At 55.7% G+C, this 115,343-nt stretch carries 108 protein-coding genes (1 of these 108 running past the window's edge); 42 read left to right on the forward strand and 66 right to left on the reverse strand.

What is annotated here, in order from left to right; all coding sequences use genetic code 11:
* The coding region (locus ACMTNU_RS02155) for a DUF4347 domain-containing protein (protein ID WP_413933554.1) at nucleotides 1-4,461 on the reverse strand (4,461 nt) is incomplete at its 3' end.
* Between the two features lie 325 nt (nucleotides 4,462-4,786).
* Here ACMTNU_RS02155 and ACMTNU_RS02160 point away from each other — a divergent pair.
* On the forward strand, nucleotides 4,787-5,512 hold the full coding sequence (locus tag ACMTNU_RS02160) for a TIGR04255 family protein (RefSeq protein WP_413933555.1): 726 nt from the start codon (nucleotides 4,787-4,789) through the stop codon (nucleotides 5,510-5,512).
* Between the two features lie 155 nt (nucleotides 5,513-5,667).
* Here the strand turns inward: ACMTNU_RS02160 and ACMTNU_RS02165 are convergent, their stop codons facing one another.
* Genes ACMTNU_RS02165 through ACMTNU_RS02180 form a run of 4 tightly spaced genes read right to left on the reverse strand, consistent with a single transcriptional unit; the run spans nucleotide 5,668 to nucleotide 11,517 of the window.
* Nucleotides 5,668-7,809, reverse strand: coding sequence for an HlyD family efflux transporter periplasmic adaptor subunit (locus tag ACMTNU_RS02165; RefSeq protein WP_413933556.1), 2,142 nt, complete (start codon nucleotides 7,807-7,809; stop codon nucleotides 5,668-5,670).
* A 3-nt stretch (nucleotides 7,810-7,812) separates the two neighbouring features.
* Nucleotides 7,813-9,180, reverse strand: coding sequence for an efflux RND transporter periplasmic adaptor subunit (locus ACMTNU_RS02170; RefSeq protein WP_413933557.1), 1,368 nt, complete (start codon nucleotides 9,178-9,180; stop codon nucleotides 7,813-7,815).
* Between the two features lie 2 nt (nucleotides 9,181-9,182).
* Complete coding sequence (locus ACMTNU_RS02175; RefSeq protein WP_413933558.1) at nucleotides 9,183-9,965, reverse strand: efflux RND transporter periplasmic adaptor subunit; 783 nt, start codon at nucleotides 9,963-9,965, stop codon at nucleotides 9,183-9,185.
* Entirely contained in the window at nucleotides 9,943-11,517 is a 1,575-nt protein-coding gene (locus ACMTNU_RS02180; protein WP_413933559.1) for a TolC family protein, read from the reverse strand. The genes ACMTNU_RS02175 and ACMTNU_RS02180 overlap by 23 nt, the downstream gene beginning before the upstream one ends.
* A gap of 352 nt (nucleotides 11,518-11,869) precedes the next feature.
* Here ACMTNU_RS02180 and ACMTNU_RS02185 point away from each other — a divergent pair, with 352 nt between their 5' ends.
* Both ACMTNU_RS02185 and ACMTNU_RS02190 read left to right on the forward strand, forming a co-directional pair.
* Nucleotides 11,870-12,115: a hypothetical protein gene (locus ACMTNU_RS02185; protein ID WP_413933560.1), complete on the forward strand. Its 246-nt coding sequence runs from the start codon at nucleotides 11,870-11,872 to the stop codon at nucleotides 12,113-12,115.
* A gap of 50 nt (nucleotides 12,116-12,165) precedes the next feature.
* Nucleotides 12,166-12,528 carry a response regulator gene (locus tag ACMTNU_RS02190; RefSeq protein ID WP_413933561.1) on the forward strand — a complete coding sequence of 121 codons (363 nt, stop codon included), beginning with the start codon at nucleotides 12,166-12,168 and terminating at the stop codon, nucleotides 12,526-12,528.
* A gap of 52 nt (nucleotides 12,529-12,580) precedes the next feature.
* Here the strand turns inward: ACMTNU_RS02190 and ACMTNU_RS02195 are convergent, their stop codons facing one another.
* From ACMTNU_RS02195 to dinB, 3 genes are all read right to left on the reverse strand, one after another.
* Entirely contained in the window at nucleotides 12,581-14,023 is a 1,443-nt protein-coding gene (locus ACMTNU_RS02195) for a sodium:solute symporter family protein (protein WP_413933898.1), read from the reverse strand.
* Nucleotides 14,024-14,183: 160 nt separating this feature from the next.
* Nucleotides 14,184-14,681: a hypothetical protein gene (locus ACMTNU_RS02200; RefSeq protein ID WP_413933562.1), complete on the reverse strand. Its 498-nt coding sequence runs from the start codon at nucleotides 14,679-14,681 to the stop codon at nucleotides 14,184-14,186.
* Nucleotides 14,682-15,094: 413 nt separating this feature from the next.
* On the reverse strand, nucleotides 15,095-16,171 hold the full coding sequence (dinB, locus tag ACMTNU_RS02205; protein WP_413933563.1) for a DNA polymerase IV: 1,077 nt from the start codon (nucleotides 16,169-16,171) through the stop codon (nucleotides 15,095-15,097).
* A gap of 468 nt (nucleotides 16,172-16,639) precedes the next feature.
* On the opposite strand from dinB, the gene ACMTNU_RS02210 reads away from it, so the two are divergent.
* The 5 genes from ACMTNU_RS02210 (at nucleotide 16,640) to ACMTNU_RS02230 (ending at nucleotide 19,232) form a co-directional block, all read left to right on the forward strand.
* Nucleotides 16,640-16,828 carry a hypothetical protein gene (locus ACMTNU_RS02210; protein WP_413933564.1) on the forward strand — a complete coding sequence of 63 codons (189 nt, stop codon included), beginning with the start codon at nucleotides 16,640-16,642 and terminating at the stop codon, nucleotides 16,826-16,828.
* A gap of 497 nt (nucleotides 16,829-17,325) precedes the next feature.
* Nucleotides 17,326-17,532 (forward strand): DUF1059 domain-containing protein, encoded by a 207-nt coding sequence (locus ACMTNU_RS02215; protein ID WP_413933565.1) that lies wholly within the window; start codon nucleotides 17,326-17,328, stop codon nucleotides 17,530-17,532.
* 88 nt (nucleotides 17,533-17,620) lie between these two features.
* Nucleotides 17,621-18,055, forward strand: coding sequence for a hypothetical protein (locus tag ACMTNU_RS02220; RefSeq protein WP_413933566.1), 435 nt, complete (start codon nucleotides 17,621-17,623; stop codon nucleotides 18,053-18,055).
* A 7-nt stretch (nucleotides 18,056-18,062) separates the two neighbouring features.
* Nucleotides 18,063-18,917, forward strand: a complete 855-nt coding sequence (locus tag ACMTNU_RS02225) for a methyltransferase domain-containing protein (RefSeq protein WP_413933567.1) — start codon at nucleotides 18,063-18,065, stop codon at nucleotides 18,915-18,917.
* Nucleotides 18,918-18,920: 3 nt separating this feature from the next.
* Entirely contained in the window at nucleotides 18,921-19,232 is a 312-nt protein-coding gene (locus ACMTNU_RS02230) for a TfoX/Sxy family protein (RefSeq protein ID WP_413933568.1), read from the forward strand.
* Between the two features lie 115 nt (nucleotides 19,233-19,347).
* On the opposite strand, the gene ACMTNU_RS02235 is transcribed toward ACMTNU_RS02230, so the two are convergent.
* From ACMTNU_RS02235 to ACMTNU_RS02350, 24 genes are all read right to left on the reverse strand, one after another.
* Nucleotides 19,348-20,976: a hypothetical protein gene (locus tag ACMTNU_RS02235; RefSeq protein WP_413933569.1), complete on the reverse strand. Its 1,629-nt coding sequence runs from the start codon at nucleotides 20,974-20,976 to the stop codon at nucleotides 19,348-19,350.
* 8 nt (nucleotides 20,977-20,984) lie between these two features.
* On the reverse strand, nucleotides 20,985-21,866 hold the full coding sequence (locus ACMTNU_RS02240; RefSeq protein WP_413933570.1) for an MBL fold metallo-hydrolase: 882 nt from the start codon (nucleotides 21,864-21,866) through the stop codon (nucleotides 20,985-20,987).
* The gene (locus ACMTNU_RS02245; protein WP_413933571.1) at nucleotides 21,866-22,510 is read right to left on the reverse strand and encodes a DNA-3-methyladenine glycosylase family protein; all 645 of its coding nucleotides are present in this window, start codon (nucleotides 22,508-22,510) and stop codon (nucleotides 21,866-21,868) included. Before ACMTNU_RS02245 ends, ACMTNU_RS02240 begins: the two co-directional genes overlap by 1 nt.
* Nucleotides 22,494-22,877 (reverse strand): RidA family protein, encoded by a 384-nt coding sequence (locus ACMTNU_RS02250; protein ID WP_413933572.1) that lies wholly within the window; start codon nucleotides 22,875-22,877, stop codon nucleotides 22,494-22,496. Before ACMTNU_RS02250 ends, ACMTNU_RS02245 begins: the two co-directional genes overlap by 17 nt.
* Before the next feature lie 159 nt (nucleotides 22,878-23,036).
* On the reverse strand, nucleotides 23,037-23,768 hold the full coding sequence (locus ACMTNU_RS02255; protein WP_413933573.1) for an SDR family NAD(P)-dependent oxidoreductase: 732 nt from the start codon (nucleotides 23,766-23,768) through the stop codon (nucleotides 23,037-23,039).
* Between the two features lie 19 nt (nucleotides 23,769-23,787).
* Nucleotides 23,788-24,399, reverse strand: a complete 612-nt coding sequence (locus ACMTNU_RS02260) for a nitroreductase family protein (RefSeq protein WP_413933574.1) — start codon at nucleotides 24,397-24,399, stop codon at nucleotides 23,788-23,790.
* Nucleotides 24,380-25,792: an efflux transporter outer membrane subunit gene (locus ACMTNU_RS02265; protein ID WP_413933575.1), complete on the reverse strand. Its 1,413-nt coding sequence runs from the start codon at nucleotides 25,790-25,792 to the stop codon at nucleotides 24,380-24,382. Before ACMTNU_RS02265 ends, ACMTNU_RS02260 begins: the two co-directional genes overlap by 20 nt.
* A 1-nt stretch (nucleotide 25,793) precedes the next feature.
* Nucleotides 25,794-28,964, reverse strand: a complete 3,171-nt coding sequence (locus ACMTNU_RS02270; RefSeq protein WP_413933576.1) for a multidrug efflux RND transporter permease subunit — start codon at nucleotides 28,962-28,964, stop codon at nucleotides 25,794-25,796.
* 9 nt (nucleotides 28,965-28,973) lie between these two features.
* Complete coding sequence (locus ACMTNU_RS02275; RefSeq protein ID WP_413933577.1) at nucleotides 28,974-30,149, reverse strand: efflux RND transporter periplasmic adaptor subunit; 1,176 nt, start codon at nucleotides 30,147-30,149, stop codon at nucleotides 28,974-28,976.
* Nucleotides 30,150-30,306: 157 nt separating this feature from the next.
* Nucleotides 30,307-30,627, reverse strand: coding sequence for a hypothetical protein (locus ACMTNU_RS02280; protein WP_413933578.1), 321 nt, complete (start codon nucleotides 30,625-30,627; stop codon nucleotides 30,307-30,309).
* A gap of 374 nt (nucleotides 30,628-31,001) precedes the next feature.
* The gene (locus tag ACMTNU_RS02285; RefSeq protein ID WP_413933579.1) at nucleotides 31,002-32,144 is read right to left on the reverse strand and encodes an ABC transporter permease; all 1,143 of its coding nucleotides are present in this window, start codon (nucleotides 32,142-32,144) and stop codon (nucleotides 31,002-31,004) included.
* Entirely contained in the window at nucleotides 32,141-33,082 is a 942-nt protein-coding gene (locus ACMTNU_RS02290; protein WP_413933580.1) for an ABC transporter ATP-binding protein, read from the reverse strand. Before ACMTNU_RS02290 ends, ACMTNU_RS02285 begins: the two co-directional genes overlap by 4 nt.
* Nucleotides 33,079-34,062 (reverse strand): HlyD family secretion protein, encoded by a 984-nt coding sequence (locus ACMTNU_RS02295; RefSeq protein ID WP_413933581.1) that lies wholly within the window; start codon nucleotides 34,060-34,062, stop codon nucleotides 33,079-33,081. The genes ACMTNU_RS02290 and ACMTNU_RS02295 overlap by 4 nt, the downstream gene beginning before the upstream one ends.
* 4 nt (nucleotides 34,063-34,066) lie before the next feature.
* Nucleotides 34,067-34,681, reverse strand: a complete 615-nt coding sequence (locus ACMTNU_RS02300) for a TetR/AcrR family transcriptional regulator (RefSeq protein ID WP_413933582.1) — start codon at nucleotides 34,679-34,681, stop codon at nucleotides 34,067-34,069.
* Between the two features lie 420 nt (nucleotides 34,682-35,101).
* Complete coding sequence (locus ACMTNU_RS02305) at nucleotides 35,102-35,401, reverse strand: HigA family addiction module antitoxin (RefSeq protein ID WP_413933583.1); 300 nt, start codon at nucleotides 35,399-35,401, stop codon at nucleotides 35,102-35,104.
* A 12-nt stretch (nucleotides 35,402-35,413) separates the two neighbouring features.
* Complete coding sequence (locus ACMTNU_RS02310; RefSeq protein WP_413933584.1) at nucleotides 35,414-35,704, reverse strand: type II toxin-antitoxin system RelE/ParE family toxin; 291 nt, start codon at nucleotides 35,702-35,704, stop codon at nucleotides 35,414-35,416.
* Nucleotides 35,705-35,872: 168 nt separating this feature from the next.
* Entirely contained in the window at nucleotides 35,873-37,432 is a 1,560-nt protein-coding gene (locus ACMTNU_RS02315) for a sigma 54-interacting transcriptional regulator (RefSeq protein WP_413933585.1), read from the reverse strand.
* Between the two features lie 244 nt (nucleotides 37,433-37,676).
* Nucleotides 37,677-38,213 (reverse strand): hypothetical protein, encoded by a 537-nt coding sequence (locus tag ACMTNU_RS02320; RefSeq protein WP_413933586.1) that lies wholly within the window; start codon nucleotides 38,211-38,213, stop codon nucleotides 37,677-37,679.
* A 51-nt stretch (nucleotides 38,214-38,264) separates the two neighbouring features.
* Nucleotides 38,265-38,648, reverse strand: a complete 384-nt coding sequence (locus ACMTNU_RS02325) for a YybH family protein (protein WP_413933587.1) — start codon at nucleotides 38,646-38,648, stop codon at nucleotides 38,265-38,267.
* 66 nt (nucleotides 38,649-38,714) lie between these two features.
* Complete coding sequence (locus tag ACMTNU_RS02330; RefSeq protein ID WP_413933588.1) at nucleotides 38,715-39,431, reverse strand: class I SAM-dependent methyltransferase; 717 nt, start codon at nucleotides 39,429-39,431, stop codon at nucleotides 38,715-38,717.
* A gap of 65 nt (nucleotides 39,432-39,496) precedes the next feature.
* Nucleotides 39,497-40,486, reverse strand: a complete 990-nt coding sequence (locus ACMTNU_RS02335) for a hypothetical protein (protein ID WP_413933589.1) — start codon at nucleotides 40,484-40,486, stop codon at nucleotides 39,497-39,499.
* Between the two features lie 62 nt (nucleotides 40,487-40,548).
* Nucleotides 40,549-41,283, reverse strand: a complete 735-nt coding sequence (locus ACMTNU_RS02340; protein ID WP_413933590.1) for a DUF3313 domain-containing protein — start codon at nucleotides 41,281-41,283, stop codon at nucleotides 40,549-40,551.
* A 280-nt stretch (nucleotides 41,284-41,563) separates the two neighbouring features.
* Nucleotides 41,564-43,627 (reverse strand): sigma 54-interacting transcriptional regulator, encoded by a 2,064-nt coding sequence (locus ACMTNU_RS02345; RefSeq protein WP_413933591.1) that lies wholly within the window; start codon nucleotides 43,625-43,627, stop codon nucleotides 41,564-41,566.
* An 88-nt stretch (nucleotides 43,628-43,715) separates the two neighbouring features.
* The gene (locus ACMTNU_RS02350; RefSeq protein WP_413933592.1) at nucleotides 43,716-43,952 is read right to left on the reverse strand and encodes a CDGSH iron-sulfur domain-containing protein; all 237 of its coding nucleotides are present in this window, start codon (nucleotides 43,950-43,952) and stop codon (nucleotides 43,716-43,718) included.
* A gap of 199 nt (nucleotides 43,953-44,151) precedes the next feature.
* Here ACMTNU_RS02350 and ACMTNU_RS02355 point away from each other — a divergent pair, with 199 nt between their 5' ends.
* Nucleotides 44,152-45,873, forward strand: a complete 1,722-nt coding sequence (locus ACMTNU_RS02355) for a cation:proton antiporter (protein ID WP_413933593.1) — start codon at nucleotides 44,152-44,154, stop codon at nucleotides 45,871-45,873.
* A gap of 20 nt (nucleotides 45,874-45,893) precedes the next feature.
* On the opposite strand, the gene ACMTNU_RS02360 is transcribed toward ACMTNU_RS02355, so the two are convergent.
* The 7 genes from ACMTNU_RS02360 to ACMTNU_RS02390 all read right to left on the reverse strand — a co-directional run bounded on the left by ACMTNU_RS02360 (nucleotide 45,894) and on the right by ACMTNU_RS02390 (nucleotide 49,654).
* Nucleotides 45,894-46,235: a hypothetical protein gene (locus ACMTNU_RS02360; protein WP_413933594.1), complete on the reverse strand. Its 342-nt coding sequence runs from the start codon at nucleotides 46,233-46,235 to the stop codon at nucleotides 45,894-45,896.
* Between the two features lie 96 nt (nucleotides 46,236-46,331).
* A complete protein-coding gene (locus ACMTNU_RS02365) occupies nucleotides 46,332-46,778 on the reverse strand; it encodes a VOC family protein (protein ID WP_413933595.1) in 447 nt (148 codons plus the stop codon).
* 5 nt (nucleotides 46,779-46,783) lie between these two features.
* Complete coding sequence (locus ACMTNU_RS02370) at nucleotides 46,784-47,209, reverse strand: hypothetical protein (RefSeq protein ID WP_413933596.1); 426 nt, start codon at nucleotides 47,207-47,209, stop codon at nucleotides 46,784-46,786.
* Between the two features lie 17 nt (nucleotides 47,210-47,226).
* On the reverse strand, nucleotides 47,227-47,598 hold the full coding sequence (locus ACMTNU_RS02375; protein WP_413933597.1) for a SnoaL-like domain-containing protein: 372 nt from the start codon (nucleotides 47,596-47,598) through the stop codon (nucleotides 47,227-47,229).
* Nucleotides 47,595-48,029, reverse strand: coding sequence for a VOC family protein (locus ACMTNU_RS02380; protein WP_413933598.1), 435 nt, complete (start codon nucleotides 48,027-48,029; stop codon nucleotides 47,595-47,597). Before ACMTNU_RS02380 ends, ACMTNU_RS02375 begins: the two co-directional genes overlap by 4 nt.
* Entirely contained in the window at nucleotides 48,029-48,703 is a 675-nt protein-coding gene (locus ACMTNU_RS02385; protein ID WP_413933599.1) for a DsbA family oxidoreductase, read from the reverse strand. The genes ACMTNU_RS02380 and ACMTNU_RS02385 overlap by 1 nt, the downstream gene beginning before the upstream one ends.
* A gap of 66 nt (nucleotides 48,704-48,769) precedes the next feature.
* On the reverse strand, nucleotides 48,770-49,654 hold the full coding sequence (locus ACMTNU_RS02390) for a pirin family protein (protein WP_413933600.1): 885 nt from the start codon (nucleotides 49,652-49,654) through the stop codon (nucleotides 48,770-48,772).
* Here ACMTNU_RS02390 and ACMTNU_RS02395 point away from each other — a divergent pair.
* Nucleotides 49,653-49,814, forward strand: coding sequence for a hypothetical protein (locus ACMTNU_RS02395; protein ID WP_413933601.1), 162 nt, complete (start codon nucleotides 49,653-49,655; stop codon nucleotides 49,812-49,814). The genes ACMTNU_RS02390 and ACMTNU_RS02395 overlap by 2 nt on opposite strands.
* 88 nt (nucleotides 49,815-49,902) lie before the next feature.
* Here ACMTNU_RS02395 and ACMTNU_RS02400 read toward each other — a convergent pair whose 3' ends face one another.
* A complete protein-coding gene (locus tag ACMTNU_RS02400) occupies nucleotides 49,903-50,760 on the reverse strand; it encodes an NmrA family NAD(P)-binding protein (RefSeq protein ID WP_413933602.1) in 858 nt (285 codons plus the stop codon).
* Between the two features lie 305 nt (nucleotides 50,761-51,065).
* Between ACMTNU_RS02400 and ACMTNU_RS02405 the strand changes: the two genes are divergently transcribed.
* Nucleotides 51,066-51,554 (forward strand): hypothetical protein, encoded by a 489-nt coding sequence (locus ACMTNU_RS02405; RefSeq protein ID WP_413933603.1) that lies wholly within the window; start codon nucleotides 51,066-51,068, stop codon nucleotides 51,552-51,554.
* A gap of 21 nt (nucleotides 51,555-51,575) precedes the next feature.
* Here the strand turns inward: ACMTNU_RS02405 and ACMTNU_RS02410 are convergent, their stop codons facing one another.
* The gene (locus ACMTNU_RS02410; protein WP_413933604.1) at nucleotides 51,576-52,010 is read right to left on the reverse strand and encodes a hypothetical protein; all 435 of its coding nucleotides are present in this window, start codon (nucleotides 52,008-52,010) and stop codon (nucleotides 51,576-51,578) included.
* Between the two features lie 363 nt (nucleotides 52,011-52,373).
* Here ACMTNU_RS02410 and ACMTNU_RS02415 point away from each other — a divergent pair.
* Nucleotides 52,374-53,134, forward strand: a protein-coding gene (locus ACMTNU_RS02415) for an IS5 family transposase (protein WP_413933253.1) whose coding sequence is annotated in 2 segments (ribosomal slippage) — nucleotides 52,374-52,704 and nucleotides 52,704-53,134 — 762 coding nt in all. Because the reading frame shifts where the segments join, the coding sequence is not laid out codon by codon here.
* Nucleotides 53,135-53,221: 87 nt separating this feature from the next.
* Here ACMTNU_RS02415 and ACMTNU_RS02420 read toward each other — a convergent pair.
* The 4 genes from ACMTNU_RS02420 to ACMTNU_RS02435 form a co-directional block, all read right to left on the reverse strand.
* Nucleotides 53,222-53,656 carry a hypothetical protein gene (locus ACMTNU_RS02420; protein ID WP_413933605.1) on the reverse strand — a complete coding sequence of 145 codons (435 nt, stop codon included), beginning with the start codon at nucleotides 53,654-53,656 and terminating at the stop codon, nucleotides 53,222-53,224.
* Nucleotides 53,653-53,976 carry a DUF167 domain-containing protein gene (locus ACMTNU_RS02425; RefSeq protein ID WP_413933606.1) on the reverse strand — a complete coding sequence of 108 codons (324 nt, stop codon included), beginning with the start codon at nucleotides 53,974-53,976 and terminating at the stop codon, nucleotides 53,653-53,655. The genes ACMTNU_RS02420 and ACMTNU_RS02425 overlap by 4 nt, the downstream gene beginning before the upstream one ends.
* Nucleotides 53,977-53,988: 12 nt before the next feature.
* The gene (locus tag ACMTNU_RS02430) at nucleotides 53,989-54,804 is read right to left on the reverse strand and encodes a CbbQ/NirQ/NorQ/GpvN family protein (RefSeq protein ID WP_413933607.1); all 816 of its coding nucleotides are present in this window, start codon (nucleotides 54,802-54,804) and stop codon (nucleotides 53,989-53,991) included.
* Nucleotides 54,805-55,188: 384 nt separating this feature from the next.
* Nucleotides 55,189-55,962, reverse strand: a complete 774-nt coding sequence (locus ACMTNU_RS02435) for a carboxypeptidase regulatory-like domain-containing protein (RefSeq protein WP_413933608.1) — start codon at nucleotides 55,960-55,962, stop codon at nucleotides 55,189-55,191.
* A gap of 585 nt (nucleotides 55,963-56,547) precedes the next feature.
* Between ACMTNU_RS02435 and aceE the strand changes: the two genes are divergently transcribed.
* The 4 genes from aceE to ACMTNU_RS02455 all read left to right on the forward strand — a co-directional run bounded on the left by aceE (nucleotide 56,548) and on the right by ACMTNU_RS02455 (nucleotide 62,770).
* Nucleotides 56,548-59,229, forward strand: a complete 2,682-nt coding sequence (aceE, locus tag ACMTNU_RS02440) for a pyruvate dehydrogenase (acetyl-transferring), homodimeric type (protein ID WP_413933609.1) — start codon at nucleotides 56,548-56,550, stop codon at nucleotides 59,227-59,229.
* 40 nt (nucleotides 59,230-59,269) lie between these two features.
* Entirely contained in the window at nucleotides 59,270-60,562 is a 1,293-nt protein-coding gene (locus ACMTNU_RS02445; RefSeq protein ID WP_413933610.1) for a dihydrolipoamide acetyltransferase family protein, read from the forward strand.
* A gap of 71 nt (nucleotides 60,563-60,633) precedes the next feature.
* Nucleotides 60,634-62,049, forward strand: a complete 1,416-nt coding sequence (gene lpdA, locus ACMTNU_RS02450) for a dihydrolipoyl dehydrogenase (RefSeq protein WP_413933611.1) — start codon at nucleotides 60,634-60,636, stop codon at nucleotides 62,047-62,049.
* Between the two features lies 1 nt (nucleotide 62,050).
* On the forward strand, nucleotides 62,051-62,770 hold the full coding sequence (locus tag ACMTNU_RS02455) for a biotin/lipoate A/B protein ligase family protein (protein WP_413933612.1): 720 nt from the start codon (nucleotides 62,051-62,053) through the stop codon (nucleotides 62,768-62,770).
* Nucleotides 62,771-63,273: 503 nt separating this feature from the next.
* On the opposite strand, the gene ACMTNU_RS02460 is transcribed toward ACMTNU_RS02455, so the two are convergent.
* Nucleotides 63,274-63,429, reverse strand: coding sequence for a hypothetical protein (locus ACMTNU_RS02460; protein ID WP_413933613.1), 156 nt, complete (start codon nucleotides 63,427-63,429; stop codon nucleotides 63,274-63,276).
* Between the two features lie 97 nt (nucleotides 63,430-63,526).
* Here ACMTNU_RS02460 and ACMTNU_RS02465 point away from each other — a divergent pair, with 97 nt between their 5' ends.
* The 12 genes from ACMTNU_RS02465 to ACMTNU_RS02520 all read left to right on the forward strand — a co-directional run bounded on the left by ACMTNU_RS02465 (nucleotide 63,527) and on the right by ACMTNU_RS02520 (nucleotide 76,598).
* The gene (locus ACMTNU_RS02465; protein WP_413933614.1) at nucleotides 63,527-64,921 is read left to right on the forward strand and encodes a two-component system sensor histidine kinase NtrB; all 1,395 of its coding nucleotides are present in this window, start codon (nucleotides 63,527-63,529) and stop codon (nucleotides 64,919-64,921) included.
* A complete protein-coding gene (locus ACMTNU_RS02470; protein ID WP_413933615.1) occupies nucleotides 64,918-66,276 on the forward strand; it encodes a sigma-54-dependent transcriptional regulator in 1,359 nt (452 codons plus the stop codon). Before ACMTNU_RS02465 ends, ACMTNU_RS02470 begins: the two co-directional genes overlap by 4 nt.
* A gap of 360 nt (nucleotides 66,277-66,636) precedes the next feature.
* Entirely contained in the window at nucleotides 66,637-67,254 is a 618-nt protein-coding gene (locus ACMTNU_RS02475; RefSeq protein ID WP_413933616.1) for a hypothetical protein, read from the forward strand.
* Nucleotides 67,255-67,368: 114 nt separating this feature from the next.
* Complete coding sequence (locus ACMTNU_RS02480) at nucleotides 67,369-67,614, forward strand: hypothetical protein (protein ID WP_413933617.1); 246 nt, start codon at nucleotides 67,369-67,371, stop codon at nucleotides 67,612-67,614.
* Between the two features lie 150 nt (nucleotides 67,615-67,764).
* Entirely contained in the window at nucleotides 67,765-68,046 is a 282-nt protein-coding gene (locus ACMTNU_RS02485; RefSeq protein ID WP_413933618.1) for a hypothetical protein, read from the forward strand.
* Nucleotides 68,047-68,588: 542 nt separating this feature from the next.
* Nucleotides 68,589-68,876, forward strand: coding sequence for a hypothetical protein (locus ACMTNU_RS02490; protein WP_413933619.1), 288 nt, complete (start codon nucleotides 68,589-68,591; stop codon nucleotides 68,874-68,876).
* A 388-nt stretch (nucleotides 68,877-69,264) separates the two neighbouring features.
* A complete protein-coding gene (gene hyfB / locus ACMTNU_RS02495; protein ID WP_413933620.1) occupies nucleotides 69,265-71,292 on the forward strand; it encodes a hydrogenase 4 subunit B in 2,028 nt (675 codons plus the stop codon).
* A gap of 3 nt (nucleotides 71,293-71,295) precedes the next feature.
* Entirely contained in the window at nucleotides 71,296-72,246 is a 951-nt protein-coding gene (locus tag ACMTNU_RS02500; RefSeq protein WP_413933621.1) for a respiratory chain complex I subunit 1 family protein, read from the forward strand.
* Nucleotides 72,247-72,250: 4 nt separating this feature from the next.
* Nucleotides 72,251-72,916 carry a hydrogenase gene (locus tag ACMTNU_RS02505; RefSeq protein ID WP_413933622.1) on the forward strand — a complete coding sequence of 222 codons (666 nt, stop codon included), beginning with the start codon at nucleotides 72,251-72,253 and terminating at the stop codon, nucleotides 72,914-72,916.
* An 11-nt stretch (nucleotides 72,917-72,927) separates the two neighbouring features.
* Nucleotides 72,928-74,466 carry a hydrogenase 4 subunit F gene (locus ACMTNU_RS02510; protein WP_413933623.1) on the forward strand — a complete coding sequence of 513 codons (1,539 nt, stop codon included), beginning with the start codon at nucleotides 72,928-72,930 and terminating at the stop codon, nucleotides 74,464-74,466.
* 12 nt (nucleotides 74,467-74,478) lie between these two features.
* A complete protein-coding gene (locus tag ACMTNU_RS02515; protein ID WP_413933624.1) occupies nucleotides 74,479-76,071 on the forward strand; it encodes an NADH-quinone oxidoreductase subunit C in 1,593 nt (530 codons plus the stop codon).
* Nucleotides 76,072-76,082: 11 nt separating this feature from the next.
* Nucleotides 76,083-76,598, forward strand: a complete 516-nt coding sequence (locus ACMTNU_RS02520) for an NADH-quinone oxidoreductase subunit B family protein (protein ID WP_413933625.1) — start codon at nucleotides 76,083-76,085, stop codon at nucleotides 76,596-76,598.
* 100 nt (nucleotides 76,599-76,698) lie between these two features.
* On the opposite strand, the gene ACMTNU_RS02525 is transcribed toward ACMTNU_RS02520, so the two are convergent.
* Both ACMTNU_RS02525 and ACMTNU_RS02530 read right to left on the reverse strand, forming a co-directional pair.
* On the reverse strand, nucleotides 76,699-79,011 hold the full coding sequence (locus ACMTNU_RS02525; protein WP_413933626.1) for a PAS domain S-box protein: 2,313 nt from the start codon (nucleotides 79,009-79,011) through the stop codon (nucleotides 76,699-76,701).
* A complete protein-coding gene (locus ACMTNU_RS02530; protein WP_413933627.1) occupies nucleotides 79,008-80,468 on the reverse strand; it encodes a phosphatidylglycerol lysyltransferase domain-containing protein in 1,461 nt (486 codons plus the stop codon). The genes ACMTNU_RS02525 and ACMTNU_RS02530 overlap by 4 nt, the downstream gene beginning before the upstream one ends.
* A gap of 238 nt (nucleotides 80,469-80,706) precedes the next feature.
* Here ACMTNU_RS02530 and ACMTNU_RS02535 point away from each other — a divergent pair, with 238 nt between their 5' ends.
* The 9 genes from ACMTNU_RS02535 to ACMTNU_RS02575 all read left to right on the forward strand — a co-directional run bounded on the left by ACMTNU_RS02535 (nucleotide 80,707) and on the right by ACMTNU_RS02575 (nucleotide 88,098).
* The gene (locus ACMTNU_RS02535) at nucleotides 80,707-82,182 is read left to right on the forward strand and encodes a hypothetical protein (RefSeq protein ID WP_413933628.1); all 1,476 of its coding nucleotides are present in this window, start codon (nucleotides 80,707-80,709) and stop codon (nucleotides 82,180-82,182) included.
* Between the two features lie 76 nt (nucleotides 82,183-82,258).
* A complete protein-coding gene (locus ACMTNU_RS02540) occupies nucleotides 82,259-82,591 on the forward strand; it encodes a glutathione S-transferase N-terminal domain-containing protein (RefSeq protein WP_413933629.1) in 333 nt (110 codons plus the stop codon).
* 17 nt (nucleotides 82,592-82,608) lie between these two features.
* The gene (locus ACMTNU_RS02545) at nucleotides 82,609-83,802 is read left to right on the forward strand and encodes a KamA family radical SAM protein (RefSeq protein WP_413933630.1); all 1,194 of its coding nucleotides are present in this window, start codon (nucleotides 82,609-82,611) and stop codon (nucleotides 83,800-83,802) included.
* The gene (locus ACMTNU_RS02550; RefSeq protein WP_413933631.1) at nucleotides 83,802-84,956 is read left to right on the forward strand and encodes a 2'-deoxycytidine 5'-triphosphate deaminase; all 1,155 of its coding nucleotides are present in this window, start codon (nucleotides 83,802-83,804) and stop codon (nucleotides 84,954-84,956) included. Before ACMTNU_RS02545 ends, ACMTNU_RS02550 begins: the two co-directional genes overlap by 1 nt.
* Nucleotides 84,957-84,958: 2 nt before the next feature.
* Nucleotides 84,959-85,372, forward strand: coding sequence for a hypothetical protein (locus ACMTNU_RS02555; protein ID WP_413933632.1), 414 nt, complete (start codon nucleotides 84,959-84,961; stop codon nucleotides 85,370-85,372).
* 19 nt (nucleotides 85,373-85,391) lie between these two features.
* Entirely contained in the window at nucleotides 85,392-86,084 is a 693-nt protein-coding gene (locus tag ACMTNU_RS02560) for a TIGR04283 family arsenosugar biosynthesis glycosyltransferase (RefSeq protein WP_413933633.1), read from the forward strand.
* Nucleotides 86,085-86,118: 34 nt separating this feature from the next.
* Nucleotides 86,119-86,913 carry a TIGR04282 family arsenosugar biosynthesis glycosyltransferase gene (locus tag ACMTNU_RS02565; protein ID WP_413933634.1) on the forward strand — a complete coding sequence of 265 codons (795 nt, stop codon included), beginning with the start codon at nucleotides 86,119-86,121 and terminating at the stop codon, nucleotides 86,911-86,913.
* A 27-nt stretch (nucleotides 86,914-86,940) separates the two neighbouring features.
* Nucleotides 86,941-87,675 (forward strand): SDR family NAD(P)-dependent oxidoreductase, encoded by a 735-nt coding sequence (locus ACMTNU_RS02570; RefSeq protein ID WP_413933635.1) that lies wholly within the window; start codon nucleotides 86,941-86,943, stop codon nucleotides 87,673-87,675.
* Between the two features lie 18 nt (nucleotides 87,676-87,693).
* Nucleotides 87,694-88,098: a hypothetical protein gene (locus tag ACMTNU_RS02575; RefSeq protein WP_413933636.1), complete on the forward strand. Its 405-nt coding sequence runs from the start codon at nucleotides 87,694-87,696 to the stop codon at nucleotides 88,096-88,098.
* A gap of 35 nt (nucleotides 88,099-88,133) precedes the next feature.
* Here the strand turns inward: ACMTNU_RS02575 and ACMTNU_RS02580 are convergent, their stop codons facing one another.
* The gene (locus ACMTNU_RS02580; protein WP_413933637.1) at nucleotides 88,134-88,973 is read right to left on the reverse strand and encodes an alpha/beta hydrolase; all 840 of its coding nucleotides are present in this window, start codon (nucleotides 88,971-88,973) and stop codon (nucleotides 88,134-88,136) included.
* A gap of 94 nt (nucleotides 88,974-89,067) precedes the next feature.
* Here ACMTNU_RS02580 and ACMTNU_RS02585 point away from each other — a divergent pair, with 94 nt between their 5' ends.
* Nucleotides 89,068-89,322, forward strand: coding sequence for a hypothetical protein (locus ACMTNU_RS02585; protein WP_413933638.1), 255 nt, complete (start codon nucleotides 89,068-89,070; stop codon nucleotides 89,320-89,322).
* A 24-nt stretch (nucleotides 89,323-89,346) separates the two neighbouring features.
* On the opposite strand, the gene ACMTNU_RS02590 is transcribed toward ACMTNU_RS02585, so the two are convergent.
* The 3 genes from ACMTNU_RS02590 to ACMTNU_RS02600 form a co-directional block, all read right to left on the reverse strand.
* Nucleotides 89,347-91,254, reverse strand: a complete 1,908-nt coding sequence (locus tag ACMTNU_RS02590; protein ID WP_413933639.1) for a DUF4105 domain-containing protein — start codon at nucleotides 91,252-91,254, stop codon at nucleotides 89,347-89,349.
* A gap of 56 nt (nucleotides 91,255-91,310) precedes the next feature.
* Nucleotides 91,311-91,820: a DUF3015 domain-containing protein gene (locus tag ACMTNU_RS02595; protein ID WP_413933640.1), complete on the reverse strand. Its 510-nt coding sequence runs from the start codon at nucleotides 91,818-91,820 to the stop codon at nucleotides 91,311-91,313.
* A 359-nt stretch (nucleotides 91,821-92,179) separates the two neighbouring features.
* Complete coding sequence (locus ACMTNU_RS02600; protein ID WP_413933641.1) at nucleotides 92,180-92,608, reverse strand: PEGA domain-containing protein; 429 nt, start codon at nucleotides 92,606-92,608, stop codon at nucleotides 92,180-92,182.
* A gap of 243 nt (nucleotides 92,609-92,851) precedes the next feature.
* Here ACMTNU_RS02600 and ACMTNU_RS02605 point away from each other — a divergent pair, with 243 nt between their 5' ends.
* Together ACMTNU_RS02605 and ACMTNU_RS02610 are read left to right on the forward strand one after the other, a co-directional pair.
* A complete protein-coding gene (locus tag ACMTNU_RS02605; protein ID WP_413933642.1) occupies nucleotides 92,852-93,172 on the forward strand; it encodes a TRL-like family protein in 321 nt (106 codons plus the stop codon).
* Nucleotides 93,173-93,427: 255 nt separating this feature from the next.
* Complete coding sequence (locus ACMTNU_RS02610; RefSeq protein WP_413933643.1) at nucleotides 93,428-93,946, forward strand: outer membrane protein; 519 nt, start codon at nucleotides 93,428-93,430, stop codon at nucleotides 93,944-93,946.
* Between the two features lie 293 nt (nucleotides 93,947-94,239).
* Here ACMTNU_RS02610 and ACMTNU_RS02615 read toward each other — a convergent pair whose 3' ends face one another.
* The 6 genes from ACMTNU_RS02615 to ACMTNU_RS02640 form a co-directional block, all read right to left on the reverse strand.
* Nucleotides 94,240-94,830 carry a DUF3332 family protein gene (locus ACMTNU_RS02615; RefSeq protein ID WP_413933644.1) on the reverse strand — a complete coding sequence of 197 codons (591 nt, stop codon included), beginning with the start codon at nucleotides 94,828-94,830 and terminating at the stop codon, nucleotides 94,240-94,242.
* A 108-nt stretch (nucleotides 94,831-94,938) separates the two neighbouring features.
* The gene (locus tag ACMTNU_RS02620; RefSeq protein WP_413933645.1) at nucleotides 94,939-95,439 is read right to left on the reverse strand and encodes a metallophosphoesterase family protein; all 501 of its coding nucleotides are present in this window, start codon (nucleotides 95,437-95,439) and stop codon (nucleotides 94,939-94,941) included.
* Nucleotides 95,436-96,581: a M48 family metallopeptidase gene (locus tag ACMTNU_RS02625; RefSeq protein ID WP_413933646.1), complete on the reverse strand. Its 1,146-nt coding sequence runs from the start codon at nucleotides 96,579-96,581 to the stop codon at nucleotides 95,436-95,438. The genes ACMTNU_RS02620 and ACMTNU_RS02625 overlap by 4 nt, the downstream gene beginning before the upstream one ends.
* A gap of 94 nt (nucleotides 96,582-96,675) precedes the next feature.
* Nucleotides 96,676-97,359, reverse strand: a complete 684-nt coding sequence (locus ACMTNU_RS02630; protein WP_413933647.1) for a TIGR00266 family protein — start codon at nucleotides 97,357-97,359, stop codon at nucleotides 96,676-96,678.
* Nucleotides 97,360-97,516: 157 nt separating this feature from the next.
* On the reverse strand, nucleotides 97,517-98,950 hold the full coding sequence (locus tag ACMTNU_RS02635) for an amidohydrolase family protein (RefSeq protein WP_413933648.1): 1,434 nt from the start codon (nucleotides 98,948-98,950) through the stop codon (nucleotides 97,517-97,519).
* Nucleotides 98,951-99,262: 312 nt separating this feature from the next.
* Nucleotides 99,263-103,354 carry a tetratricopeptide repeat protein gene (locus ACMTNU_RS02640; RefSeq protein ID WP_413933649.1) on the reverse strand — a complete coding sequence of 1,364 codons (4,092 nt, stop codon included), beginning with the start codon at nucleotides 103,352-103,354 and terminating at the stop codon, nucleotides 99,263-99,265.
* A 577-nt stretch (nucleotides 103,355-103,931) separates the two neighbouring features.
* On the opposite strand from ACMTNU_RS02640, the gene ACMTNU_RS02645 reads away from it, so the two are divergent.
* On the forward strand, nucleotides 103,932-105,518 hold the full coding sequence (locus ACMTNU_RS02645; RefSeq protein ID WP_413933650.1) for a secretin N-terminal domain-containing protein: 1,587 nt from the start codon (nucleotides 103,932-103,934) through the stop codon (nucleotides 105,516-105,518).
* 168 nt (nucleotides 105,519-105,686) lie between these two features.
* Nucleotides 105,687-106,040 (forward strand): PilZ domain-containing protein, encoded by a 354-nt coding sequence (locus ACMTNU_RS02650; RefSeq protein WP_413933651.1) that lies wholly within the window; start codon nucleotides 105,687-105,689, stop codon nucleotides 106,038-106,040.
* 183 nt (nucleotides 106,041-106,223) lie between these two features.
* On the opposite strand, the gene ACMTNU_RS02655 is transcribed toward ACMTNU_RS02650, so the two are convergent.
* The 8 genes from ACMTNU_RS02655 to ACMTNU_RS02690 form a co-directional block, all read right to left on the reverse strand.
* A complete protein-coding gene (locus ACMTNU_RS02655) occupies nucleotides 106,224-107,090 on the reverse strand; it encodes a hypothetical protein (protein ID WP_413933652.1) in 867 nt (288 codons plus the stop codon).
* A gap of 96 nt (nucleotides 107,091-107,186) precedes the next feature.
* Entirely contained in the window at nucleotides 107,187-108,062 is an 876-nt protein-coding gene (locus ACMTNU_RS02660; protein WP_413933653.1) for a hypothetical protein, read from the reverse strand.
* 67 nt (nucleotides 108,063-108,129) lie between these two features.
* Nucleotides 108,130-109,017: a hypothetical protein gene (locus tag ACMTNU_RS02665; RefSeq protein ID WP_413933654.1), complete on the reverse strand. Its 888-nt coding sequence runs from the start codon at nucleotides 109,015-109,017 to the stop codon at nucleotides 108,130-108,132.
* Between the two features lie 858 nt (nucleotides 109,018-109,875).
* On the reverse strand, nucleotides 109,876-110,748 hold the full coding sequence (gene sucD / locus ACMTNU_RS02670; RefSeq protein WP_413933655.1) for a succinate--CoA ligase subunit alpha: 873 nt from the start codon (nucleotides 110,746-110,748) through the stop codon (nucleotides 109,876-109,878).
* Nucleotides 110,749-110,906: 158 nt separating this feature from the next.
* Nucleotides 110,907-112,085 (reverse strand): ADP-forming succinate--CoA ligase subunit beta, encoded by a 1,179-nt coding sequence (gene sucC, locus ACMTNU_RS02675; RefSeq protein ID WP_413933656.1) that lies wholly within the window; start codon nucleotides 112,083-112,085, stop codon nucleotides 110,907-110,909.
* Between the two features lie 106 nt (nucleotides 112,086-112,191).
* On the reverse strand, nucleotides 112,192-113,772 hold the full coding sequence (locus tag ACMTNU_RS02680) for an FAD-binding protein (protein WP_413933657.1): 1,581 nt from the start codon (nucleotides 113,770-113,772) through the stop codon (nucleotides 112,192-112,194).
* A 73-nt stretch (nucleotides 113,773-113,845) separates the two neighbouring features.
* Complete coding sequence (locus tag ACMTNU_RS02685) at nucleotides 113,846-114,559, reverse strand: 2Fe-2S iron-sulfur cluster-binding protein (RefSeq protein WP_413933658.1); 714 nt, start codon at nucleotides 114,557-114,559, stop codon at nucleotides 113,846-113,848.
* Between the two features lie 67 nt (nucleotides 114,560-114,626).
* Nucleotides 114,627-115,343 carry the end of an NADP-dependent isocitrate dehydrogenase gene (locus ACMTNU_RS02690; RefSeq protein WP_413933659.1) on the reverse strand. The gene runs 1,515 nt beyond the window's last position, so only the last 717 of its 2,232 coding nucleotides appear in the window; the start codon falls outside the window, past its right edge; its stop codon occupies nucleotides 114,627-114,629.

A 115,343-nucleotide genomic window follows, 5' to 3' on the forward strand; every position in this document is an offset into this window, starting at 1 on the left:
CACCGTGTTACTCGACAGCGCCAGGTCCGTCGGCGTGTCGTTCACCGCCGTCACGCTCACATTCACGGTATCGGTCGCACTCGAGAAGGCCGTCGTGCCACCGTTACTCGCCGTGCTGACCTTTGTCCCCGCCGTCCCGCTCGTCTGATCCCACGCTCGCATCGTCAGCGCTGCCGTACTCGTCCCGTTGTAGTTGGCACTTGGTGAGAAATAGAGTCGCGTACTCCCGTTATCCGCGAGGAGGAGAGCGGACGTGTTGCTGACGGATCCCACGGCCGTCCACGTCGTCCCCCCGTTGGTCGTGTAGTACCAGGTCCCGTTCGTCTCGTTGCTCCCCGTAATCGCGATGCCCTTCGAGGCTCCGCTATCGACATCCGTGATCCCGCCCGTGAACGCACTGACGGTCGAGCCCACCGCCCCAGAGGGCGCCCCCGCATCCTCGGCTACGGTGATCGACAGGGCCGTGTCCGCCAACACCGGCGCATCATTGACCGCCGTCACCGTTACATCCACCGTATCGGTCGCACTGCTGAACGCCGTCGTCCCTCCGTTGCTCGCCGTGGTGACTTTCGTTCCCGCCGTCCCGCTCGTTTGATCCCACGCCCGCACCGTCAGGGCAGCCGTGCTCGTCCCGTTGTAGTTGCCACTTGGTGAGAAGTAGAGCCGTGTATTCGCATTGTCGGCGAGGAGCAGGGCAGAGATATTGCTCACTGTCCCCACCGCCGTCCAGGTCGTTCCCCCATTCGTTGTGTAGTACCACGTCCCGTTCGTCTCGTTGCTCCCCGTGATCGCGATGCCCTTCACCGCACTCGCATCCACATCGGTGATCCCACCCGTGAACGCGCTGAGCGCACTTCCCACCGCCCCGCTCGGCGCCCCCGCATCCTCCGCCACCGTGATCGACAACGCCGTGTCCGCCAGCACCGGCGCGTCATTGACCGCCGTCACCGTTACATCCACCGTATCGGTCGCACTGCTAAACGCCGTCGTCCCGCCGTTGCTTGCCGTGGTGACTTTGCTACCAGCACTGCCGCTGGTCTGGTCCCAGGCTCGCAGGGTCAGGGCTCCCGTGCTCGTGCCGTTGTAATTCGCTCCTGGTGAGAAGTAGAGCCGTGTGTTCGCGTTATCCGCCAGCAGCAGCGCCGAGGAATTACTGACCGATCCAATGGCCGTCCACGTCGTGCCCCCGTTCGTCGTGTAGTACCACGTCCCGTTCGTCTCGTTGCTCCCCGTGATCGCGATGCCCTTCGAGGCGCCGCTGTCCTGATCGGTGATCCCGCCCGTGAACGCACTCACCAAACTGCCCACCGCCCCGCTCGGTGCGCCCGCATCTTCCGCCACCGTGATCGACAACGCCGTGTCCGCCAACACCGGCGCATCGTTCGTATTCGTCACGGTCACGGCGATGGATTGGGTATCCGCCCCACCATTGTTATCCTTCACCGTCACGAGCACGTCGTAGACGTTGTTGCCTCCACTATCCGTCGGCGATTCGTAGTTGGGGGCGCTGATGAAGGACAGGACGCCCGTGCTGCTGTTGATAGTGAACTTGGCCGCATCGGCCCCGCCGCTGATGGAGTAGGTCAGCGTCGCCCCGACATCGGCGTCGGTCGCCGTCACCGTGGTCACCGCTGTTACGTTCTCCGCGACACTGATGGAGGCTGTGACACCCCCACCGTTACTGGTGATAGTCGGTGCTGCATTGCCACCGGTTGCCGTGTAGCGCTGCATGAAGATGCCGGCCGTATCGCCCGTGCCGTTCCCAGACCAGGTGATCACGACTTTTCCGTCCTCGTAGGCCACACCAGGATAGTCTTGCCTGCCTGTTGTTGTAGTGGAAACCCGGCTTTCTGTCATCATTGCTGTTCCGGTCGAATCGTATTGCCTCGCGTAGACCCCCCAGCCAGAACCGTCCTGTCCGTTGCTCATCCACGACACAACAAAGTTGCCGCTGCCATCCATGGCCACATTCGCCATTTCCTGTTCATACGACGCACTGCTCGTCACGCTGACCATACTCCCTTGCGCGACCCCAGAACTGTTAAACCGTTGAGCCTGAATGTCAGCATTGCCACTGCTTAGGCTATCCCATGTCACCACGAAGTTCCCGCTGTCGTTCATGGCGACTGAAGCACGCTGATCATTACTGCTGGCAACCGAATTGACAAGAAACTCCGAACCCTGCGCCACACCGGATGCGTTGTACCGTTGGCCATAGATGCTGTAGGCACTGGTGCCTGCCGTGCGTTCACCTTCCCACACCACGATAAAGTTGCCCGCTGCATCCATAGCAATGTCGGCACTATCTTGGTCGCCACCCGTAGTCGTATTGACCATGAAATTCGAACCGATTCTGGCGCCAGTAGCATCGTAGCGTTGGGCATACACATTGTCGTAGTAGGTCCCGCTCGCTTCAATATTGCTTTCGAACACCACGACAAACGAACCATCAGCAGCCATGCCGACATGCGCATGCTCTTGGTCATAGGTTGTCGTGTCGTTAACAAGAAACTCGCTGGTGATCGCCGTGCCGGATGAGTTATACAGCCGCGCATAGATGTCGTAGTCTCCGGTTCCCTGATCTCTCTCCCAGGTCACGACGAAGGCCCCGCTAGCATTCATATCCACACTGGCCAAGCGTTCGTTCGCCGCATTGCTGGCAATGATAAACTCGCTCCCCTGGGCGGTGCCTGCACTGTTGTAGCGCTGGCCATAGATATTGCCCGCGCTCTCCCAGACCGAGACATAGTTCCCACTGGCGTCCATAGCGACACTATCTGGAGTGTAGTAGTCGAGGAGAGAGTTGTGAGTTTGCGTTCCTGTTGTCGTGGTATTGATGCGCGTTTCCCCGCCGCTGGCGGTTAGGCCAGCTGCCGTAACCGTGATCGTTACGGTATCGGCATGGCTAGTCGTGCCATCCGACACCACCACAATAAACTGCAGGGTAGTCGCAGAGCTTGGAGCGGTAAAGGTGGGGGACGCAGCCGTCGAGCTGCTGAGCGTCACCTTCGTTCCCTCGATCTGCGTCCACTGATAGGTGAGCGTATTGCCGTCCTGGTCTGAACTGCTGGTGGCCGATAAGGTCACGGCCGAGTTGGTATAAACGCTCTGATCAGCGCCGGCTTCTGCAAGCGGACCATGGTTTCCAACTGTCGCAGCCGTGATCACCGTCTCGACGTTCGAATGGTTGATTGTGAAGACGTCCCCACCACCTCGGTCAACCGTAATCACGCCACCGCTGTTCGTAATCGTGGCAGTCGAAAACTCGCTGAGATCGATAATATCCGTTGCGCCACCGCCGTTCACTGTATAGACATCGCCTGATTGTGCCCCAGTGAAGCGAAACACGTCGGTACCGGATCCTCCGACCATCTGATCATTTCCACCACCCCCAATGATCGTGTTCTTCCCAACGGCACTACCCCCATCCAAATAGTCATTCCCCGTCCCACCCAAAATCACGTCATCATCGCTGCCGCCTGAAATGGTGTCGTTGCCGGTTCCGCCGACTAAGATGTCGTTGCCACTTCCACTCGTTAAGGTGTCATCCCCTCCAGCCCCATACATGATGTCGGTGCCGCCGGCGGAAGATACCGGAGTGTTGTTTGCCGAATCACCGACATACCAATCGTTTCCGACTGGTCCGCCGATGACGGTGCCGGTCGCGGCATCCATCCAGGTTTCTGCCAGGAGTCCCTTCCAGTTGATCTGTGCTTCGTCGGACACCACGATCTGGGTTTCGATGGTGCCGATCCTGAATTCAAGGTCCCAGTCGCCCCCGAAGTCCACGTTACCGGTTAGATCGCTACTCGCCTGGACATCGGCCCCAGTCAGGGCAGCAAGTTGGGTAACTGCCGCTTGGCCTCTATCTCCCTCCGCGAAGTCGCACCCGTAGACAAGGAAGTCGGCTTGTTCCGACAGCGCCCCTTTGATCGCTGTCAGCTCGTCGGCATACTCTCCCGCCATACTGTCGATGGTGAGTGTACCGGTGCCAAGCTGTAGTGTCCCTGCATCGCCGTGAGAGATGACATGAATTGCGTCGATGTCAGTACGACCAGCAAGGGCACTGGCCATTTGCTCAATGCCGTCGTAGCTGCCATCCAACATGACGACTTCGATCGTCGGGTCCATTCCACTCAGGAGGTCCTGATAGTTCGGTACCGTCGGATCGACGAAGACGATCTCCTGCCGTGACTCGACCGGCAGATAGGTGGTGAGGCCTTGAAGAAGATCCTGGCTCGCGGTGGACTCCTGTGTCTCGCTACTGCTGTCTCCCGAGACTGCGGTTTCAGCCTGCTCTTGCGCGACCTGTTCTTGATTCACTTCAGCGGCCGTCGTAGCGCCTGCCGCATCGAACATAAGACGGGATTCGAGCGAAAGAATCGAGAGTTTCGGTCGAGCAGTCTCTCCCGCCTTCGAAGTAGATTTCGCCTGACTTGGCTTCTTCTTGTCTTGAGGCATGGTTGGTTTCTTTCGCCAAAACATCGTGCGTCTATGTCATCAAGACTGACAGTGGATCACGTCTTTTTCGGCATATTCGGAGCAGGGCTGGAGACTCAGCATCACCCCTGCAGGTCTGGGGCGCGTTCAATCATGGGAATGAATATCAATCCATACGCATGGCTCCGAATAGGCAGTAATGAGGAATAAAGGGCCGCTGAACCTACAGCAGTGTCTCAACGCCAAAACTGGCTCCCGCCACAAATGAAGCCGATTAAGATGTTTCCGCCAGCAACCGATACGACTGTTACGGTTTCCCGATCACTTCTCGAAGGAGCACGACACTATGAATCCTGCTTGGGAACAATTCACACGCTCACCGCTCCTCTCCGTGACCTGCCAGGTGCAGTTCCCGGTGATTTTGAAGATCAGTCAGGAGTTGCCGGCTTCCTTTCAGGAACAGCTCCGCAAAGACTATCCGCTGTTTCAGCCGACCCAGGATCGCCGAGGCTACCGGCTTGCCAATCAAGAGACCCTGCGCGAGATTCTCTTGCTACCAGACTCGTTGAATGTGATGGCCGGTCGCTATGCCGGCTGGACTGATTTCCGCACGCAAATCTCGTCCGCCATGAATGCACTCCAGGCCTGCTACGAACCGGCCTTCTGCGCCCGCGCCGACCTTCGCTTCCAAAGTGTCTTACGCCCGGCTCTCTATGGCTTCACGAAGATTCAGTGGACCGCATTGATTAACGCCAAGGTCCTCGGTCCTTTTTCACTTCCGGGCCATAAGGGGCAGCTGCAAGGCAGTCGTCATGAAGTAGTGATGACCCTCCCCGACAGCTCCGACCGATTCCGGCTGACGCATGGATTCGTCCAGTACCGAGAAGCGAAGCAGGCCAATCAGCCTGGAGAACCAGCCTACCTGCTCGATCAAGACTACTTCACGACTCAACGTCTGGAGTGGATTGGTGTGCTTTCAACCTTGGATCGCTTTGAGCAAGAGGCAGGACAATTTTTCCGGCTCTGTGTCACGGAACAGTTCCATCAAGCGATGGTCGGCAAGGCGGCGTAGGAAAACGTGATGCGTCTTGGGATCTTTCGATCGTGAGTTTCAGGTTTCAAGTTTTCGGACGACATGAACCATGAGACATGAAACTTCACACCCTTAACCGAGGCGCTTCACGTTTCACGTACGACGCTTCACGAGAGCCGCTTCACGCGCGTGTGTTAAAACCCACTCTCGCGTACCAACGTCGCCGCCACCTGATCCCAGGCCCGTTTGGCCACACTCGACGGTTGTCCCTCGATCTGGACATGGCCTGGCAGGATCTGACCGGGACTCGGCACTGCCTCATCTAAACTCAATCGTACCCGATAGACCGAAATTTCCGGCTTAAGCCGCCCCTTCTCATCTTTTCTCACTGGGATATCCCCGCCATAGACCGAGGCGAGATAGGGCACCGTGAATTCACGCTCGTCCACCTCGGCAATCTGGGTGACACGGGCCCCGATCGATGGCCTGGTGAGATCTAACGGAACGAATCGCGCCGGCTGTCCCACTTCGATATAGGCCAACTCGTCGACCGGAACGAAACTTTCAATCTCAACCTGGCGTTCGTTCACAAGATACGTAATGGGCACTTTCTGATCGATCCACCGTCCAGCGATGAGTGACTCCGCGCGATCCCGCACCATCCCGTCGATGGGCGCCTTCAACGTCAAATTGTCCCGTTTGGCTTCAAGCCCGGTCAGTTCGGCAAGCCCTGCCCGGAGTGATTCCGCAATGACCTGTCGCTGATCACGATCCTGTCCGTACCCGGCCAATCGGCCAAGGCGGTAGTCCCACATGGTCACTTTGGTTTCGGCCAGCCGCACGTCCTTGTCCAACGACGGATTTTCCAACACGACGAGCGCATCTCCCGCCTTGACAACCTGCCCATCATGTACCAACACCTGTTGGAGACGGCCTGGTGTCGGCGCAAAAATCGTCGCGTAGGAAGAGGCTTGCAAGACAGCCGGGATCGAGATACTCGTCTGAATGGGAATCACTGTCATCACAAACAGGGCCACCAGACAGGCGGCGCTGAACCACGCCCGTGGCGAGGCGGCATACAGTGCTCGGCTGTTCCACCAGACGGTCAGTTCCCGATAGACCGGCATGGCAATGAACCAGACGATCTCGACCAAGAAAAGGAAGATGCCCAAGGCCTTGAAAAAGTAGTGATAGACCATCACGGCGATACCGGTAAACAGGATCAGGCGATAGAGCCAGATTGCCCAGGCATACACCACCATGGTGTGCTGCACCCTCTCAGATACAATTTCCGGAGCTGCACCATGTCGACCAAATAGCAGACTCCGCAAGCGCCATTGCCCAAACGCAAAGGCCCGATCTTGAAGATTCGGCAGGCCCAATCCATCGGCCAGCACATAGTAGCCGTCGAATCGCATCAGGGGATTCAGGTTGACGACCAGGCTCATCGCCAGACTGGTCGTGGCGACGATGAACGCAATGCTCCGTAAGGTCCCTTCCGGCAGAAAGCCCCACAGGAAGAGCGCCACCGCTGCAAGACCAAGCTCGGCGATAACTCCGCCGCTGGCGATCAACAATCGCTTCCGTTTTGATGTCAGGCGGTACGAATCGGTCACGTCCGAATACATCACCGGCATCATCACCATAAAGGCCACGCCCATGGTCGGCACGCGACACCCAAACCTGGTCGCCGTATAGGCATGTCCCAACTCGTGCACGATCTTCACGGCACCAAGGGACAGGCTGTAGAGGATGGCGCCGCGCCAATTAAAAAAGTAGAGGAACGTCGAGACGAACGTGTCCCATTGTCGTCCGACCAGGATCAGCCCGAACAGTCCCAAGGTCCCGAAGGTCCACCTGGCGATGCTTGTGTAGAGCGGCTCCACCAACGGCAGCGTGGATTTCAGAAAGTTGTGCGGATGGACCAGCGGGATTTTGATGAACAGATAGTGGTGGACCAGCCACATCAGCCAATTGTGTTCACCGGCTTGAGCCTGGCTCTGATAGTCCGTGTGTTTGCCGCTGGCTGATTGCTCCGTGAGGTTGTTCGTATAGAGGAACTTGACGAGATCCTCCACGTCCGCCATGGACGTCTGACAGGTCGTCTCCTTCGTCATCACCGCATGGAGCTTTTCGATAGTTCCGGCATTCCACCGCTGGATCATCTGGTACACCGGCCATTCGATCTGGAAATAGCGAGTGCGAACCGGATCGACGATGGTCCAGGTCGGCACTCCATCAGGCGTGGGAGTCCCGCGGTTGAATTGGAGGTTCGGCCGTAATGTCGGCAACTTTCGTTCCTGCGGCTTGGTGCCTTGAGGACCGGGAATCACCATCGGTCACCACCCCACCCATTGTCGAAGGGCGGTCAACGGTCGACGCAGCAACAGATAGGCGAGCGGTCCTCGCTCGCCGTAGACTTTGGCCGTCCCTTGCCATCCGATCCGGATGCGAGGATCCGCCGTGGTGAGTTGCGCTGTGACCCGATAGGCCAGCACATCGCCAGGCAGGACTTCGGCATGGTAACTGGCATGGACGACGGTGGCGGGAAACGATTCCAACGCAAGGGCATTGAGAAAGACGAGCGCCTCGGCCCCCTCTTTGAGCACGATGGCATCGGCAACCGGCAGATCGATGCGTAACTCAATCTGTTTAGGATTCGCGATTTCCATGATCCGCTCACCCACCGTGACCGGCCGACCGATCCAATCGGACTTGTCTGAATAGAGCAGCAAGCCCGCTTGTGGGGCAACGACTTCGACCTGATCCAGCATTTCCTTCGCGTATTGCAGTTCGGTCTGGCGCAGATCGACCTCTGCTTCCTTGAGCGGCACATCGGCCTTCCGCTGCGGATCACCAAACCCCGCCTGAATCGACTGAGTCTGCTCCGCCCGCGCGACGGTCAATTGCTTTTCCGCGATGAGGAACTGATTGCGGAGATTCGTGTCTTCGTATCGAAAGAGCGCCGTCCCGGCTTGCACTGTTTGGTTCGGATGCACGAGCACGTCGGCGATCACCCCGTCGATGGGCGCACTCACGACCACCGGATCTTTGGCCATGACTTTGACCGGAGCCACCGCCGAAATCCTGATCGGAACGCACAGCGCGGCGCCAATGGCGAGCGGAATCAGCCACCAGGTCGGCTTCTTGATCTTCTTCGACCAGCTCTGCTCCTTTTTCGAGAGCGCTTTCCAGGCGTAGGCATAGCTCCCGGCCAGGCGATGGACGATCGCCATATCGTTGTCCTGCCAGGCGAAATCCCGCTCGAACCACCAGGCTCCCAGGACCGTTTCGTCCGGATGTTGCAACGGACACCAAAACACGTGCCCCTTCACAAACTCATGCCAGCCACTCCGAAGCTCCTCCGGCAACAGCTCTTTCGTAATCACCACCGGTTGTTGCGTGGCCCCTGGAGCATGGGATAGTGCATACACTGCCTGTTCAAGCCAGACGATCATCGGCGCATGCCGATCGACCACCGCCACGCTGGAGGCATTGAGCACGTGGCAGGTCTCCTTGTCCGAACCGGGAGGACTCAGGAGAAAAGCGTTGTCGTAGGGGATCAATCGCCGGGTTTCATTGACGGATAGGAACTGCAACTCTTGAACGGTCTTTGCCGCACGGATCTGACCCTCCAGATGCGTGAGGGCTGCCAGGTGGATCAATGTCGGGATCTGCTGTGCGGTCGGTTCGGCCGTTGTCGCCATCGTCAGGGCTGCCCCACAAACTGTGCGGACCCGCTCATCCCACTCAACACGTCTTTGGGAAGTGCGTCGAATACTCCGGTCACTTTGACGGTCTGACTTGCGGCGTCGACAGTCGCACCGATTTCCTTGACCCTGGCTGAATACCCCTGGCCCGTCTCATCGACGACAAAGGTGAAGCGTGCCTGTTTTTTGAGCCAGGTCAACGCCATCGACGGCAAGACCAATTCAATCTCCAGGCTCGTATCGTCCAACACGCTCAGCAGTTTGTCGTTGGGAAACACGTTCTCGTGCTCATGTACCATCACATCGACGATGCGTCCTGCAAACGGCGCGGCCAGGTGGCATCCACGCACGTTGATCTCCGCGATCCGCCTTGTGGCACCGGCTTTTTTGGCATCCGCTTCCGAGACTTCCAGGTCGAGCGTACTGACCGCGTTCAGTTTGGCGAGCTCCTTATTGTTCTGAAACGTCTTACTCTTGCCTTCGTGCTCCGCGGCAGCCGCCGCCAATTCCGCTTGGTACTTGTCACATTCCAATTGCACCAGGGTTGCCCCTTTGACGAATCGCTGTCCTTCTCTGTACGGAACTTGATTGACACGCCCTTGGATCTGGGCATAGAGCACGGCCTGTGAGACCGCTTTGACGATTCCTCGAGCGACTCCGGATTCCTGCTTTGTCCCCTGAACTGATCGATCTCCCTTCGCCCACCCCGGCGATGGAACTCCCATCGCCGCTGCAGCCAGGAGCACGGCTATTCCCACCCTAGTGTACGGCCGGTGTCGCATGGGGTTCCGCTCTCCTTTCTCCTTCCGACATGGTGAACCCACTGGGTTCCCAGTATTCCCTGATCGATTCCGTCAGTTGCGCCAGACTCTGTTCCGCCATGCTGGAAGGAACCGCTTCTTCCCCGATGGAGGCCATCAAGGTGGCATAGGCCGTTTCCAATCCTGCTCGCGCCGTGTCCAAGCGGACATCGGCCGCGACGTCGTTGGCTCGTTCTCGAATCAGGGTGAGATCGTTCGTGCGCTGAGTCAGCCACAGGTTCTTGGTCTGCTCCACAATCGCACTCTGTGTCTGTTGGTAGTTCCGCGCATCCTGATATTCCTGTTTGGCCAGCACAAACTGTGTGGCGCCGACATGAACCTCCGTCAGAATGGACATGCTGAGCGCCAGACTTTGGACATCCAGCATGTGGCCGTTCGCTTCGATCGCTTTGAGTTTGGCCGGCGCTCGAAATACCGAGAGCAAGTTCCAGCTTGCCTGGGCGGCATAGCTGAGCCAATTCTGATACAAGAGAAAACTGTTGCTGTTGTAGTAACCGCCGAGCGACACTTTCAGGTTCGGAAACAATTCCAGAAACACGGCCTTGGCTTCCTTAGCGTTGATGCGCTTCTTGTAATCGATGGTGCGCAATTCCGGTCTGAGCAAGAGCGCCTGTTCTTCCAGCTTTTGACTGTCCAAGTTGACCACGGGGATCGAGGTGTCTCTCGGCGGCACGACCAGATCAAACTGCGTTCCTGGCGGCAATCCAATCATAGAGGCGAGTTGCGTCTTTGCGGTACTGAGCTCTCGAAATAATCGCCGCACTTCACGCTGGATATTGAGCAAATCTCGTTGATAGTTGAGCGGCGTCAACGGCGCCTGAAGTTTCTGGCCGACGATCCGTTTGGTACTCTCCAATGCTTTGTCAACCGAGTCGTCCAAGAGCCGAATTCGAGGAAGTACGCGTTCCGCACTCACCGCCCGCCAATACGCCCCTCTGACATCCTGTATCAATCGCACTGCCAGACGCCGCTTTTCCTCTTCCGCCACCAGCACATTGTCGGCTGCCTGTTGTGCGCGCACGAACGACAGGCCAAAGTCGAGCACATCCCAACTTAACGCGAGATTGCCGGACATGACGTTTTTTTCGGATGAGGTGAACGGTTCGACCGCCTGGCGTCCCGTGAGAATCGATTGCCCGACGCCGCCGGCGAAATTATTCCGTCCATCGAACCCGGCATTGGCGGCGACTTGGGGAAGCAGTGAATAGTGCGCCACGTTCAACTGCTGATGCGCCAGTTGGACTTGAATCGCTTTGACCTTCGCATCCAAGTTGTATTTGACCGCCCGTGCCATCGCCTCATATAAATCAATCGGTCTCCCAACCGGCTCGTCGACTGCGGAGATGGCAAGAAAATCTTTGAGTGCCCGAGCCTGGATTTCTCCGGTCTCCATCGGATGTGGCTTGATCAGACACCCGCTCATCGTGAGCGGTATCATCACGGTGACGACAGCCCGCACGGCTGTGCGCACCGCTTGTCGATGACCACCCCACAGCAGACAGATCGCCCGCACGATAGTCCTCCAGGTAGACCAGGGCCCTGTGCAGTACCGATATCGGCTCCGCCTGCAAGGAACTTGATCGAATGGAAGGGAATGGGTTGAAACTACGATGAGATAAGGAAAAACCCACACAATTCAACACGATTGGAGACTAATCGCTCGTTACCGCTACACAACTGGTCAATCCCTTCTTGGCTTGAGAATCAGCACCACCATAAAGTCGGCAAACCGCTTGGCATTGAGCCTGTCCTTCTGAGCCCTTCTTCCGGAGTACTCCCTTGGTATCTACCTATCCCTCTGCTGCTTGGCTACCCTTCTTCTAACAGGTTCCAACGGCTGCAACCCTTTAACCGGGAGAATGACCATGAGCTGCTCACGTTGTCGGGGATTGATGGTGAAGGAGCATTTCTTGGATTTTGACGGTACTATTGGACATATGTGGGCCAGCGGCTATCGTTGTATGAATTGCGGCAATGTGCATGACCCGATCATTGCGCAGCACCGCCGGTCGAGGCCCGAACCGGTACTTACCGTCTCAACCGATGAATTCGACTATACTGAAGAGGAATTCGAGATGGACGCACATCCCGTCATGAAGCATGCGGCATAACAGAGCCTGACGGGATTGCCTGTGCATCCATCTGGTCGTGGGAGAGTACCATGGCTTCGATCTTGATTGTCGATGATGACGATTCGATCAGAACCCTCTTGCGTCACATCCTTGAAGAAGACGGGCATCAGATCCGAGAGGCCACAAACGGTCACGCCGGGCTCACGCTCTATCGAGAACAACCAGCCGATCTTGTGATCACCGACATCTTGATGCCCGAACGCGATGGCATGGAGGTCACGCTGGCATTGACTCGTGAATTCTTGGACGCCAGAGTCATTGCCATGACCGGCGCGACCGGCGACCAGAATTTTTTGAACGTTGCGAAACTCTTCGGTGCCAGGCGGGTGATCCAGAAACCCTTTTCACCGGCCGACCTCCTCCGTGCCGTGCGGTTCACGCTGAGTCACTAGCCCGATAGGGCGTAAAAGAAAAGACCGTATCCCCTCAGGAAACGACCGACTATTACTCCCCCTCCACCTTGCTCAGATTCGGCTTGTGTTGAGCCGTCAGTGACGGCAACAGCGATCCAACGAGCATCCCGACTCCCGCGACCAGAAGCCCAACCAGTTGCGGAGGCCACACATCAGTCGGTTGACTTACCAGTTCCAGCAAGAGCCAACTCGCAAGCCCGGCGACGATGGCACAACAGGCTCCCTGTGCCGTTGCCCGCTTCCAATAGAGTCCCGCAAGCAGCGGGATAAAGGCCGCGACCAGTGTGACTTTGTACGTACTCACCACCAGCTTGTAGATGGTCGCATCGGACCAGAGCGCAATCACCAACACCAGTGAGGCAAATGCCACCAAGACGATACGCATCAGGCGCAGAAATTCTGAGTCGTTCACGTGGTGAAACAGGGGCTTAAGTACATTCTCACTGAGCGCCACCGAGGGCGCCAGTAAGGTGGCGCTTGAACAGCTCATGACGGCAGACAACAGCGCCCCGAAAAAGATCACCTGTGCCACAACCGGTGTATGCTGCAGAATTAATGTCGGCAAGACCAACTGCGAATCCTGCTCCAGCAAGGCCCCAAACTTGGCAGGGTCCACCAACGTGGCCGAGTACGCTAGGAACATCGGAACAAAGCAGAACGCAAAATAGAGTCCGGCCCCCAACAGCGCCCCCCGCACGGCGGTCTGCTCGTTCCTCGCCGAGGTGATCCGTTGGAAGACATCCTGCTGTGGAATCGATCCAAGCATCATGGTCATCCAGGCTCCCAGGAATGGAATCCACTCCACGAGTGTTGCCGTAGGAAACAGGTTCAGCTTGCCGGCCTCCGCTGCATGGGTAATCACCGCCGGCACGCCACCCGCCAGATCCCCGACGATGGACGCGATATAGAGGAGCCCTCCCACGATCACTGAAATTTGGACCAGATCGAGAATGGCGACTGAAAACATCCCTCCGAAGGTCGTATAGGTCAGCACGATCGCTGCCCCGATCATAATCCCAACCGACTGACTGACCCCACCTTCGGTCACCACATTCAAGACCAGCCCCAGCACTTTGAATTGTGCCGCCACCCATCCCACGTACGAGGCGACGATGCAGAGTGTGCAGAGGACCTCAACCGTGCGGTTGTACCGATAACGGTAGTAATCTCCTACCGTCAGTAGATTGAGGCGATACAACCGAGGGGCGAAAAACAGCCCGGCCAGCACCAAGCACATGCTGGATCCGAATGGATCGGCCACGACGCCGCGAAGCCCCTCTTTGACGAACGTCGCCGAGATTCCCAGCACGGCTTCAGCACCGAACCACGTCGCAAACACGGTAGCCGTCACCACCGCCAGAGGTAGACTTCTCCCGGCCACGGCAAAATCCTTGGAGTTCTGCACGCGTGTCGCAGCGAACAGTCCAATACCGACGGAGAGCAGCAGATAGAGGATGACAAACCAGAGGACCACGTGCGCAGAATAATGCGATCTGCGTGAGCAATCAATCAGCATTCAGAATCCTGCCGAGCCAGGAAGTAGCCTCAATGGCAAGACTCAAGCCAATGGAAGGAAGCGTCATATGTGGCAACGCATGCCACACCGGAGAAATATCGGATATCGACCGAATGAATTAGCGGTCAGGGGAGTTGGGTTTAGAAGAAATCGCTTGCGGTACAAGCATGTGCAAATCGACCTGTTTTCTCCTAAGACCCAGCCTAGGAGATCTCCTCACCCCGGGTTTGAACCCCCAGTATTGAGATGCTCCGAGTAGGAGGCGACAACCAACGAGAAAGAGATCGCCATGTGACTCAACAGGCAGAACCTTGGTCCACTGCACTTCATAGAGATTCACCGCATATTCCCATCGAGCCTGAGGGACATGAAGTTCCAGAAGTTGTCGATTTCGTGGCCGGCTACCCATTAAGACGAGAATCCCATGCGCACTGCGATTCAAACTGCACGCCTCGCCCTGTTCGATCAAAACCCGTTCACCCTCGATCGATTCGCAGAGGTTATACGCACAAACCTTGGACCCATCAACTCGTACCTCTTGCCGGCGTTCAGACAGCAAGCCTTCCGATTCTTTACCAATAGCCGTCGGTACAACTGTGAGATTCAGATTTCCCATGTTGGTCATCTCCCCATTCAGGGAAACTTCCCCCTGAACATTGCTCTATCACCCGGACATCATTACTCAACTGTCTGCGCATTAACGTTGAGCAAGTGTCGTACCTAATAAAGCGCTTCCGAGTTCCCCCCAGCGATTCCACTGGAGTATCACGGGGATTCCTTATTCCCCATGTGTTTTCTTCCATAGGGCCAAACCCATAGAGCGAATGAAAATGAGTTCACTCTTCCGGTAGATTACCCTTCTATCTCCTGGATTCTTCGAGATAATTTCAACTGAATGCCAAAGCATGCATGATGAAGTGTGTAGCCATGCTGAAAAAGCGACGCTTACCCCTTGAATTCACTCGCCATCTCGAATGGCCCGGTGTTGTCTCGCTCACTCGCTTGTTCCACAAAGGACAGAGTAATCGGTCAGATCAGCTTTTCCACCCGAATGCCAAGCAGGCGGATCCGTTGGCGAAGAGGATTTTCGCGACGGTCGAGGAACGGCATGAGCAGCCTTAGGATCTCCCGACGCAGCGTGGCCATATTGCCGGCTGGTTCCACCAGCGTATGGGCACGTGATGTGGTTTTAAAGTCAGCGAACCGAACGGTTAGAACGACGGTCCGAAACGACTGAAACCCCTCCTGCCGCAACCGATCCATCACGCCCTTGCCGAGAAGTTCCAGTTCCCTGAGTAGTCGCTGGCTGTCGAGGGTATCGGTCTCAAGGGTATGCTGCTCGCTGATTGACTTGATCTCCGTATGTTCCTCGAGCGGAGTGATATCTCGGCCGCGAACCTTTTCATAGAGGTCGACCCCGCGCTTCCCAAGCAATCCATTGAATTGCACTGCCGTCAATGCTTTCACATCCTGCACACAGGTGAACCCCTGTCTTGCAAGGAGGCCCTCCGTCTTAGGGCCGATACCAGGAATGGCTCGCAGTGGAAGTGGCGCGAGAAACGACTCGGCGTCCTCCTCACAGACGACCGTCAGCCCATCCGGCTTAGACATCCCCGATGCGATTTTGGCGATCAGTTTGTTCGGCCCGATGCCGACTGAAGCTGTCAGCCTGACTGTCGTATAGATCGCAGCCTTCAACTCTTGAGACAGCAATGCTGCGGCTTGATAGGACTCCGTAAAACTCAGATCGCCGTAGGTTTCATCGATGCTTGCCTGCTCTACGACAGGAATAAATCGCCTGACGACGCCCATGATTTCTGCTGAAACATGCGCGTACTTGGGCATATCGACCGAGACAAAGGCAACCGCCGGCTTCCCAGCCCGACGTGCCGCCTCTGACAACCGCCACGCTACGGAAATCGGGGTCGCAGAGTGAATCCCGTAGGCACGCGCCAGATAGTTCGACGTGGACACGACTCCACGTCCCCTCCCACCCAGAGGGTCCGCCCCGACCACCAACGGAATACCTCGAAGGGCGGGAGTATCCCGCTCCTCAATCGCCGCGAAGAACGCGTCCATGTCTAAATGAGCGATAATCCGAACCATCTTCTCCCCTAACTTAACAAGAAGCCCGCTATTTCCCCGTAGATTTTTTTGATGAACCTGACGTACAATTTCTTCCGAGCCTGCTGCTGCACGCACAAAGAGGAGCCGATCTAACGACTGAGTCTGCTAGACCATTAACGAAAGGTAGCTCTCGTGGCCATTCGCTGGTTTAACGTAATCGGATTTGTGATGCTGTTCAGTGCACTCTTCTTCAATGAGGTCGTGTACCTCAACGTGTGGTATGATTTCAATCTTTCTACAATATTCCCGGCGATCGTTTATCTCGCCGTTGGGATATGGCTTTCGTTGCGGGGAGAATCGACTTACCAGGAAGCGTGATATGAGTTGGACCACTCATGGCATTCGAGAACCACAATTCTTGAGCGTAAAGCAACATCGTCAGCAGCAGTTCACCATCAACATGGGCCCACTAGCTGGGCACATACCATCACTGAAAGGAGACAGCCCATGGGTATGAGTTTCATCAATTGGATTGGATTTGTGATGTTGCTCCTGGGTCTTTTGCTGAATGAGCTCTTCCTTGGGATGAACGCCTGGTATGAGCTCAACCTCGGAGCCATCATCATCGGCATCGTCTATCTGGTGGTTGGAGCCTCATTGTCTCTCTGGCCAAATGCCAGCGACACAACCGCCTGAACCGTATCTGACTTCGAATCGTGCTCGTGAGGTCAATAGGGATGGGGAAGGCTTGATCTCCTGCCTGTTCGTGCTGTGCGTGGTGCCTAACTATCGTGAATCCAGCAGGCTAAGTTGATCTGTATGGTCCCGTATTCATTTTCTTGAAGTCCGCTGAGTCTACCCAGCCAACTTCTATTCACTCCCTCACGTACGCCTTCCCTACAAAAAGGCACCACAAGTACCTCTGTTCCTCCACCGGCAGCTAATCTTGCCTCAGGACACTGTCACACCAAGTCAGACATTGGATATGCAGTCCCAGGCTGCACCTGCCATCGCATATCAAGAGTTGATCTCCTTAGACGAATCCACTACCATCTCAGTTAACCTGTGCCAGCCAAGAAATTTGGTGCAATTCGAGTAGGAACCCGACGATCGTACCGGAGAGGGTTCCACAGATTCCCGGGCACTTATGCCAATCACCACAATCCCACTCTTAAACCAGGAGGAGAACTCTCATGGCAGACAAACAGTATAAGCAACTCGGCTGTCTGGATGTGCAACCGTCCGGGGGCTGCGGGTTCCAAGTGCGGGCTGAAACGGAGGCGGAGCTGATGCAGCTCGTCGCCACTCACGCGAAGCAATGCCATAAGTTGGACTCTATTCCCCCGGAAATGGCGGCGAAAGTTCAGGCAGCAGTACAAACAGTGACCGTCAAGGTCTAGTCCGCACTTCGTAGTAAGTGAGAGCCCCCGCCTCATCTGCTGGCGGGGGGCCTCATTCATCACCCGCCTTGTGGAGAAAGGACCACGTATGGGATGGAAAGGACGACTCGCTTGTATAGGCCTGCTCCTGTTAAGCACGAGCGGCTGTAGTTACCTCTTTTACCCTCATGCCAAGGAGTTTACCGCAAAGGCCAAGGGTACAACCGGAGTCGAAACACTGATCAACCTGACAACGATGGCAGAAGCAACAGCCCAGAAGGCAAAGGGCGGCAAGGGAGTCGACCAGCCGTTCGACGACCTACACAACCAGTTTCATGCCATCGACGATAATGTCTGCAGCGTCGACAAGTCTACCAGAGAACATCCGGCCTATGCCTTAGCCGTCACACACAACAAGGAACTCGTGACGATCTTCAAACGGCTCTGGAAATTCAAGGATGATCAACCGCAACGGGACCAGCATCTAGACCTCTTTGTGTCCGAGCTCCAGGAAATGCGCCAGACCTTACAGTCACTGAGGTAATGTCCCCATGTCGCCATCACCCGAACAGGTCATTGAGGGTCAACGGCAGGATTGGAACCGTGTCGCCGGCGGCTGGGAGAAGTGGGATCGCTTCTTTGACGAACAGATGGCCTTCTTGAATCACCGGCTGGTCGCCGACGCGCGGGTACGGTCGGGCATGCGCGTGCTCGATCTCGGATCCGGGACAGGCTATCCTGCCCTGCTTGCCGCACAGACAGTCGGGGCGACCGGCAGCGTCACAGGAATCGACCTGGCTGAGCAGATGCTCGAAGCTGCGAGACGAAAAGCGACTTTACTGAAACTCTCCAACCTGACCTTTCAAACCGGCGATGTCACGCTCTTGCCGTTTGAGCAGACTTCATTCGATGCGGTGACAACCCGCTTCTGCCTGATGTTCTTGCCGGAAATTCCCAAGGCAGTTACCGAGATCGCCCGCGTCCTCAAACCGGATACCTGGATCGCTGCGGCCGTCTGGTCCGCTCCGGACAAGAACCCGTATCTCAAGATACCCATCGACATCATCAAACAATTCATTGAGATTCCGCCGCCGGATCCCACAGCGCCTGGCATTTTCCGTTTGGCGAAGCCCGGCGACCTTGCCGGCATGCTGCAGCAAGCCGGATTCGTCGACATCTCCGAACAAGAATTTCCTGGCGATGTCCGATTTTCAACAGCGGAGGAATACTTCTCCAGCCTCATGGACATCGCCGCACCAATTCAAAATCTGTGGACAAAACTAAGCTCTACGCAACAGACCGAGGCCAGAGAACGAATCATCCAGACAGCCGGGCAATACCGGAAGGGGTCCGTCATCGCCTTGCCGATCGCGGTACGGATGGTCGCGGGACACAAACCCGGATAAGGCATGTCGTCAAAGAACGACAGCTTCAAAGACTTTGTCCTGGATCAGTTGACCGATCTCCGTAGCCTCACCGCGCGTGCCATGTTCGGCGGATACGGTCTCTATCATCGATCCACATTTTTCGGCATCATTCATAACGGTCGTCTTTACTTCAAAGTCACCACAAGCACGCTCTCTCGCTATACAGACCATGGCATGAAGCCGTTTCGACCGAACGCCAAGCAAACGCTGAAATCCTTCTACGAGGTCCCGATTGATATTCTTGAGGATGCAGAAGCCTTGACCCAGTGGGCAACAGACGCTGCCGAGCAGTAATCCTCGATGTCGCAGGTTCTCTGGACCATCAGACATACGCCAGGACGCGTCCCCACACTTGCCACCAGCTGAAAGCGGAGGAAGCACTCAGTCGGCGGTGCTGTGTACGATCCTGCTACACGCTCTTGAACTTCGTCAGTTTCGCAAACAGGATGGCAGAGAAGGGAATGAACAAGCCCAGCAAGAGTTGCACGATAAGAAGTTCCCCAAGCTGACTGTAATCAGCAGGAGTCTGGACGACGCCAGTCGCCTGATCACGGACTGCCCGCGTAACAACAAACATCTCATTGAGATATTTTGTACCCAACTGGCCCAGCGAGAGTGCCAGGTTCGTGAAGGAGGCCATCACCGCAAAAAACGTGGCTTTCAGATTCGCCGGGGCCGAGTTGGCGATCCAGGCCAACATTGGAATCATAGAAATCTGCACGAGCGGTGACTCCAACGCTGTATCGATCAAGGCAATGAATCTTGCATCGACGATTCCCCCGGTGAGACTCGCCGTCCATTCATGCAGTCCGTAATACATCCCCGTGATCGGCAAGGCGAGAACCGTCCCTACGATGGTGAGAAACCCGACCACATAAGCAATCGACCGCTCGGCCATGAAGCGACGAAAGACAAACATGCCTACCAGTGCCACGATGCCGCCGATGAGCGACAGCACCGAGAGAAACTGTTGATCGAATTTGAGATCGTCGATCATCCACCACGTGGCGCCAGGACCAGACCCCGGAATGGCGCGCAACGAAAACACTACTGCGGCAGTACCGACCAACGTCAGCCGTTTATCCGGTTCCAACTCCTGCATGAGCCGCGACATCAAGAACAGCACGATCGTCATGGAGCCGGCAAACACAATCTCTTCCCGGTATGGAAAGCCTCCGAGACCGACCGTCAACGTGAAGGCCACGAAGGCCATGCTCCCGCCGAGGATCCACCAATTGGGTTTCGTCGGTTCCGACTCCGCATCGCGCACATCCACCATCTGTCCCGCCTGCTCTGACGAGAATCCTTGTTGAATCAGCCGGTGTTTGTGTCGACGATTCAGCCACCAGGCCAACCCCACGCCGAGCACCGAGACGAAAGGAATGCCCATCGCCATCAGGTAGATCCGCTTGTAGAGTTGAATAAGGTCAGCCTGTGGCAGCCCCTCGGTTCCGCTGAAGACATACACATTCACCAATGCGACCGCAATCCCGCCGCCGACGATCGCCACACGGCCAAGCGTCTGCATGGTCGTGTGCATCAACTTGCGTGTCTGATCATCAAAAACTCGCCCCTGGCCGTCGACTCGAGGAACGGCTTCAACCGTCATGGCATCAGCCACCGCGTCCTGAACGACATACCCGATGGGGGCTAACAAGACACTGATCACGTACCACACCTCTGCAGGGAGGATGGCCGTCATCACCTCACGGTCGCCGATCAACAGTGCCATGATCCCAAGACTGACCGTGAGCAGTCCGGCCCCCAACCCGACCAGCCAACTCTTCCACCGCCAGAGCAGATCGACCGTATGTCCAATCGGCATCTTGAGCGCCCAAGGAATCCCCGCCCAAAATCCAAGCGCAGCAAGGAACGATGCGGATAATCCGAGATAATCCTTCACGAAAAATGTGCCGACGATCCCGGTGAGCCCGGAGATGCCATAGGCGACGTAGACCATCAGCGGCGGGAGGTACGACAGCCGCATGTCACGGCCAAGAGACAAAATATTGCGATCAATCCAATGCGCGATTGACATACGCCTCGCTAGAAAGAGATGCCACGCCGTTGACGACGCGCGACGAGAGACTGCACCTGTGCGTGCATGTCCTCAGCTGAAAGACAGACCCGGTCACCATGTCCGGCCAGCACCCACTTAAAACGATACGCGAGCATTTTCTCCAGCGATTCAATCAACGCCGCCTTGTTCCAAATCAGGCGAGTGGGGGCCTCCAGGGATTTCGCATGGGGGTTCCACCAGAGATGATCGCCGGTAAAAAGAAACGTCTCGCGATAGAGTAATACCATACTCCCTGCCGTATGACCCGGCACGGGAATAATCTGGAAGTCCGATCCGATTCGGGTCGTCTCCTCTCCCTCAATGATCTGTTCCGCAGTGGACGCCGCTTCCACATCCGCTCGATGAATGATTCGCTTGGCGCCGAAATGCGCCGCATACTTGTCCGAGTCGGCGACATCATCTTGGTGCGTGAGAAAGATATGCGCAATGCCGCCCCGACGTTCGAACACCTCAACGAGATGTTTGAGATAACGGGGAGAGTCGATCAGCCAATTCCCATCCGGATGTTCAATCAGAAAACTGTTAGCCCCGAAGGACTTCTCCGAATTGAACCCGCAATAACTCACCCCATCCTCTATGGGTGATGGAAAGCTTCCCATCGCCGTTTGAACCAAGGCTTTATCGCTTTGCTCGGTCCCAATAGCCCCGACGGGACAGGTGAGCAGGGCCTGATAGGCTTGATGAATTTCTGGTCCACTAACCGGCTGATGGCTGACGGCTGAATACCTCCCGATTTCTTCAAAACTCACCGGCGCCAGCTGTCGACAGGTGTCGCAGTTGATACAGGTCGCATCGACATAAAAGTTGCCGGGTATGTTGGAGTCCAGTCGTTTGTTTCGGTCCGCCATTACATGACCTGCTGTGCCTGCTTGCCCCGATCTGCCGCTCGCCAGAGATACCAGGAGGCTACTGTACGATAGGGCTTCCACCGTTCGCCATACTGAAATACCTGTTTGGGGGTCGGCATCGAGCGGCGTCGATAGGCAATCCGAAATCCGTTTCGCACACCGAAGTCATCTACCGGAAGCACATCCGGTCGGCCCAATTGGAAAATCAGCAGCATCTCGACGGTCCAGCGTCCAATCCCTCGCACCTTGATCAATCGTTCGACAATCTCGTCATCCCCGAGTTTCTGGATCACGCGATTCGTCGGCACCGTACCATCGAGCGTCTTGGTGGCGAGATCCCGCAATGCCAAGATCTTCGACTTGGAGAACCCGGCGACTCTCATCGAGCGCATATTCAGAGCGAGAAGGTCGTCGGGACGAGGGAACTTCCGTCCGGGAAAGAGCGCCACAAATCTCGTGAGGATACTCTCGGCAGCCTTGTCATGGAGCTGTTGGTGGGCGATCGCACGGACGAGGGATTCAAACGGCGACCGACGGATGTTGGGCTTCAGCGTACAGGCGCCGATGTCTTCCATCAGCCGGCGCATGACGGGATCGACTGTCGCCAGATACGCAACAGCTGGATCGCTACCCGATAACGGCATCAGCCTCGATTTCGACAAGCATATCCGGATCGATCAACCGCTTCACTTCAATCATGGTCGTCGCTGGTCTGATGGTACCGAAGACCTCTCCATGGGCTCGTCCGACCTCTTGCCATTGATCGATGTTCGCCAGATAGATCCTGGTTCGCACCACATCAGACAAGGACGCACCGGCCTGCTGAAGGGCCGCTTCGATTGTCTTCAAGCTTTGAATGGTCTGCGCGTAAGGATCTCCTTTACCGACCAGCCCGGACGGGGTCATCGCCGTGGATCCAGACACCGCGACATGGGCACCCACCCGCACTGCTCGTGAGTAGCCGATCTTTCCCTCCCACGGACCACCAGTTGAAATGTTCTGTCTCGCCATGACGCCTCCGATTATCAGGATATTCAAACAAGACGCCAGCACGTGAAGGGGGAAGACGTACTCTGTTCTGTACGTTGACTCCCTGAACGACGCGACCTGCCTCGCGAAGCAGCTTCGGCAAGGCGGGGAACGACGCTGGCGCCCTGTTTCAACATCCTGTTACATGACGATACCGCCGCCGGCTTGTATCGTCTGTCCTGTCAGCCAGCGCCCGTCTTCGCTGACGATGAACGCCACCACATCAGCGATATCATTGGGAGTGCCGAGTCGCTTCAGGGGGGTCAATTGAAGACCGACCTGTCGGTACTCGTCGGTCATCATGCCGGTCTCCGTAAACCCAGGCGACACCGTATTGACGGTTACTCCTTTCGGAGCCAATTCCTGTGCAAGCCCTTTGCTGAATTGCTCCAGGGCCGCCTTACTCCCCAAATAGGCCGTCGCCCCTGGAAAGCTCAGATGCGTTCCACAGGTGGAAATATTCACGATCCGCCCGCCGTCTTTGAGCACTCGCGCCGCTTCCTGCATCGCAAAGTACGGCCCCTTCGCATTCAGAGCGATCACGCTCTCAAAGTCCTCCTCCGTCGTCTGTTCGAGGGGCTTGGGCATAAACTTGCCGGCGTTATTCACCAGAATATCCAGTTTGTTGAATTGCCGCACGGTATCAACCACAAGACGACGCGCATCGGCCACCTGGCCCATGTCGGCCTGGGTCGCAAGCGCTTTTCCTCCCTTGGCTTGAATCACCGTGACCACTTCCTTCGCCTTCTCCTCGCTCCGGTTGTAGTTCACTACGACAATGGCCCCTTCGTCCGCCAACCGTTCCGCAATGGCCCGACCAATCCCGCTGGACGCACCGGTCACAATCGCCACTTTCCCGCTCAACGATTTCATCGAATCAACTCCTCTGACTTCAATAGGGAATTCCCCATTGCCCGGAAAAGGTCCATTCTTCAATCGGACGGCGACTCCGCGGTTGAAGCTCCCGTTCTCGCAGTCGTTCGGGAAGGGCATCCGGATTCCCAGGATAGCCGATCGCAATGATCGCGACCGGCTCATACCCCGAAGGGATCTGCAGATCGGTTCGTGTTTTCTCCAGATCGAAGCCGGCCATCTGGCGAGCCATCAATCCGTGAACTGCCGCCTGCAGCACCAGATTCTGCGTGGCCAAGCCCGTATCATGAAACGCATGCCGATTCGGTCTCCCATTGTCCTGAAAATTCATGCTCGCGACTGAAAGCACCAAAACCGGCGCACGAAAGGCCCATCGGCGGTTGCCTTCCACGAGACAATCAAAGAGCCTGGTCCAATCCGTCTCCTGATCCTTCGTGGCCACGATAAATCGCCAAGGCTGTTCATTATTCGACGAAGGCGCCCATCGAGCCGCCTCGAACAATATTCGTAACAGATCGGTATCGACCAGCCGATCATCGAACGCGCGAGGGCTCCACCGACTGGCCAGTAATTCATGAATGGGGAGTTGGACTTGCCCCTGCTGATCCACGTTAAGACCCTTTGTGCTCATCGGCCGGCGGATTCTCAGGATTCCATCCGCCACCAAGTGCTTTATAGAGCTGCACGGTCGACGCCAATAGTAACCGGCGTGTACTCGTCAAGGCCAGCTCCGATTCGAAGAGATTTCGACGCGCCACCAGCACATCCAGATAGTTCGCCAACCCTCCCTTATAGCGAAGTTCCGCCAGCTTAAGGGCCGACTGTAATGCAGCCACCTGTTGCTGTTGCGCCTCACCCTGCACACGAGCCGTCCGCACGGCAACCAGCGCGTCTTCAACCTCCCGAAAAGCCGTCAAGATGGTCTGTTGATATTGCGCCAATGCCTCCTTGGCTTGCGCCTCGACGGCTTCCTGTTGAAAGCCCAAGACCTGCGCATTGAGCAACGGCGTCGCGATCGCGGCGCTGAACACGCCGAAGGAAGAGGGATCGGTAAACAGCAAGGAGAGAGAGGGATGCGCCACACCAAGTAAGCCGGTCAACGTAACCTTGGGGAATCGATCGGCTTTTGCGGCACCGATACGCGCCGTAGCCGCGGCTAACTGTTGCTCCGCCACCAAGATGTCGGGCCGTCGCTGGAGTAATTCAGAAGGCAGCCCGGCAGGTACAGCAGGAGGTACAATCTGCTCATCCAATGAACGGCCGCGGACGATGCTAAAGGGCTTCCGGCCCAACAAGACGCTCAAGTGATTTTCCGCTTGGATCATTTGCCGTTCAAGCTCTGCAGTCCGAGCCGCAGCGTTCGCGCGCTCCGCCTCAAACTGGTCCGCATCGAGTTTTGAGGTCATCCCCTGACGCAAACGAGCCTGCGCGATGCGCACCGATTCTTCCCACGACTGCAACGTTCGTTTCGCAACATCAAGCTGGAGATCAAACTGGAGCAGGTTGAAGTAGGCTTCCCCGACGGCGCTGACCAATTGAATGGTCACGGCGCGGCGGTTCTCCTCTTTGGACAAGAGCTCTGCTCGTGCGGCTTCATTCGTTCTTCGCACCCGCCCCCACAGATCAACCTCCCACGCCAGGTTTCCGAGCAGGTAATAGTTGAACGGACTGGCAAATCCGGGAAAGAGGAAGTTCGCCTTGCGTCCGGCCGGGAGACTGGAGGAGAACGAGATCCCGGGGAGATAGTCCGATCGGGCAACGAGCGCCCTGGCCCGGAACTCCTCGACGGTCGCCACGGCCCGCTGAAGATCCCGATTTTCCACGAGCGCCGTCCGAATGAGTTGTTGAAGCTGTTCATCGCGAAGGAGCTCCCACCAGGGCAAGTTTGCCAAGGACGGCAGTTCGGATGCACCCTCGGCCATTCGGAAGCGATCCTCCCCGTCAGCCGGAGGCCGCTTGTAATTGGGCCCCATTGAACAGGAGAGGAGCAGCAATGACAGTCCAACAATCGCAATTATGCGCACGTTAGGCCTTCCCCTCTGGTGACGATGACTCTGCAAGCTGGGTCTCCACGATACCGGTATGAGCTCTACCTTGAGTCCACTTCCGAATCAAGACATAGAATAGGGGAACAAAAAAGATGGCCAAGAACGTGGCTCCCAACATCCCACCCAACACACCGGTGCCGATCGACTGACGACTGGCCGCTCCTGCGCCACTGGCAATGACCATCGGAAACATACCAAAAATGAACGCCATTGAGGTCATGATAATCGGTCGGAAACGCAGCCGTGCTGCTTCGACGACTGCCTCAAGGAGAGGGCGCCCCGCCTCATATCGGGTATTCGCGAACTCCACGATCAGAATCGCGTTCTTGGCGGTGAGACCGATCAGTGTCACCAAACCGATCTGGAAATAGAGATCGTTTTCGAAACCACGAAGCCACACGGCCACCAGCGCGCCGAAGATCCCGAATGGAACGGCCAAAATCACCGCAAATGGCACGACCCAACTCTCGAACTGGGCCGCCAGAACCAGAAAGACCATCAACAATCCGATGACAAAGACCTGATTGGATTGTCCCCCGACCCGCCGCTCCTGGAAAGAAATATTGCTCCAATCGATGGCATACCCTTGAGGAACCAGCACCTCTTTCGCCACTCGCTCCAAGGCCTCCAACGCCTGGCCCGAGCTGAACCCGGGTGCAGCCGCCCCCAAGAGTAACGCCGTGTTGTACCCATTGAAGTGATTCACGGGATCCGGCCCGCTCTGGTATTCCGCCGTCACCAGCGTATCGAGCGGAATCATATTGACCCCGCGTGCACTCTGAGCCCTCACATAGATGTTCGACAGGTTCTGCGGTGTCGCACGAAACTCGGCATCGGCTTCCGTCTGCACATGATAGACACGACCGAACTTGATGAAATCGTTGATGTAAAAATTACCGAAGTACGCCTGGAGCGTATCAAAAATATCCGAAATCGGCACGCCCAACGCTTTTGCCCGCTCCCGATTTACATTGGCATAGAGCCTCGGTGAGGAGACGCGGAAATTAGTGCCGACCCGTCCGATCGCCGGCTCTTTCTGTGCCCGTTCGACGAACTGCTGCGCCACCATGGCGAATTTCTTGAAGTCGCCGCTGCTGGGATCTTGGATCTGAGCAGAGAACCCGCCGACAGAACCGACTCCACGAATAGCCGGTGCATTGAAGGCAAGGAGCAGGGCTTCCGGAATTTTTGCAAACTCTCCATACGCCGCACCGACCAACGCCTTCGCATGGTACTGAGGCTCAGGCCGTTCATCCCACAGTTGTAACGGGACAAACATGGTCGCAGAGTTTGGTCCTCTCGTCCCGAAGACGAAATTCTGACCAGTCAGTGCATCGGTGGAATGGACAGCCGGAATGGCTTGGAAAAATCGCTCCACCCGTTCGAGCACCGCAACCGTCCGCTGTTTCGAGGCTCCGTCAGGAAGTTGCGCGATCACGATGAAATAGCCTTGATCTTCCTCGGGCAGGAAGCTTTTCGGCAACTTCTCGAAGAGTCCGATCGAGGCGATCAGCAACAGGACGAAGACCGCCATGACACGAATCGGCCTCACGAGCAACGCACTCGTGGCGCGTGTGTAACCCTCCTGGGTCCGGCTGAACAAGCGATCGAACCAATCCCAAAATCCTCTCCGTCTCCCATGGTGGGGTGTCAGCACCACGCCGCACAGTGCAGGGCTCAGCGTCAGTGCGACAAATCCTGAGACCGTCACGGAAATGGCGATCGTCGCGGCAAACTGTTTGTAGAGAGCCCCGGTAATCCCGCCGATGAAACCGACCGGAGCAAAGACGGACACGAGCACCAACACAATAGCGATGATCGGCTCAGTCACCTCGTTCATCGCCCGCTTGGCCGCCTCTTTCGCCGTCAACCGGCCTTCCCGCATATGCCGTTCAACATTCTCCACGACGACAATCGCGTCATCCACCACGATCCCGATCGCCAACACCATTCCGAAGAGCGTGATCGTATTGATCGAGAACCCAAGGGCATAGAGACCAATAAACGTGCCGATCAGCGAGACAGGGACGGCCACTGTGGGAATAATGGTGGCCCGCCAAGTCTGGAGAAAGAGGTACACGACGAAAACAACCAGTACCATCGCTTCCAGCAACGTCTTAACTACTTCCTTAATCGAAATCTCAATAAACCGCGTGGTGTCATAAGGCGTGTCGTAGGACACACTGGGAGGGAAATTCTTAGCCAGTTCATCCATTTGAGCCCGTGTGCGCCGTACAGTATCAAGCGCATTGGCGCCGGGGGACAACATCGTGAGGATGAACGTGGTCGGTTTGCTGTTCCATCGACCTTCGAGGCCATAGGCCTGGGCTCCCAACTCAATACGGGCCACGTCCTTGAGGCGTACCGTCGAGCCATCGGGAAGGGCGCGCACAATCAGTTCTTCAAAATCCTTGACCTCGGTCAAGCGGCCCTTGGTAATGATGGGGATCGTCAGCTCCGTCCCCTTTGGAGCCGGTTCACGCCCGATCGTCCCCGCCGGATAATCACGATTCTGCTCGCGGATGATGGCCGTGATATCACTCGGGGTGAGATCCAGCTTGGCCATCAAGAGCGGGTTCAGGATGATCCGCATACTGTAATTTTGTTGACCAAACACCAGCGCATCCCCGACGCCCTTGACGCGCTTCAGGTCATCGACGATCCGGAGCGTGGCATAGTTCGAGAGAAAGACCGCATCGTGCCGAGGGTCAGTCGATTTGAGCGCCACCACCAACACCAGATCGGGGGACATCTTTTTGACCGAGATCCCTTGTCGGACGACCTCCGGAGGCAGCTGCGGTTCGGCGAGTTTCTCCCGATTTTGTGTCTGAACTTGTGCGATGTCGGGATTCGTACCGATTTCGAAGGTCAGCTTGATCGTGACGTGTCCGTCGTTACTGCTGGTCGATTCGTAGTACAGCAGATTATCGATACCCGGCAGGGTCACCTCGATCGGACGTGCGACGGCTTCCGCCGCGACTTCGGCGCTGGCACCGGGGTAATCGGCATCGATCTGGACCACCGGAGGAGTAATTTCTGGAAACTGCGCGATCGGCAGGAACTGCATGGCCAGCAATCCCATCACGACCACAACTATTGAGACCACCGAAGCAAAAATCGGCCGATCAATAAACGTATGCGAAATCACGGTTGATCCTTATTGAGGACGGGAAGGAGTTGAGTCCGTATTGGCGGCAACCCAAGGAACCGCAGTCACCGGTGCCCCAGGGCCGATCTGCATGATCCCATTGACGACCACCCGATCGCCGGTATTCAGGCCGTGATCAATGAGCCACTGATTCCCCTTCCAATCCGATGCCACGACGTCTCGAATCTCGATCTTTTCTTCACGGTTGACCACGAACACAAACGGACCCTGCGGCCCCTGCAACACCGATCGCTGTGGGATGAGGACCGCGTTCGTTTTCGTATCGCCCGTGAATCGGACTTTGACAAATTGCCCCGGCAGAATGATCCGATCGGGATTCGGAAAGGTGATCCGCGTTTGGCGCGTGCTCGTTTCCGCCCGCAAACCCGGCTCCAGGAGATCGAGCACGCCTTCCTGGGGATAGACCGTCCCATCCATGAGCGTGAGCCGCCCTCGCAATTGATAGTCTCCCGGATGCGTAATTCGCTTCGCTTCAATGTCCCGTCGACGTTTCAGAATGAACGTCTCCGGCACATTCACGACCACGTACATGGGATCGACCCGATGGATCGTGGTCAAGAGATCGGTCTGCGCTGAGACCAACCGCCCTTCATAGTACCGGCTGCGTTCGATAATGCCGCTGATCGGCGCAGTGATGAGTGTGTTGTCCAAGTCAAATTGGGCCTTGATGAGGTCAGCCTTCGCCCCTTCCAGGGCCGCATGGGCGGATAACTCTTGCGCGATCGCATCATCGACATCCTTTTGGCTCACCGCCTGCTCCGCCAGCAGAGGCTTCACCCGGGCCAGATCCTGCCGAGCCTGGACGACGCGAGCCTCCGCCTGTGCGATCTTGGCCTTGGCACTGGCAACTGCCGCCCGAAAGGGCACCGGGTCGATTTGATACAACCGCTCCCCCTTCTTCACATCACGCCCTTCGGGATAGAGCACCGCCTTCAAAATTCCCGTGACTTGGGATCGGATCTCAACCGGACGGGAGGCTTCTGCTCGACCGATAAACTCCGGTTCATCGGGAACAACTTGGGTTTGAACCGTGACGACTTCTACTTGAGGCATCGGCTGCGCCGGCATTGAACCGGCCTCCTGTTTACAGCCAGTCGACAACGCGATCACCGCAAAGACAAGACAGGAGGAGAGTTGTGGTATGATCCGACGCTCTATCTGCATGTTCCCTACCTTATACTTCATTCCGTAACAGTTTCTCGGAAGGACAAACGAAGCATTCTACCCAGAGCCTTGTAACGGCGGCAAGCCCAAGCCAGACAAGCCTCAGCGCCGATCGCCAGCATGACAAAGAACCCGGCATCACAATCCTGCTGCACAATCACGACAACCTCTTGCTCCCGTGCGGCCCTCCGCACGCAGTCCGACCGACCTTCGTAATGTCCTCGACCAGGCAGCGGATCAAGCAGCCGGAGGCCTGCAGTTCCACTCCCTGCTGCCACAACTGAGCCAAGAGCGTCTTGCCCTCAGCATCAACAAATGTCACACCGGTTAAATCAATCATGGTACAGCGCTGCTGAGTTCCAAGTACTCGTGGGCAATAGGTCCTGAGCTCCTCGACCCAAGGACCAGCAAGACGCCCTTCCAGAACAAGCGACATGTCTTCTCTCGCCGGATCTAGTTGGCTTGTGATCTTGAGCACAGTCTACCGACTCCCATTCACCAGGCCCGCTACTCCTCGAGGTCCGCACCTCAAGACTGGTTTCACTCATGCCGTATCGCAACTTATGTTCCAGCGACGGACAGGGCAGTGGCTTAAGCGAAGTCATTGAATACAATGAGCACCATCTCTCAGATAGGCACATGACCACGTGAGACCATGATGAATGCTGCCGTCCAACCGGCACCGTGCCGACGTATCGGCACCAGTCCCCTTCGCACATCGCTCAACGAAGTTCCTAGCCAACTCGAGATGGGTATTTAGCATAGCCCCCTCCACACCTCATGGTTCGCACCTCTCACTCCACAGGCGAACGACGCTTCACGAGCTACGCTTCACTCATGTACAGCCTCCTGCTAATCCAGCGTCTGTCGATACCGCTTCACTCCAATCACCAACACGACGACGGCGAACAGCGCGATCTGCCAAAGTTGCAACACCGCCTCTTCGACCCCGTTCCCCTTCAACATGATCCCCCTGACGATTCGTAGAAAATGCGTCAGCGGCAGCATCTCGCCGATCGATTGCGCCCATTGAGGCATGCCCCTGAACGGGAACATGAATCCGGATAACAGGAGCGAGGGCAAAAAGAAAAAGAACGAGAGCTGCATGGCCTGCAACTGGTTCTGTGCCAAGGTGGAAAACGTGATCCCCATCGCCAAATTGGCCACGATAAAGATGAGTGCCGCCAGGAACAGCATTGGAATATTGCCGTACACCGGCACACCGAATAGGAAATGAGCCGCCAGGAGAATGAGGATGACCTGGATATACCCGATGAGGATATAGGGCAACACTTTGCCGATCATGACCTCAAACGGTTTCGTGGGCATCGACAAAAGATTCTCCATCGTCCCACGTTCCCGCTCACGAGTGATGGCCAGACCGGTGATCATCACCATCGTCATGGTCAGCACCACTCCCATCAGCCCAGGCACGATGTTGTATTGCGTGATGGCTTCCGGGTTATAGCGGGCATGAACACGCAGCTCGATTGGATCCTGGCCTCCAACCAGATGCTCGAGTGGCCCCCGCAGATCCTGCTGAAGGGCCTTTGCCATCAAAACCCGTAGTGAACCGATGGCATTGCTTGTTGCGGCTGGATCGGTCGCATCAGCTTCGACGAGTATCGCTGGTCGCTCGCCCCGAAGTAGATCACGCGAGAAGTTCGGGGGGATATTGATCACGAACTGTGCTTCCCCTCGCGACAACACATCTTCAGCTTCCTGCTCAGTCGTGACCTCCCGAACAAACTCGAAGTAGGTGCTGTTGCGAATCGCCTGCAAAAGAGTTCGCCCTTGGGCGCCATAGTCAGCCAGCAACACCGCCGTCGGCAGATGTTTCGGATCGGCGTTGATCGCGAAGCCGAAGAGGACAAGCTGGATTAATGGCACCCCAATCATCATCCCGAATGTGATGCGATCGCGGCGCATTTGAATGAATTCCTTCACCACGATGGCCCAGAATCGGGAGAGTGCGAATGGCACATGGATCTTCATGATGCGAAATTGTCCGACGACTGTTCCATCAGGTGGATGAACACATCTTCAAGCCCTGTGTCGACCCGATGCCACACATAGGGACCGGTGCGAAATGCAGCCAGTGCCGTTTCCAGCGCAACCGGATCGGCACCACTCACATGGAGCCGATCTCCGAACGCCACCGCCTGTTGCACCGCCGGCTGTCGACGGAGCTCCACCGCGAGTTGATGGAGATGTGGACCGCTGACCGACCAGGTCGTCAGCCGTGCCTGTTGAATCACATCGGAAACGGTCCCATTGGCGAGCAACTTGCCGTACGAAATATAGGCCAGCCGATGGCAACGCTCGGCTTCATCCATGTAATGGGTGGTAATCAGAAACGTCAGTCCATCTGCAGCCAACTCATGGATCTGTTCCCAGAATTCTCGTCTGGCTTTCGGGTCGACCCCCGCAGTCGGTTCATCGAGCAACAACAGTCGTGGTTGATGGATCAAGCAGGCAGCCAGTGCAAGCCGCTGCTTCCACCCACCCGAGAGTTGACCGGCCAGCTGCTCTCGACGACCGGCCAATCCCAACCGTTCAAGACTTCGTGCCACCGCAGCACGTCGATCAGGAATTCCGAACATGCGTGCCACGAAGTCCAGATTCTCCTCAATGCTCAGATCCTCGTAGAAACTGAACCGCTGAGTCATGTAGCCCACAGCGGCCTTAATGGCATCGCTCTGACGAATGACGTCATGGCCTAGACAGGTCCCGCTGCCTTCGTCCGCTCGGAGAAGCCCGCAGAGCATCCGAATAAATGTCGTCTTACCGCTGCCGTTCGGACCGAGAAATCCGTAAATCTCCCCGCGACGTACTTGCAGCCCAATGTGATCGACCACGGTGCGCCTCCCGAACCGCTTGGTCATCCCGCTCACATCAATGGCCAATTCCTGTCTCTCGACGACAGCGGTCATTGAATCCCCCTGAATTGCACGTCCACCGGCTGACCTGGATGTAACTTCACTGCAACAGTCTGCTCGAATAGCACTTCGACCATAAAAACTAGCTTGTCACGACTACCCTGGCTATAGAGCATCGGCGGCGTATATTCCGCTTTCGGCGAAATGTAACTGACCTTTCCTGGAAGGGAGCCCTGCATTCCATCTACCATCACCTGCACTGCATCATCGAGCCTGATCGCGCCAAGTCTCAGTTGAGACACAAAGACTCGCACCTTGATATGGTCAGGAGGCAGCAGCACGACGACAGGTCGGCCTGCCGGCACCCATTCACCCTCCCGATACAACGTGTCAAAGACTAACCCAGTCTTGGGTGCAAGCTGACGCTTTTGTGCAAGATCCCACTCTGCCTTGGCGAGTACTGCCTCCTTTGCTCGAACCTCCGCTTCGGCCGCAGTGACTTGATCCGTGCGAGAACCCAACAGTGCTGTATTTAAATCCGCTTCAAGCTGGGAGACTCTCTGCTGGTTTTGATCCCGCGCTGATCTGGCCCGGTCCACCTCAACCTCCACCGCCGCACCAGGTACGGCTGCAAGCCCTTCCTGACGAGCCACTTCACGGAGCGACAGCTGCAATGCTGCTTGCGCTTGCTGGAGCTGTGCCCGAAGAGAAGCAATCTCGGAGGGTCGTTTCCCCTTTCTCCGATCTTCCAGATTCGCTCGGGCTTGGCTCAATTTCCGTTCCGCTTCATCTCTTGCTGCTTTCTCTGAGATGTGCTCGAGAGCGAACAGCGCATCACCAGCCGCCACCTCTGTTCCTCGCCGCACTGATAGAGTGGCTAGAGCTCCGCCGTAGGGTGACGCCACATAGACATACTCCCCTTCGACATAGCCCTGAACCAGATCAACGGGGGCCTTGTCGCAGCCGGTCAGGACACTGAACATGAGAAAGACCAGTGTCCTGGAAAGAAGCCGACCAGAAAGCTTTTGACTCATCACGTCACGGCCTTTGCAGTGCCCCTTCCAGGACAAGTCGAATGATCGATGAATAACCCTGTTCCACCGTGAGCCCCAACTCCACTAGTTTGGTTGGATTCATGATGGATTGGACGGCACCCAGCAAGATTTCGATGATAAGGTGAGTCGGGATGTCACTCCTGATCGCGCCACTTTTTTTGCCGTCTTCGAACAGTCCACCGAAGTACCGTCGGATCAGCCCGCGGCGTTTCTGCTCAACCAACTGAAACAGTTCCGGGGATTCGCGCCCAATGTCGCGCACAAATGCCGGTTGAATTTCTGCCGTATGTCGCTGTACGCAGTCGAGGAGCTGATGGAGTGCGCTTCCGACATTGGCAGCTTGAACCTTCGCCACCTGCTCAAGATCCCGTTCAACCTCTTTGAATTTGTCCTTCAACACGGCCTCAATCAGAGCGGTCTTGCTCGGAAACGCCACATAGAGCGTCTTCTTACTCATACCCAATTCAGCTGCGAGGTCATCCATGCTCACAGAGCGAAATCCGTGGACAAGAAATTGGCGACGCGCCACGGCGACCACTCTTCGAACAGCAGCCTGATCGAGTGATGGCTCTTGCGATTTTGGCTTTCGGGTCGGCATAGGAGAACTGAGATACCTGAGAAACTTTTACCGTACTACCAGTTTCCTTGCTAGCTTGTCAAATCATTCGCCATGAAGACTATGACCACTACGGTCTGGTGAGGGAATGCTCTATGGGATGATTGAGGGGTTTACAAAGAAGGTCTATGTGGGGTCATTTCAAAAAATGGATTCTGTGTGCCTTAAGATCGTGATAACCTTCTGGATTGTCAGAATTCTTATGCGTGTGGTTCCTCCATTATTTTCGATGGGCTCATCTCGCTTGATGCAAAAGCATTGTTTTTTTCGGAGACGAACCGTAGATCACCTAAAAACCTAAAATCACCCCTCATTAACGCGAAACAGACTTTTGAAACACGCAAGCCCCAATGTTTAAGCGACTTCCGAGGATGTTGCAAATTTACCTTTTTTTTGAAACACTCACGGGTACATCGCCGCATGAAAACGCCGCACGCCCTTAATGCTTTTCTCACGGCGGCGGGCCTCCGCAATATCATAGTTGGACTGCATCCGCATGAGCGTGTCCATTTTCACACCGAAGGCCTTTTCGATCCGCAAGGCCATATCGCCGGTCAGGTCGGCCTTGCCGTTCAATACATTCGAGAGGGCAGGACGTGACACGTCCAGCACAACGGCGGCGGCGGTGACAGACAAGCCCGCTGGTTGAATAATCTCAGTACGGATAAAATCGCCCGGGTGCGGCGGGTTTTTCATCGTCATGGTCATCCCCTTTCAGTGATAATCCTCTAAATTCACGTCATAGATTTCTTGCTCTACTGCATCCACTCGGAACGTCAAGCGGCGGTTGCGCGTCACGCTCAAGCTGACCGTGCCCTTTCGGTCGCCGGTCAACGTGTGCGGTTTCCATGCAGTGAGGGCGCGGACTTCGTCGGCGCTGCCCATTGCCTCCAGAAACGCGACCATCTTCCGCAGCTTGTCTACGGTCTCGGGCGGCACGCCCTTGGCGTTGCCTTCCAAGTACAGCCGTTGCAGACCTTTATGCAGAAAGTTCCGTATCTTCACCGGAAGACTGTATCTTGTAACGTAACACTTGTCAAAAAGAAGCTGCCCGCCTTATACGCCTCTGGAGTCCGACCTTGAATGGTACATACCGCATGAAGACAGACCCGGTTTTGCCGGCCAACACTCTCTCTGGCTCAACCACACCGAGAAAATCACTGAAGGCCGGCGCTACTCAGGACGGGTGATGCCGAATTTCTGCATCTTGGATTGGAGCGTGGTGCGTTTCACGCCCAAACGAGCGGCGGCTCCGGCGGCGCCCCCAACGACCCACTTCGTTTCTTGCAGAGCACGCAAGATATGGTCACGTTCGGCCTCTTCAAGGGCCGTCATGGAAAAGCTCGTTGAGTCACTCGTCGTCTGCAGCTCACTGATTGGGACTTGTAGGTCGGTTCCTTGCGTGAGGATGACCGACCGTTCCACGAGGTTTTCCAACTCACGGACATTGCCTGGCCAGGCATAGTGAGACAAGATCTCCAGCGTCTTGGCAGGCACGGCCTGAATGTTCTTTTTCATTCGGCCCGCATAGTGCTGCGTGAAATACCGGACCAGGGTTGGAATGTCTTCCCGTCGCTCACGTAACGGCGGCACGGTCACCGGAAACACATTCAGCCGATAGTAGAGGTCGCTGCGAAACTGCTTCGCCTCCACCATAGCTCTGAGATCCCGGTTCGTCGCCGCAATTAGCCGCACGTTCACCCGGATCGTCTTGGTACTCCCCAAGCGCTCAAATTCCTGCTCCTGCAACACGCGAAGCAATTTCGATTGCAGCTCCAGCGGGATTTCCCCCACTTCATCGAGGAAGATCGTGCCTTTATCGGCCAGCTCAAATCGTCCGGCTTTCTGCATGATGGCGCCGGTAAAAGCCCCTCGCTCATGCCCGAACAGCTCGCTCTCCAGAAGCCCAGTAGGAATCGCCGCACAATTCAGCTTCACGAACGTCCGTTCGTTACGTCCACTGAGTCGATGGATGGCCCTGGCAATGAGCTCCTTCCCGGTGCCGGTTTCGCCTTGAATCAAGACCGTCGAATCGGTCGGCGCCACAACCTCTACTTGTTTGAGGACCTGCTTGAGGGCATCACTGTCGCCGATGATGTCCTCAAATCCGTGCTCAAGCCGAAGTTCCTCTTCCAGATACAGTTTTTCCTTCGCTAGTTTGTCCTTAAGTTGAGCGATCTCTTGAAACGCCAGCGCATTCTCCACGGCGACGGCGACCGGATTTGCCACTTGTTGAAGGAACTCCAGGTCTGCTTCGCTATAAGCCTCTTTCTCCAAACTCACAAATCCCATCGCCCCCAACCGACGTGCTCCCGTGGTCAGCGGCACGAAGCAGAATGAGCGGGACTCATCTTCCTGCATACAACGGAGAACCTTGGGCCATCGCGTTTCAGCGGAGACATCCGGGACCAGCACAGACTGTTGGGTCTGCCAGACCAATCCAGCCGGCGTCTCATCAAGAGACTCCTCATGCCCGCCGACCAGATCGGCCGGCACATTGGCCTGAACGGTGTGCAACCGCATCATGTTCTTGATGGGATCATACAAGGAGAGCCCGACGAAATTGACTCGCACCACGCGAGGCAGGCGCTGGGCAATCTCCCGAAAGAGTTCGTCGAGATCTCGATGCGCTGAAATAGCCTGCGCGACTTCCAGCAGGGCTTGATACCGTTCTGCTAACGTTTCACAAGGAGAGATGGGCGATCGGTCCATAGGTAGAGCAGTATGAACCATCGCCCTTGGACTGCTCAAGAGGTGACCACCACCATGGCATCACCTGGCGATGAAGACCACTATTGCTCTGTAATCAGCGCCGGCGATGCCGGTCCTATTGCTCGCTATTCGACCATCTCCGCGTCTTCTGCCCCTCTTTGCCGTCGGCTCAATCAACATATATGTCTCACTAATCACAGAAGACAGCCACAGCAAATCTCTGCTACTTCGTTAGTAATGGCCTCATGCTTAGTGTATGGATCCCTCAGGGCAAGGCCACCGTGAGATTCGGCCAGTATGCATAGCCAACGGCCCGCGCATTGCTTGCCTCAAGCTTCTCGAAGACAATTCGGCTGAAAAATGGAGTTGTTCCCGAGATTCCGCTGAATCCACCTGCCCCGCCTGTAAACGTAAACTGGCCCTCACACTCCATAAGCCCCCCTGCACATTTCCACTCAGCGTAACCCACGTCTTTGCCATCGTGGGCAAGAATCGTGCAGAGCCCGAAATAGGTTCTGCGATCATTCGTTTTGTTGAGGGTGACGCGAATCGGACACTCGAGTTGGGCCGTGTGGACAATCCCACCAACCGCCCCATTCGAATGGCGGACAATCATCACACCTTTGACGATGGCGTTGATGACCTGTCCCCCATCCGGGAGATTATGGACCTCTCCGCTGCCCATCCAGCTCGTACTCGCAAATCCAGCCTCAAGATTCTTCGCCGAGGCCAAAGCATCTTTGCTTCCAGCAAGACCAACCACCATGCCTATCACGACGATAAAGTTACATATGATCTTCATAACAGCTCCTTTCAGTTTGACTGATGTGTTCAACCACACACTTCGGGTTCGCTATACGACAATGTCTGTCCCCCACGGGTTATCCACGAGGAACAACCACTTCCCATTGGACTGTCGACGCAGGATGCTAGATGATCGCCCACCGAGTTGCACGGCAGCTCCCGCTGGATTGATTCCGTTGATGCTCCAGCGGGCACAGTACTGCGCGACATCGCCTGCCTGCACGATCCGCTGCGTTTCGATGGTGAGCGTCGGTTTCAGCGCCATGAATCCTTCCAAAGCTTGACGGATCCCAGCGGTTCCGCTGACGACAACGCCAGGTTTCATCACGAACGAGGCACCAGGCTCAAACAAAGTCATGGCTGTTTCCAGATCCTGTGCATTCATCGCGATGACAAGTTGTGTAATCACATTGAGCGGGCTCGACGTTTCCATGCATCCTCCTTCCTTCATATCTCTTCACGACGTTCCATCATTTCTGTACCCTCTCCCATCCAAACCCTATCGCCGTCGAAAGATGGCATAGAAGGCTGGGACTTTGACCACTTCACCAGTTGGGAGACTGTGCACGGTGCGTATATGACTCGGGCCCTGGCCAAGCAGCCTAAATCGATCGGAGGGAAACAGCGAGTCCAGGTTATTGTCGTGCAGCATTCCTGGCGTAATCTGATGTTGAAATACCCGCGCCAGACCGGGAGGTGGCCCATACTCCGCAATCAGCTTCGCGAAGAAAGGCTCTGCCGCGGATGAGAGTTCGACCAAATACAGAATTCCTTTCTTTCCCAGCAACCGCTCGATCGACTGAACGGCTGTCGCATGGTCCGTCGGAGACAGTTGATGCAACACTGCCCTCATGTAGACGTTGGCATCACCGATTTCGTCGTAGAGGTGTTGTGCATCATCAGGTCGCAGCACATCGAGAACACGGTACGTGACGTTGGCTGCTCCATTCGTCCGTTCAGCCAGTTGGACGGCAGCATGGGCAATCTCTGCGCCAATGACTTTGGCGAAATGATTGGCCAGATATCGTGTTTGCGTACCGTTTCCGCACCCGAGATCAATCAACGGGAGTTGTGAATTTGCATAGGCCTTGAATAACGCTAAGTCTTGTTGGGCGGCATGAGTCGGATCGGCATCCCAAAAGATTTCTCCCGGTGCCCCAGTCGTCGCACTCCAAAAATTCTCCCACGATGTTGCGTAACGATTAGCTGATGTCATCACCATCTCCTTTATGGATGTCACGAGTTATCCAACCACGGGCTATCCCGCATACACGAGTCCGCTTAGACCCCAACCATGATTACCTCCTGCTCCAGAGGCATGAAGGCCTCGGCTGGCAAAATATTGTATCGTCTGCGGAGTTCCACAACCTGTTCACCCATCACCGGCCAGTAGTCCCAGCCGTCGTTCAGGTCCACCGTCATTGCCGCGCCTCGGCGAATGGCGATCATCGCCTTCAACGGATCGAACTTTCCCATCCGTGCCTTGGTGATAGGAGTCATGCGGATGCCCACATGAAATTGCAGCAGGACAAAGAACACGAACATCCACGGCTCGCGGCGTTGGAAGCCTGCGCTGAAGCAGGCGACCTGGACTTCTTCTTCCGGAGCCGTTCCGTAACCGGACAAGACATGAGCACAGTCATGAAAGAGGATCTGTTCTGGTGCGCCACCCTTTTGACCGGGAAGCGCAAAGCTGTTTGCATGCCAATATTCCCAAAGGGAACGACCCAAGGAACCAGGCGGATAATGTTCCAACCCCTGGTAGCGAGCTGCTAATTCCTTGTTTTTATACCGTCCCATCATCCCCCGAACAAACTTGTAGAGCCCTCTGATTCCCTCCTTGTTCCAGGCCTCGATCGCCTTTTGCCGCAACCAGAACCGGCGCACCAGATCAAGGCGAAGCTGGAGAATTTCTCCCTTCAGGACATGCCGCAGGTTCTTCACCTCAGGGGCATCAACCTCCAGTGCTTGTGCAAATTGTTCAACAAGATCTGTTTCTTTTTGGCCGGCCTTTCCATCGATCAAGGTCATGATCACGAGCCCTTGCACGAGCTGCCTCCTGAGCTGCGGATCGGGAAACGATCGGGCCAACTCTCCAGGCGTGATAGGAACAAGGCGCTCCAGGTCATGTGTCGTGCCGAATATTTGCTGGATGGATTCCAACATGTGATGCTCGGAGGCATCGAGCGCCCCATCAGCCATGGCAACAGTCTTCATGGCCCGCAATCCCAAATAAGCTTGTTCCGAATTCGGCAGTTTAAGTTCCATCATAACCCTCCATAAGGTGTGATCTGTTCTCTCCATTCGATCGGTTGAACGGACAACCGTTTCATTTAGCTCCTACGCTGAATTTGATTCACTGAGGGGATCTGTGGCTCTACACAGTCTGATGCACCACGTAAGACACAAAGTCGGTAGACAGACAGGTCCGCCCAAAATTCAAGCCTGTTCTTAACGCGGCCCCACGGATTGAAAACCTTTCCATCGACAAAGAGATCTTGCCGGCCCACGCGCCAGTCGACGCCGGCAACAAGAAGTTCACCTGTCTGGGCATCACAGATCGTGAACTCAGCCGCGACCTCTCCAGTAAATGGAGGATTTCCGGCGAGGGTATAAACCGTGGCAACTGCCTGTAGCTCGCGGGCCACGCGGGCCCATATAGCCGGCACCGTCGAACGCTCCTCCATATGCCTGATCGCCACCTGAATGAGCAGTGTCCCTGTCATCGGCCTTTCGACCATGTTGTAATCCTTTGACAGTTTGAGATGGAGGTCGTCTTCAAACGAGCCGGCAAGCAGGAGAAGATCACGGCGCTCTTGGACACGGAGTTTGGACAACAATCCTTCTCGAATAGTCACAGGCTGTAACAGGACGGTGTTGTACGCTGACCAGTTGACTGTCGGATAACGGTACCCTTGTGATCCTCCACCTTCATGATCGGTCTGGGGTGCGGCCTGAGAGTCGGTCGTGAACCCCAACAGTTGAACGTTTCTCGCTTGCTCAGTTGACACGCAGCCGCTGAATAAGCCTGCCATCGCAATCACCAGTACGACTTGGATGCGTACCATGATGACTATTCCTTCCAGGGTTTGATTGTGACGGGTACTGGTCATCAACTATTGTCCGTTCTCTTACCGGCGTCTCTGAATTCCAACCATTATGCTCCTGCACATCACACGGTATGGGTATCGCACAGAGTGTGCCGATGCTGACGACTCTGCACCACTCGCTGAAGGCTATTGATAAAACAATGGATTGTTAGACTGAACGGAGATCGTGGCTACATGAGGAGGGCTTCACTGACGAACGTATTTGCCTAACCGTCGGCAAGTGCCGAAGCAATCGGCATCAAACGGGGCGGGCGATACCGAGCCGCTGCATCTTGGACTGGAGGGTCGTTCGTTTCATGCCGAGCTGGGCTGCCGCGCCGGTCGGACCGCCGATCACCCACTTGGTTGATTTGAGGATTCTCAAGATGTGTTCCCGCTCCGTTTCCTCCAATGTTGCGGGAGGTGGAATCCCGTCTCCGGTGCGCTGTTTCAGTTCGGCCAGTGGGACATAGAGTGCTGTACCTTGTGTGAGAATAACGGCCCGCTCGATTAAGTTTTCCAGCTCACGAATGTTTCCCGGCCAGCTGTAACGGGACAACGCCGTGAGGGTCTCGGTGGGAATCGTGTCGATGGTCTTATCCATGCGGCGTGCTAACTGTTGAGCGAAATACCGAACGAGAAGAGGAATATCCTGACGTCGGTCTCGCAGCGCTGGCACGGTGAGCGGAAACACATTCAACCGATAATACAGGTCGCTCCGAAAGAGCTTATTCTCCACCATATCTGCAAGGTCCCGATTCGTAGCCGCGAGGAGCCGTACACTGACCTTGATGGTTCTCGTACTACCGAGTCGTTCGAACTCCTGTTCCTGAAGCACGCGAAGCAACTTGGACTGGAGTTCAAGGGGAATATCGCCCACCTCGTCGAGGAAGAGGGTGCCTCCATCTGCCAGCTCGAACCGTCCCACTTTGGTGGCAATCGCTCCAGTAAAGGCCCCCCGCTCATGACCAAACAACTCGCTCTCAAGCAGTCCTGTGGGGATCGCAGCACAGTTCAGTTTCACAAAGGTCCGTTCGCGGCGCTTGCTTCGGTCGTGGATGGCGCGGGCCAGCAGCTCTTTCCCTGTGCCCGTCTCGCCAAGAATCAGTACCGTCGAGTCCGTGGGCGCAACGATGTCGACCTGCTTCAGAACCTTCTTAATCGAGGAGCTCTCCCCGATAATTTCCTCAAAGTTCAACTCGCTCCGGATTTCGCCTTCGAGATAGAGCTTTTCTTTGTTCAATTTGTCTTTCAGAGTTGCGATTTCCTGATAGGCAAGTACATTCTCGACCGCAATGGCGATTTGCTTGCCGCATTGGCTGAGCAGCACGGCATCCGCCTCACCGAACGCATTTTCATGTGCACTCACGACACTCAGCGCCCCGACGGTACGGTTGTGTGTGATCAGGGGGACAGCACAGCCCGATCTCACGCCATTCCGAACCGCGTGCAGGACCCAGGGGGAAGAAAATCGCGTCAAATCAACAACGGGACCAACCAACACCGGTTGCCGTGAGGCAATGGCCTGCCCTTCGGGTGTATCGTGCAGCGAAATGAGTACGCCCTCTTCAAAGGGAACCGTGCCGAACATGTGCAAATCCAGGGCATGAAGGCGAAGTTGATCGCCTCCTGGCTCATGAAGTGTCAACAGTGCCGCATCATGAGGAATGACGGGACGCAGGCTGAAAGAAATAGCCTTGAGGAGGTCACGCAGACCGAGGTGCGACACCACGGCATTATTGATCTCCAGCATCAAACGCTCGCGCTCATACTGACGCCGCATCTCCTTCTCAGCCTGATGCACACGCTCGAAGTTCAGCGTGTTCTCCACCGCGACTGCCACTTGCTTCGCGACCTGTTGGAGAAAGTCGATCTCGGCTTGTCCGTAGTAATGGGCTTCCAGACTTCCGACGCCTATCGCACCCAGCTGCTCACGCGCTGATGTCAGAGGAACTATGCACAATGACCAAATACCCGCCTGGCGAATCATCGGCATCACTTTGGGAAATCGCGTCTCTTGGTCGAGGTTGTGACAGATCAAGGGCTGTTGATGCTGCCACACCCAACCGCCTGGAACGTCTTCGACGGGAAATTCGAGACCGGGTGACACCGGCATGGGCCGCGGGTCTTCCAGCACATGCAGGCGCATGACATTCTTGCTCGGATCATGCAGCGCCAGCACGATGGATGAGAACTTGAGCACGCGGGGAAGGCGTTGGGCGAGAGCACGGAACAATTCAGTCAGATCATGGTGCGCCGCAATGGCTTCGGATACCTCCAGCAGGGCGCGATACTGTTCAGCCAGGGGATCGGCCTCAGACATCACATCTCTCCCCGAAGCGACGGGGCAGAATTATATACTTCTCTCAGCTACCTCTTCCAACCGACCCTTCACACACCGGCCTTAGCGTTTACAGCTTCTGGTGCGTGCCGTCGCAATAGGGCGGCGTCTTCGTGTGCTTACACTGACACAACGCCACTTCCTTGGTCTCATCGATGGTAAATTCCAGAGGCTCGAACCCAGTGCCTTCATGGGCTCCATCGCAAAACGGCTGGTCCCTCGATCGTCCACAGGTACACCAGTAATAGGTCCCTGCCTCCAAGGTCAGTACGTCGGGCTCCTTTGCTGCAATGCGTGGTTGTCCCATGAGTGCACCTCCCTTTAAATGGTTGAGGCTGGCTTGCGCGGCTGAGTATATCGTTTCAGGACTAACTTCGCACGTCCTCTTTCACGGTTTCCTTCGAGCACTCCCTCCTCTGGGACACATTGCGCAGCATTGTTCCCACGATTTGTGGTATTTACCTTGCTCCAAATTGATCCTGACTCATGTCATTTATGAAGCGCCTGTGCGTGTCAGAGGGGTGGCTGTGCAACCCAATCCCGTCTTCTTTGTAGATCTTGCCATCGTATTCCTAGCCGCCGTCGCAGGCGGCACTCTCGCCCGGATGGCCGGGCAACCGCTCATCCTCGGCTACGTCCTGGGCGGGATCGCTATTGGTCCCTTTACGCCAGGACCAACCATCTCAGAACCTCACGCCTTCGAGTTGTTTGCAGATATCGGGGTGATTCTCTTGATGTTCTCAATCGGGCTCGAATTTTCCATCAAGGACCTCGCGCGGGTGAGATGGGTGGCCCTAGCAGGCGGACTGCTTGGCATTCTGCTGTCGATCGGATTGGCCGTCGCGATGGGATCTCTGATCGGGTGGCCAATCACGCAAAGCATCGTGATCGGAGCCGTCACGTCCATCGCGAGCACCATGGTCCTTGTCCGTCTCCTTGTCGACCGTGGAGAACTTCGTTCAGTGCATGGACGGATCATGATCGGCATCGTCCTGGTCGAGGATGTCGCCGTCGTGGCGATGACCGTACTGATGCCGGCTCTCGGCGAATTTGACTCCGGACGGCTGCTGCTAATCGGTCAGGCCTTGGCAAAGGCCGTGCTCATTTTAGTGCCGCTCGGCTACCTGGGCGCCAAGGTGATTCCTCACATCTTGACGCACGTCGCCAGGACCCAGAACCAAGAACTGTTCCTTCTCGTCACACTCGCCATCAGCCTGGGAACTGCTGCGGTCACGCAGACGGTCGGATTGTCCCTCGCGTTGGGAGCCTTTCTGGCCGGCCTTATCATCAGCGCGTCGGAGTATGCGCACGAAACGTTGGCCCGACTGCTTTCGCTCCGTGATGCGTTCGTGGCACTCTTCTTTGTCACGATCGGCATTCTGATCGACCCACGAATCATCGTTGAGAACCTTGCGCTCCTTGCCGCGATGATCGGCTTGATTGTGGCCGGGAAGTTCCTGATCCGTGCCGGCATCGTGCGGCTGTCCGGATATTCCTGGGTGACGGCCATTCTCGTGGGGATCGGGCTCACACAAGTCGGTGAATTCTCGTTTGTCCTTATCCAGACAGCCCGGTCGGCAGGTCATATCGGCAGCGAACTGTACAACGCGACGCTTGCCGCCTCGCTCATCACGATTCTGATCAATGCGGCACTCGTTCGGTATGTGCCTGGGTGGATCGGTCGGAAACGGTTGGTCCGCGCTCAACTCGACACGTCACCCTGGCCCCCGGAAGGCGAATTACTCCATCAGCATGTCGTAGTCTGTGGATTTGGACGAGTCGGGAACTCGCTCGGAAAAGCGTTGGAAGCCTTTAATCTTCCGTATGTGGTTATCGACCGAAACCCGGACACCATTCGTCGACTTCAGGGTCGGGGCACTCCCTGCCTCTATGGTGACGCCTCGCACCGCGAACTGCTGGTGAAAGCCGGAACGGCAGACGCATCTCTGATTATTGTCGCGTTGCCTGAGATTGACTCCGCGGCACTCGCCGTCGGTCGCATGCGTGATCTCAGTCCCAAAGTTCCAATCTTGGCCCGCGCGCACGGACCAGCGGAGGCGGAACGACTCAGTGCCCTTGGTGTAACGGAGGTGATACAACCTGACGTCGAGACCTCAGCAACACTCATCCGACATTCGTTGAGCTGGTTCGGGATACCGAAGGACCGGATCCTGGATTATGTGGAGCAATACCGGCAGTCCATGGGAACGAAACGTCAATCGAGTTAATCAATCAGAACGCTGATGCATTACTCCACTTCGATCGTGACAACCGCTTCGGCACCCAGCGAGTCATGATTGTGACTTGCCGCCACAAGTTTGATCTCGTGCGTCCCTCGGGTAAGTCCTTTGACCACACCGGCAAACGCCCGTTGATATTCACCGTCTACATAACAATGGATGTGCGTCGCATCCGCACTCTTTGACAGCTTGTATTGCACTTGGACGGAATCCCCTTTTATCACCGCTCCCTGGATTGGGCTTACAATGGTGAGCCTGCTGCTTTTGCCATCAGCCGTCCAACCAATCGTGCTAGGCCCTAATGAGAACAGGCCAACCAGCACGGATATGACTACGACAATACGAATCATTTGCACCTCAGCAAATGATGATTAATCCTACTCTCCGAAGAACCGGTCACAAGTCAGAGTTTGCCCACCAGCTGTAGGCATGCACCCCTGCTGAAACTATAACTTCAACGCCTTGATCGGCGACACGACCGCCGCCGGATTGTTCTTCCACAGGGATTCATCCGCATCCACGTACAGCTCGACTTCGTTCCCGTCGGGATCTTTGATATAGAGACTTTGACTCACCGTGTGATCGCTCATCCCGTCGATCACAATCCCTGCTTGCTCCACCTCACGCTTCGCTTGACGCAGCTCATCGAGGCTGTCACCAACCTTAATCCCGATATGATAGAGCCCACGGCGACGGCCAGGAGGAGGCCCCGGAGCATCACCGACCTGAATCAACAAGAGTTCGTGATGAGTCCGTCCGCATGTCAGTGCAGCGGCAGCCCCGTTAAAGATTCGCCCCACTTCTTTGAACCCCAAGAGGTCTCGATAAAAACCGAGCGATCGCTGAAGATCGTTCACATAGAAGACCACATGGCCAAGATAATGCGCTTTCATTTGACTCACCCCTTATAAGGAAGCGACTGTATCAGTAAGGCTCTAACGCCGGCATGCGCGAGCACAACATCGGGGCTTCGCTGCAGAGCATCGTAGTATTGTCGAGCAAACCCCTCGCCCTCTTCGGCCGGCAGCAAAAGCCTCTGGGCAGACGCGAGTAGCTCTGGGATTTCATCGCGAGACGACCCTTCATCTGATTCGCTGAGTTCATCAAGCCTGGCAATCAATTGAGAGAGCGGGCGCAACCAGGCGAACCAGGCATCGTTCAACGCAAGTTGCAGAAACGCACCGTTGGAGGGAATTCGTCCGTGCACGCGCTCATAGGCGACTCGCTCATCATCGAGAAGGGCTTTGTGTAGACGAAGCAGTCCTGTAAACAGATTATCCAGAGGGGCGTCCCGCTTTCTTCGTACCTGCATCATGTCACTCATACCCCTCTTTTAATCGCTTATGACTGTTTCCCTGTATCATAATAGAACCGTTCGTGAACGATCTTGCCGTTCCTCCACGTGGCCACCGAAACTTGTTCAAGATGAACCGGTTGGCCATTCGTAGCAATGAAGTCCATGGCGGATTCATAGAAGGTCACGTTGTCGCCGACACCCGAGGCCGTGACCGTGAATCCTTTCCACTCTTTCACGCCGCTCAAGAACTGTTTTTCCCGCTCAATGTTCGCCGCGAGCCCTTTGGTTGGAGGATTGGCATTGTCCTGCATCACGGTGTCTTTGTCGTAAAACTCGCTCATGGCGTCGATGATTTTTCCTTGCCGGATGTAATCGAAGAGATTATTCAACCGCTGTTGCAGATCAGTCGTACTCATAATCGTTTCTCCTGTTGTGGGTTACGGGTAAAAGCTATTCCAGCCTTTTGCACTTCCTGATACGGCAACAGCCAGACCAGCGACTCATCGGACAGATCTCCGACCTGAATGCGATTGCCCCATGGGTCGCGAAAGTCGCAACGGAAATTCGGATGGAGCTTCAATTTGTATTTTCTCGTCAACTTCCGTCGAACCTCTTTGATCTGCTGAGCATCGCGGACCATCAGCCCAAAGTGTTTGGTGCGATCCGGCTGCAAGGTCTCGATTTCAAAAATCGCCAGAAATTGATGCTCACCCAGCTTGCACCAGACCGCGCCTTCCCCGCCGCGCAGCATCTTCAGGCCGAACACATCTTGATAGAACTTCGCCGCCTTCCTCGCATCTGTCACTTCGATCACGACGTGGTTACAGCCATAGACTTGAACAGCCATTACGCACCTGCCTTTCCGACCACCGAGCCGACTTCGATCTCCCTGAAAGCAGCTAAGAACTCCTCAGGAGGTTGTGCCCCAGAGAGCACAGAGGTTCCGTTGATCACGAAATAGGGAACCGCTCGAATCCCCAAACGACGACCTGCGGCTTCTTCCGCCTGTACCTCGTTGCCCCCCTCATCGCCAGCCAGAAATGCCTCAATTGCTGTTCGATCAAGCCCTACATCGGCTGCAGCTTGAGCGAGTGTCTCGACGTTTCCAATATCGCTACTCTCGACAAAATAGCGTCGAAAGAGCATCTCAACCATCTCATCCTGCTTACCCTGATGCCCTGCCAGCCAGATGAGGCGATGTGCGGCAAAGGTATTGGGCGTACGCGCAATCCGATCAAATGCGAATGGGATGCGTTCTGCAGTTCCTGCTGCCGCAACGTGGTCATAGATCGATTGAGCTGCCTCAGGGCCACCGAACTTCGCATCAAGGTACTGTCGCCGATCCATCCCGCTCTTCGGCATCGCCGGATTCAATTGAAACGGCTTCCAGGAAATCTTCACGGGCACAGAGCCATTCCATCCGTTGAGCGCCCGCTCAAGCCGTCGTTTCCCCACATAGCACCATGGGCAGATCACATCCGAGTAGACGTCGATGTAGAGTGCTCTGGCTTGGTCACTCATTCTTATCCATCCCTCTCTGTATTTCCTCTCCAACGAGATACGCTTCACATTTCACGAGTGACGCGTTCATGACAGATGTCCCATCTTGCCCGCCTTGTAATCCTCGACCGCCTGGACAAGTTCAAGTTTGGTATTCATGACAAACGGACCATAGCGCGCGATCGGCTCCCCGATCGGTTGACCGCTCAAGATCAATAGTCGGCTGTCTTCACGGGCTTCGATGACCACCGACGCCCCGTGCCGCTTGCACACAATCAACTCCGCCTCTCCGGCATCGCTCGAGCCGTTTGCCGACACCAGGCCCTGCAGCACGAAAAGAGCCGTGTTATGCCCATCCGAGAACGAAAGCTCCGCACGTCCGCCGGCTCTCAAGGTCAGATCATAGAGCTCGATAGGCGTCACCGTGCGGGCCAGCCCCTTATGCCCCTGGAATCTGCCGGCGATCACACGGAGATGACCTGCTCCGCCGACTAACTCCACGTTGGGAATCTGGGCATTCAGAATGGTCTGGTAGCCCGGCGCCGACATTTTTCTGGACCGCGGTAAGTTCACCCAGAGTTGGATCGCCTGAAAGGTCCCACCCTTCTTTGTCCAATCGGCCTCATGCAGCTCTTCATGCACGACGCCGGAGGCTGCCGTCATCCATTGGACATCACCCGGCCCGATCACCCCCGCATTGCCGGCAGAATCGCGATGGGCCACGGCTCCCTGGTACATGATCGTCACCGTTTCAAATCCTCGATGCGGGTGCTCACCGACACCGCGGGGATGCTCGGTCGGCTCAAACGCCTGTGGCCCCGCATAGTCCAACAAGAGAAACGGATCGACAGCCTGGTCCAGCTCGTTGCTTGGGAAGAGATTACGTACAGGAAATCCATCTCCGACCATATGAGCTGATCCTGGGCGATAGACTCCGAGCACCTCTTTAGGAACCAGCGTATTAGTTGTCATGATGCCCTCCTTGCTCCGCATCACTCATGCACGTATCTTCCGCACGTACCGAGTCGGCACCACGACCGTATTCGTCACTCGTCGTGTGCCCTTCGATCTTGAGTTCAAGGTCCATGTCCAAAGCTTCACGTTCCAAGTTCTCGGACAAGGTGAAGCCTGAGACGCGAAACCTGAAACCCCTGGCCAAGGCGCTTCACAAGATACACGGCCCAGACAGTTTCCTCACGAGTTCACATGAGGACTTCGGGCTACACCATCCCCCGCAGCGCTTCAGACAACGTGACGGTGCCCCGCATCAGCTTATTTGGAAATTCATACCCAATCTCGCCCTTCGAGAAGGCCGTATACATTTCTTCAAATAATTTCGCCGCCTCATCAGAAAACCCAAACGACTTGAACGTCGGCACCACAGCGGTCAGAGGTGCCTGTTGCGCCGTGACCGGCTTGCCCAACAGCTGACCCAGCACGACGGCCACATCAGTGGGGCTATATTCTGCTGGACCAGCCAGCTCCACGACTTGTTTCCCTCGTCCACCGGCGATGAGCTGCTCCGCTGCAATTCGACCGATATCTTTTGTCGAAATCATCGGAATCTTGGCTTGAGGAGCAATGAACGTCGGTAAGCCCCCCTGGGCCTTTGCCGCTCCGATGACCGGCGCCCAATTCTCCATAAAGTAGGGAGGGCGCAGAATGGTGAGATGCTTCGTGGCGCCTTCGAGTTTTCCTTCACCGTAATGCACCGCTCTGATGGGGCCTGTCCCACTCGCCAACTGCCCACCAACGGAAGAGAGATACACGACATGGCCAACCTCACTTTTCTTGACCGCCTCGGCTGCTCGATCCATGCGGAATTGTTGATCCGACAACCAGGCCGCCGCCCCATAGTTCGGGGGCACCATAAGATAGACGCCCGTCGCACCAGCAAAGGCCTGTGCAAGAGCCGAGACATCGTCCAGAGATGCCACAGCAACATCAGCACCTTTCGTCTTCCACGCGACGCCCTTGTCAGCCGAGCGGACGACAATCCGCACTACCTGCTTCTTATTGAGCAATGTTTCCACCACCGCGGATCCCGTATTGCCTGTTGCCCCTACGACCACAAACATGATGCCCCTCCCTTGTTTCCTGAACCTCACAATGACCAACATTTAGAGCTGCATGATGGTACCGGTGTCAGAGCTGGTAAACCACTTCACGTCACTATCACCCCTCTACCAATTCGCAACTTGCATTCCAGCTGGCTCACTCCAGCACGACACTCTCTATCTTGTTGGAATGTGTAGAGATTCGTGGGCTTGATGTCACCGGGAAGGAGACGAGTCCTCTCTGTCTGGTGTCGGCCGAACGGCACGGTGCCGAATGGTCGGCGCTGATATCTCGATCCTCTGCTACGCTTGACGAGGAGGAAGTCATGGCAGTAATTCGTATGCTGACCTGTCTATCAATCCTTGCGACGATGCCATGGATGTCTTTCCTATACCCTGCAAAGGCATCAGACGATCTCCCCCGATCATCTCGTGTTGGACCATTGGGAACTCCCCGCTTCTCATACGAACAGGTTTCCATCAGCACGCTGCTAGCATACCCGGATCGCTACCAGATGAGAGATGTCAGGCTGACCGGTACCATCACGGCGATGCAGACGGAAATCGTGACGAATCGGATGATCTGTGGAGCGGCTCACGAACGAACAGTGCTGACCGTTGAAGACAACAGTGGGCAGATTGAGGTGATCGATCAAGGAGCCTGTGGGAAAAATTTGAGCGCCCTGAAAGCGCCGATGGTCAAGGTCGGAGAACAGATTGATCTGCTTGTACAGATTATGGTGACGAAGAATCCGGAGTCCCGAGAAGCAGTAGTGGAAACGACGGTGCGGTTCCTGGACCGTGTACGATACTGAATGCCTTGCCGTAGCGGACTGTTACTCCCAGCCTCTGACTTCGTACCCTTTGTCCTTCAGACACTTCGTCACCGCGTCAGCGTAGGGAGAATCCGGTTCCAGTGGTTTGAATGTTCCACCGAGGAGTCCAACGATGAAGCCTAACCCGCTACCAGCGGCGGCTCCAATCGCAATTCCAGGCAATCCTCCGACTACCCCAGCCGATGCGCCGACCGCGCCACCCAACGTGAGACCCAACACCGCTCCGGTTGCCGCATTGGTACTTTGGTTAGTCCCATGCCGCAGTCCGGACTGTTCAGCTCGCTGCTGACAGGAGGCAATCTCCTGCTGAGCCACCTGCCTGCCGTGCATATGGAGTTGTTTGTTAGAACGTAACGTTGGCTGCGGTCCGGTGCAGGCCGAAACTGCGAGGAGCAGCAGCATGCTGATCAGTCGCTGCAAGGATCGATTGGCCACGACAGTCCCTCCGAAGGGTCAGCTCCCCTTTCATCACTTCTCACCCTTCCGAGGAAATGTCGAGATTATTTCAATTGTACACAGTTCTCTCATCATCCCTTCCCTGCAGACCAGATACGTGGACACCCAACTGCGCGCATTGTCCGAGCACTTCTTTTACCACTCATTCTTGGCTGGACGTTGAGGTTGTTTCCATTGCGCGCATCCATTCCTCTCCTTACTCTTTCACCCCATCCCTCTGGCCACTTACGGGAGGAGTTCCTCCTGCGCGCATGCATCGAGCACCGCCCTTAGGCTCAGGACTCATTAAGTTTAGGGTTCCCTCCGCCAATCAGCTGTGCTTCACTCAGGTCGGAGGTGGCCATGAGTGACGTGTTTCTGTTAACCACGCAGCAGTTGAACCGGATCAAGCCCTATCTCCCTGTCCCGCACGGTATCCCGCGCGTGGATGATCGGCGGGTGATCAGCGGGATCATCTCTGTGATCCGGTACGGTCTTCAATGGAAGGATGCTCCAAAGGCGTATGGGCCGTACAAGACGCTCTACAACCGGTTTGTGCGCTGGAGCCGGGCCGGGATCTTCAACAAGATCTTTCGCGAGTTGGCGCGGCAGCCCGGGCCCAGAGACGGCTTGATGATCGATGCGACTCATCTGAAGGCCCATCGCACGGCGGCCAGCCTGCTCAAAAAGGGGCAGGCTCTCGCTGTATTGGCCGCACGAAAGGGGGCCTGAATTCGAAGCTCCATGCGGTGTGCGACGATGTGGGCAAGCCGGTGCACCTGTTGCTGACCGCAGGGCACACCAGTGATGACACCGGCGCGAGATGCCTGCTGCCCAGTCTTTCCAATGCCACATACCTGATCGCCGACCGCGGTTATGATGCCGATTGGTTCATCGCCGCCCTCCGGAAGCAGGGCGTCACACCCTGCATTCCGCCACGGAACAACCGAACGACACGGCGTCGCTACAACAAAACCCTCTACAAACAACGCCACAACATCGAGATCATGTTCGGGCGGATCAAGGATTGGCGTCGGATTGCCATGCGGTATGATCGCTGTGCCCACACCTTTTTCTCAGCCATCTGTCTCGCAGCCACCGTCATCTTCTATCTGAAAGAATGAGTCCTGAGCCTAGTCTCAATTCCGATGACATCTCGTGTGCGCGATGCGCGAGCCCAGGAACTTCTCCTGTAGGTGGCCTCTCCCCCCTCACTGCCATCCTGTCACGTCATACCCCTTCTCTTGCAAGCAGCGATTAACGAAGCCGGTGTAAGCCTGGCTGGGCTGTGAAGGACCGGCAAAAGCATGAAAGAGGCCGGTTAAGAGCCCCCAAACCGCTCCGCTGGCTGCGCCAACCATTGAGCCCAGACCGGCCGACGCACCGGAAATCACTGCGCCCAAGGCTCCACTCGCCGCGCCCGCGCCGGCACCAACAGCCGTATTCGTCGCCACACGCCCTGCTTTGCCACTGCCTTCCTCCGCTCCGGCAGATTCCGCCAACTGTTTGCAGGTCTCGATGTCCTGTTCTGCCACCTCTTTTCCCACTGATTCCAAATGCTCGTTTGGATACAGCACCGGACGTGCACCGGAACAAGCCGAAAGCGTCAGCGCGACGAAGACGGCACTCAGCGTCATCCCCTTCATTGTTTCACCGCTCCTTTCGAGTCTTGTGGCAGCAAGCGAGCCACCAATACCTCTGCGGTGACTCCCCGGACACACAATCGCTTGCGTCGAGTCTCCGCTCCTCCTTGAATCTGAATCTGTGCTCGAGTGAGGGAACACCGGTTGGCGATAAAGCGGATCAGCTCTTCATTGGCGGCACCCTGAATCGGGCGAGCGGCGACACGGATCTTGATTGCATCTCCGTGTACTCCGACACATTCCGTTCGTGCCGCGTTAGGCTGAACATGCACGGTCAGGAGCACGCCGCGCTCACTGTCTCGTGCCAGGCAGGAGGTCCCCATGAGATAACGGATTCAGAAGATGGCTTTGACGAGTTCGAGAATCGCCCGCTGCATATCCGCATCATCGGTAATCGGACGGGCAATGGCCACATCACACGCTCTCGCGGCTGGAACGCCCTGCTTGATCAACGTCCCGGCATAGATCAAGAGTCTGGTGCTGACGCCTTCTTCCAAACCGTGGTTTCTGAGATTGCGGACTTTTTGGCCGAGCTTGACCAAATTTGCCGCAATCATTGGTTCCACTTCCGCTTCACGTTGAATCACTCGCGATTCGATGTCCGGAGCGGGATAATCAAATTCGATCGCCATGAAACGCTGCTTCGTGCTTTGCTTCAGGTCTTTGAGCACACTTTGGTATCCGGGGTTGTAGGAGATCACCAGCATAAACTCGTCGGCAGCCTCCACGATCTGCCCCTTCTTCTCAATCGGGAGCACGCGACGATCATCACTGAGTGGATGGATGATGACGGTCGTATCCTTCCTGGCTTCAACCACCTCATCGAGATACACGATGGCTCCGTATTTCACTCCGACCGTCAACGGCCCGTCCATCCAGACCGTCTCCTGTCCCTTGAGGAGATACCGGCCAACTAAGTCTGAGGCCGTCAGATCTTCATGACAGGCAACCGTGATCAGCGGTCGACCGAGCTTGTAGGCCATGTATTGCACAAACCGGGTCTTCCCGCAGCCGGTCGGCCCCTTGAGCATCACCGGCAGTTTTCGCTCAGCGGCGATGGTGAACAGCCCGACCTCCCCAGAGACCTCGGCATAAAAGGGCTCCTGTGGGACTCGATACTGCGCTATGTCGATTTCACGTGCTTGTTGCATGACTCCACTACCCTTGGTACAGATGACGACCTGAAATCAGCCAATTACAGCCGGTCAATGACGCATCACGATAAACGGAACAAAGTGCCAAGATCAAGTGAGGAGGGATGATATTGCGTTCAAATGCGAAAAAGAATGAAGATGACATAGGCTTTGACTCCCTCTTCCTTGCATTCTGCGAGGGAGGTATCCACATCGCGGCACGTGAAGGGCAGCATACATCATCATCTGGAGAGGACTGCCCCGTAGAACCTACTTGCGAACCTCCCAGACATGCTGGAAACCTTCCAACCTGCACAAAATCAAGAACGCCAGGTGGGCCTCTCAAGTCGCCATCGGGGCCATCATAGATATAGCTCCATGATGGCACATCTTGCCGGCGTATCACTTGCCATCAAACAACAGATCCAGCGATACCGTCTCGTTGGGCTTGACTGTGATCTTCTGCACCTGCGTTCCTACAATCGGATGCCACGCCTTGATCTGGTACGTGCCGGCAGGGAGGTCGGCCAGGGCAAACGAGCCATTACTGTCCGTTACGGCGTAGTAAGGATTGTCGATCGCATACCCCCAATTCTGCATGTACGGATGCATGCCGCACTGCATGGTGAACACTTTTCGCCCTTTCACCAACTGAACGATATCAGTCGTCCCGCTCGAGTTCAGTGCAGGGCGATGGAGGACGATATCGACTCCTGCAAGGTCGTAGGCATACCCCTGAATGTCATGGGCCACCGGATCTCGATTGACCACGGTAACTCGACGCTTGTCGCTGACCACGGTCACGAATGGCAAAAACTGGCACATCGTTGCTTCGACTTCAGCATCGGTGAAGGTAAACGGCTTGCCTTTTTGAATGTCCTCAATAACGATCACCACATCTTTAAGGCCGCCCTCCTGACTAACAGTAACTTCTTTCAGAAGGCGATGTCCGTTTCCATCTGACAGCTCCCCACAAAATGCACGGTCTGGGTAGCGGTGCAGTTTGAATTCTTTTGGCTCCGGTACCGAGCCCTTGAACGTGACCTTCCCCCGCACGATCGCGCCATCAGTCACGGTTCCGGACTCATAGGCCTCGGCGTTTTCCAACCATCCAAGGCTCAGCAGAGCTGATACACAGATCATCATCCACAGTCCTGTCCATGTCGCTGTTTTCATACTCCCCTCCGATTTTATAATTGCTGTCGCACAGTTACCGCCGGATCGGCTCTATCCGAATGACTGATCAGCTTGAGCGGAGACCGCTGGATTTTGGGTACTCACCAAACAAGTGTCGGGGTGGACTGTCATCCCAAGGCCTTAGAGCAATCGCAACGGCTGCACCGATTACCTAAACGACCGATGGTGAGGTGATCCTCCTGCCTCACAAAATTTCAGAAGCAACTCGTATGCCTGATGAAGCTGACACGACATCTACTGATTTTTTCAATGCCTTAGTATAGAACTGTGACAGGAGGAGAACATGCAAGACTCCAAGTAGATGAGAAACATGCAAACTTTGCACGGTGATGGTCGAGGTTTCGTCCCGCGTGATAGTGAAGTCCGGCATCACCACTTGCAACCAGGATGAATGCTGCGGCAGATACTTCCCGGGGGCGCCGTACGACAACGTGTGGTGCGTCACAAAAAAACAACGGAATCGAGAGAACATGAACCTGCTGATGAATCATCACCCACACACACGAAGGAGATGTGTCGGGCAGTCCTGACAAGAGCAAAACCTGACTCACCAAGGACCAAGGCATGAGGGACGAGCATCGAATAGCTCGATCAGAAGGCGATTCTGATCCACAGGAAACGGGCGAATGGTTGGACTCGCTCGAGTACGTACTCGAGCGACACGGCGTCGAGCGGGCCACCTATTTGTTCGAACGACTCCGCGACCGGTTGGGCGAACGTGGCGCCCAGGTCGCCCAATCGGTCAACACTCCGTACATTAACACGATTCCAGCCTCTCAACAGCCGCCCTACCCAGGTAACCTCGAACTAGAACGCCGAATTCGCAGCCTAGTCCGCTGGAATGCCATGGCGATGGTCGTCAAGGCCAACCAGCAGCGTCCTGGCATCGGCGGACATATTTCGACCTTTGCCTCAGCCGCCACCCTCTATGAAGTCGCGTTACACCATTTTTTACGGGGCAAAGCAGGACCCCAGGGCGGCGACCATGTCTACTTCCAGGGCCACGCTGCGCCAGGGATCTATGCGCGTAGCTTCGTCGAGGGACGCCTCCACGAGGAAGCGCTCTACCACTTCCGTGCCGAACTCGACCCCAAGGGGGGCGGCTTGTCCTCCTATCCACACCCTTGGTTACTCCCTGACTACTGGGAGTTTCCGACCGTCTCGATGGGCTTGGGGCCGATCCTGTCGATTTACCAAGCACGCTTCAACCGTTACCTACACGATCGAAGTCTTAAAGACACGAGTCAACAACGAGTCTGGGCGTTCGTCGGCGACGGTGAAACCGACGAACCGGAAAGTCTCGGCGCCCTCTCACTCGCCTCACGGGAACGGCTCGACAATCTCATCTGGGTCGTCAATTGTAATCTACAACGCCTCGATGGTCCTATACGTGGCAACGGCAAAATCATTCAGGAGTTGGAAGCGATCTTCCTCGGCGCTGGCTGGCGCGTCATCAAGGTAATCTGGGGCAGCGATTGGGACCCGCTGCTCGCGAAGGATGAAGAAGGCCTCCTGGTCAAGCGGATGGGCGAAGTGGTGGATGGTTGGTATCAAAAGTATGTGGTGGATGGCGGCGCCTTCGCGCGGGAGCATTTCTTCGGTGCCGATCCGCGACTGCTCAAACTAGTGGAACACTATTCCGACGAACAGATCCACAAAATGCTACGAGGCGGGCATGATCCGCGAAAACTCTACGCTGCCTACGAAGCCGCCGTGCAGCACAACGGACAACCCACCGTGATTCTGGCAAAAACGATCAAGGGCTACGGTCTTGGCGAAGCCGGCGAAGGACGCAACATCACCCATCAACAGAAGAAAATGAACGAACAGGAGTTACGGGAATTTCGCACGAGATTCAGCGTGCCGGTGCCGGACTCGGAACTGACGTCGACCCCGTTCTACAGACCGCCAGCCGACAGCCCCGAGGCCGCATACCTCGCCGAACGCATCAAGGCGATGGGCGGTCCCATTCCGGAGCGGCGCGTCAATGTCGAATCGCTCAAGACGCCGGCGCTCGACCAGTTTAAGGAGTTTCTTGAAGGATCGGGAGAGCGTTTGGTTTCCACCACCATGGGGTTCGCCCGAATGCTAAGCCGCCTGCTCGGCATGAAGGATTTTGGGAAATATCTCGTCCCGATCATTCCCGACGAAGCACGCACATTCGGCCTTGAGGCACTCTTCCGGCAATACGGCATCTACTCGCACGTCGGCCAACTGTATGAGCCGGTCGACAAAAGCTCACTGTTGTACTATTTCGAATCCAAAAACGGGCAAATTCTGGAAGAAGGCATTACGGAAGCAGGTGCCATGTCTTCGTACATCGCGGGTGGGACCGCTTACGCGACACACGGAATCAATATGATTCCGTTCTATATCCTCTACTCGATGTTCGGGTTTCAACGGATCGGCGACTTGCTCTGGGCGGCCTGCGACATGCGCACTCGAGGGTTCGTACTGGGCGCCACTGCCGGACGCACGACATTGGAGGGGGAAGGCTTACAGCACCAGGACGGGCAGAGTCATCTACTCGCCAGTGCCTACCCGACGATTGCGGCCTACGATCCGGCCTTCATGTTTGAGCTGGCGGTCATTCTTCAAGACGGACTCAAGAGGATGTACCAGGATCAACAGAGCCTTTCCTATTACATCACTCTGTACAACGAATCCTACCAGATGCCGGTGATGCCGCCGAATGCGGAAGAAGGCATCCGCGAGGGTCTGTATCGCTTGAGAGTCGCACCGGATCGTGCCAAGCACCGTGCACATCTCCTCGCAAGCGGTCCGCTGGTGAATGAAGCCCTACGTGCACAGAGCCTCCTGCAGGGCTACGGAGTAGCCGCCGATGTGTGGAGCGTGACGAGCTACAAGCAGCTGCGAATGAGCACACTCGAGACCGAGCGGTGGAATCTGCTGCACCCAGAAGACGTACCCCGCATAAGCTACCTGCAACGGACCGTTGAGCGGTTCGATGGCCCTTGCGTGGCTGTCAGCGACTATGTGCGCTTGGTCCCCCAGCAGATCGCGCCCTGGATTCCCGGTGGCCTCCTCACCCTGGGAACGGATGGATTTGGCAGGAGCGATACCCGTCAGGCGTTGCGGCGCTTCTTCGAAGTCGACGCAGAACATTTAGTCGTGGCGACACTCTACGCCCTATTTCGTCGGGGAGCCGTGTCGGCACACCTGATCATGCAGGCTGCACGGGATCTCGAGGTTTCGACCGATGGAGAGGCTCCTTGGCTCCGGTAAGCAAGGCTGACGCACTAAGAACGATTGGTAGGGATATGACATGAAAGTCGAGCTCCCATTTCTTGCGGAAGGTATCGAAGGCGGGGATGTCGTTCAGTTGTTGGTGCACGAGGGGGATCAAGTACGCGAGGGACAATCGCTGATTGAACTTGAAACCGAAAAGGCCACCGTGCCGGTGCCGGCACCCGTCGAAGGAACTGTCGTCCGTCTCCTCATTCAGCAAGGAGATCACGTGAAGGTCGGACAGGCGATCATTGAACTACAGGAATCTGAGGATAAAGCAAGAAAGGCGCAGACATCGGTTCCAGAGGAGTCGGCTGCCGTGGAACCGAATGCCGAGGCACAACGGGATCACCCGCAGGCCAGGCCGACTAGTCCAATACCGACACCTGAGCGACCGGTCGTGGATCAGAAACCTGCCGTGGTCAGTCGACCGCCAGCGGGTCCAGCTATCCCAGCCCCGCCATCAGTTCGCCGGCTCGCGCGGGAACTGGGCGTAGACCTTTCACAGGTCAACGGATCGGAAGCCGGTGGGCGAATCACGGCTGAAGACGTGAAAACCTTCGTGCGGGAACGGACCACGCGCGGCACCAAGCTGGGGATAGGGGGAAATATCTTTTCCACGCCCTATGGGTCTGAACGGCGAGAGCCACTTTCCTCAACCCGTCGGAAAATCGCGGCGAACATGATACAAGCCTGGACAACCATCCCACACGTCCATCAATTCCAGGATGCTGATATCACCGATCTCATGGCCCTGCATAAACGGTATGCCCCGGAATTTAAGAAGAAAGGCGCCACGCTGACGTTGAGCAGTCTCTTTGTGAAAGCTGTCGTCCATGCGCTGAAACTGTACCCGCAGCTGAATGCTACTCTCGATCTCACCAACGGCGAGGTGATCTACAAGGACTACTACAACATCGGCGTGGCGGTGGACACACCAGCTGGCTTAATTGTGCCGGTTGTTCAGCAAGTGGACCAGAAAGATCTTCTCCAAATTTCGCTTGAGCTGGCCGACCTTGCCGAACGAACCCGCAAGCGAGAGGTTAAGCTCGAGGAGCTACGCGGCGCAACGTTCACGCTCAGCAACATGGGAGGAATCAGCGCTGGTCCGTTCCTGCCGATCATTAATCCTCCGCAAGTCGGCATTCTTGGTGTCGGAAAGGCACGGATAACGCCGGTGTATCGGGACGGACAATTTGTGCCACGGCGAGTATTACAATTGTGCGTCGCCTATGATCACCGTCTGATAGACGGAGCGATCGGGGCACGCTTTACCAACGAGATCGTCAAAGTATTGGAAGATTTTCAGGGCATGTTTCTGGGGCTCTGAACGGGACGTGGTAGGGAGGGATCTCGTGAAGCGTCCGCAGTCAACGAGATACGAGACCTGCAGGAGGGGGTATGGCTGAATTGCGTTATGACGTCGCGGTGATCGGCGCCGGTCCCGGCGGCTATGCAGCTGCGTTCCAGGCTGCTGATCTTGGATTACGCACAGCCCTGATCGATGAGGATTCACAACTGGGCGGAACATGCCTGTTACGTGGCTGTATTCCCTCGAAAGCCTTGCTTCATGCGACTCGCTTGCTCACCGACGCAGAAGAGGCGGCAGTCTGGGGCATTCATTTCGGTAAACCTCGCGTGGACCTGGAGGCATTTCGTGACCGCGTGAGTGCGATCATCGGCAAACTCACAAACGGTGTGCGAACGCTGGCCGGCAGCCGGAAGGTCGAGGTGATCCAGGCACGAGCTTGGTTCAAGGATGCGACAACCCTACAACTCTCTGGAGCCAATACGCCGTCCGAACTTTCGTTTGGGCACGCAATCATCGCCACCGGCTCAACACCCGTGATACCAGACTCGCTGAGGCTCCGCGATCCACGAGTGATGGATTCGACGGGCGCGCTCCGATTGCCAGACATCCCCCCCCGGCTTCTGGTCGTCGGCGGTGGATATATCGGTCTCGAGTTAGGCACAGTCTATCAGGCCCTCGGATCCGAAGTGACCGTGGTTGAGGCGTTACCACGCCTGCTGAACAACGTCGATGCAGATCTTCTGCGACCGCTGCATCAGCGTCTACTACGCCAGTTTAAGGCCATCACGCTAAACACCACCGTAGCAAAACTGGACGCGCAAGAGGACGGTCTGGTTGCAACCTTGACAGCGTCCCCAAAGACCAGTACCGAGACCTTCGATCGCGTACTCGTTGCTGTGGGACGCAGACCCAGTACCAATCAGCTTGGACTAGAACACACAGCGATCACGCTCACACCGCGAGGCTTCATCCAAGTCGATCGGCAGATGCGCACGACCGAACCGACCATCTTTGCGATCGGTGACGTGGTCGGCGAACCGATGCTTGCCCACAAGGCGACACATGAAGGGTTGGTCGCCGCTCGAGTTATTGCCGGGAAACAGACAGCCTTCGATGCCGCGGCAATCCCCGCCGTTGTCTTCACTGACCCCGAAATCGCTTGGTGCGGATTGACCGAAGACGCAGCCAGGGTCTCAGGACAAGCCGTGAAAGTCGTGCGGTTTCCCTGGGCTGCCTCGGGACGCGCGACGACGTTAGGCCGGACCGAAGGCGTGACCAAGCTCATACTGGATCCTGAATCCGGTCGCGTACTAGGCATGGGGCTTTGCGGCATCGGTGCGGGTGAGTTGATCGCCGAAGGGGTCCTCGCCGTCGAGATGGGTGCAGTCGCAGAAGACCTCGCGACCTCGATTCATCCTCATCCGACGGTGAGCGAAACGGTTATGGAAGCCGCTGAATCGTTTTATGGTTCGCCAACACATCTTTTCATCCCCAAGCGGTCATGACGTGTCCACGCTTCGTTTACTCGATCTGACCCTTCCATTTCCTGTCGAGAATCTAGCTCTTGATGAAGCGTTACTGGAGGAACTTGAGGAACGGGGTGGAGATCCTGTGCTTCGGTTTTGGGAAAGCGACCGTCACTTCGTCGTATTAGGCCGCGCCTCTCGCGTAGCCGATGATGTCGACCGCGTCACCTGCCAAGAAGACGGGCTATCAATCCTTCGACGCGCAAGCGGCGGAGGAACTGTCCTACAGGGGCCGGGTTGTCTCTCGTATGCCTTTGTGCTGCCAATCGGATGGCATCCAGACCTCGTAAGTATTCGAACCACCAATCGCTTTATTCTGGAACGAATAGCGACCGCGCTTCGCCGATGGGAACCAGCCACGACCCTCCGTGGGATCAGCGACCTCGCTATCGACGATATGAAGATTTCCGGCAACGCGCAACGACGAACCGGGAAAGTGGTACTCTTTCACGGAACGATTCTGCATCGCATGGGAGCTGCTCTCATCGCACGATATCTCAAACACCCTACGCGACAACCGGACTACCGTTCAAACCGACATCACGGCACGTTCGTGCGGACAATCGACGCTCCACCCCAAGCGATCAAACACGTCATCGCCGACGCATGGAATGCGGAACCGACACACGCTGAATGGCCAAGAGCACGCATGCCCCGAATGATTGCAGCCATCCTCGCACGAAGCCGGGACGAATCATGAGAGAGGGAGGACCGACCTGCCGCTATGGTCGAGACCGGAATACTGGGTGGTCTTCGCCTGGGGCTGGGCCTGAAGTTGGATGCACGAGTGAGAGAAAAAAGTCAATGAGAGGAGATCAGCTGAACCGCAATGATTGCATGATCCTCGTTTCCAGTGATCCTACCTAATGATGCCAGCATTTCACAGCCGTGCTCGAAGATTCGAACTCAAGCACGAACAGCTCAGTGCAAACCTTGCACATTGTCCGGCGGAGTAGGCGCTCGCCATCTGAATCCTTGAATCTAGCCGCAAGCATTTTCCGATAAATCCCTGAAAGCTCACTTTATACCAACGAGGCATACGAATTGCTTTGGATTGTTGCAGGCAATGAAATCGTCGGGACCTTGGTTGCAACTAACACCGCATGATCCCCGCGATACATCGATCCATGTTTGAGGTGAATATCGGAGGTACTCCACATGAACGTTTCGTCGAGTCAATTCACCGAATCCCAGTCAAGGGCATTAAAATATTGCGACCGATGCGCCCGCCGTGCTGCCGCACTTTCTTATGACGATCTCACGTTGAAAGAGCTTTGTCAGGAGTGCTGCGCCCAGTTGAATCGGAAGCGCATAATCGCTTCCAGTCCGGCGCAACTGAAGATGTGAGCGAATGCCCATACCCCTTCTCACCGCACCCCGTCTCGCAGGTAGAACGTCGACTGTATCGCGGGTAGTTCGCGTGATAGCATAGGGGCGTAGCCTTTCAACTTCCGCCATGTTTAGGCCTATTCCAAAAGCCACGCTGTTTCGACGCATTCCATACCGTCTCATTACCTCTGTCGTACTCATTCTCGCGTTGGTCGTGACCGTCATCCTCCTCATGAGCTTGGAGCGAGACAAGCTCCTCCTCCAAGGATTCACGCAAAATCAGGCGGTCCCCACGGAGTTGTTTCAGGCGCTCTGGCGATCTCGGCATGACCTGATCGGGATTACTCTTCTTGTGTTCTTAGTCAGCGCCATCGGAATGGCGGCGCTCATCACCTTTCTGCATTACGACAATACGAGACGGACTCTTGAAGAAGTCAAAGGTCTCGCGAGAAATATTCTTGAGAGTATCCCGACGGGCGTACTCACCATTAATCGCGACGGCCAAGTCACAGCCGCCAACCCCTCTGCCGTGGCGACATTGAAACGGTCGGCGGAAGAATTGCTCGGTCACTCCTATGAACAAATGTTTCTCCAAGGAGATACGATTCGTCTTGTACTCGATGGAGCACTGCATAACAACCATCATGTGGATCATCATGATATGCCGTATCGCGCCGGTGACGAGACTCGTACGATACGCCTTGCAACTGCTGACCTGACAGGAGATGAGGGGAGACCGGTCGGCATCATTATGCTACTGAAAGATGTCACGGCGCTGCTAGCCTTGGAACGGCGGGTACTCGTAGCGGAAAAACTCTCCGCCCTCCATACCTTGTCCGCCGGCGTCGCCCATGAATTACGAAATCCGCTGAGCGCAATGGATTTGAATCTGCATCTTCTCGATGAAACATTGAAGGAACGAGGTGAGCTGGAACAGGACGTGGCGCACTATCTTCAGGTCGTGAATGCCGAATGTCGACGCCTCTCCGTGATTTTGGATAACTTCATGAGGTTCGCGCGTCCCACCTCGGTAGGTCTCCATGAAATGGACTTGGGAAGAGTCATCACACATCTCATGGCACTCATGCAGTTTGAGGCACAGGAACGAAAGATCAAACTGGAGGATCGGATTGATGAAGAATTACCCCCGGTGTTTGGGGATGAGACACAGATTAGCCAGGTCCTCGTCAATGTCCTGGTGAATGCGTTTCAGGCCATGCCCGATGGCGGGCGGTGTTCGATCATCACACAGGTACAGCGAAATGCCGATGTTTGTTGGGTGGAGGTCGTCGTGTCCGACACGGGGATCGGAATCAAGCAAGAAGACTTGTTACATCTATTTGAGCCGTTCCATACCACGAAGACTAGCGGAACAGGCCTCGGTCTGGCTATTGCCTACCGCATTATGCAGGACCACGGGGGAACCATTCGTGTCTCCAGTGTACTTGGAAGTGGGACGACCGTGGTTGTACAGCTTCCCGTGGCTGCCGACTCCCTTCAAAAGCTTGGGGTGGGGGCATGACGAATGCCGTACAAATCCTCATTGTTGACGACGAGCTGAACATTCGCAACGCGCTGGTGACTCTCCTTGCAAGGAAAGGCTATCGAGCCCTAAGCCTGGCGACGGCGGAAGAAGCGGTGGATGTGTTTGAAACCACTGCAGTGGATTTATTAATTACCGACTTGCGTATGCCGGGAATCGGGGGGATGGAATTTCTGCGGAGGCTGCGCACACAATGGCCCAGCACGGAAGTGGTCGTCATGACGGCCTATGGATCCATCGAAACTGCAGTGGAAGCGATGCAGGCTGGAGCCTACGATTATCTCACCAAGCCCATCGATCGCGAGCGGTTCCTCATCGTGGTGGAGAAGGCGCTCGAGCGACACCGTCTTGCCAGCGAAAACCAGCAGCTCCGGGATCGACTTGAAACGAGAACACGGTTCGAACGAATGGTCGGTGAGAGCGAACCGATGCAACAGGTGTATCATCTTGTGGAGATGGTAGCGGGAAGCGACGTGACCGTATTGCTCACGGGTGAAAGCGGAACCGGGAAGGAGCTCGTCGCACGTGCCATCCACCATAAAAGCCATCGGGCCGACGGACCGTTTATTACCCTCAACTGCGGCGCATTGCCTGAAACTCTGTTTGAAAGTGAGTTGTTCGGCTATGAAAAAGGCGCCTTCACCGGCGCGTTGTTCACCAAAGCCGGTCGGTTTGAATTGGCGCACGGGGGAACGCTGTTATTGGACGAAATCGGTGAGCTCTCCTTGAAATCCCAAGTCGACTTTCTTCGTGTTTTAGAGACCAAGGAATTCCGTCGTCTGGGTGGAACGAAAGTTGTGACTGTGGATGCTCGCATTATTGCCGCCACCAACCGAAACCTGGCGGAGGCCGTCAAGCAAGGGACTTTCCGCGAGGATCTTTTTTATCGACTGAATGTGGTCCCGATTCACTTGCCGCCGCTGCGCGAACGGGGAGAAGACATTCCCCTTCTCGTTGAGACCTTTCTGCCTGAATTTTGCGCGCAGCATCAACGAGCGCTGAAGCACATCTCTCGAGAAGCGATGCGCCTGTTACGGCTGTATGCCTGGCCGGGAAATATTCGACAGCTCCGTAACCTGCTTGAACGGCTGGTCGTCACTGTGCGGGACCCCACGATTCTCTCGGAGCATTTGCCGGAGGAGATTCAGGTCAGTCGGGAAGACCTCAGGACCATAGTCGTCACTCTCGGGAAATCCTTGAAGGAAGTTGAAAAGGAAGTCATCCGCCGCACCCTCATGGAAGTGACTAACCACCGTGAGAAAGCTGCCAGGCTGCTCGGTATCAGCCTGCGGTCTCTTCAGTATAAGATTAAAGAATATGGGATTCGTGAGTAAGGTCCTCCAAACCACTCACCTAACTGCACAATACTAAGCCCCTCTCGTCGCATCTCCACCTCAACCTGCAATTCCTGCACGTGTGTGATTGATTCCATAAAGACGTAACTGTTTGATCCATCAAGAAACTTCTGAGGTTGAGCTGTCGGTCGAAGGATGCCGGCATGCAGATTTTGCAGATAGCCGACTTCCTTATCTCCTGGTCGTAAGCCCCGTGTCGTACTCGCCCGGAGGTTTCCGTTGTAAGCGCACAATAAATCGACGGCTTTGTCCAATCACCTCTTGCGGCATCCAGTATGCAGAGAGCCCTTTCCAGGAACTGGACCCAAGCAATTGGAAGGGATACAAGCGGAAGAGAACATGACCGTTGCGTCACAGATCACAGGGGCTGGGACTCTCCTCGTCCTCCTTTTGATGAATGCCTGTGCGCAACCGCCAGCCTTTCAACTTGAGGCAGCCCAAAAGGCGGTCGACGAGGCCAAAATTGCGGGGGCAGAGATCTATGCGAAGGACGACTTTATGAAATTAGAGCAGGAGTTCGCCCTGGCCAAGGATGAGTTGGCTAAGCAAGAGACGGTCTTCTGGATTTTCAGGTTGTACGACGACGTGGACGAAATGCTGAGCACGGTCGTTGAGTATGGGGGGCGAGTGGCAGCCAAGGCGTCGAAAAACAAGGAAGTGGCCAAAATGGCAGCGGTTGCGATGGAACAAGACGCTCTGTGGGCCGTGGTATCTGCCAAGAGACTGATGACCAGTACCCTGAGGAGGACGGAACGAGATACGCAAGAAGTGATCAAGCAGCAGCTCACAGCATTAGAAGCGGGTGTCGCTGAGGTACATGGGCTTATCGAGAACGGTGACTATCTTACGGCGGAGATGCACGCCAAGACATTGAAGGAGCACGGGGTCGCGGTTTCCGGAGCGCTTCGGAGTGCTATCGAAAAGGCTAGAGGGCGAAAGTCCAGGGCCCATGTATAACGACTACAGGGACCTATGGAGAAACTAAGTGCAGAAGCGGTGTGTGCCATGGGGAGGGTGGTCGAGTTCATGGAGGCGAATTCTTGACCAGCCTCCGGAATCGTCATCGGAATCTTGTCACTTCGGGAGCAACAGGTCGCATTGTTGAAGGTGATCGAGTACCTGGCAGCCGTTGTGTTTGTGGTCGGAGCTCTAGTCTGGGGCTGGTACCTGACACTTTTATTTTGGCTCATCCTTGTCGTGCTTCCATATAGCCTGTTGCGTGTCATACAAAACGGAGAACATGAGAATGAGCTGCCTGGTCGTCTTTGCCAGCACCTTCCGGAACAGAAAGCACGATCGCAAGAACAGACCTTTTGACGGTAGCGTGGGGCATGAAAGTCATAATCCTGTCGATCCAAGCGACTGCAGTAATTCAATCGTGCACCTGATCGGCACGCCAATGCGAGTGAATCCACTATCGGCAGGGTACTGAGAAGATCGATCTGAATTAGTGAGGAGAACAATATCGTGAGTGTGGGATCAACAGGAGAATCCGTACGACCTTCCCCATTGCCGAAGGAAGACTGGCTTGTCCGACTCGCACGGCTTCAAGCACTGCTGACGGCCTGTCCCAGCGATCTTCTTTCGCGATGCGAGTTGGCCGCACTTCTCGAAACAATGGATATGTACGAGGAAGCCTTGATCCACTGGAAAGTCGTCATCGATCTCGATGCGAACCATCTCAACGCGCGGGAGGGCGTCGTTCGCTGCCATCAGAAGACAGGTCTTTATCCTCGATCTGCAGGATGAAGCAGTGGGCATGATGGTCTGGGATCGTCTCGAACATATTGCTGGAAAGCTTACTGAGCGGGGGTGGGTTCAAATTCGAACGGTCGTACCAAGAGATAGGGCCATCCTCAGGCACATCATTATCGGTAACCAGACACGCATCTTGAGGGGAATCGAACCGGCCTCCCTTGCTAATCTTCGAGAAGGAGAGATAGTAGGAAGCACCTTTCTCGCGGCACGCGCAGGCGTTGTGACGGCCGACACGTGGCCGTTTGCTATGAACAAATTGAAAACTTCATCCTCAGCGTGGCCACAATCGAGCTCTCAGGGCTTCATGCAACAATCCTATGCTGATCTTGAATCAGGCAATTGTTGCTCAGATCAACCGCGCAGGCCGGAGGTCATCGGTAGTGGACAGACGAACACGAGGTATTGCGAGCAGATCACCCTCGCACCAGTCATCTCAGTAAGACACCCATGGCTATAAAGTGCACAGCATTGCTTACGTATGTGAAGAAGAACTCGGTGCGTGGCAAAAGAAAGCAGAATGAACCGTGGAGGGCATGTTGAACATGTCAGGCGATGCGGACATCGTCGTGGTGCACCATCCGAAGGGAGCCGTGGCACTGGTCTGGGTTGACCTCTCCGTTGGAGCTGTCGTGACAACTCATGCTGGATTGCGAAACACATTGCGTCGTGGACTGCGAGACTGGGCTGGCCAGATTGTGCAGACACGAGATGGACACATCTTTCTCTCGGCGGTGTACGATCATTTTTTTCTCAAAGGATATCGTGTCCATTGGTTCAGCGCTCCAGGGGTGATCGGCACACACCCTTCCTATCGGGTGTAGAGCACAAGCGAGCTTGGGACAAAGCGCTACAACAGACTTCCTAATATCGGCAGAAGAGTTGAGCGACAGTTGCGAATGGATGCCAACCATCACCACTACATTCGTGTTTACTAAAATACTCAGGAGGCTGATCGTGGAAAACAATGAAACGCGGGCATGGCAGGCTTGGAAAATGACGTGCGGGACAGTGCTGGTCATCGCGCTGGTGTTGACCGTCATGCATCTCGTGGTGGGGGGATGAGATACGAGATTGTGGCCCTGTGACCTCTGGAATGGGCAAGCAGAAGGAGGGATCATCTTTGTGTCTTATCAAATTGTTGAGGGTGCCGGTATCCTCCAAATAAACCCTGCGGGAATGTGACTCGGACCCGAGGCCTCAAGTGATCGTATGCTGAATCTGTTGTGGCTTCTTCTCGGCGGGTATGGGGTCGGAATACTGCTTCCGCTCTGTCTGCCAGGACGGCCAGGGTTGCAACAGCTCACAAGCAATGTTGCCGCCATCGTGGGGACCAGCACAGGTGTCATCCTTGGGCTTCTGGGCCTCACGTCGTCGGAGCCCGTCACGGGATCGCTCGCCTCCACCATTCCTCTGCTCACCTTCGCCGTTCGGCTTGATCCACTCGCGGCATTCTTCGTCCTCACGATCTCCCTCGTGGGTCTTGCTGCCTCGATTTATGCCATTGGATACCTGCAGCATTTCGAAGAGCGCGCATCGACCGACACGCTCGGAGCGCTCTTTAACGCATTTCTCCTCTGTATGACGTTCGTTGTCCTGGCGGATAACGCGTTCTTCTTCCTGCTCGCTTGGGAACTCATGTCGCTACTATCCTATTTCCTCGTGGTGACTGAGCACGAGAAGGCGGAAGTGCGGTACGCGGGATTGTTCTACTTGATCATGACGCACATCGGAACTGCGTTTATTGTCGTGGCGTTCTTGATCTTCTTCCAGGGTACCTGGTCGTTCTCCTTTGAAGCGTTTCGGCATCCAGCACAACCCCTACCGGAAGGCATGAAAACTCTCGTATTTCTCATGGCCTTACTCGGGTTCGGCACGAAGGCCGGCATCATACCACTCCATGTGTGGTTGCCCTATGCGCATCCCGTGGCCCCGTCGCATGTCTCAGCCGTGATGTCTGGCGTCATGATCAAAACCGCGATCTATGGCTTGATCCGCGTGTATTTCGACTTCTTCGGTGGGCAGTTTCCCTGGTGGTGGGGGTTCACCGTACTACTCCTGGGGACCACATCCGCGTTACTTGGGGTGATGTACGCCTTGATGGAACATGATCTCAAAAGACTCCTTGCGTTTCACAGCGTGGAGAACATTGGAATTATCCTGATGGGCCTTGGGGCTGGCATGATCTTTCAGGCCTACGGATTGAGAGAACTGGCCGCGCTTGGACTGCTGGCTGGACTCTACCATACGATCAATCACGCCCTATTCAAGGCCCTCCTATTCTTAGGGGCCGGCTCACTGCTCTATGCGACACATACGCGCAATATGGAAGAGTACGGCGGCTTGCTGCGACGCATGCCGTGGACGGGGATCTTTTTTTTGATCGGAGCCGTGTCAATTTCTGCATTGCCCCCTACCAATGGATTCGTGAGTGAGTGGCTGGTGTTCCAAACACTTTTTCTCAGTTTTCAGATTCCAACCGTATTTCTCAAACTGATGCTACCGATCGCAGCAGCGATCTTGGCTCTCACCGGCGTGCTGGCCTTGACCTGCTTCGCAAAAGCCTTCGGGATTTCGTTTCTCGCACAGCCACGAAGTACGCATGCCCGTCATGCTGAGGAGGTTCCGGTTTCGATGCGCACGGGCATGGGTATCTTGGCCGCCCTTTGTGTAGCGCTGGGCGTTGCCCCAATGGTGGTCGTGCCGTTATTGGATCAAATTGTCGCTCCCCTAGCAGGAATCTCGATCGCGAGTAAGGTCTTGGCAATCGATGGATGGGCGCTAGCCCCAGTAAATGTCGAATTCTCAAGCCTGTCCACCCCGGTCCTTGCGTTGCTGCTTGTTGCGTCGGCGATATTGGGATTGGGACTCGCCGTCGTGCTCGGTGGTCGTCTCACAACACGCCGTTCAAAATCTTGGGGCTGTGGGATCACTCTCACACCCCGGATGGAATACACCGCAACTGGTTTCGTCCAGCCGATCAAACGAGTGTTCAGTACGATTTATCAGCCGACGGTGAAACTCGAAACGGAGTTTCTCGCCGAATCACGATACTTCTCCAAACGGCGACACTTTGAATTTCACATTGAACCGATCTTTGAGAAGTATCTCTATGATCCCTTGGTGGCATTCTTTGGGACGCTGGCCGACCGCCTGAAAGTCATTCAGGCCGGTAGCCTACACCTCTACCTAACCTATATGTTCGTCACACTGATCGCCTTACTGCTGCTCGCGGTGTAACCGATGCTCCATACGATCGCTCTCATCGTGACCCAAACCGCCGTCTTACTCGCGTTTTCCCCGTTTCTTATCGGTCTGATTCGAAAAGTCAAAGCCCGGTTGCAATTGCGACGAGGTGCGAGCGTCCTTCAGCCATACGCTGACTTGGCCAAGCTGTTCCACAAGCAGCCGGTGATCTCAACCACCACCTCCTGGATCTTTACGGCGACACCATACATCGTATTTGCCTCTATTTTGACTGCGGGTCTACTGGTCCCCACATTCATCTCGCAGATACCCATGCATTTTGCTGGAAACATCATTGCGCTGGTCTACCTCTTGGCCCTGGGCACGTTCTTCTTGATTCTTGCGGGACTCGATGCTGGATCAGCCTTTGGGGGGATGGGAAGCAGTCGAGAGGCGATAGTCGCGTCACTGACCGAGCCAGCCATGATGCTCGCGATCTTTGCAATTGCCCTCACCAATGGGTCAACGAATGTGAGCACCATTGTTCATAAGACTGCATTACTAGAAGGCATTATTACGGACCCGTCACCGCATTTGATGGCACTGGCCGCCCTCTTTATCGTGGCGCTCGCGGAGACAGGGCGGGTACCAGTCGACAATCCGGCCACGCATCTGGAACTGACCATGATTCATGAAGCCATGGTCCTTGAATACTCAGGGCGCTATCTTGCCTTACTCGAATGGGCGGCCGGTCTGAAACTCGCGGTGTTCCTTTCTTTGATCGTCAATGTCTTCGCGCCGTGGGGCATCGCGACAACAGTTACCCCAACTGCGATTGGAATCGGGCTCCTAGTATACGTGGTGAAGACAGCAGCTCTCGCGGTGTTGATCGGAGTCATCGAATGTATGTTCGCCAAATTGCGGTTGTTCCGGGTCACGGATCTGTTGGGCGTGGCGTTCATCCTTGCTCTACTCGGGTTGCTGTTCTTTTATATTCTTCGGAGTTGATCGGATGCAGGGACTTTCGTCCGTTGGATCACAACTGGTCGACTTGTGCTCAGCCTTGCTCTTATTGACCTGTTTCGCGATCGTGGCACAACGGCGGCTCTCGGCCTGCGTTGACCTGTTCGCACTGCAGTCATCCTTTCTCGTCGTCACTGCAGCGCTGGTCGCTTATCTGACCGGGAACCCGCACATTTATATCGCGGCGGGGCTGACTGGTATCATCAAAGTACTCATCATTCCTCGAGTCCTCAAGAAAGTCATTGATCATCTCAACGTCAAACGGGAACTGGTGATGCACGTAAACGTGCCAACCGGACTATTGATTTGCGGCGGTCTAGTCATGTTGGCCTTTTTCATCGCGCAGCCAATCCTTCCTCTAGGATCCCTCCTTACGCGAGATTCTTTAGCAATCGCTCTTGCGATCGTACTTATTGGATTGTTTACCATGATCGCAAGGCAAAAGGCGGTCTCCCAACTGGTGGGCTTTCTCGTCCTGGAAAACGGACTGTTTCTGGGCGCGACCGCCGCGACCTATGGCATGCCGTTGGTCGTCGAACTCGGTGTGTTCTTTGATGTGCTCATCGCCACATTGATTGCAGGAATCTATACGAATCGCTTGCAGGATGCATTCGACAGTGTGGATACAGACCGACTCACCGTTTTGAAAGAATAGCCGAGGTTGTCGTGACAATCGCAGTCGTGGTTTTATTAATTGCCCCGCTGCTCGCAGGAGGGCTGAGTCTGGTCGTCCACCGCTCTGCATGGCTCCACGGGATTAATCTCACGAGTATAGGCGCTCTTGTCACTGCAGAAACCGTGCTCACCCACATGGTGTTGAGCGATGGTCCCGTCCTGGCTTTGGGCGAGTTGGTCTATCTCGACGCGTTGTCGACCTTTATTTTGTTCATTATTGGTGTGGTGGGACTGGCGTGTTCCTTCTATATGCGTTCGTACATGGACGAGCAAGTCGCCCGCGGCGTCATTGCGCCGTCACAACTGAACCAGTTCTTTTTTCTTTTCCACATGTTTCTGCTTGCTATGGTGATCGCGACCATTGCCAACAGTGTTGGGATCCAGTGGGTGGCGATTGAAGCGACGACGCTCGCAACCACCTTCCTCATTGCTTTTTGGAAGCGACGAGAGTCGCTGGAGGCTGGGTGGAAGTACCTTATTCTGTGTTCGGTCGGCATTTCACTTGCCTTGTTTGGCGTCGTGCTGCTGTATTACTCGTCACTCCATGTGCTGAGCGATGCCAGTCAAGGATTGAACGTGACGGCGCTCCTGCCTGTGGCTGATCGACTCAATCCCCAAGTTCTTAAGTTGGCGTTCATCTTCATCCTGGTGGGATATGGCACCAAGGTGGGACTCGTCCCGATGCATAGTTGGCTGCCGGATGCCTACACCGAGGCTCCGGCCCCGGTAGTCGCCATGCTCGCTGGTGTCCTCGAAGTGGTGGCGGCCTATGCCATCCTGAGGGTGAGAGTTATTGTTGATCACGCCGTTCCGTTTGCCTTCGCTGGTGAGTTGTTGACATTGCTTGGCTTTGCCTCATTGGTGACGGCAGCGTTCTTCATCCTTATCCAGCACAACTATAAGCGGCTGTTTGCCTATTCCAGCATCGAGCATATGGGGATCGCCATGATTGGGTTTGGGATTGGGGGACCGCTGGGAACCTTCGGAGGACTGTTTCATCTCATGAATCATGCATTAGCAAAGTCGATGGCCTTTTTTGCAGCGGGTAACATTCACCGTCGCTTTCGCACCGTGGAAATCGAGCACGTCCAGGGACTGGCGATGGCGCAGCCTTGGACAGCCACGGCGCTGATGATCTCCGGATTAGCCTTGTCGGCGCTTCCCCCGTTTGCGGCATTTCCCAGCGAAGTTCAGATCCTCACGGCCTTAGCCTCGCAAGGGGTTCCAGGAATGGAGTTTGCTGGGACCTCTGGCATGGTCACCGTGGCCTTATCGGACCAATTCAGTCGGGTTGCACTCGTTTCAGTGTTTTTGATCGCTGCGGTTCTTTCATTCGGCGGACTGCTGTATCGCATAACCGGAATGGTATGGGGAACACCGTCTGAGGGCATCGTCTGTGGAGAACGCTGGACACTGGGTCATCTGCCGATCATTCTGCTTACCGTAGCGCTTATTGGATTCAGCGTGTTTCTGCCCCAGCCCATAAAGGAACTCTTGGAACAAGCGACCAGCATTCTAGTGGTTCAATAGGAGAGGATGAGCATGTCAGAAGCCATGTTCTGTGACGATCTCCTCACCGCGGCGTTCCCAGGCATTCTGAAGCATGACCCGATTTGTGCAAAATCTTCACATTTCACGGTTCCCAAGGACCGTCTGCCGGCCATCAGCCACTATCTTCATACGCAACCAAGCTTGCGCGGTCGGCTGACGCTCTTATGGGCCTGTGATGATCGCCCTGTTCGTGACAGCTACGGGCTGTACTACTTGTTTACCTTGGACGCATCTCACCACTGGGTAGTGCTGTCCACTGAATTAGCTGGCCACGATCGGCTATTTCCCTCTATTACACCGCACATTCATGCCGCTCAGTGGTATGAGCGCGAGGTCCGCGATATGTTCGGGTTGATTCCTCAAGGCCATCCGGATCTCCGTCGTTTAGTTCGACACGAGCATTGGCCGAAGGGAACCCATCCGCTACAGAAGGACTTTTCGTGGAACCACCTCTTGGAACGGCAACAAGGTGAATACCGTTTCCACCATATTGAAGGCGAGGGGGTCTTTGAAGTTCCGGTCGGTCCGATTCATGCCGGCATCATTGAGTCGGGACATTTTCGATTTTCCGTGGCTGGTGAGCCAATCATGCAACTGGAACTACGGCACTTTTGGAAACATCGCGGCGTTGAAAAACTATTCGAGCAACTCACGCTGACCGACGCAGTGCTGCTGGCAGAACGTGTGTCTGGGGACACGACGGTGGGGCACAGTCTCGCCTATTGTCAAGCGGTGGAAACGCTTCTGGACCTCCAGGTGCCACGACGCGCTCAGTATCTTCGTTCGCTCTTTCTGGAGCTGGAACGACTCTCCAATCATCTCGGCGATATCGGGGCGATGTGCAATGACACGGCCTATGCACTGGCCTATGCGCATTGTGCTCGGATGAAGGAGCGAGTCATGCAACTCAATGACCGGTTGGTTGGCTCGCGTTTCTTGCGAGGTGTCCTGCAAGTCGGCGGAGTCAGTTGGGATATCGATCGCAGCCAGCTGAGCATCCTCGTGGAAGAACTCGATGCTATCCAAAGGGACTTCTCCGAAGTGGGCGCCATCATCTTTGCCAATGCCTCACTCACAGATCGGTTGGAGACCACCGGGGTTCTGACGGAGCGCATTGCCTTGGATCACGGCGTGACAGGAGTGGTTGGGCGGGCATCGGGGATAGATCAGGACGTCCGACGGGATCGCCCCTTTGCGGCGTATGATGAACTGCCCGTGAACGTTGCGCTCTATCGCTACGGTGACGTGCGAGCACGATTACGTGTCCGGGGCGACGAAATCCATGAATCCATTCGGCTCATTCGAGAAGTGCGCGATAAAATTCCTAATGGTCCAATCGTCAGTCAACCCCGTTCCTTGCCAAAGCCTGGCGCATGGACACTGGCAGCGGTTGAAGGGTGGCGCGGCGAGATCTTGTATATGGTGATGGCAGGGGAAGACGGTCGGATTCATCGATGCAAGGTCCGAGACCCATCCTTTGTGAATTGGCCTGCGATTCAATGGGCGGTGCTGGGCAACATTATCCCGGACTTTCCGCTCATCAACAAGAGCTTCAACCTCTCATATGCTGGGAACGATCTATAGGGAGGCCGAACATGTTCCGCATCATCAAAAAAAGCCTGAGGATCGGAGTCGTGACGGGTCGTTATCAGAAAGCGGAAAAACCTGAACTGCCGGTTGCGCCTGAGGCTCAGGACAAAGCTAGCCACTTCAAACGATCGCTCGCGATCCGTGAAGTGGATACCGGATCCTGCAACGCCTGTGAAATGGAAATGAACGCACTCTTGAACCCTGTGTACGATGCTGACCGATTCGGCATACACATCGCTGCATCGCCACGCCATGCGGATACCTTGGTGGTAACGGGGCCGGTCACCGTCAACATGGAGCGAGCGTTGAAAGATGTGTACAGGCAAACACCTGATCCGAAGATCGTCATTGCGCTCGGTGACTGCGCAATCAACTGTGGCATATTCAAAGGCAGTTATGCCGTGACAGGACCAGTAGAACGGCACATCCCTGTTGATGTCCGGATCCTAGGCTGCCCGCCGCGTCCGGCAGAAATTCTTGCGGCTCTGTCTGAATTGCAGGGAAAAAACAATACGGCGTAACGATGCCCATTCCAGCATCGAACAGTGGGCCCTGGTTGACGTACGACATAGACAGAGGGCGAGAGTTAAGAAGCACGGAAAGTTTTTTTTCAACAACCCGCTACGCGGCCTTCTTGCCGTCGAGCACGTCTCGGACTTTCTGAGTGAGGACATTCGGCGTAAACGGTTTATGGAGAAAGGCGGTCTCCCGCTTGACTCCTCCCTGATCGAACACCGGATGGTCGGGGTACCCGGACATGTACAAAACTTTAAGCTCAGGCCGCACCACCGTCAACTTCTCCGCCACCTCAGGCCCGCTCATCTGTGGCATCGCCACGTCGGTCAAGAGCAGATGGATCGGTCCCAAATGTTTGGCACCCGTCAAGAGCGCCTCGATCCCGTGACGCGCGACCAGCACCTCATAGCCACTGAGGCGGAGAGTCTCCTGCACAAGGCCGCGAACCGATGGATCATCCTCGACCACCAGAATCGTCTCTCGTCCGGTCGCTCGACTGATGGCTCCACCAATGACCGGAGCCGTCTGAACGGCCTCGTTCACCTTTGGGAAAAAGATCTTGCAGGTGGTTCCCTGCCCCACCTTGCTCTCGATCGCGATCGTCCCCCCGCTTTGCTTAACGATCCCGTAGACCGTCGACAGCCCAAGCCCCGTTCCCTTCCCCTTTTCTTTCGTGGTAAAAAACGGCTCGAACAGATGGGCTTGCGTTTCTTCACTCATGCCCTGCCCGGTATCCCGCATCTCAAGGAGCACGTAGGGACCTGGCTCAAGCATGACCGCATGACGGCGACTGCCCTTCCCGATGGTCACGTTCTTCGTCTGGATGGTCAACTTCCCTCCCGTCGGCATGGCATCCCGGGCATTCACCGCCAGATTCATAATCACCTGCTCGATTTGTCCGGGATCCGCCTTGATGGCCCAGAGCTTCTGATCCAGATCCTCGGAAAGTTCCACGACGTCTTCTCCCAGAAGTCGTCGCAACATCTGGTCCATATTCATGACCAGCGCATTCAAGTCCAGGACTTTCGCCGCCACAAATTGTCGCCGGCTGAACGCCAGTAGCTGGCTGGTCAAGCCTGCCGCCCGATCTGCAGCCTTCTTCACTTCGTCCATCTCCCGTCGTGCCGGATCCCCTGGTGCCAAGCGACTCAAAATCAACTCGCTATAGCCACGGATGACCGTCAAGAGGTTATTAAAATCATGGGCCACCCCACCGGCGAGCCGCCCGACAGCCTCCATTTTTTGAGCTTGCCGGAGTTGCGCCTCGGTCTGGTGTAATGCTTCTTCGGCTCTCGTCCGCTCCCCGAATTGCCCGATCTTCAACCCGACATCGGCGATCATACTGATCAACTCATTGTCCGACTCCCGAACCTGATGGCTGAAAAATTCGATCACCCCCTCGATATCTCCGCCGATACGGATCGGAAAACCGAAGGCGCTTCGAACCCCCGTCTTGGCGGCCAGATCGGCTCGAATAAAGGCGGGCTCCTTTGTCACATCTCTGATCCAGACAGGACTTCCGCTCTCGAGGATTTTCCCCGGCAATCCCACCCCCGCCTTAAAGACTTGAGACTGCATCTCGGTGATGAACGCATCGGCTGCACCTGTCTCGTCCTGCCAAGAATTGAGGCAGCGCAACGTACCCGACTGTTTCTCCAATCTCCAAAAGACCCCGAGATCCCATTCCAGACTCTCACCGACCGCCTGGATGATTCTAGGGACCGCTTGCTCGAGCGTAATCGACTCCGAGAGCACCCGCGTCACTGCATATTGAGAAGCCAACCGTCGTTCGGCTTGACGACGATCCGTGATATCCCGCACGAACGCACTGAAGATGTAGGTTTCCCCGATCCGCGCCGGCGAAACGGCGAGCTCCACCGGAAACTCATGGCCGTCTCGATGCCGTGCTGCAATCTCGATCCGCCGATTCAGCACCGGACCGACGCCGGTCTTGAGGTACTCCCGGATCCCGCTCGCATGGGCCTCCCGGTCCCGTTCAGGAATGATGGTCTCTGACAGCAGCCTCCCCATCGCCTCTTCCCTCGCCCATCCGAAGATGGCGGTCGCCTGTGCATTCCACTCCGTCACGATGCCCGCCGCATCGATCGTAATCACCCCATCGAGGGCGGTGTCGACAATCGCCCGATTCCGTTCCTGACTCTGCAGTAACGCCGCTTCTGCGGCACGCGCCCATGCGCTTTCCTGTTGAGCTTGCCGATATTCTTTCCGCAATCGACTGGTTGACCAGAGCAACAAGAGCAAGAGAGGAAGCCACACGGCAGCGACGATGCTCCGTTCGACACGGGCGAGCATGAATGTCCCCACCCCTAGCGTCGCCAACGTGAGGAGCACCATCACAAAGGTTATCCACTCATACCGGCGAGCCGTCGAGGCCGTTCGCTCTTCTGATTGAGTCATGTGGTCGTCCTTGTTGCGATCCAGGTCGTCAATACTGCGGTCGGGTGATAGGCCGACTTCGCGGCACGCAGCCCTGGAAGCCCGGAATCATCCATCGCATTGATCCAAACCGCCCCTTGCACCGACGCCATGAGACAGGTTTCTCGGAAAACCCATTGGGCAAGACCGGGGACGGAACGATCCGCAACCTCCAAGAGAACACACCACGTCTCTGGAGTCAGCCAGTACCCGAAGGTATAGGCGACGATCTTGTTGTTCACCCTCATGACCCTGCCGGATACACCTATCCGATCATGCTCTCGAAACACTAACTGGTGGGCGGGTTCTGCATCCTCCAACAGCAATTGTCCCAGACGATCCTGATGGTCTTGGCACTTTTGTTCCGACCATCGCCGATAGAGCAGCGCACAGTCTGCCTGATCCGAGGCGCGATAGGGCTCACTCGTGATCACCTGCTCCCTTGCCGCACGATTACAGAGCGCCCTGTGAGACTTGTACGGATCTCCGGCTAAGGCTGCCAGCGCGGCAGCAGAGTACAGATAGTCTCCGTCTTTCGGACGGAATTGAATCTCGTCAGTGGTCATCCTCGTCTTTTGTACATCCATCACGGATTCGATGCGACTCACCGGTGAAGGACCGTTCCACTGCCGCATCAGCGTAAAGGCCAGCTGCATCGCTTGATCCAATGAACCTGGGCCAAGCGGTGGAAGAGGCATGAACCACCCATCCGGCGATTTGGCAAACAGAAACCAGGTGTCGCCTACTTCCATCCACCAATAGGAAAGGACCGACGTCCACATGTAGTGAAAGGGGAAGGCAAATGCCGCCGGGGTGTCCGGGTGGAGCACATGAGCACGTTCCAGTGCAGCGGCAAATACCGACGCATCCGATGCGGTGAGCGGATGGAGTCGCGGGTCGACTCGCTGCTGAGCCAACCGAGCCGTTAGATGGGGAAGTCTGTTGAGCACAATCACGTCGTCCTGGAACGGCCCGATCAGCCGGGGATGGGCAGCAAGTTCTTCAATCATCGCGTCGCTCCGCAACACCGCTTCAACCTGTTCAGCATAGGTCTGAATCGAACGGGAAGGCTCGTCTCGCATGAACGGGCATTTGGTATCCCAACCAAGGAGCACTTCCCGCCCGGATTGGTCCCACATCAATGCCAAGGGATACAGCTGACAGTCCAACGGCCGCTGCTCATAAATTCCGCATCGACCCGACAGGGCATCAAACGCGGGACAGAGGTATCCTTCCCCCTGTGGATGTTTAACAAGATCAATTTGCGAGCCGGACTTGTTGGGGAAGTAGGAATGCGGTACGCCTTGTGCTACGGCTTGGGTGATTTCGCGCCTTGTAAAGTAGGGACGAAGAAAACTGTCGGCTTCAGGGAAACGGCAACAGACGTCGCAGCGGGAACAGGTCGCCCCCGGCACAAATTGCGGCAGAGTCTTCGTCATTCGTTTGGAATCCGCTGTATGAAGGACCACTGAGCACACATCATACGATGAGCATCACATGGTGGCAAGAACGTTCACATCCGATCGGTACCCCACTCCGGTTTCACCATATCCATGGGCAGCGGATATGCCGGCCACTTGTCGACCTGTGTTGTGCATGTTAGCATCTGGCCCGTTGAAGCAGGAAAGCTCTCTCCTGCTCGCTTGATCCGAAAGTCAACCAGTAGGACTCGTTCACGTGGTACCGACTGCCTCCCCCTGCAACGAGCTTGCAACCGAAGCCGCACGTGATCGCTGCGTCACCATTCGAACACGTTTATCTCACGCCAACCTCTTCGGATCTCCATCGGCTGACTCCAGTTCTCACCAGGCTCCCACCCTACAGGCAACTACGACCTGGCGGGTGAGCCCCTGCCCCTTCTATGTGTCTCCGGATCAACTGCAATTCTTCACGGCATTAGGGCCACAGCTGCTTTCATTCTATCGCGCCCTGAATCGGCTCTACAGCGAGAGCGTCAAAGGGAGACAGCCGGCCTGGGTGGCGGCCTATCTCGATTTAGGAAAACCAGACGCCCTCGTGCAGTACAGCCGGATGAAACGTTTTCGCGACGAGCTACCCGCCGTCATCCGTCCTGATGTCATTCCTACGGAAGACGGCATGGTGATCACCGAGCTGGATTCCGTTCCGGGTGGGATCGGACTCACCGCTTGCCTTTCGCAGATCTACGGTGATCTTGAAAGCAGCCATTCCGGCCTTGTCGGAGGACGGGACGGGATGGTCCGTGGCTTTGCCCGTATGTTGCAAACCATTCGCCAGCAGCGCGAGGGATGCATCGCGATCCTCGTTTCAGAGGAATCCAAGGACTATCGCCCGGAAATGTCTTGGCTGGCCGCTCAACTTCGGAACGGAGGCATCGCGGCCTGGTGCATTGAGCCTCGCGAGGTGATCTTCACGGAAGAAGGCCTTCGGTTGCGTATCGACGACAAAGAGCAGCCCATTGCTGTCGTCTATCGGTTTTATGAGCTGTTCGACCTGTTGAATATTCCCAAGGCCGAGCTCATCCAATACGCCGGGAAAAAAGATCGGGTCGCCATCACCCCCCCCTATAAGCCGGCGCTTGAGGAGAAATCCGCCTTTGCGCTCCTCCATCATCCCATCTTGAGGCCGTTCTGGGAACAATCTCTGGACTCCGACTGTTTGCGGCATCTGCAAGCAGTCATGCCCAAGACCTGGTTGCTCGACCCGACTCCGCTTCCGGCCATCGCCACGATTCCGGAGTTGTCCCTGAGAGGTCACGCGGTGGCAGAATGGACGGCTCTCGAAGGAGCCACCCAAAAAGAACGCCATTTTGTCATCAAGCCGTCCGGATTTTCTGAACTCGCGTGGGGAAGCCGAGGGGTCTCGATCGGGCATGATCTGTCGCAGGCCGAATGGAGCCAGGCGCTTCGCAACGCACTCGCCGCCTTCCCGACGACACCCTACATCCTGCAAGAATTCCATAAGGGACGATTGTTTGACATGGATTTCATGGACGACGCCTCCCAGGCCATCGTCCGGATGTCTGGCCGCGCACGCCTATCTCCCTATTATTTCGTGTCCGACGGCACGGTCGAACTCGCCGGTATTCTGGCCACCGTCTGCCCGGCCGACAAGAAGATTCTTCACGGAATGAAGGACGCCATTATGGTTCCCTGCGCCGTGCGTCCCGAGTGATGAGCCCCTTCCCTTCTGCCATAAATTTGGCGTTTCACTTTCTCCCTGTTCCTGATAGCCTAATATGAGCATGGCGATGACCCTTTTTCATGTCGACTGGTGCCCGGACTGCCTTGTGGTGTTGCGCAAGTTGGCCGACCTGGGGTTGACCTATGACCCCGTCATCGTGCCGGATAGCAGACGGATGCGCACGCAGGTGTACGACGTCTCCGGTCAATACTATGTGCCTGTCCTGAAGGACGGAGATCTCGTTCTGACGGAAACCGCCGACATTTTGGCCTATCTGGATGAGCGTGCCAAAGCGGGCAGCGTGGGCCATCCAGCCTCCACCCAGTTTCACTCGCAAGCCCGCACCACACCAGACGAACCAAGCCCAGACGACGAGCATCCTTCTTGTCGGCTTAAGTAATCGACGAAGGTCAACCTATGGAAGACTGGCAGCAAGTTCTGGCAAAGAGCATCGTCAAACCGAAAGACCTGGCCAAACGGTTCGGCCTCGATGAACAAGAAGTCGAAGCCATTGTCGGCCCCTACCCCATGCGCATTACACCGACCGTCCTCGAGACGATCCGGTCGAAAGATGATGCGATCTGGAAACAGGTGGTCCCCGATGCGGCCGAATTAGATGACATCGCAGCGGACGACGATCCGCTCGAGGAAGACCTCATGAGCCCGGTTCCCCACCTCGTGCATCGCTACCCGGATCGCGTGCTGCTCATGGTCACCAACCAATGTCCGATCTACTGTCGATTCTGCACCAGAAAACGACTGGTTGGAAAACCGGGGTTTCTCAAGAAGGGTGAACTGGACCGCGCCATCCAGTACCTGCGTGAGCACAACGAAGTCCGTGATGTGATCCTGTCTGGGGGAGACCCGCTGCTGCTGCCCGATCATCTTCTTGAACGCATCCTGAAGGCGCTCCGGACGATCCCGCACTTGGAGCTCATCCGGATCGGATCCCGCGTCCCCGGCAGCTTACCGCAGCGCATTACGCCTCGACTCTGCGAAATCATAAGGCAGTACCACCCGATTTACATGAATCTGCACTTCAACCATCCCGATGAGCTGACACCGGAGGTGAAGGCGGCTTGCGGTCGCCTCGCTGATGCCGGGGTCCCACTCGGCGCGCAAACCGTCCTGCTCAAAGGAGTGAACGACGATCCTGACATCATGAAACGGCTCGTCCATCAGCTCCTCCTGGCGCGGGTGAAGCCCTATTACCTCTATCAAGCAGACCTAACTAAGGGAACGAACCATTTCCGGACGACGGTCGAAACGGGTCTGAGGATCATCAAGGCGCTCCAGGGCCATACCAGCGGCATGGCCGTTCCTCATTTTGTGATTGATGCACCGGGTGGAGGAGGCAAGATCCCCTTGCTTCCCGATAATTACCTGGTCCATCTGGATGAGGATGGTGCCGTGCTCCGCAACTACGAGAACAAGACCTTCCATTACCCCCAACCAAAGGCAGACGGTCGACGGGAACTCCCGATGGTCGGTGTGGGTTCCCCTGTCGATGAGGCGGAAGAGGCCTATGCGGCTTGCGGGGATAGCTACCCCGATCGCGACGGCTACGCCATGTGGGGGAACAGCTGCGGGGGAGATGCGGACGAGCTGTGATGACTCATTCACTCCGATCCGGGATTTTCCCCTATCAGGACATCCGGCGGTTGATCGCCGGAGGGGCCATCAGTGCCGCTCCAGCGATTGAGGACCGACAGATCCAACCGGCCAGTCTCGACCTCCGTCTTGGCCGCAAAGCCTACCGATTGATCAGCAGTTTCTTGCCGGAACTCTCGGCGATCTCCTCCCGCCTGAATGTCATGGACTTCTATCAGTCGGACCTCGTGATGTACGAAATGGATCTCAGCGACGGTGCCATTCTTGAAAAGGGCCACGTCTACCTGGTCCCTCTGCTGGAAGAATTGGCGCTCCCCACAACGATCCGCGCACGGGCGAATCCGAAAAGCACGACCGGCCGTCTGGATGTGTTCACCCGCGTGGTGACGGATCTCACGTCGGGATTCGATGAAATCCGAGCCGGCTATCGGGGGCAACTATTCCTCGAGGTCGTTCCCCGCTCGTTTGCCATCAAAGTCCGCACCGGACAGTCGCTGAACCAAGTCCGGTTTGTGCGCGGCGAGGCCACGGTTTCAGACCGATCGCTTCACACCCTCCATCGCGCGACGCCCTTGCTGTATCACAACGTGGCGCCCACCAAACGCATAGGCAGTCAAGACGTTCGCGCTGAACGGGGTCTGTTTCTTCGCATTGATCTCACCGGTGGGGATCAGCGAGAGTCCCGCGTGATCGGGTACCGCGCAAAAAAGAACAGTCATGTCATTGACCTCGAGAAAGTCGGGCATTATGCTGCAGCTGACTTCTGGGAGCCGCTCTACCGCCACCGCCACGACAGCTTGCTATTGGAGCCGGAAGAGTTCTATATCCTTGTGTCCAAAGAGCGCATCCGGGTGCCGCCAGGCTATGCTGCGGAAATGGTGGCCTACGAAGCGGCCTGCGGTGAACTGCGAACCCACTATGCCGGGTTTTTCGACCCGGGCTTCGGTTACGGCTCAAAGGGCGAGATCAAAGGCACCCAGGTCGTCCTGGAGGTTCGTCCGCACGACGTACCGTTTCTGATCCACGATGGGCAAACGTTTTTTAAGGTGCTGTACGAAACCATGATGGCCAACCCGACACAACTCTATGGATCAGGCTTAGGCTCATCGTACCAGCGACAGGCCCTCACACTCAGCAAACATTTCAAGATCTAACTATGGCTCCATCCGATCTACCCTCTCATCATGACGAACCCGCGCGTCCGTCGCCGCCTTCCGAACCGGAGGACCCACGCGGAAATGCTGACCACCAAATCCACGTCATCGGGCTGATGGTCGGCACGGCCTTGATGTTTATCGGATTTCTCAATGTGTTTCTTTCCATCAGCGGCGGGTTTGAGATTAATATCGTGCCGTTTCTGATCTATTTTGGCGGCCTCGCGGTCTGGGCTAATGCCGCGGTCGAAACGCCGGCCATTCGGTATAGTGTCATGGCAACGGCCGTCCTGTTGGCCTTGGGACTCTTTCAATATGGTGAAGTCCTGTTTTGGCACAAACAAGTGCTGTTTTGGACCACCATCATCATCGTCATGTATTTCATGTTCGTCGAGCCCAAGAAGCCGACCACCTGAGCGTAATGAATTCTGCTAGATGACGATCTCCGTCATCATTCCAACTCTGAATGAAGAACAGGTCCTCGGGCAGACTCTGGCCGACCTCCCCTCCACTCACACGAGTGAAATCATTATTGTTGATGGAGGTAGCACCGATCGCACGCTCGCAATTGCAAATACCTTTTGCGCGCACACACCCAAGGCTCAGCTCGTGCGAGCACCGACCGGACGAGCGCGTCAGATGAACGAGGGAGCGAAAGCCAGCCGTGGAGACATTCTACTTTTCTTGCATGCCGACACGCAGGTGGTAGAGGAAGCTCCTCGGATCATTGAATCGGCGCTGGCAAATCCTGCCGTTGTGGGAGGACGATTCGACGTCCGATTCGACACGCGTTCCGGTTGGGGAAGTATCATTGGGACACTCATGAACTGGCGTTCCCGCACGAGCGGCATCGCCACGGGTGATCAGGCCATCTTTGTCCGCCGCCACATTTTCGAACGACTTGGGGGCTTTGCGGACATCCCGCTGATGGAAGACATTGAATTCAGCCGACGACTCAAACGAGCCGGGTCGACTGTGGCACTTCGCCAAACGGTCACCACCTCTTTTCGACGATGGGAGCAGCAGGGCCCCCTGAGAACCATCCTCTTGATGTGGACGTTGCGATTCCTCTATTGGGCCGGCGTCAACCCCTCACGGTTGAACCGATGGTATAAAGTGGTTCGGTAGATCGTGAAGTGTACGGCGTAAGGGGGTAGGCGATATGAACAATAGAACGACAAAACTCTCGGAAGGCAAACAATCCACCAATCCAAAATCGCTTCACGCTTCACGTCTCACGTCTCACGCTGCCCTCGTGATTTTTGCCAAAGCGCCCATACCTGGCCAAGTGAAGACACGACTCTGCCCGCCTCTGACGCCGGACGAAGCCGCCACGCTCCACGGAAGTTTTGTCCTCGATACGCTGGAACGAACAAAGCTCGCCACGACAACGCTCAAATTGGCGTTTGATCGTTACCTGGCCTGCGCACCCCCTTCTACACATGTGTTTTTCAAAATCATGGAAGAGCGGCATGGGGTGAAGGCGATTGATCAAGTCGGCGAGGACCTCGGCGCACGCATGCACCAGGCCTTCGAGACGATATTCGCACGAGGCTACCGGCAGGTCCTGATCATCGGGACTGATGTTCCGACCGTTCCGCTCGACCATCTTAAGCAGGCTCTGACTAAGCTGGAGCAGCATGATCTTGTACTCGGTCCCGCCCAGGATGGCGGCTATTATCTGATTGGCCTCAAACAGCCTCACCCCACACTCTTTCTTGATATTCCATGGTCGACTAATCAGGTACTGAAACTCACACAAGACAAAGCGGCTACACTGGGACTGAAGGCAGCTTTGCTTGATCTCTGGCGTGATGTGGATACGATTGCTGATCTGCAGGCTCTCATTGATGCCAATATTGCCGACGGCAAGAGACCAAAGAACGAACGGACTTTTTCAAATCGTACTGCTGGAGTCTTGGAAATACTCGCCAAGCGGATTCGTTCAAGAGCATAATGAGACACATCGAAATCTAGAGGATGTATGGATCAACCGGTTGCACTCATTACGGGAGGAGCAAAGGGCATTGGCCGGGGAATCGCGCTTGATTTAGCAGCGCGACATTGGAGGATCGCCCTTTGTTATCGAACCAGCGAAGCCGAGGCCAACGCAACGGCAGAAGACATCATGGCGCGAGGAGGACGATCACTGGCGATCCGCTGTGACGTCTCCGATCCAGTAGCCGCCAAAAATCTGATCGCCCGAGTTGAACAAGAATGGGGACGAATCGATGTCCTGATCAATGGTGCCGGCCCCTATCACCGCATTAATTTGTTCGATGAAACAGTCGAGGGCTGGAACGAGATGTTTGCCGGCAACCTCCATCCTATTTTTTACCTGGCACAGGCCGTGGCCCCAGGCATGAAGGTGCGCAAGGCCGGACGGATCATCAACTTCAGCATGGCCAACGCCGATCAAATGGAAGCCCAACCGGATGTGACCGGCCATTACATCGCCAAAGCCGGAGTCCTGATCCTGACGCGCACACTCGCGAAGTTGCTGGCGCCCTACGGCATTACTGTCAACGCTATCTCTCCCGGCTTCATTGACTCGGGAAGTGCGCCCCCTCAAGAACTGGCCGCCATGACGAAGCGCATTCCTGCCGGATACATCGGCACCGTCGACGATACGGTCGCTGCTGTTCGGTATTTGTTAAGTGACGAAGCCCGCTACGTCAACGGCGCGAACATCCAGATCAGTGGAGGATGGGGAATATAACAACACGAGGAGGCATGCATGCGATCAGCGCAGGAACGAGAGAGCCAGCGACGTTTCGTTCAAGCCCTTCAGCATGAACATCTATCTTGTAGCAACCCCGGCTGCGGGGGCCCCATGGATGTCGCCGATCACACGCCCCACAATGGTCGGATCAAAATCTACGAAGCCTCCTGCGAACGATGCCATACGTCAGAAAAGATTACCGGCAAAGAAGAACACCAGCCTGCCTGGGATGTGGCCTCCATCACCTTGATGGCCGAAACACACTTACTCCACGATCAACCGACTTGTCCGTACGACGACACGCCCATTACCTTCATCTCCTTGCCTAATCCACGCCGCAAGGCTCGGTATCGCCTCCAGTGCTACTACTGCGGCCGACATACTGAAATGAACTGGCCGCCACGGGAAGCAAAGAGCTAATTCGACGAGTGCATCGCACCGGCTGTGCCTTGATTTCAGTATGCGCTGATGGACTTCCGAATAAACTCACCCAGCCGCCGGAAATAGACTCCGCCCCCGACAAGGTAGGTATCGTTATGCCCCGCACCTTGAATCACGTGCCACTCCTTCGGCGGTAGGGCTGCATCAAACACCTGCCGCCCTAGCTCAATAGGAATGATGTCGTCTTTATCTCCATGGATGATCAACTTGGGAAGGGATAGCTGAGGGATACGGTCGATCAACCGATGTTCAGCGCCAAGCAGCCAATGGACCGGCAACCCACCATAATGAAATCGCGCCACTGCCTCAATGGAGGGAAAGGACGATTCAAGAATCAGCGCTGAGGCCGGTCGTTGTACGGCCAATTCACCCACCACCGTTGTTCCAAGAGATCGGCCGAATAGCACAATCCGTTCGGGGCGAATTTTTCTGATGCGCGTGAGATAGTTATAGGCTCCATACGCATCGTCATAAAGCCCTTTCTCACTTGGACGAACCGCCTGACTCCTTCCATATCCCCGATAATCGAACAGGAATACGGACAGCCCCAGCTGGAACAACAGCTTCAGATTCTCAAGGCGGTGACTGATGTTTCCTGCATTACCATGGCACCAGAGCATGACGGGACGATCCGCCGCTGCTTCAACATACCAGCCAAACAAGCGCACTCCATCAGCAGCGTGAAACCAGACTTCTTCCAGCGGCAATCCGCTGAGCCGTACCCAGTCTCGGTCTTGCCAGGGCTCAGGGTAGTAGACGAAGAATTGATCGAGGAGGCTCACAGACGAAGGATACCGGAACCGACGCAGAGAAGGAAACACCAGACCCACCCAAGCCGACGAACTCCAACGCATGAACAAAATCAAGGTTTGCTTGTCTCATTTTCTAAACCGCGCTATAGCTCATTCGTCAACGGCCTTCCACCTTCCGCGCGACATGGAGGATGAGATGCTCAAATCCGGTTCCAGCCTACTCTGTGGACTGTTTGTGCTGCTGACCCTATACGTGCTGCTGACCCTCTCTGGGTGTTCCGTCATGATGGCGATGGTTGGGGATAAGGAACCGGACGTTGAGCACATCAAGGTCGGAGCGAACAAAGGGGAGAGCGATGTTGATTTTAACCAGCCAAGGACGAAGACACCCCACCCCACGCTCGAGTCAGACGCCTTCTCTCGATTCCACCTCAAGCGAATCAAGTACTAGTTCCCCACCAGGACTCTCTCGCACTCAAAAATAGGCCTGGACGCTGAAAAGGACATCATTATCCCGATCACGATGATTGTATTCCAGCCTGACCGCCCAATTCTGGGCCAGCGTGAACCGCGATCCGACGTACCACCGAAAATCGTCCGACTTGTCACCCAAGGGAAATTTTAGATATGACCCCGTTGCCATAATTTTCCAACGCTCGTTCATATCAGCCAGGATGCCGACTATTCCACCTCCGCCGATTCGATGCATCTCATGATACGCCCTACTGATACTTGCCTCTGTTTCGGCAAAGGCGAACAACACTTCCCGGTTGAGCAACCGCAACTCTTTCGCCCCACCGATCCCGCCGTTGAAGAACCCGTTGCTGCAAAGCTGGCAATCATGATGCCGGATGGTATTCATCCCGACGTTGAGCTTCCATGAGGGAGCGTGAAAGACGGAGTCGATCGGTGAGAGTGACAGAAGATTCAGCAACGTGGCCCGTTCTACTCTGGTCTGACCCGTTTGATTGTAATGCCGCACCGTGACCGACGCCATTTCGATCTGCGCATCGGGGGTATACCCAACTTCAGGATCGAGCAAGTCGTGATAGCCACCGCGAAAGGTCGCTTCCTCAAAGGTATCGTTATTACGCCAGCCTCCTCCGATCGCAACTCGGTGTATTTTATGTCCAAGTTCAGGCTGCTTCGCAAACGGATGCACCGGGAACTCCTCGGATGGAATGCGGATTTGGCTGCGTGTGGTCAACACTACCCTATTACGTTCCTTCCACTCGAGCTTTGGAGAATCGGTGGTCTCAGTCCGGTACCGGAGATAGTCCGATGCGAGATCCAGTAAAAAAGCTTGCTTGGCTGGTCCCAACTGAGCGAACGCTGATGAGGTCAATACCCCAACATCCTGCGTCATCCGATGTGCTAAATCCCGCTCTGCGGCCGGCAAGGCTTCTCGCTTGCGCCTGATAACCGTACTGCGGGAAGGACGATAGGTGATATCGGATACCAGGCCCGGTTTTGATACGACCAATCGAATCGTATCGGCCGGGACCGTCCATCCAATAAACTCATCGGTCAAGTGCAAGGTAGGATCGGCATAGTCCAACAGCGCAAGAATATGGTACGAACAATTCTCCTTGAAAAAGAAATAGTCGAAGTAGGCATTCCCCAGTTCCCAAGCATGCATTAAAAAGCGCCGCAACTGTTTTCCCGTGAGGTTCAGGCGATATTCCCAAATATCGCGGTTTTCGATGTCTCGATACTGCTGAACTTTCAGATAGTAGGGAATCGTCGAAAAATACCCTTTATAGCTTCCGAAGATGCCGCGTATTGGGTAGGCAAGACCGGCATTGGGAGGCACCTCCGCTGCGTAATTGATGGTGTACGCAAGAATTCTTGTCTGCTCTGTCTGCCCCTTTTGATCAACCCGGAATAGGGTATGGCCGAACATGGAGGCGGGGTTGTTCAAAAAAGCTGCGGGAAAAATCAGAGAGATCGATTGAACCTCAAAATCCTCATACCACTGATCAAACCGCTCACAGGTGATGGGTGGGAGTCGAGTCGGATCAAATTGCAACTGTTCCTTGAGCCAGTGATACCGCGCAATGAACGCGCATTGCGCAGGCTGCTTTGAGCGACCAACGAGATCAATGGAAAAGAATTGCGCAAGAGTCGCTGCAAGCTCAGCAGCAGGATCCCTCTTGCCTTTGGGGGACAGGAAAAAACCCGGATCGTCCTGTTCGCTCTCATAGCCCCCAAAGAGGCTCTTCCGATAGTGCAATAGCAGGTGCCATTCACGCTGCTCCGCAAGTTTGGTTTGTTCAGCCTGGTCGATGAGCTGCTTCTGATAGACGTTCCAATCTGATTGCTGTGCATCCGATGAAACCGGAGCGAGCAGGCAGGCGAGAAAGGCAATGAGGGGGAGCAGCACGGCGTAAAAGAGACAAGAAGGGCCCTGACTGATATGCCAGGGCCCTCTGCAATAACTTAGCGTACTGATACTTGCGCGAGGATCGGATGGCCCGCGACCGCATCGTTGAGGGACTTCACCAACGCGACCGGAGAAGCCTCCCCAGCTTGAACCAAGGACGTATACCGCTCCTGGGTCATGGCAAAGAACTCTCCGTGCCGCTCCGCAGGGATGCCCATCAGCGTCGCAAGCGAGGCCAAATGTTCACCCTGCCCTTGCGCCATCTCGGCCGTAAGGGCATCGAAATTCAACGACGCAAACATGGTCGTCTTATGCTCACCCATGATCTTGCCATCGTTCGTACATCCGGAGGTCCCAGAGCTGATGCCGAATGTCTGGCTGCCGAATGTCCCGTTGGTGGTAGCCATCATCACCTGAGGGGCAATTTCCTTCTGACCTTTGTAATCCCCCCAAGCCAATTTTCCTAACCCACAGCCTGGACCAGTGTCTGGATTTGCCGCCATTGCTAGCCCCGCCTGACTCCCAAACAGGATCGCAACGGCTAATAAAAGCACCTTCTTCGACATAAGTCCTCCTCCGTTAGAAAGTGGTTAAGTACCCACACCATTGTTGAAACAACGCAGAGTATAGCTGACTTCGACTCCAATGTTGAGAGAAATTTTCTTATACAGACCGTTACCCACGCAGAGGGACTCAGGAATCGTGCTCGCAAGGAAGTCGATGAGCAGCATAACGACTTTTCTCCTCTCCACGGAACATCCGAAGGCGGATGGCGTGACGACACAATGATCTACCCAGTCCAAGTCGCACACTCAAGTACAGAGCTGCCAAAGCACAAAAGGCTTCTCCCGAGAATTGTCTGAGCTTGCACAGTCATCCGATTGTACCGGCTCTCCAGCAAAACCATCTGATAATTTCGGCAATGTCAGGGGGCGGGAGTGGAAGCCGATGACGCGGCAGTAGGTTCGAGAGAAAACCCTATCGCAGCAGGATCCTGTTCCCATGCTCCCGGTGCGATCAGACCAATAAGCGGAAGCAGAAACACCGCTCCACCGATCACGTCCACAATTCCTAAGGAACTCAGTTTTCTGGAGGTCTGCCGAAATTGGCTTTTGTATCCTGCCTTTTCTACTTCAACCAGCAAGTCCCCTCGTCGAGAAACTTGCTGTTGGAGCGGTGTGACACCAACCTGCTGACCATTGATCCGAACGGTCGCACCCATCGGATCTGAACTGACCGAGAAGTTCTGCGATGACCCACCGAACAACGAACATCCAGACACATAGACCACACAGGTCAAGACTCCGAGTACACGAGCATACGCTTGAGCAAATCTGATGATATTGAATGGCATGGACACCCTCACGTTTGTTTTCCCACTCATATCATGCCAGAGAAGTGCCCGCAAATCCCCGGTTGCACATTCGTGAGAATGAGGAGATCCGCTTCTCTTTCAATGGATGGCGGGGTATCACACCGGATCAACTTTCAGATTGACGGATTTCACCTATATGACTATACTCCCTCTCGGTAACGAGCTTAGTCTAGCTAAGCATGGTACCAAGGGATTACTAAACTTCATCCACAAGGAGGATTCATGAAGCGTACGAGCCTTCTACTTTCACTCGCGCTGCTCATCGGACTTAGCACTTCCGGTTGTATGATTGTTGCGTCTCCGATGTTGGGCACGATTTACACCGAAGCGAAGTACGGCGATACCGCTACCGACGCCTCAGGAGCCTCCAAAGAGGGGAAGGCATGCGGCCAGTCGATCCTGGGTTGGGTCGCCACCGGTGATGCAAGCGTCTCAGCAGCCAAAGCGGCTGGTGGTATCACCACCGTTGCGGTCGTCGACCACTCAGCCAAGAACATTCTTGGCATTATCGGTGAGTGGTGCACGATCGTTCGTGGTAACTAGTCAACTCGCATTCACGGATAGATGAAAGGGCCTTCAGGATTATGTCCGGAAGGCCCTTTCATTTTCCAGCCTTCACTTTCTTGCTGAACCATGGGACTCCATTCCCTGGTACGATCGACTGCACTGTTGAGTTTGCTGTTTTGCTGCCCAAGCCTTACCGACGTCGCATTCCCAGCCGAATTTGGAGATATTGAACTGAGTGGATACGCACTAGGCAGGTTGCCCGGAGATCAGGATCTCTTCAACCAAGGAACGATGGTTTCCGCCTCAGTTCAGCAGGGCTTTGGAGCGGGGTTCAAGATCGGAGTCTTTCCAGCCATTCTGAAACGAATCGTGGGCCTCGAGATGGACTCCAACGTACATGGCACGGCCCTCTCGTTCCCCAACATCGCGAATGGACGCAATAATGAAACGGGACGTTCGGACCTGCTCATGATCAACACGACGTTCAACGTGATCCTCCGTTATCCAGGCGAAAGGATTCGTCCGTACATCGGCGGCGGCATCGGTTGGTCTCACGGCACGCTCCTCAATCCGAACATCGCGGGACGCGACGACAGGGACTTTGACTCAGCCCGCGCCTTCACGCATCAGTTTCTTGGTGGAACACAAGTCATGCTGACCCCCCACCTCAGTCTCTTCAATGCGCAGCAAGATATCGCGGTCTTTTTGTTCGGTGAGTATCGATATCTGTCGTCAAATTATCACTGGGAAGGACTAGCAGTCGATTTTCGCAGTCATTATGGACTACTGGGGATTGGACTACGTTTTTAGCAGGATGCTGAAAAAGTCTGCCGGCGGCGTTCCCTGCCTTCGCCGAAGCGCTTCGCGCAGGCAGGTCGCATCGCTCAGCGGCTCAACGTACCGAAGCGTACGCCTCGCCACTTCGCTCACTACGGCCTTGCTGGACAGCCCGTTTGAGCATCCTGAAACTGCCTTGGCTCGAGTATAGCCCAGACAATTCCAGCCATATTCTGGGCATCAATCGAGTTCTCCCGCAGCTTGTTAGTTCTTCTGAATTGCCTGATGCCGGTCCAAACCAGCATCAGGCTGACTCCGAGGAAGCATTACCTTCCGACTTCAGCAACCATTGCAAGACGATCGCCAACGATTGTTCTCAGCTGCTCCTGGCTCAATTCCTTCACGACCTGGCACTCACCGTTCAGCAGGCGAACAGTCCCATCGGCAGCATATTCCGCTTCCGAGAGTAGAGCCCCCTGTTCATCAACCAGGCGATAGCCTGTCTCGCTGGCGACAATCGCGGCACGGCGCTCGACGATCCCGTGGCGCTCGTAGGTTACCGTCGCACCATCAGTGGACGGAATCCATCGAATGGTGGTCTCACCCAACGTCGCGACCTTGGTGCCATCACTATCCAGACCGGACTCCTTGATGGGGCTGTCACCGGTCCAGAAATGCATCGAGTTGAAGATGAACGCATCCAACATGGCTGAAAACATATAGGCCGGGACGATCAACATGCCGAAGAACACGAGTTCCTTCATCCATTTGTCGTTGACTTGACCGTTGCCTTTGACATTGCTGTTCCAGCGATAGACATTCTTCGTGAGATTGAACGGACCATAGCAAGCCGTACTCATCGTCATCACGCTCAGCAATATCATCGCCGCAATAATTCGCTGACCCAATCTGCTCATCACCGCCTCCTTTCGCCAAGATAATCTGGTTGCCTCGCCTGTCGTGCAAACCTTCAACTAACACAGTCCAGGATTGCGACACAATCTCACCTCATCAGAAATCGAAAATCATGTCATCCGATCATTCAAACGAACGTGTCTCGCCGACAGCCGTGCACCAATTGTGATCATCCCCAGCATCCTGGGCAACGCAAATCGCTTGGGCCCGGCCGATCCCGGATTGAACAACAATGTACCGCCAAGCCACTCGTTCTTCGGTTGATGGGTATGGCCAAAAATACAGATGTCCGGTCGCATGCGATCGAGAAACGCTCGTCCTTCCGCTGTAAGTGTGCCGCTCGCATACAGAATGTGCCGGACGGCAATCCGACGCCCTGCGAGCTCGATCATCGCCTCGGACTGAAAACCGCTCTCTTCGTATCCATCAACATTGCCGGAAACCACCGTCACAGGAGCGATGGTCTTCAGTTGATCGATGACAACAGGCTTGCCGATATCACCGGCATGCACGATATGATCGGCATGCTGGAAATGGCGAAGAATTGCCGGATCGAATAGGCCGTGCGTGTCGGCGATGACTCCGATGCAAATTGGCCGTGGCCGGCTCACGGAGCGGAGCCGGATGACGCGCCCAAGACCTCTCGGACCTTGGGCCACTCGAACGAGAACGGCTCAGCCTTCTGCTTCGGCATCTCCGCAAGTCGCGCTTTGAGATGATCCGCTCTGGCACTGCTCATTGGATGGGTGGACAACCATTCGACTCGCCCCTCATCCTTCTCGGCCAGTCGCTGAAAGAATGTAATCATGCCCTCCGGGTTAATCTTGGCACGATACAGCAAGTCAAGCCCGGTGGTATCCGCTTCAGTCTCTTGCGCACGGCCGAACTTCAAGGTCATCAATTCCACCCCAAGCTGTTTCATGACCCCGCCCAACCCCGGTGGATTGCCCAGCACGATCGAGACGACGGCGACAAAACCCAATTGCTTGATGATCCGTTCAAGGCCATGCCGCTGGAGCACATGGTTCAGCTCGTGAGCAAGCACGCCCGCCACCTCTTCCGGACTTTCCGCCTTTTTCATCAAACCCGTGAACACGACGACATACCCACCAGGTAGCGCAAACGCATTCACCACATCGCTCTTCACGACGGTAACTTCAAAGCGGTAGGGGTTATTGGGCACATGACTGGCTAGGCGCTGTGTCATCTCCTTGACCGCAGCCACAGCGAGCCCATCTTTCGTCACATCCTGTCCGGCAAGAAACTCACGGTAAGCCGATTCTCCCAACTTCTGCTCCCACTCGACCGGGATGCGATTGACGGCGAGTTCAACCAATGCATCACTCCCGAACCACAATCCCAGTACCACCACAAGGACAGTTCCGCTGACAAGCCCCCATACGACTCGATGCCGTTGTCGGGCTTGACGAACTTGCTCTGCCGCTTGTTCAAGCGGGCGACTCATATGATCCGGGGCCATCTGTCGGAAGGCCCGAATCACGTCAGGGTTCTTCAGATACAGCGTCTTTTGTCCCGTTGATCCTGCCCAATGCAACACCAGCTGATCATGATTAAGTCCGCCGGCAGAGACGGACAATTCCGAAAAGCACACAGATTCCGAACGGCTTTCCGCTCCATCCTGATCCGGAGCATACGTGACCGTGAGTCCGTGGGCTTCAATCTGCACAAGGCAGGGCGCACCTGTCGCGGGGAATTCGTCGCCGAAGCAAAGTGCGTTGGGAGATATCGTCATTGGTCAATAGTCACTGGTGAAAAGCGGTTGTGCCCTCGAGTGTGAGTCTCTCAATCTTTCCGGTGGTCAATGGCAAATGACCATTGACTCGTCATTACTCCGATACGGGAATGAACTGTCTGACCCACGCACCGAATCCACCGGGATTCCGACTCTGAATAAAAACGACCCCTGGCCCGCGGAATCGACAGACAAAGCCTTCGCCGGAGGTGAAGCTGGCGACCCATCCAGACGTGGCCTTTTCAATGTTGTAGGAAGTGGTCGCCGACCAGGCCACCAGATGGCTGTTGTCCACGATATATTCCTGCCCCGGTCTCAACTCGATCTTGTGAATGGCCCCGAAGCTGTTCAGGACGAGCATCCCTCTCCCGCTGATCTTCAGGATGAAGAACCCCTCTCCTCCGAGCAAACCACGACTGAGACTCTGCATTTGGCTGTCGATCGTGATACTGTCCGCACCGGCCAGAAATCCGTCTTTCTGCACCATGTACTCATTCACTCCATCGAGATCCAGGATGACAATTTCCCCCGGGACGGTCGGAGCCAACAACGCCTCGCCTGGGCCTCGGCTGGCCCGCAGCGTCTGAAAGAAGAACTTCTCCCCCGTCAGAAACTTCCGCGATAGCGCACCCAAGAATCCTCCCTCCATTTTGCTCTCAATGTCGATGGTCGGGGAGCAGGCGACCATCGCACCCGATTCCGCCTTCAGATGCTCCCCCTCGGATAATTCAATTCGCACCATCGGAAACGCACCAGGATATAGAATTTCACTTTTCATTCTGTCTCTCCTCCCTTTCTTCTTCCTTTAATCTTTAGGCAGAGCAGGTCGATGTCTCATTGCGCGCATGCACCGAGCACTTCCCGCTGCTCAACTATCCAAATCACTCCGGCGTGCGCGGTGAGCAAGCAGAAGACACGACCTGCTTGGCCCATCCTCACCCCGCTATCCACCCATAAACCAGACGGCTTGGTTCAGGCCCCTCCTCAAGATAGCTCATGCGGAGCCGGCCAAGGGCGTCACGTGGCACCTCTTGTCTGGTTGCCTCCACATTAATTCCAAACACCTCCGCCGCATTCAGACCAAAAATTCGTTCTTTGACCTGCCTCGTCAACGGTTGATAATGGCGTTCCTGGATCAAGGCCTCTGGGATTTGGAATCGCTGAAAAGCCTCGATTTGCCATTGAGGTGTTCCATACCAGATCGAATCCGTGCCCCACAAGACATGATCAACGCCGAACGCACGAATGATCCGTCCCAGCAAATGCGCACAGATCAACGGATAGGTGGTCACTAATTGGGCAAACGTCGACCCCAGTTCCATATAGATGTTGGAGAGACCTGGCTCAGTTTCCTTCATCCGGCAGAATTCGGTGGTCCACGGGATTTCTCCGGTTTTCGCAAAAACCTGTTCGATCGACGCGACGCCTCGGAACCCAGCGTGATACACCAAAAAATCGAGATCCGGGAAGTCTTTGGCTGCCTTAATCAAATCTCGTGGGTGGTTATAATCGGGCACAGGCCCCAACGGGAGTCCCTTGTGAACACAGATTCGCTTGACCTGCAGCTTTCTCGCCTGCTCCAACATAGGATACGCAATCCGTTCATCATCCATCCGCCAGCCTCGATCAAATCCCTTCGGACAAGACCCGGTATAACACTTCCAGGCATCGACCTTGAGCGTTTCAGCCTGCATGGCCATGTAGTCCAAATCCGCCGCGCCCAACTGCGGCGTCACCAGACCATGGGCCAACATCCGCTGGGAGCCGGCTAAGCGATTGAGCTCATCTCGGATATGGGCCATCTCTTTCGGCGGGACCACGGCCTCTTGTGGGTAGGGACCGGGCGGCGTACTGATCAAACCGATCGCGGTTTCACTGTCAAAGAAGACTTCCTTGACGAAATTCCTCCAGGACAAATCATCAATGGTACCCCGATCACCGGCCAATCGTGGATTGAGCCCGGATTCACGAATGGACCTTCTCAACGCCAGCAACGCTTGTTTGGACACCGCGCCTTTGCGATGAGCTTCGGAATCGGTGGGGTCATATCCGGATCCGACATAGTGGGTTTGCACGTCAAAGATAAAATACGGGGCACCCCGTTGCTCGGCAAATGCGGCAGTCTCAAAGAGCTCGATGTCTCCAATATTGAAAAATTTCCCGAACACAGTGTTCATGGCCAGCAGCGCTGCAGCCACCCCGGCCGTTCCATTCAAGAACTCTCGCCTGGTGACTCCGTTGCGAGTCGCCGCTCGTTCCATCAGGTCTGCCGCCACTCGCTCGACGCAGTTCTGCTGCCTCGTCTGGGAAATGGGGAGGAACTCTTCATTCGAGACGATCTGCGTCGGAATTCGAGTCGGGCAGATCATGCCCCTCTTCACGACGTGACCACCACAACTAAGGTTGGTACATGCTTCATGGCCGTCCTCTCCTATACGCAGCGTGCTGATTGTGTGAAATACTCGACGCGCTGTCAAGCGAGCAGCGGCGAGGCCACATGGCCTACGTAAAGTGGGAAGCGCCCAAGGGCCGTGAAGGGTCGCACGTGGAACGTGAAGCGTCCGAATTCTTAAACGAGATACGCTTCACGAACGACGAGGGACGGATATTGTTGCGGCAACATGTCGGCGGTGGTAGGAGCAGCGTTCCTGAAGACGGTGCGTGATGCACCGGGGCAAGCTTTATTTCGATTTTGATGAAGAGGCTGAGGATTTGCCCTGATTGGCGGAGGTATACGTTGCAGGAATCTCTACAACCACGTCTACTTGCGGATCGGCATCCTGATCTTTCCCGTCGTGACCGACGCTATACAGCAAGCCTTTTTTCTGATTTACCAACATCGGGAGGCCCGTATAGGGATCATAGAAATTCTGTCCCGCTTTGGCGATCTTGTTGAGAAGGTCGCCCTCTGAAGATCCGCGTCGCAACCACGCCTGTAAACTTGCAAGCCTCAGATGAGCGTCTGTATCCACCGTCAGTCCGTTATACACATCCCATGCGGGCAGCGGGGCAACGCCGACCAGATTCTCGATCGGGTTGGTGAGATAATCCATCACACTAGTCGCAGGGAAACGCACGTAGTCTTTCCACTTCGGAAGAGAATCATAATGCTTTTCTCCGGTTGCTTGGTACGACGCTTCGTAGTACTTGGCATAATCGTTGAGCCGACGCTGTTTCGGTAAGGGCAATGCCGACACCACCATCGCAGATATGGCCTGACCTTCAGCTCGCGCTGCGTTGACCTGGCTCTCATAGGTCTTCCCGGCCGAAACCAGTTCGCTTTGCATCGGCCACCGTAACGACAGCTCCGCTTGATCGAGCGGTCGCACAACTTTGGTGATGCGCCCTAGATGTTTTGTATCGAAATCCGAACGGACGAGCAGCCCCGATGCAAGAGCAATGTCGTCGTTGATCGCTTGCAATGCCAACATCTTGACGGGAAGCGTCCGTGCCTGGCTCAACACGACCCGCCATGTTTCCATGTCAGTTTCAAGCCGATCGACAGCAACCTCCGTCCCCTGTGCGAATCCATCCGCAACATGCAGTTGGTGGGCGAACACCATCGCCCCGCAGGGTGGACTGACAGGCCGGCCGTAGCCCCAATCCTCGAACGGAAGCTTTTGCCACTGACGATATCGTTCAAGCGTCACCTGATGTCGGCTCCCCCATCCTTGGATGGTCTCCTGATGCGATTTGAATTGACCGATCGGATCCGATCCTCGGACCCATCCACGAATAGTGCCGGCGGACGCACTCGACCGGTCACTTCCTTCTGTTCCGGGAGTTCCAAAGCAACCCAGTGCGGTGGTGCTGTCTCCGATGGCAGATTGTCTCTCACTCTCCGCGCGGAGAGGATCTTGCCCCACTGGTGCATCGATCCCGAGCAGCAGTGTGTACGCATTCTTTTGGGCCCCGAAGATGGTCTGTTGTGGCGTCGTCGTAAAACTCTGAAAAGTGGGTGATGGCGGTTCGTCCATGAGCATCCAGGTCAGCGCCAGCGCTCCAAGGCCAAGTGCGACACACACCCCGATCAGCACCGTAAGCCCTACGACGGTTCTCACAATGGCCTGAGTGGTCGAGAAGCTGGTGCGCAGGAATCCCAGGATCACTGCCCCTGCTCCACTCAGAATTGCGGTAGACTTTTGGTTCTTTGCCGGTTCCTCAACACGCGGTCTTGTCTCCGGAGCTCTCCTGATCCTTGAAGACTCGACGAACGCCTCATCGTTTGCATAAGCCGCCGGCTGTGGCTGGCGGACTTCCTGCCGCTCGAGAGTCGCGGGTTCCGCTGATGTAACGCGAGTGACAACAGGCTCCCGATCCGCTCGCGTCATGACCTCCGTCTCCACCTGCTCTCGTTGAGGAAGCATCGGTTCAGGACTCGGAGATCCTGCTTGAACATCCACGACCTCTGATGGCTGATCAGCGTACAGGACCGCCGATGACGCTTCCTGAGTCCCAGGCAGGCTCACACCATCGTCTACGATGGACTTTGGTTCGATGGGAGCAGGCTCGACAGGTCGAATGGGCTCGATTTTCTCGTGGAAGACCTTGTTGAGTGGTTGCGAATCATGCGCCTGGAATTCCGCTTTGGGACCTTGCTCGACTTCTTCAGGAACTGCACCGGGATGGGGCTGTTCTCGCTTGATGGCAAACTCGGTTGGCTTATCACCATCATCGTGCTGACCCACGACCGGGCCTAGATTCGGATCCTGAGGACAGACTTGAGCCGCAGATTCCTGTGACGCAGAAGATACCGCTTCGTCGACCCGCGATGATTGCACGATGGAGAAGATCGGCGCTGACTCCGCAACCTGCTCCATGCCTTGGTCCGTCGTGGACGACGCGCCGGTCTCCACTGCAGACTCGTGCCGCTCCTCCGGGTGCGCTATTGCGACATCCTGTGCGAATGAAAATGCAGCCGGCTCTGAATCAGATTCATGGGGCGATGGTGAGGTCGGCAATTGCTTTTCAGGAATGTGTGAAGAACTGTCTGAACCCTGCGGCTGATCCATGGGTTGTTCGAGAGGCTCCGCCGCAATCGGAGGATTCATCTCGACGGGAGGGATCGACAGCACCGACTCCTGCACCTGATCCCATGGCATGGGTGCCACCGGCGATCTTGGTGCTTCTTCATCTACTTTCCGATTTTCGCTCTCCTGTTTCGGAGCTTCTACTGCGGAAGCCTCGAGCTGCTCGCTTTGAGGAGATGGGACAGGAGAAGTATTTGCAAGCGTCCCTTCCAGGCGAGTCGGCGCCGGGGACTGTGACACATCCTTTACAGAGGATTGCTCTCCGAACTTCCAGGCTGTATCAAAGACCGATTTCCATGAAAACCCTGGTTGTTTCCATGGCTGAGCTGCCTCATCGGTCGGGACTGGTGCCGGAGCGACCGGCGAGTCAGCAGGGCTAGCGCTCTCTTCTGCTTGCTGCCGCTCGACTTCCTTGGTCGTAAGAGAAGCTTCCTCTTTGTTTGCTACCTGTATTGACTCTACTAGGGATGGCTCTATCCTGACAGATGGAATGGGCTCTTTGTCGGCCTGAGACTGAGGCGGCAGATTGGGCCCCTCGATATCCTGGGAGAAACTGCCCGACGGCTCGACTGTCTGTTCCAAGTCCACTCTCATCGCTGCGGATGCGGGATGACCCTCTGCTACCGCTGGTGCCTCCGCAGCTTCAGGTGAGACCGGCTCCGATACTTGGAGCGAGGCAGAGCCGGCATCCACCACATCTCGATGAGCTTCCGACGGCGCCGCAGGAAGCTCCGCCCTGGAATCTAGAGGCCCAGGAGCAGGAAGTGACTCCTCTGCCATCTCCTGCGCTGCGAACTGATGGGTCTCCTGTGCGACTGAAACCTCTCCAACCTCCTGGATAGAATCTTCTGCCGGTCGATCAATTTGAGCTTCGTTGCAGACTGGTTCTCCCTGGGTAGCAGGAAGCTCTTCCGAGCGGACGAGACTGTGTTCAGAAGACTGAATTTGTTCCGGAGAATCAGCACTGTGCTCTGATTGTGCCGCCGATGGTGCAATGTCAGATAATTGCGCTGTCTCACCCGATGACTCCGGCACGCCATGCGAAACTTGGACTTCCCATGGCATCGCTTCATCCGTTCTAGAAGAAACGGTCTGTTCCAGTGAGTCCTCGGCAAATACGCCTTGATGGAGTGCGGTGTCTGTCCCGACGGGACTCGGTTGACGTGGTACTAATTGGCCGGTTTCCGCATCAAAATAGGAAGCCAAACGGAACGCAACAGGGCTCGCCGGGGCCAGTTCCCGTATTCTTGAATAGAGTTGCCCCGCATGATCCGGGCGCTCGGGATCCGGATCTTCGATTAAGATATCGACGGCCTTTCCGTACTCTTCAACTGCCTCAAGAACATTTCCCTTTTCTTGATAGATTGTCCCAAGCTTTTCAAGGTAGGGCACACAGCGCGGACCGGCGGCGAGGTATTCACGGAGTAGTGATTCAGCGAGCCAGTAGTCTTGGCGCTGAAACGCTTCGGCAAGCAGGGCGTCGAAGGCTTCTCTTGCCGGAATGAGGCTCCCCAGTCGAAGATGGAGGGTCGCGAAAAGCCGTCGCGCCTCCATGTTGACCGGATCGAGAGCCAGGAGCTCCTTGAGCGCAGCAGATGACCGGCCGTACTTGCCTGCATTCATTTGAGTGATCGCCTCTTCCAGCAGCGCGCTCTTCCTGCTGTAGCCGACCACCCCACGCTTCGGCGTACGGATCGTCTCTGTCTTATCTGATTTTATTGAGGGTTTCTTATTCCAGCGCACGGATTAACCTTAGCAGATCTTCGGTACCCAAGAGCCCAACAGAGGCTCTTCTGAAGCCTTGAGCCTGGTCTCCTCCTCGCACAAAAGACCGAACCCATGATGCTCAGAGGTCAGGAGCCGTCGGCATTCAACAGGCAGACTTGTAACCTCTTGATATTAAATGATCTGGACTGCTTTCTTGCTTTTGCCTTGAGTGTGTGACTGCTCTAACACCAACGCGTCCAACACTGGTTTCCTGTACGAACCATAGATATCCGTGCTCTGCTTGTGTCAGTCGGCTCACAAGACTCGCTCCTTACCCAGTTCCTGCACCCATCCGTTTCAATTGATTATCGGCTTTTTCATGGAATTCATTAGCTTAGGGAGTAAAAGCAGGATGCGACCCACCCGCTCCGTCTCAGTGGAGCATATTAGGCCTGGATGTGTCCCGCGCATCTCTCGGAGAACTGATCAATACCAGGCCATTGGGATTGAGTTGCCGCAAAATGTAATCCTGGTTGTGTCCTTCGATCCGCCTATGGTACGGTCGAACTCACTTACTAAGTTTTATGAGAACCACGGAATTTCTAGCTCCATCGTGCAATTTCATTCAAGCCTGACACTGGTATCGCCTACCGCCAGACTAGTGAGAACCTATCTGGTAGGGTCACTCCTCTGCTGCTTGGCACTTGTTCCGTCCAACACGTTTGCCCAAGGAACCGCCTCGCAACCGGCCAAGGTCTCTCTCGATTTCAACGAAATTGATATCCCGGTCTTTGCCAGGTTCATCGGGGAACTCACCGGCAAAAACTTCGTGCTGGACGAAACCATCAAGAAGCAAGGCGGGAAGATATCCGCGTTTTCTCCCACCAAAGTGTCACCGGACCAGGCGTTCAGCATGTTTGTGGCGGCACTCGAAGCGGCCCGTATCGCAGTCGTGAAGAAGGACGGAAATCTCTATCAAATTGTGCCGATGGGTGATCTCCCGCCTGAGCGTGGGGTGTTTGTCTACAAGCTCAAACACGCGAACGCCACGGATCTTGCCGCGGTGCTTACCAACCTGGTGGCCCGCTCACAAACCGTCGCTCAAATCACACCAGGAGTCCGCCCCCCGATCAGGCCACTGACTGAATTTGAAGCTCCTGTCCAGGTGTTCGCAGACAAGGCCACGAACTCCATCATCGTCAGCTCAACCAAAAATGCATGGACACACATCCATGCCGTGATTCGGGACTTAGACATCCGGCGTAAACAGGTCTTTGTCGAAGCGGTGATCTTGGAGGTTCAAGTTGACCGCTTGCGGCAAATCGGGACCGACCCGACTCAGGTTTTGGGAGCGGGTAAGTCAGGATTTCTGCAGGGAATTGGGGGGTTCAACCGAGCGCCAGAAGAACTTGCCTCCGTCGCTCAAGCCATCAGCGGTGTGGCGGCAGGTGGGGCGACGGGGGGTGCGGTGACCGTGTTGAACACCGTGAATGTTCGGGCATTTATGAACCTCCTGATGAACCTCACCGATACAAACATCCTCTCCACTCCTCAGGTGCTGGCCGCCGATAACCAAAAAGCCAAGATCGTCGTCGGTGAAAATCGGCCGTTTCCGACCGGGCAGGCTCAAGGTATCACCGGAGGCACGTTGGTGACGATCGAGCGCAAGGACGTTGGTGTCACATTAGAGTTGACACCCCAAGTACTGGAAGATGATTTGATTCGGCTCGAAATCAAGCAAGAGATTACCGCCATCGCGGAAAACGTGGCCCAGACCATCGGATCAGGCTCAGCCAGTATTCCTGTCGGGCCCACCACCACCAAACGATCGATGGAAACCACGACGATTGCTCAGGACCAACAGACGCTCGTGGTGGGAGGATTAGTCCGGGACAATATCACGCTCAGTGAAAGAAAAATTCCGCTCTTGGGAGATATCCCCTGGCTAGGATGGCTGTTCAAATCCCAGAATCGTCAGATGGAGAAATTGAATCTCCTCGTGTTTCTGACTCCGCATTTGGTTCGCGACGAGGCCGATATGGCCGAACTGAATGCCAGAAAAGCAAGAGATGTCAATACTTTACAGCGTGAAAATCGAATTGAGGAACCGACCAGGCTCAAGCAGGATGTACTTGAGCGCCTCGAACCCCCTTCGGTCGTGCCTCAAGTCTCCCCGACTGATAAGCTCATCAGACCCTAACCCTCTGGTTTATAAGCCCTTCTGGTGCCACAACGCCCATGGCTTGTCCTAAGTTTGCCCCATCCCACTACCATTAAGGCCCAGAGGCCCCTCCTCAGAGGAATGGTGCCCTATGCTCCGCCTGGCTATGCTGCATCCCTACAGGTGGTAGACAAGGAGGACAGACCAATGGCTGACACGATCATAAACTGGCGAATTCATCATCGACTTTCCGTCGCCTATCCCGTCATCTTTGGAGGAGCCCCGTTTGTCGGAGAAGGAACCATCTCAAACATCTCCAGAACCGGCTGTTCAGTGAACTGTGACCGGATCGTCTTAATGGGTAGCTATATTAAGCTGAGCGTCCTCTTACCTGACCCCACATCGTCGTTATTTATTGAGCTCGGGAAGGTTCGATGGGTCAAGGATCAGACATTCGGTGTGGAATTCATCCGTGTGCCGACACTCACTCGCCACCGACTGGACCGAGTCGTGTCACGAGATCTCGCCTTAGAGGCAAACCTCCTGTCAGTACCAGCCTAAGCTGCTTGGGGACCCACTCCCCGCTCAACCACTAGGACGAGTTGGTCTTGAGACCCGCCACTCCCGCACTCTAGCTATTGGGGAAGGAAAGACCGGTTGGAAGAAACTGTCGGTGGGTCACACTCAGCCACACACGCTGCCTTCCTCTGGAGGCAGCGTGTGTGGCTGACATTGTCAACTGCCCTACGGCTTCCAGTCAAAGTGCATCGACAGGCCCACATGGATGAGGATCGTATTGATCGTGGATTGATAGGGGTTATGAAAAGCCAGCGCTTGGACACCATCGCTTCCAGGGAATGGTTCGGTTGTCCCCGTCCGATCCGTCGTCAGCCGACTGTGATCGGCATGGATATACTTCGCCTCCACAAACGCCGCCACATACTTGAAGAGATGCGCCTTGACTCCGCCCACGCCTTGAAACGCGACGGTCGTATGCCGTTGTTCAGTGATGGCGGTGAAAAACCCAGTTCCCCCCATGCCACCTGGCCGCGTTGCCATCTGATGCGCACCCACACCGACCCCGACATACGGAAACCACCGCCCGTTGGGATAGGATTCGGAAATCGCCAGGGGGTAGCGGACCATGAAATTGGTGCCGACGTAGATGGCTTGGATCTCCGTCGTAGTGCCCAACCCTGTTGAAGGATCACGATTATAATTGTCGATACAGCAGGCCACGTCCGGATACCAAATAAACCCGTTGATTTCCACACCGAGATCGAATCCCAGCAACCTGTTTCTAGTGGGAAACCAGATCCCCGCGTTGCCCCCGTAGGAATGTTTCGTCTGATAGTCGATGTCCTTGACCACCGTCGGGAATCCAGACCCAGGGCCCTCGCCCGTAAACGTGGCGTCCTGACTGAACGGCAGAGCGATACCCGCCATCACGGACAGATAGGGCTCAAGCGTCCCGGAAGTCATCGTCGGGAGACCATCCGAGAGGGCATAGGGATCGGCGACCCGTTGGCTGTAGGGATCGTCCGCCCGAGTGAGATCCGCAGAGCCGAGGAGACAGAGGAGACACATCAGCGCCGACATTCTTGCTTTCATTCATTCTCCTCCTACGGTAACGCAACCATGTGCTTCGACGAATTGAGATTGTGCAATCCGGAGCTCCCACAGCCGATCACGTGATCTGGCACGACCCTACGGCTTCCAGTCAAAGTGCATTGATAAGCCCGCATGCACCATGATCGTATTAATCGTCGACTCATAGGGATTCACAAACGGACCTTCACCGGTAAAGGCTAGATCGCCGGCGGGGGAATTTCCATACCGATCCGTCGACAGCCCGTTGTGCTGGGCATGAACATACTTCGCTTCCACAAACGCCGACACATACTTGAAGAGATGGGCCTTAATTCCACCGATCCCCAGAAACCCAACGGTCGTATCCCGTTGAGTGGTGATGGCAGTTAACAGCCGTTGCCCTCTGGCTCCGCCCGGCTTCATCCCCAGCTGATGGGCGCCCACCCCGATGCCGACGTAGGGAAACCATCGGCCGTTGGGATAGGCCTCGGAAATGGCCATCGGGTAGCGCAGCAGGAAATTGGCGCCCACATAGGCAGCTGATATTTCAGTCGTAGTACCTCGATTGGCAATTCCATCTCTTTGGAAACTCCCCGTGGGGTCATTATTAAAAAAGTCCGTACAGCAGGCGACGTCCGGATACCACACAAAACCAGTGAGTTCCACGCCGAGGTCCAAGCCCACCAGCTTACTTCTGGTGGGAAACCAGATCCCCGCGTTGCCTCCCCATGAATGCTTCATTTGATAGTCGACATTATGGATCACTGTCGGCTGGCTCCCGTCCTGAAACGTGGCGTCCTGACTGAACGGAATCGCCACGCCCGCCATGGCGGAAAAGTAGAGCTCATACGTCCCGGAAGACATATTGGGGAGACCATCCGAGAGGGCATAGGGATCGGCGACCCGTTGGCTGTAGGGATCTTCTGCCCGGGTGAGATCCGCTGAGCCGAGGACACAGAGGAGACAAATCATCGCCGACATTCTCGCTTTCATTCATCGTCCTCCTACGGTAACGCACCCATGGTCTGAGACTAATTGGGGTTGCACATCTGAGATTCTTCTACGGCTTCCAGTCAAAGTGCATCGACAGGCCCGCATGCACAAAGATCGTATCGATCGTGGACGAATAGGGATTCACAATTAAAAATCCATCTGCTGGATCAGTTGGTCCGGGGAATTGTTGGGCTGGAGACGCCCCGAACCGATCCGTCAACAGCCCATCGTGATGGGCACGGACATACTTCACCTCGATAAATCCCGCCACATACTTGAAAAGATGCGCCTTGATGCCACCCACACCCTGAAACCCCACCGATGTATTCCGTTGCTCGGTGATGGGGTTCGTACGTGTATTATCAAGGGCAAAATATGTCGTCACCCCGTGGGCTCCACCAGGCCTCATCGCCATCTGATGCATGCCCACGCCGATCCCCACGTAGGGAAACCACCGCCCGTTGGGATAGGCCTCGGAAATGGCCATTGGGTAGCGAATCAGAAAGTTGGGACCGATGTAGAGACCTGAGATCTCCGTCGAAGTGCCTGCCCCCGTTGCGGGATCCCGATTATAATTGTCCTGACAGCAGTGCACGTCCGGATACCAGAGAAAGCCGGTGAGTTCCAGGCCAAGATCGAATCCAAACAGCTTATTTCTGGTAGGGAACCAAACCCCGAGGTTGCCGCCGAGCGAGAATTTCGAGACGTAGTCGACATCCTGGACCACCCTCGGTGAGGTCCCGTCCGTAAACGTGGCGTCCTGACTGAACGGAATGCCCACTCCCGCAAAAAATGATAGATAGGGCTCAAGTGTCCCGGAGGACATATTGGGGAGACCATCCGAGAGGGCATAGGGATCGGCGACCCGTTGGGTATAGGGATCTTCTGCCCGGGTGAGATCCGCAGAGCCAAGGACACAGAGGAGACAAATCATCGCCGACATTCTCGCTTTCATTCATCGTCCTCCTACGGTAACGCACCCATGGTCTGAGACTAATTGGGGTTGCACATTCTGAGATCGATCAGTCGATCGTCGTTGGTCTGTGTCGTGAGACGAGTGCGTCCGTGCATGAATCGACTCGACCCCCGGTTCGGCGGTTACGGTTCTTGGCATAAGAGTCCACCCATCCGCCTCTCAGAGCGATCAGGAGGGGATACTCCTTTCGTATACATTCGGCGAACGGCGCCAACAGTAGCAACCCCGCCTTCATTTTTGAAAATAGATAAAACGGATTGGAGTTATCGATAAATCCAATATGGCAGTCTGGCTGTCATGAGATCATCGAGATGGATTCCAACTGCCTCGAGTTGACTTCCGAACCGACCTACCCCTCCTCTCTCCGCTCTTGATCTCGTAATTGCTTCTAATAGCTTGGCTTCCACATCATGTGTGAACAGGGAGGGCACAGAGGTCGACCGCCTGATAAAGGACCTTGGATTCAACAGCTTCGGCTGGTGCTGCAACAAAGCTTTGATCAGCCATTCACAGTGAGATTGGCATGTTTTCGAGAAGAAGCCGGTTCACCATACGGTCTTCGATTGCTTCGGAGGCAGCCGGTACGCTGTTGAAAAACCAGCCGCTTCGCTCTAGGGCTGCGTACGGGTTTAGATAGACTCCACGTGTTCTCTTCCCGCGGTTTTACTGGATGGCCTTTCTGAGGAACCTATGAGACATCCAGATTGAGTCCGCCGGCGGAGGTACTGATTCCTTTTGACGGTGGTGCAGGGTTTATGACTACACTGCGAACAGGCCTGTGAGGCTGCTTCACGGAACCGGATGAACGGAAAGGCTTAAGAATATCAGTTAGGATACCTACCGTCCCAACGCCTTCTTGACCGCCTCCCCGATCTCTGCGGGATTCTTGACGACTGTTACCCCAGCTGCTTCCAGGGTCTTCATTTTTTCAGATGCCGTCCCCTTGCCGCCGGAGATAATCGCACCGGCATGGCCCATGCGACGGCCAGGAGGCGCCGTAATCCCGGCGATGAAGCTAACAACTGGTTTCTTTACGTTCTTCTTGATGAATTCAGCAGCTTTTTCTTCCGCGTCGCCGCCGATTTCGCCGATCATGACGATGGCCTGAGTCTCTGGATCTTTTTCAAACAACGGCAGGACATCCACGAACCCCGTACCGTTCACGGGATCACCACCGATTCCGACGCACGTAGTTTCTCCCAAACCCAATGTCGAGAGCTGGTGTACCGCTTCATAGGTCAAGGTCCCACTGCGCGACACCACGCCGACAACACCCTTTTTGTGAATAAAGCCCGGCATGATGCCGATCTTCGCTTCATCGACCGTAATCACCCCTGGGCAGTTCGGACCAATAAGTCGCACATCCCGACCGCGCAGAGCCCGTTTCACTTTCACCATGTCATTCACCGGGATCCCCTCCGTGATACAGATCACGAGTTTGATTCCGGCATCAGCTGCTTCCAAAATGGCATCGGCACAGAAGGGTGGAGGCACAAAGATGAGCGACGTATCCGCTTCGGTCTTTTTCACCGCATCCGCCACCGTATTGAATACGGGAATGCCTTCGACTTCCTGCCCGCCTTTACCCGGCGTCACACCGGCGACGACCTTGGTCCCATAGGCCTTACATTGAGTCGCGTGGAACGAACCTTCCTTCCCCGTAATCCCCTGCACCACGACGCGTGTATTCTTATTGACGAGAATGCTCACGGTTTCCTCTTTTCTTATCTTCCCTTTTAAGAAGGTGTGCCGGGTCGGTCTTCATACTGCGCGCATCCACCGAGCGCCGAACAATGTCTGATAATCTAATTTACTTCTTGTGTGCGCGGTGGGCGAGCACTGAAGACTGGCCCGGCGCACCTTTTCCCTCACGCTGCTTTTCCTGTCAGTTTCACAATTTTTTGGGCGGCTTCCCACAGATCGTTGGCGACATCGAGCTTCAACCCGGAATCTGCCAACAGCTTACGGCCTTCTTCGGCATTGGTTCCTTGCAGTCGAACCACGAGAGGCACGTTGATCTTCACTTCCTTGGCCGCTTCGATGACACCGTGGGCAATACGTTCACAGCGCACGATTCCACCAAAAATGTTGATGAAGATGCCTTTCACGTTCGGATCTTTCAGCAGAATCCGGAATCCGGCGGCAACCGTCTCCTTCGTCGCGCCTCCGCCCACGTCCAAGAAGTTCGCCGGTTCGCTGCCCGCTAGCTTGATGACGTCCATCGTGGCCATCGCCAAACCAGCCCCGTTCACCATGCAACCGATGTTGCCGTCCAGTTTTACATAGTTCAGATTGTTCGCGGTCGCTTCAATTTCCAGCGGCTCCTCCTCATTCAGATCACGCATCTTCTGCACATCTTCATGCTTGAAGAGGCCGTTGTCGTCGAACGAGACTTTGCCGTCCAGCGCCACGACGGTCTTTTCTTTCGTGATAATGAGGGGATTAATTTCGACCAGGGCACAGTTCTTCTCCATGAACAGGCGGTACAGATTCCCCAGCATCTTGATGAATGGATTCATTGCCGTCGGCTCGATATTCTGAAGCCCGAGCGCAAAGGCGATGTTCCGCCCGTTGTATCCCTGAAATCCCACGGCAGGATCAATCGGTTCCTTGATGATCTTTTCCGGGGTCTTGGCGGCTACTTCTTCGATTTCCATCCCGCCTTCGGTACTGGCGATGAACGTCGGCCAACCGGTATCCCGATCGACCAGGATCGAAAGATACAGCTCCTTGGCGATGTTCGCCCCCTCTTCCATCAGCAGACGGTGAACCTGACGCCCTTTGGGACCTGTTTGATGCGTCACCAGCGTCTTGCCGATGAGCTCTTTCGCAAACCCTGCCACCGCTGTCTTATCCTTCGTGATTTTTACTCCACCCGCCTTCCCTCGACCTCCGGCATGAATCTGTGCTTTGACGACGAATACGGGTGTATTCAGCTCATTGGCCCAAGCAGTGGCCGCTTCAGGAGAAGTAATTTCCTTTCCCTTCGGCACCGGCACACCAAATTGTGCAAAGAGAGACTTCGCTTGGAATTCATGAACGTTCATTCTTAACCTCGAAGAGCTAATAGCAGATGGCTAATAGCCTTATGGGACGGACTGAGAGCAGACAGGCTTTTTTGCCATTCGCTATCAGCCATTCGCCATAGGCTCCTTATGCTTTCCTCGTGTACGCCGGCAGGATCATCGGCGAGATGACACCACTGACGTTCCCATGCTTCTTGGCTTCCGCGCGGAACTGTTGCACATGCCTGAGGGACAGCGCGCCCTGTTTCATCGACTGCGCACGACCGGCAGCGGTCAAGCCGGAGCGTTTCCCGAACACCATGAGGTCCAATAAGGAATTCCCCATGAGACGGTTCCGCCCATGCAGTCCGCCGGACGCCTCTCCTGCCACGAACAGATTCTTCACATTGGTTTCCGAGTTCGTATCGATCTTTACCCCGCCGTTCTGATAGTGCAGCGTCGGATAGATCAAGACCGGATCCTTGCTGATATCGATCCCGAATCGCTCAAACTGCATCATCATCGCCGGGAAATGCTTTTCGACCGTACCCGGCCCATGCTCGGCATCCAGCAACGGCGTATCCAACCAAACTCCAACACGGCCTGACATCGTCCTGATCCCACGCCCTTCCTCACACTCGCGGATAATCGAAGAAGACACGACATCTCGCGTATCGAGCTCGTTGACAAACCGTTCACCCTTGGCATTGACGAGGTGCCCACCTTCGGAGCGAATCCCCTCCGTAACCAATGCCCCGATCAATTGTTCAGGATACACGGCACCCGACGGGTGATATTGAAATGTGTCGACATGTGCGAGTTTGGCGCCCATGCGATAGGCCAAGCAGAGCCCATCACCGGTCGCTCCATAGTGATTGCTCGTGGGGAACCCTTGAATGTGCAATCGACCAATGCCACCGGTCGCCACAATCACCGACTTGGCGGCGACGACCACATGCCGCTGATTGTCGAGATCTTTAAAAATCGCGCCGGTGCAGGCCCCTTGGCCGTCGCTCAGCAGTTCAACGGCAGCCGCGAACTCCAATAATTGAATCTTTTGATTGATGACCTCGTCCTTGAGTACACGCATGATTTCGAGGCCGGTGTAGTCCGAGCAGGTCAAGAGACGAGGTTTCGAACTCCCCCCGCCCTTCTTCACATGCAGATTCCCGTCGGCCTGCCGATCGAACAGCACACCCAACTCCAAGAGCCACTTCGCAATCGACGGCCCATCTTCGACCATGACTTTGAGCAGGGCATGGTCGTTTTCCATGTGCCCGCCCTTGAGCGTATCGATGAAATGGGTGACCGGCGAATCTTCGGGCGCCACGGAAATCTGCATCCCGCCCTGCGCCATCACACTGTTGGAATCGCCCAAGCGAAGCTTCGTGGCCAGAATGGTTTTTGCTCCCGCGCCATGGGCGTGCAAAGCCGCGGCACAACCCGCGCCTCCACCACCGATGACCAGGACATCGCAGGTATACTGAGGCGTAAGATCGGCATTGTCTTGAATGGAACTGTCGCCTTCAAGCAAGGTCGCCAACTCGACGACGGTTTTGTCGCCTTCGTTCGGACCGAACTTAATCGGACGATAGGCGCTGGCCCGAAAATCAGGATGGTACTTGTGAATCAGTTGGTCCCGGTCCGTCGGAGAAAACTTGGGGATGGTCTGCTTACGCCGGGCATCCCGAGTCTTGTGTACGATCTGTTGGAGCGCGTGAATATCCATGTCTAGCTTTCAGCTACCTGCGTTCAGCAACCGCCTCTCAGAAGCTGAGAGCTGATGGCTGATGGCCTGGTGGCTATTTCACCATCGCACAATGTTCGGCCAGTTCTTTCTCATTCATCTTCAGAATCTTGGCCCATTCGTCCTTATAGATGTCGTCCTGAATCTCTTTGATCCTGGTATCGAGCCCGACCGGCTTGTCAGTAAAATGGGCGCCCTGCGCACGGCTGACATAGAGGGCCACGAGATTCGGCGCAATGTCGGCAATGCAGACCGGCGTACACATCCCGCACATGACACAATCCATGAACATCTCAGAGACGCTCTTAAAGTCACCGAAAACAGCCTTCCAAACTCCTTCCCGCACGTCGATCTTCTGCGGGCAGGCTTCGGTGCAGGCATTGCAATTTCGGCACAGCGGAGCTTCCGGATAGAGATTGAACAGATCTTGTTTCGGGTCTTGGAGCTTCTGAATTTCGTAGGTGGCCTTTCGGGCCGGAAACGGCGGCATCATCGTAAACGACATGCCATCCTGTACCGCCATCTGACAAGCGAGACAGGTTCTCACTTTCGGATCATCTTTCGTCCGGTAGTAGGTGGCACAGGCCCCGCAGAATCCCCCCAGACAACCGACGCCACGCACGACATCGATCCCGGCGTACCACATGGCACGGACGACAGTAATCCCCTCCGGCACGTCCACTTTCTTGCCGGCGATCTCGATCGTGACCATCCGGGGCTTCATCACCTCGGGCTGATCGATCACATTTTCGTTTAATTCTTGAGCCATTTTACAAACCAGTAAGGGGTGAAGGGTGAGGGGTAAGGAGAAATCCTCACCCCTGACTCCTCACTGTTTATACGAACGAATCGATGATCTTGTTCAACGTCGCGCTCGGCCGCATCGCCTTGTACGCCTTGGCATCGTCCGGGTGATAATACCCGCCGACATCCTGCGGCTTGCCCTGCGCGGCCAACAATTCGCCGTCGATCGTCTTCTCATTGTCGCTCAAATCTTTGGCGATCTTCGCAAACTTTTCTGCAATCCTCTTGTCCGCCGTCTGAGCGGCCAAGGCTTGCGCCCAATAGAGCGCCAGATAGAAATGGCTGCCACGGTTGTCGATTTCGCCGACCTTGCGGGCCGGTGACTTGTTGCTCTCCAAGAACTTTGCATTGGCTTGATCCAGCGTGTCCGCCAGGATCTTTGCCACCGGGTTATTTCCAGCCTTGGCCAAGTGTTCCAACGAAGCAGCCAGCGCCAGGAACTCACCGAGCGAATCCCACCGCAGGTAGCCCTCTTGTTCGAACTGCTGCACATGCTTCGGGGCCGATCCACCGGCACCGGTCTCGAACAACCCGCCACCGTTCAACAACGGAACGATCGAGAGCATCTTGGCGCTGGTGCCGATTTCGAGAATCGGGAAGAGGTCCGTGAGATAGTCACGCAGCACGTTGCCGGTGCAAGAAATCGTGTCCTTGCCTTCCTTCATCCGCTCGATCGAGTACCGGCAGGCTTCAGCCGGTGACATGATCTTGATCTCGAGGCCGTTCGTATCATGCTTCGGCAGATAGGC

The organism is Nitrospira sp. BLG_1 (assembly GCF_047338595.1).
In the GTDB taxonomy this organism is placed as follows: Bacteria; Nitrospirota; Nitrospiria; order Nitrospirales; family Nitrospiraceae; genus Nitrospira_D.

Coding starts and splice junctions, on each gene's coding strand:
- ACMTNU_RS02290 (WP_413933580.1), bottom strand. CDS start 33,082: ATGACCGCTGTCGTCGAGAGACAGGAATTGGCCATTGATGTGAGCGGG.
- ACMTNU_RS02445 (WP_413933610.1), top strand. CDS start 59,270: ATGAAAGTCGAGCTCCCATTTCTTGCGGAAGGTATCGAAGGCGGGGAT.
- ACMTNU_RS02555 (WP_413933632.1), top strand. CDS start 84,959: ATGGCTCCATCCGATCTACCCTCTCATCATGACGAACCCGCGCGTCCG.
- ACMTNU_RS02240 (WP_413933570.1), bottom strand. CDS start 21,866: ATGGCGGACCGAAACAAACGACTGGACTCCAACATACCCGGCAACTTT.
- ACMTNU_RS02185 (WP_413933560.1), top strand. CDS start 11,870: ATGAGCTGCTCACGTTGTCGGGGATTGATGGTGAAGGAGCATTTCTTG.
- ACMTNU_RS02465 (WP_413933614.1), top strand. CDS start 63,527: ATGTTTAGGCCTATTCCAAAAGCCACGCTGTTTCGACGCATTCCATAC.
- ACMTNU_RS02245 (WP_413933571.1), bottom strand. CDS start 22,510: ATGCCGTTATCGGGTAGCGATCCAGCTGTTGCGTATCTGGCGACAGTC.
- dinB (WP_413933563.1), bottom strand. CDS start 16,171: ATGGTTCGGATTATCGCTCATTTAGACATGGACGCGTTCTTCGCGGCG.
- ACMTNU_RS02630 (WP_413933647.1), bottom strand. CDS start 97,359: ATGAAAAGTGAAATTCTATATCCTGGTGCGTTTCCGATGGTGCGAATT.
- ACMTNU_RS02585 (WP_413933638.1), top strand. CDS start 89,068: ATGCTCAAATCCGGTTCCAGCCTACTCTGTGGACTGTTTGTGCTGCTG.
- ACMTNU_RS02395 (WP_413933601.1), top strand. CDS start 49,653: ATGATGCCCTCCTTGCTCCGCATCACTCATGCACGTATCTTCCGCACG.
- ACMTNU_RS02285 (WP_413933579.1), bottom strand. CDS start 32,144: ATGAAGATCCATGTGCCATTCGCACTCTCCCGATTCTGGGCCATCGTG.
- ACMTNU_RS02610 (WP_413933643.1), top strand. CDS start 93,428: ATGGTTTCCGCCTCAGTTCAGCAGGGCTTTGGAGCGGGGTTCAAGATC.
- ACMTNU_RS02260 (WP_413933574.1), bottom strand. CDS start 24,399: ATGAGCACAAAGGGTCTTAACGTGGATCAGCAGGGGCAAGTCCAACTC.
- ACMTNU_RS02215 (WP_413933565.1), top strand. CDS start 17,326: ATGGCAGACAAACAGTATAAGCAACTCGGCTGTCTGGATGTGCAACCG.
- ACMTNU_RS02540 (WP_413933629.1), top strand. CDS start 82,259: ATGACCCTTTTTCATGTCGACTGGTGCCCGGACTGCCTTGTGGTGTTG.
- ACMTNU_RS02250 (WP_413933572.1), bottom strand. CDS start 22,877: ATGGCGAGACAGAACATTTCAACTGGTGGTCCGTGGGAGGGAAAGATC.
- ACMTNU_RS02470 (WP_413933615.1), top strand. CDS start 64,918: ATGACGAATGCCGTACAAATCCTCATTGTTGACGACGAGCTGAACATT.
- ACMTNU_RS02660 (WP_413933653.1), bottom strand. CDS start 108,062: ATGAAAGCGAGAATGTCGGCGATGATTTGTCTCCTCTGTGTCCTCGGC.
- ACMTNU_RS02165 (WP_413933556.1), bottom strand. CDS start 7,809: ATGGTGATTCCCGGTCCTCAAGGCACCAAGCCGCAGGAACGAAAGTTG.
- ACMTNU_RS02525 (WP_413933626.1), bottom strand. CDS start 79,011: ATGACTCAATCAGAAGAGCGAACGGCCTCGACGGCTCGCCGGTATGAG.
- ACMTNU_RS02650 (WP_413933651.1), top strand. CDS start 105,687: ATGGCTGACACGATCATAAACTGGCGAATTCATCATCGACTTTCCGTC.
- ACMTNU_RS02340 (WP_413933590.1), bottom strand. CDS start 41,283: ATGGTACGCATCCAAGTCGTACTGGTGATTGCGATGGCAGGCTTATTC.
- ACMTNU_RS02425 (WP_413933606.1), bottom strand. CDS start 53,976: ATGGGGACCTCCTGCCTGGCACGAGACAGTGAGCGCGGCGTGCTCCTG.
- aceE (WP_413933609.1), top strand. CDS start 56,548: ATGAGGGACGAGCATCGAATAGCTCGATCAGAAGGCGATTCTGATCCA.
- ACMTNU_RS02335 (WP_413933589.1), bottom strand. CDS start 40,486: ATGATGGAACTTAAACTGCCGAATTCGGAACAAGCTTATTTGGGATTG.
- ACMTNU_RS02505 (WP_413933622.1), top strand. CDS start 72,251: ATGCAGGGACTTTCGTCCGTTGGATCACAACTGGTCGACTTGTGCTCA.
- ACMTNU_RS02160 (WP_413933555.1), top strand. CDS start 4,787: ATGAATCCTGCTTGGGAACAATTCACACGCTCACCGCTCCTCTCCGTG.
- ACMTNU_RS02315 (WP_413933585.1), bottom strand. CDS start 37,432: ATGGTTCATACTGCTCTACCTATGGACCGATCGCCCATCTCTCCTTGT.
- ACMTNU_RS02600 (WP_413933641.1), bottom strand. CDS start 92,608: ATGCCATTCAATATCATCAGATTTGCTCAAGCGTATGCTCGTGTACTC.
- ACMTNU_RS02575 (WP_413933636.1), top strand. CDS start 87,694: ATGCGATCAGCGCAGGAACGAGAGAGCCAGCGACGTTTCGTTCAAGCC.
- lpdA (WP_413933611.1), top strand. CDS start 60,634: ATGGCTGAATTGCGTTATGACGTCGCGGTGATCGGCGCCGGTCCCGGC.
- ACMTNU_RS02435 (WP_413933608.1), bottom strand. CDS start 55,962: ATGAAAACAGCGACATGGACAGGACTGTGGATGATGATCTGTGTATCA.
- ACMTNU_RS02390 (WP_413933600.1), bottom strand. CDS start 49,654: ATGACAACTAATACGCTGGTTCCTAAAGAGGTGCTCGGAGTCTATCGC.
- ACMTNU_RS02325 (WP_413933587.1), bottom strand. CDS start 38,648: ATGGAAACGTCGAGCCCGCTCAATGTGATTACACAACTTGTCATCGCG.
- ACMTNU_RS02655 (WP_413933652.1), bottom strand. CDS start 107,090: ATGAAAGCAAGAATGTCGGCGCTGATGTGTCTCCTCTGTCTCCTCGGC.
- ACMTNU_RS02430 (WP_413933607.1), bottom strand. CDS start 54,804: ATGCAACAAGCACGTGAAATCGACATAGCGCAGTATCGAGTCCCACAG.
- ACMTNU_RS02380 (WP_413933598.1), bottom strand. CDS start 48,029: ATGGCTGTTCAAGTCTATGGCTGTAACCACGTCGTGATCGAAGTGACA.
- ACMTNU_RS02625 (WP_413933646.1), bottom strand. CDS start 96,581: ATGACGATATCTCCCAACGCACTTTGCTTCGGCGACGAATTCCCCGCG.
- hyfB (WP_413933620.1), top strand. CDS start 69,265: ATGCTGAATCTGTTGTGGCTTCTTCTCGGCGGGTATGGGGTCGGAATA.
- ACMTNU_RS02680 (WP_413933657.1), bottom strand. CDS start 113,772: ATGGATATTCACGCGCTCCAACAGATCGTACACAAGACTCGGGATGCC.
- ACMTNU_RS02300 (WP_413933582.1), bottom strand. CDS start 34,681: ATGCCGACCCGAAAGCCAAAATCGCAAGAGCCATCACTCGATCAGGCT.
- ACMTNU_RS02190 (WP_413933561.1), top strand. CDS start 12,166: ATGGCTTCGATCTTGATTGTCGATGATGACGATTCGATCAGAACCCTC.
- ACMTNU_RS02515 (WP_413933624.1), top strand. CDS start 74,479: ATGTCAGAAGCCATGTTCTGTGACGATCTCCTCACCGCGGCGTTCCCA.
- ACMTNU_RS02350 (WP_413933592.1), bottom strand. CDS start 43,952: ATGGGACAACCACGCATTGCAGCAAAGGAGCCCGACGTACTGACCTTG.
- ACMTNU_RS02275 (WP_413933577.1), bottom strand. CDS start 30,149: ATGCAGATAGAGCGTCGGATCATACCACAACTCTCCTCCTGTCTTGTC.
- ACMTNU_RS02685 (WP_413933658.1), bottom strand. CDS start 114,559: ATGGCTCAAGAATTAAACGAAAATGTGATCGATCAGCCCGAGGTGATG.
- ACMTNU_RS02330 (WP_413933588.1), bottom strand. CDS start 39,431: ATGACATCAGCTAATCGTTACGCAACATCGTGGGAGAATTTTTGGAGT.
- ACMTNU_RS02490 (WP_413933619.1), top strand. CDS start 68,589: ATGTTGAACATGTCAGGCGATGCGGACATCGTCGTGGTGCACCATCCG.
- ACMTNU_RS02365 (WP_413933595.1), bottom strand. CDS start 46,778: ATGAAAGCGCATTATCTTGGCCATGTGGTCTTCTATGTGAACGATCTT.
- ACMTNU_RS02345 (WP_413933591.1), bottom strand. CDS start 43,627: ATGTCTGAGGCCGATCCCCTGGCTGAACAGTATCGCGCCCTGCTGGAG.
- ACMTNU_RS02400 (WP_413933602.1), bottom strand. CDS start 50,760: ATGTTTGTGGTCGTAGGGGCAACAGGCAATACGGGATCCGCGGTGGTG.
- ACMTNU_RS02255 (WP_413933573.1), bottom strand. CDS start 23,768: ATGAAATCGTTGAGCGGGAAAGTGGCGATTGTGACCGGTGCGTCCAGC.
- ACMTNU_RS02545 (WP_413933630.1), top strand. CDS start 82,609: ATGGAAGACTGGCAGCAAGTTCTGGCAAAGAGCATCGTCAAACCGAAA.
- ACMTNU_RS02550 (WP_413933631.1), top strand. CDS start 83,802: ATGACTCATTCACTCCGATCCGGGATTTTCCCCTATCAGGACATCCGG.
- sucC (WP_413933656.1), bottom strand. CDS start 112,085: ATGAACGTTCATGAATTCCAAGCGAAGTCTCTCTTTGCACAATTTGGT.
- ACMTNU_RS02235 (WP_413933569.1), bottom strand. CDS start 20,976: ATGTCAATCGCGCATTGGATTGATCGCAATATTTTGTCTCTTGGCCGT.
- ACMTNU_RS02460 (WP_413933613.1), bottom strand. CDS start 63,429: ATGGGCATTCGCTCACATCTTCAGTTGCGCCGGACTGGAAGCGATTAT.
- ACMTNU_RS02580 (WP_413933637.1), bottom strand. CDS start 88,973: ATGCGTTGGAGTTCGTCGGCTTGGGTGGGTCTGGTGTTTCCTTCTCTG.
- ACMTNU_RS02210 (WP_413933564.1), top strand. CDS start 16,640: ATGGGTATGAGTTTCATCAATTGGATTGGATTTGTGATGTTGCTCCTG.
- ACMTNU_RS02295 (WP_413933581.1), bottom strand. CDS start 34,062: ATGAGTCAAAAGCTTTCTGGTCGGCTTCTTTCCAGGACACTGGTCTTT.
- ACMTNU_RS02360 (WP_413933594.1), bottom strand. CDS start 46,235: ATGATTCGTATTGTCGTAGTCATATCCGTGCTGGTTGGCCTGTTCTCA.
- ACMTNU_RS02175 (WP_413933558.1), bottom strand. CDS start 9,965: ATGCGACACCGGCCGTACACTAGGGTGGGAATAGCCGTGCTCCTGGCT.
- ACMTNU_RS02420 (WP_413933605.1), bottom strand. CDS start 53,656: ATGAAGGGGATGACGCTGAGTGCCGTCTTCGTCGCGCTGACGCTTTCG.
- ACMTNU_RS02530 (WP_413933627.1), bottom strand. CDS start 80,468: ATGACGAAGACTCTGCCGCAATTTGTGCCGGGGGCGACCTGTTCCCGC.
- ACMTNU_RS02635 (WP_413933648.1), bottom strand. CDS start 98,950: ATGATCTGCCCGACTCGAATTCCGACGCAGATCGTCTCGAATGAAGAG.
- ACMTNU_RS02570 (WP_413933635.1), top strand. CDS start 86,941: ATGGATCAACCGGTTGCACTCATTACGGGAGGAGCAAAGGGCATTGGC.
- ACMTNU_RS02475 (WP_413933616.1), top strand. CDS start 66,637: ATGACCGTTGCGTCACAGATCACAGGGGCTGGGACTCTCCTCGTCCTC.
- ACMTNU_RS02370 (WP_413933596.1), bottom strand. CDS start 47,209: ATGAGTGACATGATGCAGGTACGAAGAAAGCGGGACGCCCCTCTGGAT.
- ACMTNU_RS02520 (WP_413933625.1), top strand. CDS start 76,083: ATGTTCCGCATCATCAAAAAAAGCCTGAGGATCGGAGTCGTGACGGGT.
- ACMTNU_RS02230 (WP_413933568.1), top strand. CDS start 18,921: ATGTCGTCAAAGAACGACAGCTTCAAAGACTTTGTCCTGGATCAGTTG.
- ACMTNU_RS02560 (WP_413933633.1), top strand. CDS start 85,392: ATGACGATCTCCGTCATCATTCCAACTCTGAATGAAGAACAGGTCCTC.
- ACMTNU_RS02385 (WP_413933599.1), bottom strand. CDS start 48,703: ATGAGTGACCAAGCCAGAGCACTCTACATCGACGTCTACTCGGATGTG.
- ACMTNU_RS02305 (WP_413933583.1), bottom strand. CDS start 35,401: ATGACGATGAAAAACCCGCCGCACCCGGGCGATTTTATCCGTACTGAG.
- ACMTNU_RS02615 (WP_413933644.1), bottom strand. CDS start 94,830: ATGAGCAGATTGGGTCAGCGAATTATTGCGGCGATGATATTGCTGAGC.
- ACMTNU_RS02200 (WP_413933562.1), bottom strand. CDS start 14,681: ATGGGAAATCTGAATCTCACAGTTGTACCGACGGCTATTGGTAAAGAA.
- ACMTNU_RS02565 (WP_413933634.1), top strand. CDS start 86,119: ATGAACAATAGAACGACAAAACTCTCGGAAGGCAAACAATCCACCAAT.
- ACMTNU_RS02665 (WP_413933654.1), bottom strand. CDS start 109,017: ATGAAAGCGAGAATGTCGGCGATGATTTGTCTCCTCTGTGTCCTTGGC.
- ACMTNU_RS02225 (WP_413933567.1), top strand. CDS start 18,063: ATGTCGCCATCACCCGAACAGGTCATTGAGGGTCAACGGCAGGATTGG.
- ACMTNU_RS02170 (WP_413933557.1), bottom strand. CDS start 9,180: ATGGCGACAACGGCCGAACCGACCGCACAGCAGATCCCGACATTGATC.
- ACMTNU_RS02595 (WP_413933640.1), bottom strand. CDS start 91,820: ATGTCGAAGAAGGTGCTTTTATTAGCCGTTGCGATCCTGTTTGGGAGT.
- ACMTNU_RS02500 (WP_413933621.1), top strand. CDS start 71,296: ATGCTCCATACGATCGCTCTCATCGTGACCCAAACCGCCGTCTTACTC.
- ACMTNU_RS02605 (WP_413933642.1), top strand. CDS start 92,852: ATGAAGCGTACGAGCCTTCTACTTTCACTCGCGCTGCTCATCGGACTT.
- ACMTNU_RS02320 (WP_413933586.1), bottom strand. CDS start 38,213: ATGAAGATCATATGTAACTTTATCGTCGTGATAGGCATGGTGGTTGGT.
- ACMTNU_RS02375 (WP_413933597.1), bottom strand. CDS start 47,598: ATGAGTACGACTGATCTGCAACAGCGGTTGAATAATCTCTTCGATTAC.
- ACMTNU_RS02220 (WP_413933566.1), top strand. CDS start 17,621: ATGGGATGGAAAGGACGACTCGCTTGTATAGGCCTGCTCCTGTTAAGC.
- ACMTNU_RS02405 (WP_413933603.1), top strand. CDS start 51,066: ATGGCAGTAATTCGTATGCTGACCTGTCTATCAATCCTTGCGACGATG.